Annotated in this window: 115 protein-coding genes, 2 tRNA genes, 1 other RNA gene and 2 pseudogenes (1 of these 120 cut by a window edge); 45 read left to right on the forward strand and 75 right to left on the reverse strand. The window is 60.9% G+C overall.

Features of this window, described 5'->3' with window-relative positions:
• Both DM08_RS04375 and DM08_RS04380 read right to left on the reverse strand, forming a co-directional pair.
• Window positions 1–225: pseudogene (locus tag DM08_RS04375) on the reverse strand (IS110 family transposase); the annotation flags it as partial.
• Window positions 226–1,069: 844 nt separating this feature from the next.
• Window positions 1,070–2,701 carry an alpha-D-glucose phosphate-specific phosphoglucomutase gene (locus DM08_RS04380; protein WP_035383438.1) on the reverse strand — a complete coding sequence of 544 codons (1,632 nt, stop codon included), beginning with the start codon at window positions 2,699–2,701 and terminating at the stop codon, window positions 1,070–1,072.
• A 168-nt stretch (window positions 2,702–2,869) separates the two neighbouring features.
• Here DM08_RS04380 and DM08_RS04385 point away from each other — a divergent pair, with 168 nt between their 5' ends.
• Window positions 2,870–3,340 (forward strand): hypothetical protein, encoded by a 471-nt coding sequence (locus DM08_RS04385; RefSeq protein WP_035383439.1) that lies wholly within the window; start codon window positions 2,870–2,872, stop codon window positions 3,338–3,340.
• Between the two features lie 66 nt (window positions 3,341–3,406).
• On the opposite strand, the gene DM08_RS04390 is transcribed toward DM08_RS04385, so the two are convergent.
• From DM08_RS04390 to DM08_RS04415, 6 genes are read right to left on the reverse strand one after another with little or no spacing between them, the layout of a single operon-like run.
• Entirely contained in the window at window positions 3,407–4,186 is a 780-nt protein-coding gene (locus DM08_RS04390; protein ID WP_035383440.1) for a peptidylprolyl isomerase, read from the reverse strand.
• A 12-nt stretch (window positions 4,187–4,198) separates the two neighbouring features.
• Complete coding sequence (locus DM08_RS04395; RefSeq protein ID WP_035383441.1) at window positions 4,199–4,471, reverse strand: BolA family protein; 273 nt, start codon at window positions 4,469–4,471, stop codon at window positions 4,199–4,201.
• Window positions 4,468–4,770: a YciI family protein gene (locus DM08_RS04400; protein ID WP_035383442.1), complete on the reverse strand. Its 303-nt coding sequence runs from the start codon at window positions 4,768–4,770 to the stop codon at window positions 4,468–4,470. The genes DM08_RS04395 and DM08_RS04400 overlap by 4 nt, the downstream gene beginning before the upstream one ends.
• Window positions 4,770–5,312 carry a septation protein A gene (locus DM08_RS04405; protein ID WP_035383443.1) on the reverse strand — a complete coding sequence of 181 codons (543 nt, stop codon included), beginning with the start codon at window positions 5,310–5,312 and terminating at the stop codon, window positions 4,770–4,772. Before DM08_RS04405 ends, DM08_RS04400 begins: the two co-directional genes overlap by 1 nt.
• A 23-nt stretch (window positions 5,313–5,335) precedes the next feature.
• A complete protein-coding gene (msrB, locus tag DM08_RS04410; protein ID WP_035383444.1) occupies window positions 5,336–5,707 on the reverse strand; it encodes a peptide-methionine (R)-S-oxide reductase MsrB in 372 nt (123 codons plus the stop codon).
• Window positions 5,704–6,324 (reverse strand): glutathione S-transferase N-terminal domain-containing protein, encoded by a 621-nt coding sequence (locus tag DM08_RS04415; RefSeq protein WP_237560223.1) that lies wholly within the window; start codon window positions 6,322–6,324, stop codon window positions 5,704–5,706. Before DM08_RS04415 ends, msrB begins: the two co-directional genes overlap by 4 nt.
• 125 nt (window positions 6,325–6,449) lie before the next feature.
• Here DM08_RS04415 and DM08_RS04420 point away from each other — a divergent pair, with 125 nt between their 5' ends.
• Genes DM08_RS04420 through DM08_RS04430 form a run of 3 tightly spaced genes read left to right on the forward strand, consistent with a single transcriptional unit; the run spans window position 6,450 to window position 9,176 of the window.
• Window positions 6,450–7,205, forward strand: a complete 756-nt coding sequence (locus DM08_RS04420) for a fused MFS/spermidine synthase (RefSeq protein ID WP_051937794.1) — start codon at window positions 6,450–6,452, stop codon at window positions 7,203–7,205.
• 1 nt (window position 7,206) lies between these two features.
• On the forward strand, window positions 7,207–8,703 hold the full coding sequence (gene pepD, locus DM08_RS04425) for a beta-Ala-His dipeptidase (RefSeq protein ID WP_035383446.1): 1,497 nt from the start codon (window positions 7,207–7,209) through the stop codon (window positions 8,701–8,703).
• Entirely contained in the window at window positions 8,700–9,176 is a 477-nt protein-coding gene (locus DM08_RS04430) for a hypothetical protein (protein WP_035383447.1), read from the forward strand. The genes pepD and DM08_RS04430 overlap by 4 nt, the downstream gene beginning before the upstream one ends.
• Before the next feature lie 88 nt (window positions 9,177–9,264).
• On the opposite strand, the gene acs is transcribed toward DM08_RS04430, so the two are convergent.
• The 23 genes from acs to DM08_RS04550 form a co-directional block, all read right to left on the reverse strand.
• Window positions 9,265–11,238 carry an acetate--CoA ligase gene (acs, locus tag DM08_RS04435; RefSeq protein ID WP_035383448.1) on the reverse strand — a complete coding sequence of 658 codons (1,974 nt, stop codon included), beginning with the start codon at window positions 11,236–11,238 and terminating at the stop codon, window positions 9,265–9,267.
• Between the two features lie 59 nt (window positions 11,239–11,297).
• Window positions 11,298–11,432, reverse strand: a complete 135-nt coding sequence (locus DM08_RS13160; RefSeq protein ID WP_237560224.1) for a hypothetical protein — start codon at window positions 11,430–11,432, stop codon at window positions 11,298–11,300.
• Between the two features lie 46 nt (window positions 11,433–11,478).
• Window positions 11,479–12,009: a DUF1697 domain-containing protein gene (locus tag DM08_RS04440; RefSeq protein WP_035383449.1), complete on the reverse strand. Its 531-nt coding sequence runs from the start codon at window positions 12,007–12,009 to the stop codon at window positions 11,479–11,481.
• Window positions 12,009–12,482, reverse strand: a complete 474-nt coding sequence (locus tag DM08_RS04445) for a VOC family protein (protein ID WP_035383450.1) — start codon at window positions 12,480–12,482, stop codon at window positions 12,009–12,011. The genes DM08_RS04440 and DM08_RS04445 overlap by 1 nt, the downstream gene beginning before the upstream one ends.
• Window positions 12,483–12,498: 16 nt before the next feature.
• Entirely contained in the window at window positions 12,499–12,996 is a 498-nt protein-coding gene (locus DM08_RS04450) for an SRPBCC family protein (protein WP_035383451.1), read from the reverse strand.
• Between the two features lie 14 nt (window positions 12,997–13,010).
• Complete coding sequence (locus DM08_RS04455; protein ID WP_035383452.1) at window positions 13,011–13,916, reverse strand: VOC family protein; 906 nt, start codon at window positions 13,914–13,916, stop codon at window positions 13,011–13,013.
• 136 nt (window positions 13,917–14,052) lie between these two features.
• Window positions 14,053–14,580, reverse strand: coding sequence for an SRPBCC family protein (locus DM08_RS04460; RefSeq protein WP_035383453.1), 528 nt, complete (start codon window positions 14,578–14,580; stop codon window positions 14,053–14,055).
• Between the two features lie 11 nt (window positions 14,581–14,591).
• A complete protein-coding gene (locus DM08_RS04465) occupies window positions 14,592–15,236 on the reverse strand; it encodes a dihydrofolate reductase family protein (RefSeq protein WP_035383454.1) in 645 nt (214 codons plus the stop codon).
• A 145-nt stretch (window positions 15,237–15,381) separates the two neighbouring features.
• Window positions 15,382–16,761: a phosphomannomutase/phosphoglucomutase gene (locus DM08_RS04470; protein ID WP_035383455.1), complete on the reverse strand. Its 1,380-nt coding sequence runs from the start codon at window positions 16,759–16,761 to the stop codon at window positions 15,382–15,384.
• The gene (gene waaF / locus DM08_RS04475) at window positions 16,761–17,774 is read right to left on the reverse strand and encodes a lipopolysaccharide heptosyltransferase II (protein WP_035383456.1); all 1,014 of its coding nucleotides are present in this window, start codon (window positions 17,772–17,774) and stop codon (window positions 16,761–16,763) included. Before waaF ends, DM08_RS04470 begins: the two co-directional genes overlap by 1 nt.
• A gap of 79 nt (window positions 17,775–17,853) precedes the next feature.
• A complete protein-coding gene (locus tag DM08_RS04480; protein ID WP_035383457.1) occupies window positions 17,854–18,042 on the reverse strand; it encodes a zinc-finger domain-containing protein in 189 nt (62 codons plus the stop codon).
• Window positions 18,043–18,053: 11 nt separating this feature from the next.
• Window positions 18,054–18,974 (reverse strand): branched-chain amino acid transaminase, encoded by a 921-nt coding sequence (locus DM08_RS04485; protein WP_035383458.1) that lies wholly within the window; start codon window positions 18,972–18,974, stop codon window positions 18,054–18,056.
• 290 nt (window positions 18,975–19,264) lie between these two features.
• Window positions 19,265–19,987 (reverse strand): hypothetical protein, encoded by a 723-nt coding sequence (locus DM08_RS04490; RefSeq protein WP_035383459.1) that lies wholly within the window; start codon window positions 19,985–19,987, stop codon window positions 19,265–19,267.
• A 112-nt stretch (window positions 19,988–20,099) separates the two neighbouring features.
• Window positions 20,100–20,558, reverse strand: coding sequence for a hypothetical protein (locus DM08_RS12780; RefSeq protein ID WP_152555774.1), 459 nt, complete (start codon window positions 20,556–20,558; stop codon window positions 20,100–20,102).
• 209 nt (window positions 20,559–20,767) lie between these two features.
• Entirely contained in the window at window positions 20,768–21,295 is a 528-nt protein-coding gene (locus DM08_RS04500; RefSeq protein WP_035383460.1) for a hemerythrin domain-containing protein, read from the reverse strand.
• A gap of 13 nt (window positions 21,296–21,308) precedes the next feature.
• Window positions 21,309–22,721: a hypothetical protein gene (locus DM08_RS04505; RefSeq protein ID WP_152555775.1), complete on the reverse strand. Its 1,413-nt coding sequence runs from the start codon at window positions 22,719–22,721 to the stop codon at window positions 21,309–21,311.
• 3 nt (window positions 22,722–22,724) lie between these two features.
• Window positions 22,725–23,939 (reverse strand): ATP-grasp domain-containing protein, encoded by a 1,215-nt coding sequence (locus tag DM08_RS04520; RefSeq protein WP_035383464.1) that lies wholly within the window; start codon window positions 23,937–23,939, stop codon window positions 22,725–22,727.
• A gap of 19 nt (window positions 23,940–23,958) precedes the next feature.
• Window positions 23,959–25,407, reverse strand: a complete 1,449-nt coding sequence (locus DM08_RS04525) for a pyridoxal phosphate-dependent decarboxylase family protein (protein ID WP_035383465.1) — start codon at window positions 25,405–25,407, stop codon at window positions 23,959–23,961.
• A gap of 30 nt (window positions 25,408–25,437) precedes the next feature.
• Entirely contained in the window at window positions 25,438–26,187 is a 750-nt protein-coding gene (locus DM08_RS04530; RefSeq protein WP_237560225.1) for a DNA alkylation repair protein, read from the reverse strand.
• Between the two features lie 34 nt (window positions 26,188–26,221).
• Entirely contained in the window at window positions 26,222–28,912 is a 2,691-nt protein-coding gene (acnA, locus tag DM08_RS04535; RefSeq protein ID WP_035383466.1) for an aconitate hydratase AcnA, read from the reverse strand.
• A gap of 34 nt (window positions 28,913–28,946) precedes the next feature.
• Window positions 28,947–29,813, reverse strand: coding sequence for an MlaA family lipoprotein (locus tag DM08_RS04540; protein WP_081908764.1), 867 nt, complete (start codon window positions 29,811–29,813; stop codon window positions 28,947–28,949).
• Between the two features lie 87 nt (window positions 29,814–29,900).
• Entirely contained in the window at window positions 29,901–30,440 is a 540-nt protein-coding gene (locus tag DM08_RS04545; protein ID WP_035383467.1) for an NUDIX hydrolase, read from the reverse strand.
• A complete protein-coding gene (locus DM08_RS04550; protein ID WP_202593366.1) occupies window positions 30,440–31,243 on the reverse strand; it encodes an outer membrane protein assembly factor BamD in 804 nt (267 codons plus the stop codon). Before DM08_RS04550 ends, DM08_RS04545 begins: the two co-directional genes overlap by 1 nt.
• Before the next feature lie 76 nt (window positions 31,244–31,319).
• Here DM08_RS04550 and rluD point away from each other — a divergent pair, with 76 nt between their 5' ends.
• Entirely contained in the window at window positions 31,320–32,231 is a 912-nt protein-coding gene (gene rluD, locus DM08_RS04555) for a 23S rRNA pseudouridine(1911/1915/1917) synthase RluD (protein WP_237560226.1), read from the forward strand.
• Window positions 32,221–32,973, forward strand: a complete 753-nt coding sequence (gene pgeF / locus DM08_RS04560) for a peptidoglycan editing factor PgeF (protein WP_035383469.1) — start codon at window positions 32,221–32,223, stop codon at window positions 32,971–32,973. The genes rluD and pgeF overlap by 11 nt, the downstream gene beginning before the upstream one ends.
• Before the next feature lie 3 nt (window positions 32,974–32,976).
• Here pgeF and DM08_RS04565 read toward each other — a convergent pair whose 3' ends face one another.
• Together DM08_RS04565 and tsaE are read right to left on the reverse strand one after the other, a co-directional pair.
• A complete protein-coding gene (locus tag DM08_RS04565; protein WP_035383470.1) occupies window positions 32,977–34,302 on the reverse strand; it encodes an N-acetylmuramoyl-L-alanine amidase in 1,326 nt (441 codons plus the stop codon).
• The gene (gene tsaE, locus DM08_RS04570) at window positions 34,284–34,745 is read right to left on the reverse strand and encodes a tRNA (adenosine(37)-N6)-threonylcarbamoyltransferase complex ATPase subunit type 1 TsaE (RefSeq protein ID WP_081908765.1); all 462 of its coding nucleotides are present in this window, start codon (window positions 34,743–34,745) and stop codon (window positions 34,284–34,286) included. The genes DM08_RS04565 and tsaE overlap by 19 nt, the downstream gene beginning before the upstream one ends.
• Between tsaE and queG the strand changes: the two genes are divergently transcribed.
• From queG to DM08_RS04605, 7 genes are all read left to right on the forward strand, one after another.
• Window positions 34,740–35,816, forward strand: coding sequence for a tRNA epoxyqueuosine(34) reductase QueG (gene queG, locus DM08_RS04575; protein WP_035383472.1), 1,077 nt, complete (start codon window positions 34,740–34,742; stop codon window positions 35,814–35,816). The genes tsaE and queG overlap by 6 nt on opposite strands.
• Before the next feature lie 139 nt (window positions 35,817–35,955).
• Window positions 35,956–36,852, forward strand: a complete 897-nt coding sequence (locus tag DM08_RS04580) for a M14 family zinc carboxypeptidase (protein ID WP_081908766.1) — start codon at window positions 35,956–35,958, stop codon at window positions 36,850–36,852.
• Between the two features lie 213 nt (window positions 36,853–37,065).
• A complete protein-coding gene (locus DM08_RS04585) occupies window positions 37,066–37,956 on the forward strand; it encodes a DMT family transporter (protein ID WP_035383473.1) in 891 nt (296 codons plus the stop codon).
• 71 nt (window positions 37,957–38,027) lie between these two features.
• A complete protein-coding gene (locus DM08_RS04590; protein ID WP_035383635.1) occupies window positions 38,028–38,648 on the forward strand; it encodes a 3'-5' exonuclease in 621 nt (206 codons plus the stop codon).
• A 73-nt stretch (window positions 38,649–38,721) separates the two neighbouring features.
• Complete coding sequence (locus DM08_RS12195; RefSeq protein ID WP_051937797.1) at window positions 38,722–39,372, forward strand: TetR/AcrR family transcriptional regulator; 651 nt, start codon at window positions 38,722–38,724, stop codon at window positions 39,370–39,372.
• Window positions 39,365–40,417: an efflux RND transporter periplasmic adaptor subunit gene (locus DM08_RS04600; RefSeq protein ID WP_035383474.1), complete on the forward strand. Its 1,053-nt coding sequence runs from the start codon at window positions 39,365–39,367 to the stop codon at window positions 40,415–40,417. The genes DM08_RS12195 and DM08_RS04600 overlap by 8 nt, the downstream gene beginning before the upstream one ends.
• Window positions 40,414–43,461 (forward strand): efflux RND transporter permease subunit, encoded by a 3,048-nt coding sequence (locus tag DM08_RS04605; protein WP_035383475.1) that lies wholly within the window; start codon window positions 40,414–40,416, stop codon window positions 43,459–43,461. Before DM08_RS04600 ends, DM08_RS04605 begins: the two co-directional genes overlap by 4 nt.
• A gap of 11 nt (window positions 43,462–43,472) precedes the next feature.
• On the opposite strand, the gene pap is transcribed toward DM08_RS04605, so the two are convergent.
• On the reverse strand, window positions 43,473–44,960 hold the full coding sequence (gene pap, locus DM08_RS04610) for a polyphosphate:AMP phosphotransferase (protein ID WP_035383476.1): 1,488 nt from the start codon (window positions 44,958–44,960) through the stop codon (window positions 43,473–43,475).
• A gap of 113 nt (window positions 44,961–45,073) precedes the next feature.
• Here pap and DM08_RS04615 point away from each other — a divergent pair, with 113 nt between their 5' ends.
• Both DM08_RS04615 and DM08_RS04620 read left to right on the forward strand, forming a co-directional pair.
• Window positions 45,074–45,637, forward strand: coding sequence for a YqhA family protein (locus tag DM08_RS04615; RefSeq protein ID WP_035383477.1), 564 nt, complete (start codon window positions 45,074–45,076; stop codon window positions 45,635–45,637).
• Window positions 45,637–46,101: a TlpA family protein disulfide reductase gene (locus DM08_RS04620; protein ID WP_035383478.1), complete on the forward strand. Its 465-nt coding sequence runs from the start codon at window positions 45,637–45,639 to the stop codon at window positions 46,099–46,101. The genes DM08_RS04615 and DM08_RS04620 overlap by 1 nt, the downstream gene beginning before the upstream one ends.
• A 21-nt stretch (window positions 46,102–46,122) precedes the next feature.
• Here the strand turns inward: DM08_RS04620 and DM08_RS04625 are convergent, their stop codons facing one another.
• Window positions 46,123–46,719, reverse strand: coding sequence for a malonic semialdehyde reductase (locus tag DM08_RS04625; protein WP_035383479.1), 597 nt, complete (start codon window positions 46,717–46,719; stop codon window positions 46,123–46,125).
• Between the two features lie 143 nt (window positions 46,720–46,862).
• Between DM08_RS04625 and DM08_RS04630 the strand changes: the two genes are divergently transcribed.
• Window positions 46,863–47,156, forward strand: a complete 294-nt coding sequence (locus tag DM08_RS04630) for a TusE/DsrC/DsvC family sulfur relay protein (RefSeq protein WP_035383480.1) — start codon at window positions 46,863–46,865, stop codon at window positions 47,154–47,156.
• A 13-nt stretch (window positions 47,157–47,169) separates the two neighbouring features.
• On the opposite strand, the gene DM08_RS04635 is transcribed toward DM08_RS04630, so the two are convergent.
• Entirely contained in the window at window positions 47,170–47,760 is a 591-nt protein-coding gene (locus DM08_RS04635; protein WP_051937809.1) for a lytic transglycosylase domain-containing protein, read from the reverse strand.
• Between the two features lie 2 nt (window positions 47,761–47,762).
• Entirely contained in the window at window positions 47,763–49,472 is a 1,710-nt protein-coding gene (locus tag DM08_RS04640; RefSeq protein ID WP_035383481.1) for a proline--tRNA ligase, read from the reverse strand.
• Window positions 49,473–49,595: 123 nt separating this feature from the next.
• On the opposite strand from DM08_RS04640, the gene DM08_RS04645 reads away from it, so the two are divergent.
• From DM08_RS04645 to DM08_RS04655, 3 genes are all read left to right on the forward strand, one after another.
• Window positions 49,596–50,126: an RNA pyrophosphohydrolase gene (locus tag DM08_RS04645; protein ID WP_035383482.1), complete on the forward strand. Its 531-nt coding sequence runs from the start codon at window positions 49,596–49,598 to the stop codon at window positions 50,124–50,126.
• Between the two features lie 16 nt (window positions 50,127–50,142).
• Window positions 50,143–50,742 (forward strand): CBS domain-containing protein, encoded by a 600-nt coding sequence (locus tag DM08_RS04650; RefSeq protein ID WP_035383638.1) that lies wholly within the window; start codon window positions 50,143–50,145, stop codon window positions 50,740–50,742.
• Between the two features lie 139 nt (window positions 50,743–50,881).
• A complete protein-coding gene (locus tag DM08_RS04655) occupies window positions 50,882–51,841 on the forward strand; it encodes a PEGA domain-containing protein (RefSeq protein ID WP_161780262.1) in 960 nt (319 codons plus the stop codon).
• Window positions 51,842–51,902: 61 nt separating this feature from the next.
• Here DM08_RS04655 and DM08_RS04660 read toward each other — a convergent pair whose 3' ends face one another.
• Window positions 51,903–53,000 carry an anhydro-N-acetylmuramic acid kinase gene (locus tag DM08_RS04660; protein WP_088177596.1) on the reverse strand — a complete coding sequence of 366 codons (1,098 nt, stop codon included), beginning with the start codon at window positions 52,998–53,000 and terminating at the stop codon, window positions 51,903–51,905.
• A gap of 9 nt (window positions 53,001–53,009) precedes the next feature.
• Window positions 53,010–54,308, reverse strand: a complete 1,299-nt coding sequence (locus DM08_RS04665; protein ID WP_035383485.1) for a M23 family metallopeptidase — start codon at window positions 54,306–54,308, stop codon at window positions 53,010–53,012.
• Between the two features lie 193 nt (window positions 54,309–54,501).
• Here DM08_RS04665 and tyrS point away from each other — a divergent pair, with 193 nt between their 5' ends.
• The 6 genes from tyrS (at window position 54,502) to DM08_RS04695 (ending at window position 58,795) form a co-directional block, all read left to right on the forward strand.
• Complete coding sequence (gene tyrS, locus DM08_RS04670) at window positions 54,502–55,692, forward strand: tyrosine--tRNA ligase (RefSeq protein ID WP_035383639.1); 1,191 nt, start codon at window positions 54,502–54,504, stop codon at window positions 55,690–55,692.
• A 16-nt stretch (window positions 55,693–55,708) separates the two neighbouring features.
• Window positions 55,709–56,383, forward strand: a complete 675-nt coding sequence (gene cmk / locus DM08_RS04675; protein WP_035383486.1) for a (d)CMP kinase — start codon at window positions 55,709–55,711, stop codon at window positions 56,381–56,383.
• A gap of 97 nt (window positions 56,384–56,480) precedes the next feature.
• Window positions 56,481–58,187: a 30S ribosomal protein S1 gene (rpsA, locus tag DM08_RS04680; protein WP_035383487.1), complete on the forward strand. Its 1,707-nt coding sequence runs from the start codon at window positions 56,481–56,483 to the stop codon at window positions 58,185–58,187.
• 12 nt (window positions 58,188–58,199) lie between these two features.
• Window positions 58,200–58,487: an integration host factor subunit beta gene (locus tag DM08_RS04685; protein WP_035383488.1), complete on the forward strand. Its 288-nt coding sequence runs from the start codon at window positions 58,200–58,202 to the stop codon at window positions 58,485–58,487.
• 145 nt (window positions 58,488–58,632) lie between these two features.
• Window positions 58,633–58,708: transfer RNA gene (locus DM08_RS04690), tRNA-Lys, on the forward strand.
• Window positions 58,709–58,719: 11 nt separating this feature from the next.
• Window positions 58,720–58,795, forward strand: a tRNA-Thr gene (locus DM08_RS04695).
• Between the two features lie 337 nt (window positions 58,796–59,132).
• Here the strand turns inward: DM08_RS04695 and smpB are convergent.
• Window positions 59,133–59,585 (reverse strand): annotated as a pseudogene (smpB, locus tag DM08_RS04700) (SsrA-binding protein SmpB); the annotation flags it as partial.
• A 72-nt stretch (window positions 59,586–59,657) separates the two neighbouring features.
• Here smpB and DM08_RS04705 point away from each other — a divergent pair.
• The 12 genes from DM08_RS04705 to DM08_RS04760 all read left to right on the forward strand — a co-directional run bounded on the left by DM08_RS04705 (window position 59,658) and on the right by DM08_RS04760 (window position 67,822).
• Window positions 59,658–60,095: a type II toxin-antitoxin system RatA family toxin gene (locus DM08_RS04705; protein WP_035383640.1), complete on the forward strand. Its 438-nt coding sequence runs from the start codon at window positions 59,658–59,660 to the stop codon at window positions 60,093–60,095.
• Complete coding sequence (locus DM08_RS04710) at window positions 60,082–60,399, forward strand: RnfH family protein (RefSeq protein ID WP_035383490.1); 318 nt, start codon at window positions 60,082–60,084, stop codon at window positions 60,397–60,399. The genes DM08_RS04705 and DM08_RS04710 overlap by 14 nt, the downstream gene beginning before the upstream one ends.
• A 3-nt stretch (window positions 60,400–60,402) precedes the next feature.
• The gene (locus tag DM08_RS04715) at window positions 60,403–61,275 is read left to right on the forward strand and encodes a 3',5'-nucleoside bisphosphate phosphatase (protein ID WP_035383491.1); all 873 of its coding nucleotides are present in this window, start codon (window positions 60,403–60,405) and stop codon (window positions 61,273–61,275) included.
• Complete coding sequence (locus tag DM08_RS04720) at window positions 61,275–61,904, forward strand: L-threonylcarbamoyladenylate synthase (RefSeq protein WP_035383492.1); 630 nt, start codon at window positions 61,275–61,277, stop codon at window positions 61,902–61,904. Before DM08_RS04715 ends, DM08_RS04720 begins: the two co-directional genes overlap by 1 nt.
• Before the next feature lie 2 nt (window positions 61,905–61,906).
• Entirely contained in the window at window positions 61,907–62,548 is a 642-nt protein-coding gene (locus DM08_RS04725) for a site-2 protease family protein (RefSeq protein ID WP_035383641.1), read from the forward strand.
• A gap of 9 nt (window positions 62,549–62,557) precedes the next feature.
• Window positions 62,558–63,760 carry a tryptophan--tRNA ligase gene (locus DM08_RS04730; RefSeq protein WP_035383493.1) on the forward strand — a complete coding sequence of 401 codons (1,203 nt, stop codon included), beginning with the start codon at window positions 62,558–62,560 and terminating at the stop codon, window positions 63,758–63,760.
• Between the two features lie 2 nt (window positions 63,761–63,762).
• The gene (locus DM08_RS04735; RefSeq protein ID WP_035383494.1) at window positions 63,763–64,563 is read left to right on the forward strand and encodes a segregation and condensation protein A; all 801 of its coding nucleotides are present in this window, start codon (window positions 63,763–63,765) and stop codon (window positions 64,561–64,563) included.
• Window positions 64,538–65,086, forward strand: coding sequence for an SMC-Scp complex subunit ScpB (scpB, locus tag DM08_RS04740; RefSeq protein ID WP_035383495.1), 549 nt, complete (start codon window positions 64,538–64,540; stop codon window positions 65,084–65,086). Before DM08_RS04735 ends, scpB begins: the two co-directional genes overlap by 26 nt.
• Window positions 65,087–65,244: 158 nt before the next feature.
• Window positions 65,245–65,475 carry an antitoxin MazE family protein gene (locus DM08_RS04745; protein WP_035383496.1) on the forward strand — a complete coding sequence of 77 codons (231 nt, stop codon included), beginning with the start codon at window positions 65,245–65,247 and terminating at the stop codon, window positions 65,473–65,475.
• Window positions 65,466–65,795 carry a type II toxin-antitoxin system PemK/MazF family toxin gene (locus DM08_RS04750; RefSeq protein WP_255358309.1) on the forward strand — a complete coding sequence of 110 codons (330 nt, stop codon included), beginning with the start codon at window positions 65,466–65,468 and terminating at the stop codon, window positions 65,793–65,795. Before DM08_RS04745 ends, DM08_RS04750 begins: the two co-directional genes overlap by 10 nt.
• 121 nt (window positions 65,796–65,916) lie before the next feature.
• On the forward strand, window positions 65,917–66,690 hold the full coding sequence (locus DM08_RS04755; RefSeq protein WP_237560228.1) for a TrmH family RNA methyltransferase: 774 nt from the start codon (window positions 65,917–65,919) through the stop codon (window positions 66,688–66,690).
• Between the two features lie 55 nt (window positions 66,691–66,745).
• Window positions 66,746–67,822: a calcium:cation antiporter gene (locus DM08_RS04760; protein ID WP_035383498.1), complete on the forward strand. Its 1,077-nt coding sequence runs from the start codon at window positions 66,746–66,748 to the stop codon at window positions 67,820–67,822.
• A gap of 72 nt (window positions 67,823–67,894) precedes the next feature.
• On the opposite strand, the gene DM08_RS04765 is transcribed toward DM08_RS04760, so the two are convergent.
• From DM08_RS04765 to DM08_RS04790, 6 genes are all read right to left on the reverse strand, one after another.
• Entirely contained in the window at window positions 67,895–68,281 is a 387-nt protein-coding gene (locus DM08_RS04765; protein ID WP_051937798.1) for a rhodanese-like domain-containing protein, read from the reverse strand.
• Between the two features lie 14 nt (window positions 68,282–68,295).
• Window positions 68,296–68,850 carry a hypothetical protein gene (locus DM08_RS04770; protein ID WP_152555778.1) on the reverse strand — a complete coding sequence of 185 codons (555 nt, stop codon included), beginning with the start codon at window positions 68,848–68,850 and terminating at the stop codon, window positions 68,296–68,298.
• 91 nt (window positions 68,851–68,941) lie between these two features.
• Window positions 68,942–71,380, reverse strand: a complete 2,439-nt coding sequence (gene parC / locus DM08_RS04775) for a DNA topoisomerase IV subunit A (protein WP_081908771.1) — start codon at window positions 71,378–71,380, stop codon at window positions 68,942–68,944.
• Window positions 71,373–73,343 carry a DNA topoisomerase IV subunit B gene (locus tag DM08_RS04780; RefSeq protein WP_035383500.1) on the reverse strand — a complete coding sequence of 657 codons (1,971 nt, stop codon included), beginning with the start codon at window positions 73,341–73,343 and terminating at the stop codon, window positions 71,373–71,375. Before DM08_RS04780 ends, parC begins: the two co-directional genes overlap by 8 nt.
• Before the next feature lie 159 nt (window positions 73,344–73,502).
• Window positions 73,503–74,171 carry an energy-coupling factor ABC transporter permease gene (locus tag DM08_RS04785; protein ID WP_035383501.1) on the reverse strand — a complete coding sequence of 223 codons (669 nt, stop codon included), beginning with the start codon at window positions 74,169–74,171 and terminating at the stop codon, window positions 73,503–73,505.
• Window positions 74,168–75,193, reverse strand: coding sequence for a CAF17-like 4Fe-4S cluster assembly/insertion protein YgfZ (locus tag DM08_RS04790; RefSeq protein ID WP_035383502.1), 1,026 nt, complete (start codon window positions 75,191–75,193; stop codon window positions 74,168–74,170). Before DM08_RS04790 ends, DM08_RS04785 begins: the two co-directional genes overlap by 4 nt.
• Before the next feature lie 113 nt (window positions 75,194–75,306).
• Here DM08_RS04790 and DM08_RS04795 point away from each other — a divergent pair, with 113 nt between their 5' ends.
• From DM08_RS04795 to DM08_RS04815, 6 genes are all read left to right on the forward strand, one after another.
• Window positions 75,307–77,502 carry an ABC transporter substrate-binding protein gene (locus DM08_RS04795; protein ID WP_035383503.1) on the forward strand — a complete coding sequence of 732 codons (2,196 nt, stop codon included), beginning with the start codon at window positions 75,307–75,309 and terminating at the stop codon, window positions 77,500–77,502.
• A 28-nt stretch (window positions 77,503–77,530) separates the two neighbouring features.
• Window positions 77,531–77,894: RNase P RNA component class A (rnpB, locus tag DM08_RS12205), an RNA gene on the forward strand.
• 199 nt (window positions 77,895–78,093) lie between these two features.
• Window positions 78,094–78,732, forward strand: coding sequence for a phosphoribosylglycinamide formyltransferase (purN, locus tag DM08_RS04800; protein WP_035383504.1), 639 nt, complete (start codon window positions 78,094–78,096; stop codon window positions 78,730–78,732).
• 3 nt (window positions 78,733–78,735) lie between these two features.
• Window positions 78,736–79,443 (forward strand): DUF3108 domain-containing protein, encoded by a 708-nt coding sequence (locus DM08_RS04805; RefSeq protein WP_035383505.1) that lies wholly within the window; start codon window positions 78,736–78,738, stop codon window positions 79,441–79,443.
• Window positions 79,440–80,459, forward strand: a complete 1,020-nt coding sequence (locus tag DM08_RS04810) for a DUF3108 domain-containing protein (RefSeq protein WP_035383506.1) — start codon at window positions 79,440–79,442, stop codon at window positions 80,457–80,459. Before DM08_RS04805 ends, DM08_RS04810 begins: the two co-directional genes overlap by 4 nt.
• Before the next feature lie 78 nt (window positions 80,460–80,537).
• Window positions 80,538–81,803 (forward strand): RsmB/NOP family class I SAM-dependent RNA methyltransferase, encoded by a 1,266-nt coding sequence (locus DM08_RS04815; protein ID WP_035383507.1) that lies wholly within the window; start codon window positions 80,538–80,540, stop codon window positions 81,801–81,803.
• 6 nt (window positions 81,804–81,809) lie between these two features.
• On the opposite strand, the gene chrA is transcribed toward DM08_RS04815, so the two are convergent.
• From chrA to DM08_RS04945, 27 genes are all read right to left on the reverse strand, one after another.
• The gene (gene chrA, locus DM08_RS04820) at window positions 81,810–83,165 is read right to left on the reverse strand and encodes a chromate efflux transporter (RefSeq protein ID WP_035383508.1); all 1,356 of its coding nucleotides are present in this window, start codon (window positions 83,163–83,165) and stop codon (window positions 81,810–81,812) included.
• A 138-nt stretch (window positions 83,166–83,303) separates the two neighbouring features.
• Window positions 83,304–84,236, reverse strand: coding sequence for a CysB family HTH-type transcriptional regulator (locus DM08_RS04825; protein WP_035383509.1), 933 nt, complete (start codon window positions 84,234–84,236; stop codon window positions 83,304–83,306).
• Window positions 84,233–85,267 carry a sulfate/molybdate ABC transporter ATP-binding protein gene (locus tag DM08_RS04830; protein WP_035383510.1) on the reverse strand — a complete coding sequence of 345 codons (1,035 nt, stop codon included), beginning with the start codon at window positions 85,265–85,267 and terminating at the stop codon, window positions 84,233–84,235. Before DM08_RS04830 ends, DM08_RS04825 begins: the two co-directional genes overlap by 4 nt.
• Before the next feature lie 82 nt (window positions 85,268–85,349).
• The gene (gene cysW, locus DM08_RS04835) at window positions 85,350–86,213 is read right to left on the reverse strand and encodes a sulfate ABC transporter permease subunit CysW (protein WP_035383511.1); all 864 of its coding nucleotides are present in this window, start codon (window positions 86,211–86,213) and stop codon (window positions 85,350–85,352) included.
• Window positions 86,213–87,043: a sulfate ABC transporter permease subunit CysT gene (gene cysT / locus DM08_RS04840; RefSeq protein WP_035383512.1), complete on the reverse strand. Its 831-nt coding sequence runs from the start codon at window positions 87,041–87,043 to the stop codon at window positions 86,213–86,215. Before cysT ends, cysW begins: the two co-directional genes overlap by 1 nt.
• Window positions 87,044–87,189: 146 nt before the next feature.
• Entirely contained in the window at window positions 87,190–88,089 is a 900-nt protein-coding gene (locus DM08_RS04845; protein ID WP_035383513.1) for an EAL domain-containing protein, read from the reverse strand.
• 157 nt (window positions 88,090–88,246) lie between these two features.
• On the reverse strand, window positions 88,247–88,519 hold the full coding sequence (locus DM08_RS04850; protein ID WP_035383514.1) for a DUF2325 domain-containing protein: 273 nt from the start codon (window positions 88,517–88,519) through the stop codon (window positions 88,247–88,249).
• Window positions 88,520–88,681: 162 nt separating this feature from the next.
• Window positions 88,682–90,439 carry a family 2A encapsulin nanocompartment cargo protein cysteine desulfurase gene (locus DM08_RS04855; protein WP_237560229.1) on the reverse strand — a complete coding sequence of 586 codons (1,758 nt, stop codon included), beginning with the start codon at window positions 90,437–90,439 and terminating at the stop codon, window positions 88,682–88,684.
• A complete protein-coding gene (locus tag DM08_RS04860) occupies window positions 90,426–91,343 on the reverse strand; it encodes a family 2A encapsulin nanocompartment shell protein (RefSeq protein ID WP_035383515.1) in 918 nt (305 codons plus the stop codon). Before DM08_RS04860 ends, DM08_RS04855 begins: the two co-directional genes overlap by 14 nt.
• Before the next feature lie 101 nt (window positions 91,344–91,444).
• The gene (locus DM08_RS04865; RefSeq protein ID WP_035383516.1) at window positions 91,445–91,660 is read right to left on the reverse strand and encodes a helix-turn-helix domain-containing protein; all 216 of its coding nucleotides are present in this window, start codon (window positions 91,658–91,660) and stop codon (window positions 91,445–91,447) included.
• Complete coding sequence (gene epsC, locus DM08_RS04870) at window positions 91,657–92,610, reverse strand: serine O-acetyltransferase EpsC (RefSeq protein WP_035383517.1); 954 nt, start codon at window positions 92,608–92,610, stop codon at window positions 91,657–91,659. Before epsC ends, DM08_RS04865 begins: the two co-directional genes overlap by 4 nt.
• A gap of 5 nt (window positions 92,611–92,615) precedes the next feature.
• A complete protein-coding gene (locus DM08_RS04875) occupies window positions 92,616–93,473 on the reverse strand; it encodes an amidohydrolase family protein (RefSeq protein ID WP_035383518.1) in 858 nt (285 codons plus the stop codon).
• 15 nt (window positions 93,474–93,488) lie between these two features.
• Window positions 93,489–94,256 carry an ATP-binding cassette domain-containing protein gene (locus DM08_RS04880; RefSeq protein WP_051937800.1) on the reverse strand — a complete coding sequence of 256 codons (768 nt, stop codon included), beginning with the start codon at window positions 94,254–94,256 and terminating at the stop codon, window positions 93,489–93,491.
• A 10-nt stretch (window positions 94,257–94,266) separates the two neighbouring features.
• Window positions 94,267–95,046, reverse strand: a complete 780-nt coding sequence (locus DM08_RS04885) for an ABC transporter permease subunit (protein ID WP_035383519.1) — start codon at window positions 95,044–95,046, stop codon at window positions 94,267–94,269.
• 3 nt (window positions 95,047–95,049) lie between these two features.
• Window positions 95,050–96,219, reverse strand: a complete 1,170-nt coding sequence (gene ssuD / locus DM08_RS04890; protein ID WP_035383647.1) for an FMNH2-dependent alkanesulfonate monooxygenase — start codon at window positions 96,217–96,219, stop codon at window positions 95,050–95,052.
• A gap of 113 nt (window positions 96,220–96,332) precedes the next feature.
• The gene (locus DM08_RS04895; RefSeq protein WP_035383520.1) at window positions 96,333–97,304 is read right to left on the reverse strand and encodes a sulfonate ABC transporter substrate-binding protein; all 972 of its coding nucleotides are present in this window, start codon (window positions 97,302–97,304) and stop codon (window positions 96,333–96,335) included.
• A gap of 133 nt (window positions 97,305–97,437) precedes the next feature.
• Window positions 97,438–98,394: a HEAT repeat domain-containing protein gene (locus tag DM08_RS04900; RefSeq protein WP_035383521.1), complete on the reverse strand. Its 957-nt coding sequence runs from the start codon at window positions 98,392–98,394 to the stop codon at window positions 97,438–97,440.
• A gap of 1 nt (window position 98,395) precedes the next feature.
• The gene (locus DM08_RS04905) at window positions 98,396–98,629 is read right to left on the reverse strand and encodes a 4Fe-4S dicluster domain-containing protein (protein ID WP_035383522.1); all 234 of its coding nucleotides are present in this window, start codon (window positions 98,627–98,629) and stop codon (window positions 98,396–98,398) included.
• Window positions 98,626–100,359 (reverse strand): fumarate reductase/succinate dehydrogenase flavoprotein subunit, encoded by a 1,734-nt coding sequence (locus DM08_RS04910; RefSeq protein ID WP_035383523.1) that lies wholly within the window; start codon window positions 100,357–100,359, stop codon window positions 98,626–98,628. The genes DM08_RS04905 and DM08_RS04910 overlap by 4 nt, the downstream gene beginning before the upstream one ends.
• A complete protein-coding gene (ssuE, locus tag DM08_RS04915; RefSeq protein WP_035383524.1) occupies window positions 100,356–100,916 on the reverse strand; it encodes an NADPH-dependent FMN reductase in 561 nt (186 codons plus the stop codon). The genes DM08_RS04910 and ssuE overlap by 4 nt, the downstream gene beginning before the upstream one ends.
• A gap of 182 nt (window positions 100,917–101,098) precedes the next feature.
• Window positions 101,099–102,268, reverse strand: coding sequence for an acyl-CoA dehydrogenase family protein (locus tag DM08_RS04920; RefSeq protein ID WP_035383525.1), 1,170 nt, complete (start codon window positions 102,266–102,268; stop codon window positions 101,099–101,101).
• A gap of 5 nt (window positions 102,269–102,273) precedes the next feature.
• The gene (locus DM08_RS04925) at window positions 102,274–103,005 is read right to left on the reverse strand and encodes an ABC transporter ATP-binding protein (protein WP_035383526.1); all 732 of its coding nucleotides are present in this window, start codon (window positions 103,003–103,005) and stop codon (window positions 102,274–102,276) included.
• Entirely contained in the window at window positions 103,002–103,856 is an 855-nt protein-coding gene (locus tag DM08_RS04930) for an ABC transporter permease (protein ID WP_081908773.1), read from the reverse strand. The genes DM08_RS04925 and DM08_RS04930 overlap by 4 nt, the downstream gene beginning before the upstream one ends.
• Before the next feature lie 10 nt (window positions 103,857–103,866).
• A complete protein-coding gene (locus DM08_RS04935) occupies window positions 103,867–104,898 on the reverse strand; it encodes an aliphatic sulfonate ABC transporter substrate-binding protein (protein WP_035383527.1) in 1,032 nt (343 codons plus the stop codon).
• Window positions 104,899–105,072: 174 nt separating this feature from the next.
• Window positions 105,073–105,258, reverse strand: coding sequence for a YezD family protein (locus DM08_RS12490; RefSeq protein ID WP_081908774.1), 186 nt, complete (start codon window positions 105,256–105,258; stop codon window positions 105,073–105,075).
• Window positions 105,259–105,388: 130 nt separating this feature from the next.
• Window positions 105,389–106,363 carry a cysteine synthase A gene (gene cysK / locus DM08_RS04940; protein WP_035383528.1) on the reverse strand — a complete coding sequence of 325 codons (975 nt, stop codon included), beginning with the start codon at window positions 106,361–106,363 and terminating at the stop codon, window positions 105,389–105,391.
• Window positions 106,364–106,374: 11 nt separating this feature from the next.
• Window positions 106,375–106,905: a rhodanese-like domain-containing protein gene (locus DM08_RS04945; RefSeq protein ID WP_081908786.1), complete on the reverse strand. Its 531-nt coding sequence runs from the start codon at window positions 106,903–106,905 to the stop codon at window positions 106,375–106,377.
• A 249-nt stretch (window positions 106,906–107,154) separates the two neighbouring features.
• Between DM08_RS04945 and DM08_RS04950 the strand changes: the two genes are divergently transcribed.
• Together DM08_RS04950 and metA are read left to right on the forward strand one after the other, a co-directional pair.
• Entirely contained in the window at window positions 107,155–108,540 is a 1,386-nt protein-coding gene (locus tag DM08_RS04950) for an O-acetylhomoserine aminocarboxypropyltransferase/cysteine synthase family protein (RefSeq protein WP_081908775.1), read from the forward strand.
• Window positions 108,541–108,641: 101 nt separating this feature from the next.
• Window positions 108,642–109,544 carry a homoserine O-acetyltransferase MetA gene (metA, locus tag DM08_RS04955; protein WP_035383529.1) on the forward strand — a complete coding sequence of 301 codons (903 nt, stop codon included), beginning with the start codon at window positions 108,642–108,644 and terminating at the stop codon, window positions 109,542–109,544.
• A 97-nt stretch (window positions 109,545–109,641) separates the two neighbouring features.
• Here metA and DM08_RS12495 read toward each other — a convergent pair whose 3' ends face one another.
• Together DM08_RS12495 and DM08_RS04965 are read right to left on the reverse strand one after the other, a co-directional pair.
• Entirely contained in the window at window positions 109,642–110,445 is an 804-nt protein-coding gene (locus DM08_RS12495; protein ID WP_081908776.1) for a 2OG-Fe dioxygenase family protein, read from the reverse strand.
• Window positions 110,446–110,596: 151 nt separating this feature from the next.
• On the reverse strand, window positions 110,597–111,256 hold the 3' portion of the coding sequence (locus DM08_RS04965) for an EAL domain-containing protein (protein WP_035383531.1). The gene runs 174 nt beyond the window's last position; 660 of the gene's 834 nt are visible here — the last part of the coding sequence; its start codon lies beyond the right edge, outside the window; the stop codon is at window positions 110,597–110,599.

The following is a 111,256-nucleotide window of genomic DNA, read 5'->3' on the forward strand; positions in this document are numbered from 1 at the left end:
CGACATCAGTCGCACGTCATGTCCCATTTTGCCCAGCTCCCGCGCCCAGTAGTGTGAGCTTCCACAGGCTTCCATGCCGATCAATGTCGCTGGCAGTTTGCCAAAGTATGCCTGCATCTGGTTGCGCCGCAATTGCTTCCTGACAATCACCTTGCCCGCACGATCCACTCCGTGTATCTGGAATACGTTCTTTGCCAGGTCTATGCCAATACGCGTAATATCCATTTCACACCTCCCTCTGTTGACTGGTTGTTTGCCATCTCCAGTCTGGCACATCTCGATGCCGTTTAGGGGGAGGTGTCCATTCCATTGCCCTACGCGGGCTACAGAGTGCAATAGGAAAAAGCAATTTGGGAACCACTATCTTTCTCACAAATCATTTTCTCAGGGTGTGATTGGCTATCGCATAGCATTTCAGACCATTTTTTGTGACGCTCGCAGCCATCAAGGTCTTTGAACCTAGCACTAACAAAGCAGTTAGTCTCACCTGCTCCGCAAATTACATACCTCACAGAGGTTTCACCTTTGGCACCCTTAATGCCTTCAGTATTCTCGCTATTGCAGCCAACTAGAAAGCAAATCAGTAGCAGTGTCACAATGCTCTTATTCATCTGAGCGCCCAATCTGTAGTTAATTAGCCGTGTCGGTAGGCATCGGCACAAACGTAAGGTTAGACATAAACCTTACGCAAGGTTATGAGATCCCAGCCTCCGAAGAGGCTGGGATGATGCTAACTGAAAGAGAGCATCAACAGGCCAATAATTGCTTGGAGCTGCTGAACACTCAACGTCAGTTCGATTGACAGCTTGAACATGGTTTTCACCCTGTTTGCGCTGGCAGTACTGCCAACTGGTTAATAGTTGGCTTTGGTGGGGACGAAGAGCTTGGCGGGGTTGCCCGCTAAGTTTCTTAGCCACCTAACGGCGCGGTTGCGATCCGCACCGGGGATTTACCGCCGTTACCTAGAGTTGTCTGGGTTTCTGCAGGTTCCCAATTTGGTGCTACGTATGGATGCATAGCTTAGTTCTGTAGGCTGGGGTAAGTTTACGAACCCCCAGCCTTCCCCAAATCACGTAATAACCGTCGGCTGTTCACGCCCCGTCCTGCCTTTCAACTCAGACAGTTGCAGCGCAATTGCAATTAGCTCCTTTAACGCTTCCTGAGCATCCAACCCGTGGCGGGCGACATCCGCTTCATAGGCTTCGAGGTAGACGCGCAAGGTGGCGCCTTCGGTGCCGGTGCCGGAGAGGCGGTAGATGATGCGGGAGCCGTCGGCGAACAGGATGCGGATGCCTTGTTTAGTGCTGACGCTGCCGTCCACCGGGTCGGTGTAGCTGAAGTCATCGCAGGTGGCGACGGTGTAGTTGCCGAACACCTGGCCGGGCAGGGTGGCGAAGCTGTCGCGCAGGTGCGTCATCACGCCGTTGGCGGCTTCGGTCGGCAGGGCTTCGTAGTCGTAGCGGGAGTAGAAGTTGCGGCCATATTTGGCCCAGTGTTCGCGCACGATGCTTTCCACCGATTGCTTGCGCGCGGCGACGATGTTGAGCCAGAACAGCACCGCCCACAGGCCGTCTTTTTCACGCACGTGGTTGGAGCCGGTGCCGAAGCTTTCTTCACCGCACAGGGTGACTTTGCCCGCGTCCATCAGGTTGCCGAAGAATTTCCAGCCGGTGGGGGTCTCGAAGCAGGGCAGGCCCAGAGCGGCGGCGACGCGGTCGGCGGCGGCGCTGGTGGGCATGGAGCGGGCGATGCCGGCGATGCCGCCCTTGTAGCCGGGGGCGAGCGTGGCGTTGGCGGCCAGCAGCGCGAGGCTGTCGGACGGCGTCACAAAGAAGCGCTGGCCGAGAATCATGTTGCGGTCGCCGTCGCCGTCGGAAGCTGCGCCGAAGTCGGGCGCATCTGCACCGTAGACGATCTCGACCAGATCATGGGCGTAAGTCAGGTTGGGGTCGGGGTGGCCGTTGCCGAAGTCTTCCAGCGGCACGGCGTTCATCACGCTGTCGGCGGGCGCGCCGAGGCGGTCGACCAGGATGTCGCGGGCGTAAGGGCCGGTGACGGCGTGCATGGCATCGAACTTGAGGCGGAAGCCGCCTGCCAGCAAGGCGCGAATGGCGGGGAAGTCGAACAGCGATTCCATCAGCTCGGCGTAATCGGCCACCGGGTCGATGACTTCCACGCGCATCGAGCCCAGCGAGAATTCGGCCAGCTCGTCCAATGAGACATCAGCGGCGGCGAGTATCTTGTATGCGCTGATCTCCTTGCTGCGCGCGTAGATGGCTTCGGTCACGGTTTCGGTGGCCGGGCCGCCGTTCTCGCCGTTGTATTTGATGCCGAAGTCGCCGTCCGGGCCGCCAGGGTTGTGGCTGGCCGACAGGATGATGCCGCCGTAGGTCTCATATTTGCGTATCACGCAGGAGGCCGCCGGAGTGGAGAGAATGCCGCCGCGTCCAACCAGCACGCGGCCAAAACCGTTGGCGGCGGCCATCTTCAGGATGGTCTGGATCGCGCTGCGGTTGTAATAGCGGCCGTCGCCGCCCACCACCAGTGTCGCGCCTTGCGGGGCAGCGATGGTATCGAAGATGCTTTGGACAAAGTTTTCCAGATAGTGCGGTTTCTGGAAGACGGTGACTTTTTTGCGCAGGCCGGAGGTGCCGGGCTTTTGATCGGAGAATGCTTGGGTAGGGATGGTGCGTATGCTCACGAAACGGCTCCTCAACGATTATCGAGTCGGCATCATATCACCGCCCAGCGCGGGCGTGAGTTGAGCGAGGTCAAGACGAAAAACATCGCCATGTGACTTTGCTCACAGACGGGGTGGCAGAGACCCCGTATCTTGCACATTCCTGACTAACTTGATTGGAGATTCACCATGGCCAGTAGCAAACGTATCGCATCCATCGCCATCATTCTGTGGGTGGCGACCATCGTGGTGTTCGGCTGGTTCTTTGTGCATGGGTACACCGAGACAGGTAGCGATGGGCGCAAAGCCGTGGTGCTTGAAGCCGGGGAACGAGGCCTGATCCTGGGCGAGATGCGCGGCCTGCTGGCGGCGACACAAGGCATCGTGCAGGGCATCCAGCAGAATGACATGAAGCAGGTGGCGCAATCGGCACGCGCCGTCGGCATGGCTTCGGCGGTGGACGTGAACCCGGCACTGATGGCCAAGCTGCCTATGGAATTCAAGTCGCTGGGCATGAGTGTGCATCACGACATGGACGATCTGGCGGCGGCTGCGGAAGCCGGCAAACCAGCGGGCGAGCTGCTGGGGATGTTGTCGGCCAGCATGGGCAAATGTGTGGCCTGCCATTCGGCCTGGCAGCTCAAGGTCGAGCAGAGATGACCGCTTCGGCACCCAAAATAAAAACGCCCCGATGGGGCGTTTTTACTTGGTGGCGTGCCAGCGATCTTATTCGATCTTGGCAGCGTTGCGCAGCTCGGTGACCGCCTGCTGGACTTGTTGCTGTTGCAGGAACTGGGTGATCTGCGGCTTGACCTGTTCGTACTCGGGAGTCTTGTGTTCGCGCGTGTCGTCCAGACGGATGACGTGCCAGCCGAACTGGGTCTGCACCGGCTCGCTGACCTGGCCCTTGCTCAGGCGGCTCAAGGCGTTGCCGAACTCAGGCACGAAGCCCTTGGGGTCGGCCCAGCCCAGATCGCCACCCTGCTTGGCGGAACCCGGGTCCATCGACTTGGCGGCCAGCGCCTCGAACTTCGCACCTTTCTTCAGCTTGGCGACGATGTCCTTGGCTTCGGCTTCGGTCTTCACCAGGATGTGGCGCGCCTTGTATTCGCTCTTGCTGGACTGAGCCTTGAGGCGGTTGTATTCGGCCTTGACGGCATCCTCGCTGACGGGATGGGTCTTGATGTAATCCTGCACATATGCGTCGGCCAGCACGTTCTGACGGATCATCTCCATCTGTGTCTGGACATCGGCACTCTTGTCCAGACCACGCTTGGTGGCGGCCTGCGACAGCAGTTCCAGATTGATGAGGCTGTCCTTGATGCCTTTGCGCAATTCGGGGCTGTCCGGCTGACCTTGTGCGGCCATCGCCTTGACGCGGGCATCCACACGGGATTGAGGAATGGATACGCCATTCACCAGCGCGGCGGACTTGTCTTCGGCAGAAGCCGGGAAGGCGGCCAGCAGAGCCAGAGCGATCAGGGCAGGTTTTGCTACTTTCAACATGAACTTTCCTCTCTAAAGTGAGTTCGATTCCTCGGGGGTGAGGGCGGTGATGGTAAGGGCGTGGATGTCGCCCGTCATCAAATTTTGCAGCGCGGAATATACCATGCGGTGCCGCGCCACGGTGTGCTTGCCAGCGAACGCGGCAGACACGATGCGCAGGCGGAAATGCCCGCCGCCGCTGCGTGCGCCCGCATGTCCGGCATGGGCGGCGCTGTCGTCCAGCAGTTGCAGTTCGATCGGCTCCAGGTCTGCGAGTCGTTCGCGGATGGCGGTCATGCGGCTCATGCCGGGAACACCTTTCTGAAGGGGCGGACGCTGACGCTGGCGTACACGCCTGCGCTGACATAAGGATCGGCCTCGGCCCAGGCTTGGGCCGCTTCCAGCGAGGTGAATTCCGCCACGATCAGGCTGCCGGTGTAGCCTGCTGCGCCGGGATCGACCGCATCCACGGCGGGAAAGGGGCCGGCCAGCAGCAAGCGGCCTTCGTTCTGCAATGCCTGCAAGCGTGCCAGATGTGCGGGGCGCGCTGCCATGCGGTGCGGCAAACTGTCGGCGATGTCGGTTCCGGTGATGGCGTAAAGCATCAGTTCTGCTCCTTGTCCTGCTCGGCGTATTTGGCGAGGAAGAACGACTGCGCCAGGATGAAGCCGAACATCAGCCCGGTCGCGCCGAACAGCTTGAAATTGACCCACTGCTCGGTGGTGTAGTTGAACGCGACGTAGAGGTTGATGAAGCCCAGCACCAGGAAAAACAGGCTCCAGCCGAGATTGAGGTTGCGCCAGACCTGGTTGGGCAGGGCGATCTTCTCCTGCAACAGCGCCTTGATCAGGTTCTTGCGGAACAGCAGGTTGGAGAACAACAGCGCAGCGGAAAACACCCAGTACAGGATGGTCGGCTTCCACTTGATGAAGCTTTCGTCGTGCAGCAGCAGCGTCGCGCCGCCCATCACGGTGATGATGCCGAAGCTCACCCACAACATCGTTTCGACCTTGCCGTGCCGCCATTTGGTCCAGACGATCTGGGCGACCGTGGCCGCGATGGCTGCACCCGTCGCGGCGTAGATGCCGGCGAACTTGAAGGTGACGAAGAACAGGATGACGGGGAAGAGATCGAAGAGCAGTTTCATGGCGGCGGATTATCCGGAGAATGTCAGGCCCTGTCGAGCTTCAGCGCGGCTGAGTTGATGCAGTAACGCAGCCCGGTCGGCGCGGGGCCATCCTCGAACACATGCCCCAGATGCGCGTCGCACCGGGCGCAGCGCACCTCGACCCGGCGCATCCCGTGCGAGTGGTCGGCCAGTTCCCTGATCGCCCCGGCAGCGGCGGGTTGCCAGTAGCTCGGCCAACCCGTGCCGGAGTCGAACTTGGTCGCGGCATCGAACAGCGCTGTCCCGCAGCACACGCAGCGATAAGTTCCCGCGTCGTGGCAATCCCAGTATTCGCCGCTGAACGGTGGCTCCGTGCCGCACTGGCGGCAGACACGGTATTGTTCCGGCGTGAGGTCGGCGTCCGGCGTGCTCATGATTGTCCCGCCAGACTGACCTTCATGCTGTCCCGTTCCGCCATGCGTGCGAACCAGCTCGCCAGCGTCGGGTGGGCGGCGCGCCAGTCGCGCTCCGGCTGGCGCAGGTCCAGATAGACCAGCGCGCTCGCCAGCGCAAGGTCGGCCAGTGTCAGCGCCGCACCTTCGCAGAAGTCGCCCGCGCCCAGCAACTCGGCGACATACGCCAGAGCGCGGCTGATGGCTTCGTTGTGGCGTTCGATGTTGCCCGGCTCCTGTTTTTCTGCCGCACGGATGCGCTCGGTGCGCACCACGACAGCGGAATCCATGATGCCGTCCGCCAGCGCCTCCCAACGCTTCACCCGCATCCGCGCCAGCGCATCGTCGCGCGGGATGAGGATGGGCGTGTCGTTCAGCGTATCGGCGTATTCCGCGATCACCGGCGAATCGAACACGCAGGTCGCGTCGTCCAGGATCAGCGCCGGGATGCGCCCCAGCGGATTCACCCGCGCCACCTGGCTACCCGGATCGCGCGGTGCATCGACCAGATAGTCGTGCGGAAGGTTCTTCTCCAGCAGCACCAGGCGCACCTTGCGCACATACGGGCTGGTGTCGGTACCAAGCAACTTCATCGTCATGGAGCTCTCCATCGTCACGTTCCTGAAAGTAGGGAGGGCCCGATGCCTGCGCCCCCGCCGATTTCGGATGATACCTGTGTTCGCGGTCGCGGGGCAGGGCGGGAATGCGGCATAATCGCGCCCCTATGGGATACCCTATCGACATTCGTGAACAGGACGGGCTGCGCACCCTGCGCTTCGAGTCGTCGTGCGTGCAGGGCGCGATGCGCGTCGAGCGGCCCTGGGACCTGGAGCTGGAATACACCCAACTGATGATGGCCGCGCTGCTCTTGCGCACGGAGAGCGACTTTCCGCGCAAGGTGCTGCTGATCGGGCTGGGAGCCGGGTCGTTGCCCAAGTTCCTGTATCGCCACTGTCCGCAGGCACAGCTCACTGTGGTGGAGATCGTGCCGGAGGTGGTGGCTGCGGCCCGACAGCATTTCTGTCTGCCTGACGATGCCGCGCGCTTGGGCGTGGTCACCGGTGACGGGGTCGAGTTCATGCGCAGCAGTGGCGACAGTTACGACTTGATCGTGGTGGACGGCTTCAACGAACACGCGCATCCCGGCGAACTGAATCGGCTGCCGTTCTACCGCGATTGTCGTTCGCGCCTGACCGCGCAGGGCTTGCTGGTGACCAACCTGATCGGCCTGAGTCAGCGCTACAAGGGTGGGCTCGCCTATATCGAACAGGCGTTCGAGGGGCGTGCCGCCAGCTTCCCTCGTTGTCACAGCGGCAATAGCATCGCGGTCGCGACCGCCGGGGCTACTGTCGAGATCACGCTGGATGACCTGGAGCTGCGCGCCCGCACGCTGGCGGAGCGCACCGGGCTCGACCTGCGGCCCGTGGTGGACAAGATGAGAGCCGATCGACACTGGTCGGACGGAAAACTGAGGATCTAGTATGACTGGTACTGACACGGCTGCCGCTTGGGCCGACCTGCAACCGCGTAGCGTATGGGCGCACTTCGCCACGCTGTGTTCGATTCCGCGCCCGTCCTATCGGGAAGCGGTGCTGCGCGATTATCTGCAGGCATGGGCGGCGGAACGCGGGATAGCGTCCGAGGTGGACGCGGTGGGCAACCTGATCCTGCGCCGAGCGGCCAGTCCGGGTTGTGCTGCCGCACCCGGCGTCATCCTGCAAGCCCACCTCGATATGGTGTGCCAGGCCAACGCCGGTACGGAGCATGACTTTGAACGCGATGCCATCCGCGCCGTGGTGCGTGATGGCTGGCTCGTGGCCGAGCAGACCACCCTGGGTGCGGACAACGGCATCGGTGTCGCACTGGCGCTGGCCGCGCTGGAGGAGCCGGGTTTGTCCCATCCGCCGCTGGAAGTGTTGCTAACGGTGAACGAAGAGTCCGGCATGGATGGCGCGCGCGGTCTGGCACCCGGCACCTTGCGCGGCCAGCGACTCATCAATCTGGACACCGAGGAGTGGGGGCATTTCTATCTTGGTTGCGCAGGCGGGATCGACGTGGAAGTGCGCCACAGCGTCGCGCTGTCCGCCGTCCCGCCCGGCCATGTGGCGGTGCGTCTGGAGGTGGCGGGCCTGCGCGGCGGCCATTCGGGCATCGACATCCACCTCGGGCGTGGCAATGCCATCCAGCTGCTGGCCGAGGCGGTGCAGGAGCTGTCCGGGCTGGGGGAGGTGCGTCTGATCGCCATGCAGGGCGGAACGGCGCGCAATGCCATCCCGCGCGAAGCGGTTGCGGTATGTGCGTTGCCGGTGGCCGCAGCGGGCCGGGTGCAGGAGTGCGTCAGCCGGATAGCGGCGGACTGGCAGCAGCGCTACGCCGCACACGAGGCCGGCGTGTCGCTGCGCAGTCAGCCGGTCGAGCTGGCGGCGGACGCACTTGCGCTGGAGCCCCATCAAGCCGACCGTCTGCTTGCGTTCCTGCGGTCGGTCGTGAACGGGCGGGTGCGTAGCAGTGAGGATTTCCCCGGCGTGACCGACACTTCCAGCAACCTAGGTGTGCTCGCGCTGGACCGGGGCCAACTCGCGGTGACCTGCAAGGTGCGCTCCCTGCATGGCGCGCGGGCGCATGCGCTGGCCGATGCGATGGTGGCCCACGCTCAGGCGCACGGTTTGTCGGCATGGACGGATGGCGAGTATCCGGGCTGGACACCGAACCCGGCTTCGCCACTGCTGGCGCTGTGCCAACAGGTGTACGCCGCCGAATGCGGCCAGATGGCCAGCCTGCAAGTGATCCATGCCGGACTGGAATGCGGCCTGCTCGCCGCCAGCCACCCGCATCTGGACATGATCTCCTTCGGCCCGGACATCCGTGGCGCACACGCACCGGGCGAACGGGTGGAGATCGGCTCGGTGGCCAAGTGCTGGAGCCTGCTCAAGGCCATACTGAGTGCACTGGCAGTGCGCCATGGAGAATTCAAGTGAAACTTCCAATATTGTCTATCTTGTTGTTGATTCTATTGACATCAGTCTCGGTCGCTTCGGAGCTGGATACCCGCGAGGCAGCGCCTGCCGCAACCAGCGCCGCAGCCGGGGAGAGCGCTTCTGCGGAGTCTCCGTCTGCACTGTACAAAACCGGTGTGGAACTCCGGGATAAGGGCGAATACGAAGATGCGGCGGCCTATTTCTATGCGGCAGCACGCAGGGGCTACCACGTGGCCGAGGTCGAGCTCGCCTTCCTGCACACGGCAGAGGACTCGCCCGTGCGAGACGATCCGGTGGGATATGCCTGGTTCGCACTCGCGCTGAAGCATGAAACCAACGAGAAATTGCAGGCCACCCTCAAGAGCAACTTGCTCAAGGTACGTGCGCGGATGAGCGATGCCGAAAAGACCCGGGCCAAGCGTTTGAGGATAGCCCTGGACAAGAATTTGGGCGACGTACAGCAGATAGAATGAATGAAAAGGCCACCCTAGAGGGTGGCCTCGATCATCAGTCAACAGGCCAGGATTTCAACGGCACCGATGACTTCGTTCAACACTACGCTTAGCGGATCACCTCTTTCAACTGGTCCAGGATCGCCGGATTCTCCAGTGTCGAGGTGTCTTGGGTGATCTCTTCGCCTTTGGCGATGGCTCGCAGCAGGCGGCGCATGATCTTGCCGGAGCGGGTCTTGGGCAGGTTCTCGCCGTAGCGGATCTCGTCCGGTTTGGCGATGGGGCCGATCTCCTTGCCGACCCAGTTGCGCAATTCCTCGGCCAGTTTCTTGGCGGCAGCGGCTTCGGTCGGGCGGGCACCTTTCAGTACCACGAAGGCGACCACGGCTTCGCCCTTGATCTCATGCGGCTTGCCGACTACGGCGGCTTCGGCCACAGCCGGATGCGCCACCAGCGCGGATTCGATCTCCATGGTGCCGAGGCGGTGACCGGAGACGTTCAGCACATCATCGATACGACCCATGATCCAGAAATAGCCGTCCTCGTCGCGGTGGGCCGAGTCGCCTGCCAGGTACGCGCCCTTCATTTCGGCTGGGAAGTAGGATTTGATGTAGCGCTCCGGATCGCCCCAGATGGTGCGGATCTGCGAGGGGAAGGGCTTCTTGATGACCAGGAAACCGCCGTGCTGGTCGTGCACCTCGTCGCCGCTCTCGTTGACGATGGCAGCCTGGATGCCGGGCAGCGGCAGGGTGCAGGAGCCGGGCTTGGTCGCCACTGCGCCGGGCAGCGGGGCCAACATGTGGCTGCCGGTCTCGGTCTGCCACCAGGTGTCCACGATGGGGCAACGCCCGCCGCCGACCACGCTGTGATACCACATCCATGCTTCGGGGTTGATCGGCTCGCCCACCGTGCCGAGCAGGCGCAGGCTGGAGAGGTCGTATTGTTTGGGCAGGTCGCCGCCCAGCTTGATCAGCGAGCGGATGGCGGTCGGCGCGGTGTAGAAAGTGGTGACCTTGTGATCCTGGATCATCTTCCAGAAACGGCCTGCGTCCGGGTAGGTCGGCACGCCTTCGAAGATGACTTGGGTCGCGCCCAGCGCCAGTGGGCCGTAGGCGACGTAGCTGTGGCCGGTGATCCAGCCCACGTCGGCGGTACACCAGAAGATGTCGGACGGCTTGTAGTCGAACACCCACTGGATGGACAGCATCGCGCCCAGCAGGTAACCGCCGCTGGAATGCTGCACGCCCTTGGGTTTGCCGGTGGAGCCGGAGGTGTAGAGGATGAACAGCGGATGCTCGGCGCCAACCCATGCCGGCTCGCAGACTTCGGCCTGCCCGGCGACCAGATCGTGCCACCACAGATTGTTCGCGCCCCAGGCCACGTCCGCGCCGGTGCGCCGGTAGACGATCACGCTGTGCACGGCTTCGCAGCCGCCGAAGCTCAGCGCCTCGTCCACGGCAGGCTTGAGCGGCATGGCCTTGCCGCCACGGAACTGGCCGTCGGAAGTGATGACGGCGACGGCTTGCGCATCGGTGATGCGCTCGTGCAGGCTCTTGGACGAGAAACCGCCGAACACCACCGAGTGGATCGCGCCGATGCGGGCGCAGGCTTGCATCGCCACCACGGCTTCCACGCTCATCGGCAGATAGATCACCACGCGGTCGCCCTGCTTGATGCCGCGCGACTTCAGGCCGTTGGCGAACTGGCAGACGCGGGCGTGCAGTTCGCGGTAGGAAACGCGGCTCACCTCGCCGTTGTCGGCCTCGAAGATCAGCGCGGTCTTTTCCGGCTGGGTGGCCAGATGCTTGTCCAGACAGTTGTAGGAGACGTTCAGTTCGCCATCCTCGAACCACTTGTAGAACGGAGCGTTGCTCTCGTCCAGCACCGTGGTGAACGGTTTCTTCCATGCGATGTTGCGGCGGGCGAGGTCGGCCCAGTAGCCTGAGTAGTCCGCTTCAGAGGCCGCCACCATCGCCTTGTACGCGTCCATGCCGGAGACGTTGGCCTGCTGCTGGAAACCGGCAGAAGGGGGGAAGACGCGGGTTTCATGCAGGACGGATTCGATGCTGTTTGACTCGGACATGTGGGGCTCCTCTGAAGATCGAAGGTGGTTATAGTTGTAAGGGGGTGCAGTGTAATGGCTTAGAACGGCAGATTCAACGCCGGATTCACACTTAATAGCGCACGCCGGAAGTCTTCCTTAACGCGCTGTAAGGAAACAGCATTGTCGGACTCAAAACAGAGCGTAATGACCGGCGTAGTGTTGGACAGACGCATCAGACCGAAGCTGTCCGCGCAATGTCATCTGCTGGACTGCCTCAGCCTAGTTTTTGACCATTTCCTGCAGTTTTCGCACCGTGTTCCAATTGCGCGTAGTGATTGGTACGCCCAGCAAGCGTTCCAGTTTAGCGGTGAGTTTTGATCTGCCGATGCCCTGCGGCGCGTGCAGATAGAGCACCTTGCCTTTCAGTGCATAACGTTCATCCGCCGCCTTGAGTCTTTCCATGCCAGCCAGATCGGGGGCTGGGGGCAGCTCATCGCAGAAATTGAAGTGCAAAGCGTTGCCTTCTGCTTCGGGGAAAGGGTTGGAAGCGATGATTGCGCTCAACCCATCGGCATCAAGCAGGAATACCTGGGGGTCGAAGCCGTGGCTGGCGTGGATCGCGGCGCTGATCTGCGCGGCAAGTTGGGTAGGAGCGGCGGCTGTGCTGTGGAAGACGGCATTACCGCTCTGGATGTAGGTGCGGACGCTCTGCAGACCCAATCCTTCCAATACGACGACCAGCTCTTTCATTGGCAGGAGGTGGTTGCCGCCGACGTTGATGCCTCGGAACAGGGCGAGGTAGGTGTTCATCACTGACGTTCCATCGGATCCTCGCGGGACGTTTGTTGCCCGAGCTGTTGGGCTAATCCGATGAGGATGCCTTCGGGGCCACGGATGTAGCAGAGCCGATACATGTCTGCATACTGGACAACTTCGCCGACGAGTTGCGCGCCACGTTTGCTGAGCCGGGCGAGCGTATCGTCAATGTCATCCACGGTGAACATGACGCGCAGATAGCCGAGTGCATTCACCGGAGTGCGGCGGTGATCGGCGACCACCGGCGGCGCGAGGAAGCGGGAGAGTTCGAGCCGACTGTGGCCATCCGGCGTGCGCATCATGGCGATCTCGACGCGCATGCCGCGCAGCCCAGTGACCCCATCCGCCCAATCTCCTTCAACCGGGGCGCGCCCCTCGATGCTCAGTCCGAGTTCGGTGAAGAATTCGATGGCGGCATCCATGCTCTCCACCACGATGCCAACGTTGTCCATACGCATAACGGCCATGATTCCTCCAGAAGGCTCACCACGTTTTCACGTAAGCCACCAACTGTTCCAGCGCCATGCCCCAGCCCTGTTCGTAGCCCATAGCTCTGTGTTTCTCGCAGCCTGCCTCGTCTTCGTGGTGCACAGTGGCCACGTAGCGCGTGCCGCCATCGCCGTGGGGGAACAGCTCGACGGTCGCGGTGAAAAAGAAGGCGCCGGTCTCTTCATCCTGATGCAAGCGGCTAGGACGGAAGCCCGGCAGCAGCGCATTGGTCCAGGTCAGTCTTTCGTTCTCGATCACTTCGAGGTAGCAGCCGATGTTGGGAAAGGTCTGGCCTTCGGGGGACTGCATCACGGTGTGGAAGATGCCGCCGGGGCGCAGGTCGATCTCGGCGTGGATGGTCTTCCACGGCAGCGGGCAAAACCACGGCATCAGGTGCTCGGGTTGCGTCCACGCTTTCCAGATCAATGCGGGCGGCACATCGACGAAGCGCTCGAAGGTTAGGTCAAGTTTGGGGTCGAAAGTTGGCGTCATGGTTGTCTCCCGATTCACGTGTTGTCTGCCGCACGTTGCAGTGCGGCGATGTCGAACTTCTTCATTTTGAGAAAGGCCTGCGTCACGCGCTTGCGCCGTTCGGCGGTGCCACGCATCAGCTCGCCCAGTTGCATGGGCACGATCTGCCACGACACGCCGAACTTGTCCTTGATCCAGCCGCATTGCCCGGCTTCCGGGTCAGCGGCGAGCGTGTTCCAGAAGTGGTCGATCTCCGCTTGATCCTGGCACTGCACGACGAGTGAAACGGCCTCATTGAAACTGAAGTCGTGCGCCTGCGCAGAATCCATCGCGGCGAACCACTGCCCATTCAGCATGAAATCCCCGAACATCACCGTGCCTTCCTTGTCCGGCGCCTGCCCCGCACCGTAGCGCACGAGGTTGCCCATGCGCGCATTCGCGAACGCCGAGGTGTACAGCTTCATCGCTTCTTCGGCTTGGCCGCAGGAACTTTGTGTGAACAGCAGCGAGGGAACGATCATGGGGCGAGGTTCACCTGCCGGATTGGTGAGGATCAGTTGCCAGGACACGCCGAACTTGTCCTGCACCCAGCCGTAATGCTCGCTGAACGGATATTTGCCCAGCGGCATCAGCGCCGTACCGCCTTCGATGAGCTTGTCCCACAAGGCATCCAGCGCCTCGCGCGCGTCCGTGCGTTGCGAGGGATCGAAATTGACGAAGAAGGAGATGGACGGATTGAACTTGAACAGCGGCCCCGCGCTGATGGACAGGAAGTCATAGCCGAGCAGGCGGAACGACACCACTTCGACATCGCCGGAAGGCGTGTCGGAAAGGGGCGTGCTACTCGTCACCGCAGAATCTCCGCCAAATGCGGCGACGTAGAGTTCAGCGGCGGCGCGGGCTTCTTTATCGAACCACAGATGGGGGGAAATTTTTTGCATCGCAATCTCCTTGATTGATTCGGTACGAGTGAAACGAGCGCGCTGTTCGTGCCGAGCCTGACGAAGCACATGAACCCATGCACACTTCGACAAGCTCAGTGCGAACGGATTTATGGGTAAACAGCGCCATAGCGCCTCACTTTTCCACGATCTGTTTCAGGTTGGCGAGGCTGTCTTCAAAATCCTTGCCTATCATCTTGTCCATGCTGAAAAACAGCCCCATCACCTTGGGGATGAGAGCCATCGGGCCGGACATGCTCCACACCACGCGCGTGCCGGTGCCCTCGGGCTGGAGCTCCAAATTGGCTACGTTGTGGCCTTCAAACGGCGAGATGAAATCCAGCTTGATCTGCACCTTGCTGGCGGGAATGGACTCGGTGATCTCCATGCTGCCTTTGCCCACATTGCCATTGCCTTCCCAGCCATACACCGCGCCTTTGCCCGCCGCCGCGCCGCTGAAGGTTTTCTTCATGTTGGGATCCTTCTTTTCCCACGCCGACCATGCCTCCCAGTTGTGCAGGTCGTTGATCTGCGCAAACACTTTGTCCGGCGCGGCGTTCATCACGGCGGAGCGCTCGATGCTGAAGGTGTCGGGACGAGTGGATGCATAGATCAGCACGATGGCGATGGCAACAACGAGGGCGAGAATGATTTTGATGAACATGATGTCTCCTTTCAGGGACGGGCAAATTTGAGGTGGACGACCTCGGGCGTGGCGATGGTCTGCACCAGCTCCAAGCCGTGCAGATCGTCGCCCTGGTTCTCGAACAAACGCTCGCCGCTGCCCAGCAGGACGGGTACCAGGCTGAGGGTCATTTCATCTACCAGCCCGGCGCGCAGGAATTGCTGCGCGGTTTGCGCGCCGCCGCCGATACTGACGTCCTTGCCCGCTGCGGCCTGCCGTGCCTGGCGCAATGCGGACTCGATACCGTCGGTGATGAAGTAGAACGTGGTGCCACCCTTGAGCACGAGCGGCGCACGCGCATGATGCGTCAGCACGAACACCGGATGATGGAACGGCGGCGTGTCGCCCCACCAGCCTTTCCATTCCTCATCCAGCCAGGGGCCGCGTAGCGGGCTGAACATGTTGCGCCCCATGATGGAAGCGCCGACGTTGTGGAATTGTTGTTCGATGATGGGCGTGCTGTCATTGACGATGCCGCCGTCGCCCATGCCCAGCATAGTGCGGAACGCGGCCAGCTCAAACGCCCATTGATGCAGACGCATACCGCCCAGTCCTAGCGGATGGTTCTTGCTTTGCTGCGGGCCTGCAGTGAACCCGTCCAGCGACATTGATGCTCTCAAGCGCAATTTTGACATGGTGGCTCCTTAACCTTGTTGTACCAAGCTTGCAGTATGAAGGGTGCTTGTTGCCTGTAGGTCCATGTGCTTCCTCCTTGGTTTGTCATTCCTGCAAATATGCGTCCAGTCGATCCAGGCCTTGTACGCAGTTCAGGTCGACCGCCTAGAACGGTAAGGCCAGGTTGGATTGGGCGGCCAGCAACACGCGGCGGAAGTCGTTCTGGATGCGTTGCAGGGAAGCAGCATCGTCGGCTTCAAAGCGAAGGGTGATGACTGGGGTGGTGTTGGAAGGGCGCATCAGGCCGAAGCCGTCGGCGTACTCCACCCGCAAGCCGTCGATGGTGATGATCTCTTTTACATCAGTGAATTGCGCTTGCTGTTTCAGGTTCTCGATGAGGGCGAAATGTTCGCCTTCGCGGAGCTTGAGGTGCAGCTCCGGGGTCGAGATCGCGTCGGGCAGGGCGTTCAGCTCGGCGCTGGGGTCGGTCACTTGGCTCAGAATCTCCAGCAGGCGCGCCCCCGCATACAGGCCGTCGTCGAAGCCGTACCAGCGTTCCTTGAAGAACAGGTGGCCGCTCAATTCGCCGCCCAGCAGCGCGCCGGTTTCGCGCATTTTGGCTTTCATCAGCGAATGGCCGGTCTTCCACAGCGTGGGTTTGCCGCCGTGCTGTCGTATCCAGCCTGCCAGATGGCGGGTGGACTTCACGTCGTAGATGATCTCTGCGCCGGGGTGGCGGGCGAGCACGTCGGCAGCGAACAGCATCAGTTGACGGTCAGGATAGATGATGCGGCCATCCTGGGTGACCACGCCCAGGCGGTCGCCGTCGCCGTCGAAGGCCAGGCCGAGTTCGCTGTCGTTGGTCTGGAGCGCCGCGATCAGGTCTTGCAGGTTGTGCGGTTCGGACGGGTCGGGGTGATGGTTGGGGAAGCGGCCATCGACCTCGCAGAACAGCTCGGTCACGGTGCAGCCCAGTTTCCGGTATAGCTCGGCGACGAACGCCCCGGCCACGCCGTTGCCGCAATCCACGGTGACCTTCATCGGCCGTGCCAGCCGGATGTCGCCGACGATGCGGGCGTAGTATTCCGCCGCGATGTCGTGGCGCGAGTAGCCGCCGTGGCCGTGGCTGAGGTCGCCGGACTCGATGCGCATGCGCAGCGCCTGTATCGCCTCGCCCGACAGCGTCTCGTCCGCCAGCACCATCTTGATGCCGTTATACTCGGGCGGATTGTGGCTGCCGGTGATCATCGCCGCGCAGTGCGTGCCGAGCTGGTAGGCGGCGAAATAGGCCATGGGCGTGGCGACTTGGCCCAGGTCGATCACATCCATGCCGCTGTTCCGCAGGCCGCGCGCCAGTGCCTCGGCGAACTCCGGCCCGGACAGGCGACCATCGCGCCCGAGCACGATGCTGTGTTGGCCGCGTGCGACAGCCTCCGAACCCAGCGCATGGCCGATGAGTTCGACGATCTCCGGGGTGAGCGTCTTGCCGACGATGCCGCGTATGTCGTAGGCCTTGAAGATCTCGCGCGGCAGGCTGGCGGCCATTACTCGTCGACCCGGAGGGGCAGCAAGGGGAAGATGCGGTCGGGCGGCAGTTGCTTCATGCAGTTAAAGTGGCCCAGCGGGCACTCGCGCTTGAAGCAGGGAATGCAGGGCAGGTCGAGCTGGACGACCTGAGCGGCAGCCGACAACGGCGGCGTGAACTGCGGGCTGCTGGAGCCGAAGATGGCCACCATCGGGCGGTCGAGCGCAGCGGCGAGGTGCATCAGACCGGAATCGTTGCTGACTACCAGATCGGCGCAGGCGAGCAGGGCAATGGCATCGGACAGGTCGGTCGCGCCACACAGGTTGCGGCAGGTATCGCCGCTCAGGCGCACGATCTCGTCGCCCACTGGCTTGTCCTTGCCGGAACCCAGCAGCCAGACGGCGTAGCCGCGCTGCGCCAGCTTGGCCGCCAGCTCGCCGTAATAGGCCTCCGGCCAGCGCTTGGCCGGGCCGTATTCCGCGCCGGGGCAGAAGATGGCGATGGGCTGGTCTTGCGTCAGGCCGAGCTTGGCCAGCACCTGCTGGCGTTGTTCGGCGCTGACTTCCAGATGAGGATCAGGCACGGGGCGCTGCAATGCCTCGCCGCGCGCCTCGGCCAGATAGGCGAAGCGCTCCACCATAAAGGGCAGCACGGTCTTGTCCAGCTTGCGCGCATCGTTGAGCAGAAAGTAGCGCGATTCGCCGACGAAGCCGGTGCGCAGCGGGATACGTGCGAAGAACGGCACCAGTGCCGACTTCAGCGAGTTGGGGGTGACGATGGCCTGATCGTAGTGCGCGGCGCGCAAGGATTTACCCAGCGCGCGGCGTTGGGCGAGTTGCAGCGCGCCGTGCGGGAAGGGATTGATGATGACCTCGTTCACCTCGGGCATTAGCCGCAGCAGCTTTTCGGTCCAGGGTGGCGCGAGGATGTCGATCTGCGCTTGCGGATGGCGCTGCTTGAGCCGACGCAGCATGGGCTGCATCAACATGCAATCGCCCACCCAACTGGGCGCGATGACGAGGATCTTTTTCATAGGCGCGGGTGGCTTGCAACTTGTCGCTTGTAACTTGGGGCGGAGCCCGTCGGTTCGCTACCCGTTACAAGCCACCGGCTTAGTGATGTCCCTTGGGCAGTTCGCCGACGAACTTGTACAGCGTGCCGCAATACGGGCAGCGCACTTCGCCGGTCTTTTCCACGGCCAGCGCCACGCGCGGGTGGTTGTTCCACAGCGACACCGCCGGGGTGGGACAGGCCAGTGGCAGATCGGCGGCGGTGACTTCAACAACGGATTGAGCGGTCATGCGGTTTCTCCTTAAACGTGTGCGAGCCAGTCGGCGTATTTGTCGTTCTTGCCGCCGACGATGTCAAAGAACAGCGATTGCAGCTTCTCGGTGATCGGGCCACGGCAACCGGCGCCGATGACGCGATTATCCAGTTCGCGGATCGGCGTCACTTCGGCAGCCGTGCCGGTGAAGAACGCCTCGTCGGCGCAATACACCTCGTCGCGGGTGATGCGCTTCTGGATCACTTCCAGCCCCAGATCGGCAGCCAGCGTCAGGATGGTGTCGCGCGTGATGCCTTCCAGACAGGAAGTCAGGTCCGGCGTGTACAGCTTGCCCTTCTTCACGATGAAGATGTTCTCGCCCGCGCCTTCGGCCACGTAGCCGTCCACGTCCAGCAGCAGCGCCTCGTCGTAGCCGTCGTGCGCCACTTCCTGGTGCGCCAGGATGGAGTTGGTATAAGTGCCGACCGACTTGGAACGGCACATGTTCACGTTCACATGGTGGCGGGTGAAGCTCGAAGTCTTCACGCGGATGCCCTTGGCCATGCCTTCCGCGCCCAGATACGCGCCCCACGGCCAGGCGGCCACGGCGACGTGCGTGCTGATCTTGGTGGCGGCGATGCCCATCGCCTCGGAGCCGTAGAAAGCGATCGGGCGCAGGTAGCAGGATTCCAGATTATTGGCGCGCACCACTTCCTTCTGCGCCTCCATCAGGGTTTCCTTGTCGTAAGGCATGTTCATCTTGAAGATGTAGGCCGAATTCATCAGGCGCTGGGTGTGTTCTTCCAGACGGAAAATCGCGGTGCCCTGAGTCGTCTTGTACGCCCGCACGCCCTCGAACACGCCCATGCCGTAGTGCAGGGTGTGGGTCAGCACGTGGGTGGTGGCATCGCGCCAGGGAACGAGTTTGCCGTCATACCAGATAAAACCGTCGCGGTCGGCCATGGACATGGTTCTGCTTCCTTCGTGTACTTTTGATGAAGCGCGAATTCTAGCCGTTTCCGCCGTATTTGGGGAGGCGCTTCGCAGTGGCAAAAGCAGGCAAGACGCGAATTTCTGGGGGGAGCGACTCGATGGCGTTCAAAGAGCCGCGTGCGGTACGGCTAGGAAGCGATAGCCGTAGGGTGGGCAAAAGCGCAGCGTTGCCCACCGGGGCTAGAAGGGGAGGTGTCCGCGTGGGAAAATCAAGGATTTTCCCACCCTACGTGACTGTGGTCTACGCTCGATCGTTACTCGCCGTTTTACGGTCTGTCAGAAAGCCGGATTAGCTCAGTCTGTCTCCGATAGTTCCCTTGGCCCCGATTGTCCTTTGCCGCACGGTGCACCGCTCCTAGAGATAGATAGAGGTACAACCAGAGTACACCAGGAATGGCATACCAATATTGGCCTGCTGCAGCACTTGTGAGTACGAGGATGGCCGTAAGTGCTGAGATAAACAGGAGCCACCAATTAGACTTAAGCGACACCGCGTACACCAGTGGGGTTGACGGTTGGGAAGTGCCTCGCAGAAAGCTCAGATGCGCAAGTGACCAGACCAGCAAAATTATGAACTGGATTGGAACACCCATTAGCGGGATTCCCATTGAATCTGCCCAGTGTGGAAATTCCCCTCGGTTATACGCCTGAAACAAATCAAAGACGTAGCCTCCAACACTGAGAAACGGAAGAGTGATAGCAAGCATAATCAAAGTGTTGCGAGAGTTTGGGGATTGAAGTCGTACTTGGCCTTTTCGGGTGACAAAAAACATGACAACAGCTATTGCAGCCAACGTGACGCCATAGTCTTCGAGCTGAAATTTTGGGGTGAGCATTTCATCCCGAAGTTTCCAATACTCCTCGCTCTGTCCAGCGGACATGCTTATGTACCGCTCCATGAAAAGCTGTTCGTTTTTGTACGGTGACAACGTAAGCGCGTAACTCCAAAGCGCTGCACCGATGATTAGCAAGATGGCTGAAATTTTCATGGTGCTTAACGTAATTTCGACGGCTTAATAATTTGGCAGTAATGGGAAAACCGGGTTAGCTAGGTCTGTCCCCGATTCTCCGTGCCGATTCTCCGTTGTTCAATTCCGGAGATTACTTTGTATCCTTTGAATCAAAGAAGGCTTTTGCTCGATCACTCTCGGCAGTTGTTGGTTTGCTTAGGCGCCACTCTTCGCCCTCCTTCATTTTGTAGCGGATTACTCCAGCTTCAGGATCCATCTGGTAGTACGGGAATGTATCTCTGAAGCCGCCAATGAAAAGTGCAGGGGCGAAAAACAGAATACTCCCGGCTATCGTGGAGCCGTTCACATGCAGCGGGAGCAAACCATAAAGCTTTTGATCACCGGCGCTTACAGCTTTGAATAGATGTTGACCTGTAGCTTTAGAGCCAAGTCTAATGCTCGTTGGCAAAGCTACGTTCTGGTGACCATCTAGTGAAAGCGTAGTGCCCGGAGTTATGCCTTCAAAATGAGTCGCTGTTGAGCATCCTTGAACTAATGCGGCAGCAACGACTAAAGTAACAGTTCGAATAAGAGATTTATTGAAGTTCATGATCGGTAAGGTCCATTGGAATAATTGGCGGTGGCCTTGGATTTTTTCTGATTCTCGACTTTTGTTATCCAAGCCGGATGGATGGTGCCGCAATCCACTTAGTCGGGCAATAGACCTGAAGGCCTAGTACGCTCTGTCTCGCCAACTCGCTTGGAGCCCCCTTTGCGCTGATGTTTTCGTAAGTCTCGTCGAACGGTCTGCGATTACTGTCAACTTGGCGATAGCGTCACACCGCGCCGCTTAGCCATGTTGACACCGATGGCGGCGAGGTCGGCGGGGGAGAGGAGTTGCGCTGCCAGGGGCAGCAGGGTGCTGTTTTCGGTTGCGATGTGGCTGGCGTAGGCGGCGATGAAGTCTTCCGTGATCTCGGCATCCAGTGTGGCGGCGCGGGCTTCGGTGAGGGCCAGCAGTTGCGGGCGCAGGCCTTGCCAGGCGGCGGTCATGGTTTCGTGTTCGGTCAGCAGGCGGTCGAGAAGGGCCGCTGCTTCGGCGTTGCCCGTGGCGCGCAGGCGGGGGAAGAGGTCGTGTTCTTCGTCTTCATGGTGGTGTTGCCCGGCGGTGTCGAAGTAGCGCAGCACGGCTTGCGCCGCTTGTTGCGCCTGGGTGTCGCAGCCGTGCGCGGGCAGGTGGGCTTGGAGTTTGCGCAGGGTGGCGCATTGCGCCTGGATGCGACCATGGCAGGCGCGCAGCATCGCCAGTGGGTCGTCGAAACTAGGGGCGGGCGTGGGGAGCTGCATGTGCGGTTTCCGTTCAGGCGGCCAGGGATGCGGTGATGTGTTCTATCTTGTCGATGGCGAGGAGCGCGTTGTCCTGTAGCCGGGCGCTGCGCTCGGGGGCGGAGGCGGCTTCGGTTACCATGCGCGCGCTGACGCACAGGCGCACGGCGCTCACCGCCACGCCGTCACGCTGGCCGCAGCTCACCGGCTGGCCGAGCAGGAAGCGCGTCTGGGCGATGGGCAGGTCGCCGCCCAGATCGTGCTGGAGCAGCAGGTACACATTGCGTGTCTCGATCTCGGTCAGCATCCTGCCTGACCTGGGCTGGCGCAGCAGGAAGGGGAAGATGCTGGTCACGGCATCCACGCCTCCGCCCTCCGCCGGGAACGGCCGCTGCAGTGCGGGCACCGGCAGGGGCAGACAGGCCGGGCTTAGTCGCAGGCGGGCCGAGACCCTTGCGGCGAAGTCGCGCAGGAATTTGTCGGCGATGCTCGGGTTGACGTGCAGATAGGCTTGCAATTCCTCCAGCGCCGCTTGCCAGCGCAGCAACAGGCCGAAGTTCGGCGTTTCGGTGGCGGACGGGCTCGGCCCCAGGCGGGCGGCAACCGCTGCGGGCACCAGCAAGGCACCGGAAAAGCTCGGTCCGCCGATGAATTTCGAGCCGGTCAGGGCGACCATGCAGTCGGATTCCAGATAACGTCGCAAGGTGGCGATGGAGAAGCGGAACTGGCAGGCATCCAGCAGCACTTCGCAGCGCTCCGGCCAGCGGGCGCGCAAGGCCAGCGCCAGATCCAGGCGGGGGGCGGCGAGCCCGGTCTTGGAGACATCCACCGGCACCAACAACAGGTGCTCGCCAGCAGCGATGGCGGCTTCGGCCTGGCGGGCGAAATCCGCGTCTATGTCGTCCAGCTCGCGCGGCGTGCCGTCAGCGTGCCGCAGCGCGATGGGCGTGACGCTGGACGAGGCCGAGCTCATCGCCGCGCACACAAAACTGCCGGTCTCGGATTCTTCCACGGTCAGGATACGCAGCGGTGCGCGGCCACAGGCCAGCAGGCGGCGCGCGGCGGACTGGTGGGCATCGGTGCCGGAGGCGGCCAGGTGCAACTCCAGGCCGGGCAGGCCATCGAGCTGGCAAAGCGCCAGCAAGCTCCGGCGCACGCCCGCGCTCTCCCGCGAGTACACCTGTTCGGGGGACTCTGCGCAGAAGCTGGCTTGCAGGCGGATATGCATCAGCTTGGCAGCATAGTAGGCCGGTTCGGAGATGGGCGTGGCGGTGGACGAGCCCAAGGCCAGCAGGCCGTTGTCCGGCAACACCGGGCAGCCGTAGCGGTTCAGGTCGGTGTCCGGGTCGCGGCGCAAACGCTCGTCCCCACCCGCGACCAGCATGTCGGGCAGGGGAGGGAGACTGAGTCCGGAGTTGCGTAACGGGCGGCTAAGGACGATCTTCATGCGTCATCGGTGCGGGCGGGCTGTTGCCAACAGCAGCTCGCGAAAGGCGGCGAACACCTTGCGCATCTGCGGCTGCTTGTAAGGATAGAGGTCCGCCGGGTCCATGTCATGTATCACCATCGAGGTGTCGGCCTCGAAGATCAGCAGTTCGCCGTCCCGCGTCTCGGCGCAGTCGATACCGAGGTAGTCCAGCCCCATGCGCTGATACACGGCATCGAGCGCCTGCCGGTGGCGGCGGGCGAAGTCCAGTTCGAAACGCTGCATCGCATATGCCTCTTCGGCGCGCTTGTCCGCGCTGTCCGCCATGCCCGCGTTGAGGTAATGGATCATCCAGTGTTCGGAGATGGCCAGGTGGGCCAGATAGGGCTTGCCGCCGATCAGGGCGATGCGATATTTGCGGAACAGGCCATCGCCGCTGCGGTAATCCACGAAACGCGAGATGAAGAACTCGTGCGCGCTGGCACCGGCCAGATAAGCGGCCACGGCGGCAGGGCTCTCCAGCCGTTCCAGTCCGATACCGGCATGGGAATCGACCGGGCGCACGATCAGCGGAAAATCGTCACCCAGGATGGCCGTGGGCGCGAGCGCACCTGTGGCCAGCCGTTCCAGCGTGTCGCGGTCGGTCCGCAGCGTGCGCGGCAGTGCGATGCCAGGTGCGTCGTGCAGCCGGGCGTGGACCGCGTCGCGGGCCAGGCAGGCGATCAGCTCCGGTGAGTTGAGCACGGGGCGCGGCCAGTTGCGCAGGCTGTCTTGCAATTGATGCAGCAAGGGCAGGTTGGCCTCCGACTCGCCCACGGCGACGAACAGCAGGTCGTGTTCGGGCAGTTGCGTGGGGACCGGAAAGTCGCCGCCTATGAACAGCAGGCTGAGTTCGACATCGGAATTCTCCAGCAGGAAATCAATCGGCGTGTTCGCCATCATGTCGCCCGGAGCCATCAGAGCCAGCACCCGCAAGACCGGCTCGTCCCGGAGCGGGAGTCGGTAGATCTGTTCCATGTCCAAGGCTTGCTTCTGCATCTGCAAGGAAAGCGAGCGATTCCCGTTGAGCAGGAGCAGGGACGACAGGTCCATCAGCGTGTTGGCATCCTCCGGGGTGGCAGCGGCTCGTCTGAGCAACTCCTGTCCCAGCGGGGTGAGGTCGGTGCCGGCCATCGCCATGCGGGCGAAGGCGGCCCGACCGATGAGGGGCGCGCGTTGGGTGTCGTGTCTGGCGTTCATGGGGATCATCAGGAGTGGGTCATGCGCGCATCATAGCGGCGGCACATGTCAGGCTGGAGTCGATCAGGGCATCAATATCGGTTCTGTTCGTGCGATGGTTGACGATGGCGGCGCGTATCGCCAGTGTGCCGTGCAAGGTGGTGGTGGAAGGCGCGACGCGCCCGCCTTCCTGCAAGCGCACGGCCAGCTCGGCGTTGAGCCGGTTCGAGTCGGCGCTATCGGGGAAACGGTAGCGGAAGCACACCACATTGAGCGCGACCGGGGCCAGCAGTTCCAGTTCCGGCGTGGCGGCGACGCGCTCGGCCAGGTAGCGCGCCAGCGCACAAGTGCCGGAGATCATCTCGCCGAGCTGGGCTGCGCCATAGGTCTTGAGCGTGAACCAGACCTTGAGGGCGCGGAAACCGCGCGACAGGTCTGGGCCGAAATCGCAGGGCCAGGGCGAGTGGGCGGCGATGCCGCGCGTCTCGCGGCGCAGGTAGGCGGCAGGTGAGGCGAAGGTGCGGCGATGCAGCTCGCCATCGCGTACCAGGATGAACCCGGCATCGTAGGGGGCTTGTCCCCACTTGTGGAAATCGAAGGCGATGGAATCGGCGCGCTCGATGCCGGCCAGACGCGGCGCGATGTCGGGCGACAACATGCCCAAGGCACCGAGCGCGCCGTCGATGTGCAGCCACAGCCGCTCGCGGCGAGCGAGGTCGGCGATGGCATCCAGATCGTCGATCGCGCCCACATCCACCGTGCCGGAGGTGGCGGCGATGAAGAACGGGGTCGATCCGGCGGCGCGGTCGTTGGCGATGGCCTGCTCCAGCGCAGCGATGTCCATCTGGAACTGGTCGTTCAGCGGGATCAGGCGCAATGCGGCGCTGCCGATACCGGCCAGTTCCATCGCCTGAGTGATGCAACCGTGCGCGCCCGCCGAGGTGTAGGCCACCAGCCTGTGCTCAGCAAGACCATCCACCCGCACGGTCTCGCCCAGTGCGGCAGTGCGCGCCACCAGCAAGGCGATGAAATTGGCCAGCGAGGCGCCGGTGACGAACAGCCCGCTGGCGCTCTCAGGGAAGCCGAACAGTTCGCGCACCCAGTGCAGCACCTGCTTCTCCACTTCGATGGGCATCTGGTCGCGTCCGCCCAGATTGGCGTTCAGGCCCGCCGCCAGCATCTCGGCCAGCATGCCGACCGGCGTGCCGCCGCCGTGTACCCAGCCCATGAAGCCGGGATGGGCGTTGCCGACCGCGTAGGGCAGGACCTCCTGCATGAAGCGCTGGTGCAGTTCGTTGAGTTCGGTAGGCTGTTGCGGCAGTGGCTCGCGGAAACCGGTGCGCCGTTCAGCGGGGATGGGTTGCCATACCGGACGTGTGCGCAGTTGCTCCAGATAGTCCAGCATGTCGTCCAGCATGCGGTGTGACTGGCTGCGGAAAGCGCCCCAGTCCTCGGGATCCAGCGTGTGGCCGTCGCGTTCGTCGTTCATGGGGCGGGATGCTACGCGAATGTGCGTCGCTCAGGTAGCGTCGCCCCGCAGATATCGCTGGCGGCGCGCTTCCGGGAAACGTTCGATGGCGTAGCGCAGCAGCGTGCGCGGCAGGGTGCGCTGGCGTGGCAGTAGAAAGGACTCCTCGGCGGCGAGATTGCGCTTGCCCACCTCGCGCAGCATCCAGCCCACGGCCTTCTGCATCAGGTCATGGCGATCGTCGCAGAGCAGGGCGGCCAGGCGCAGGGTGTCGTCGAACTGGTCGAGCCGGATGAAGTGGAACGTGGCGATGATGGCGATGCGCCGCTCCCACAGCGAGGGCGAGGCGGCTAGCGCATACAGACGGTCGCGCGGCTGGTCAGCCAGATGCCGTCCGACGATGTGCGGCGCGGAAACGTCCACCAGGTCCCAGTTGTTGATGCGATGAGTATGGTTCAGGTAAAGCTCGTAACACGATGTTTTGTCGACATCTGAGGCGCGCTGATAGCACTGCATCAGCAACAGCAGGGCGAACAGGCGCTCCTCATGGAACCCGGAAGCCAGCAGTTCGCCGATGACATCGATACCCGTGTCGCGGTACTCCCTGGCCAGGGCCCGCAGCACCGGGACCTTGATCCCGAGGAAGATGTCCCCCTCACCATATTCGCCGACACCAGTCTTGAAGAAGCCTTGCTGGATAGCGGCGACCTCGGGTGAGGCCAGGGCGTGGAGCCGGGCGGAGATGTGCCCGGCCTCAGTGGACGACCCGGTCAGCATGGAGTGCGGCGCAGCATTCGGCATGCTGCGCGCCCAGCCGCGATGACCGGATCCGGCCTCATTGCCCTATCAGATCTTTCAGCACGAAGGGCAGGATGCCGCCGTTCTTGTAGTAGTCCACTTCGATCGGGGTGTCGATGCGCAGCAGCAGGGTGACGCTCTGCTGGCTGCCGTCCTGACGGGTGATGGTCAGGGTGATGTCTTGCTGCGGCTTGATCTCGCCGTTGAGGCCGGTCAGGTCGAAACGCTCGGAGCCGTTCAGATTCAGCGCGGCGAGGGTGTCGCTGCCCTTGAACTGCAGCGGCAGCACGCCCATGCCGACCAGGTTGCTGCGGTGGATGCGCTCGTAGCTCTTGGCGATGACGGCCTTCACGCCCAGCAACTGGGTGCCCTTGGCGGCCCAGTCGCGGCTGGAGCCGGTGCCGTATTCTTCACCGGCGAAGATCACGGTCGGCGTGCCGTCGGCGATGTGCTTCATCGCGGCGTCGTAGATGGACATCTGTTCGCCGTTGTACAGCGTGTAGCCGCCTTCCACACGGCTGCCGTCGTCCTTGGCAGGCAGCATCAGGTTCTTGATGCGCACGTTGGCGAAGGTGCCGCGCATCATCACCTCGTGGTTGCCGCGCCGTGCGCCGTAGCTGTTGAAATCCTTCACTGCCACGCCTCGGCCTTGCAGGTACTGGCCTGCGGGCGTGGTGGGCTTGAAGCTGCCCGCCGGGCTGATGTGGTCGGTGGTGACCGAGTCGCCCAGCAGCGCCAGCGCCTTCGCGCCACAAATGTCGCCGATCTTGGGCGCAGCCGCCTCGAAGAACGGCGGGCAGGCGATGTAGGTGGAGTCGTCCCACTGATACTGATTGCCGGTGGGCGCTTCGATGGCGTTCCACAGCGGCAGGTCGCGGGTCAGGTCGGTGTACAGCTTCTGGAAGATGGCCGGGTCGGTGGCGTACTTCATCATGGTGGCGACTTCGTGGCTGTTGGGCCAGATGTCCTTGAGGTACACCGGCTGGCCGTCGCTGCCGGTGCCCAGCGGCTCGGTCGAGAGGTCGATGTTGGACTTACCGGCGATGGCGTAGGCCACCACCAGCGGCGGGCTGGCGAGGAAGTTGGCCTTGATGTTCGGGTGGATGCGCGCCTCGAAGTTGCGGTTGCCGGACAGCACGGCGGCGCAGATCAGGTTGTTGTCGGTGATGGCCTTGTCGATGTCCTCGCGCAGCGGGCCCGCGTTACCGATGCAAGTGGTGCAGCCGTAGGCGGCGACGGAGAAGCCCAGCTTGGCCAGCGGCTCCAGCAGACCGGCGTTGGTCAGGTATTCAGTCACCACGCGCGAGCCGGGGGCCAGCGAGGTTTTGATATGCGGTGCGACGGTCAGGCCCTTGGCCACGGCCTTTTTGGCCAGCAGACCGGCGGCCAGCAGCACGCCGGGGTTGGAGGTGTTGGTGCAGCTGGTGATCGCGGCGATCAGCACGTCGCCGTTGCCGATCTCCAAGCCGTCGCGGCCGGTGGCGTAGCGCTTGCCCAGATTTTCGGCGGGCTGATTGAAACCGTTCTCGGCCACCGGCTTGCTGAACAGGCTGTTGAAGGTGTCGCGCATGTCGGGCAGGGCGATGCGGTCTTGCGGGCGCTTCGGGCCGGAGAGGGAAGGCACGATGCTGTCGAGGTCCAGTTCCACCACGCTGCTGTAGTCGATGCTGCCTGCCGCCGGGATGCCGAACAGGTTCTGCGCCTTGAAGTAGGACTCGAACGCATCCACCTCGGCGGCGGTGCGGCCAGTGTTCTTCATGAACTGCACAGTCACCTCGTCCACCGGGAAGAAGCCCATGGTGGCGCCGTATTCCGGGGCCATGTTGGCGATGGTCGCGCGGTCAGGCAGGGAGAGCGCGGCTGCACCCTCGCCGAAGAATTCGACGAACTTGCCGACGACCTTGTGGCGGCGCAGCAGTTCGGTCACGGTCAGTACCAGGTCGGTGGCGGTCACGCCTTCGCGCAGTTTGCCTTTCAGGTTCACGCCAACCACGTCCGGGGTCAGGAAATACACCGGCTGGCCCAGCATCCCGGCTTCCGCCTCGATGCCGCCCACGCCCCAGCCGACCACGCCGATGCCGTTGATCATGGTGGTGTGGCTGTCGGTGCCGACCAGCGTATCGGGATAAGTCACGCCGTCCTTCTGGATCACGCCGCGCGCCAGATATTCCAGGTTGACCTGGTGCACGATGCCGATGCCGGGCGGTACGACCTTAAAGGTATCAAAGGCTTGCATGCCCCACTTCATGAAGCGGTAGCGCTCGGTGTTACGCTCGAACTCCAGCGCCATGTTGGTTTTCAGCGCGTCGGGGCTGTTGTAGCTGTCGATCTGCACCGAGTGGTCCACCACCAGATTCACCGGCACCAGCGGCTCGATCACCTTGGGGTCTTTGCCCAGTTTGGCGGCGGCATCGCGCATGGCGGCGAGGTCGGCCAGCAGTGGGACTCCAGTAAAGTCTTGCAGCACGATGCGGGCGACGACGAAGGGAATCTCTTCGCTGCGCGGCGCATTCGGCTTCCAGTTGGCCAGCTCGCGCACGTGCTGTTCGGTCACCTTCTTGCCGTCGCAGTTGCGCAGCACGGACTCCAGCACGATGCGGATGGACACCGGCAGGCGCGTGATGTCGGCCACACCGGCAGCTTGCAGCGCGGGCAGGGAATACATCACGCCGCTGGATCCGTTGGCGAGGTTGAAAGACTTGCGTGTATCGAAAGGATTGTGGGACATGACTAAGGCTCCGTGGGGCAGTGGCAGGGAATGATCAGGAATGGCAAGCGGCGGCGCGCGAGTGACGACATGGTTTGGACGGTACGACCAGACTTGCAGCGACGAACGGTTCTACCCCGGCTCCGGGGTTATCAAGGCTCGAATGCGCGTCGGGCGCTGGCGCTGGCGGTGTCGGTTCCGTGTCACCGAAATCATCGTCTTCGTCCTTCACCTCCGGCGGATTGCCGTCATACACCAGACTTTGGCGTCGGGTCAGGTAGGCATCACGTATGAACGAATAACGATCCAGCGCGACATCGTCCAGCATCTTCTCCTGGTCGAGCAATTGGGCGCGACGATTGACGGCCTTGGTAAGGTACAACTGGTTGCGCGAATGGATAGGCCGTGTCCGGCTGAGCGGTGCGGGCAGAGTATCGACGTACATGCCTATGCCATCACGGATGTCGGTCGGGCCCAGCAGGGGCAGCATCAGGTATGGGCCGCTGCTCACGCCCCAGTAGCCCAGTGTCTGGCCAAAATCCTCGTTGTGCTTCTCGAATCCGGCGACGGTCGCCAGATCTATCAGTCCACCCGCTCCGAGGGTGCTGTTGATCAGCACGCGCCCGACATCCGAGAAGGCCTGCGGCAGTTTGAGCTGTAGCACATCGTTGACCGTGACCACGATGTCGTCGAGGTTGGAGAAGAAGTTGCTGATCATGGTCCTGCCGACGGTCGGCATGACCTTCGTGTAGCCTTGGGCGATGGGTTTGGTGATCGCCTTGTCTGCCACTTCGTTGAATTGGAAGATGGCACGATTGGCCGACTCGAACGGATCTTGTGGATCGCGCTGTGCGGGCGCGGCACAGCCGGTCAGCAGTAGCAGGGAACACATACCGGTTAGGGCGAACTGGGACAGTTTCATGAGTGGGCGATCATCTGACTGGGCAGCGGATTATAAAAGGAACCGTAGTGATTGGGTACGGGAGTGACGATAGTTTGCTGTGCGGTACTAGCCTGGGGGCGGCACATCGGTGATGGTGAAGTTGTAGCTGCCGGCCTTGCGTTCCTGGAAATAGCGCTGCAAGGTATGCCGCACGGTACGGAACGCCAGGTCATCCCACGGTATCTCGTGCTCGGCGAACAGCCTGACTTCGAGACTTTCCTCGCCCGGACTGAAATCCAGGTCGAGCAAGCGGGCGCGGAACAGCAAGTGGACGTGGCTCATGAACGGCAGACTGTAGAACGAATACAGCTCGCCGATCTCGACCCGGGCATTGGCTTCTTCCAGCGTCTCGCGTGCAGCGGCCTGGGCGACGGTCTCCTCGTTCTCCATGAAACCTGCGGGCAAGGTCCAGAACCCGTAACGCGGCTCGATGGCGCGCAGGCAAAGCAGGATGCGGCCATCTTCCCATTCGGGGATGGCACCCACGATCAATTTCGGATTCTGGTAGTGGACGGTCGAGCAGGCCGTGCAGACGTGACGAATGCGATGGTCACCCTGAGGCTGACGCAGTTCGGTGGGCGCACCGCATTCAGGGCAGAATCTCATCAGCGTTTCCAGAACTGCCACCAGGGGCGGTCGGTGGCTTCCAGTATGGTCGGCGCACTATCCCCGCCGTTGGCGGCAAGCACCCGCTGGGCATCGTCACGCAGGTCAGTCATGCCCAAGGCATCGTAGGCGCGGACCATGATGCGCAGGGCATCCACGGTCTGGGCCGACTGCGGGTAGATGGAAAGCACGTTCTTGGCCCGGTTCAACGCGGCGACATAGGCACCGCGCCGCAGGTAATAATTGGCCACATAGGTCTCGGACCGGGCCTGAGCATTGATCAGATATTGCATCCGCACCTTGGCATCGGGCACGTACTTGCTGTTGGGGAAGCGGGTGACGAGTTCGCTGAACGCGTCGAACGAATCCTGCGCCGCCTTGGCATCGCGCTCGGACAGGTCCTGCTGGAAGAAGTCGCCGAACACGCCCAGATCGGAGTTGAAGTTGATCAGGCCCTTCAGGTAGTAGACGTAGTCGATCTGCGGGCTGTTAGGGAACTGCTTGATGAAACGGTCCGCCGCAGCCAGGGCAGAGTCGGTTTCACGCTGTTTGTAGTAGGCGTAGGCGATCTCCATCTGTGCCTGTTGCGCATAGCGGCCATACGGATAGCGGGCGACCAGGCCTTCCAGCGTCTTGGCGGCCTTCTCGTAGTTCTCATCGGCCATTTGATCCTGAGCCTCGGCATACAGCGTCTCCACCGGGACGTTCTTGGCTACCTGGTCGGGACGACCATCGGGCAGGGGAGTAAAAAGCTGGCAGGCAGTGAGCGTAAGCAGGAGGAAAACGGCTAAACTACGGCGCATGACGGAATCCAAAAAAATTTTCGCGATTATACCCGAATCCACCCCGGCGACAGTTTGCTTGCAGGTACCGATAGAGATGGGCGGTACCCGCCTCGATCAGGCACTCGCCAAGTTGTTGCCGGACTATTCCCGCAGTCGCCTGCAAAGCTGGATCGAACAGGGGCTGGTGACGCTGAACGGCGCGCCCGCTACGGTCAAACAGAAGCTGTGGGGGGGCGAGCAGATCGAGGTGCTGCCGCAGACACTGCCGTCCGAGCAGGTGCACCAGCCCGAGGACATCGCGCTCGACATCGTGTACGAGGACGACGACATCCTGGTCATCAACAAGCCGGTCGGGTTGGTGGTGCATCCGGGCAGTGGCAACTGGGAAGGCACACTGCTGAACGCACTATTGCATCATGCGCCGCAGCTGGCCGAGCTGCCCCGCGCCGGTATCGTTCACCGGCTGGACAAGGACACCAGCGGCCTGATGGTGGTCGCCAAGACGTTGATCGCCCAGACCGCGCTGGTGCGCCAGATGCAGGAGCGCAGCGTCAAGCGCGAATATCTGGCGCTGGCCTGGGGAGAGTTCGCACGCGGCGGCAAAGTGGATGCACCTGTGGGCCGGCATCCGACGCAGCGGGTCAAGATGGCGGTGGTGGCGGACGGCAAACCCGCCGTCACCCATTACGCCATCGAGGAATCCTTCCCCGCCTGCACTTTGCTGCGTTGTCGCCTGGAGACGGGACGCACCCACCAGATCCGCGTACACATGGCGCACCTCGGCCACCCTCTGGTGGGCGACAGCATCTACATCAAGGGCGTGCAGAAATGCCCTCCGCAGTTGCGCACCATCCTGCACGGTTTCCCGCGTCAGGCGCTGCACGCCACCCGTCTGGCGCTCGAACACCCGACCCACAACGTGCACATGGAGTGGGAAGTGGCGATGCCGGAGGACATGGAACAGCTGCTGGAAGCTATCGATGAGGCCAGTGCCAATGTCGAATGAGCATCTGATCTTCCCCGACTGGCCCGCACCCGCCCGGGTCAGGGCGCTGCAGACCACCCGGCAGGGCGGGTTCAGCGCTGCACCCTATGCCAGCCTAAACCTCGGCAGCCATGTCGGCGATGCGCCCCTGGCGGTGGCGCGCAACCGCATGGCCTTGAACACGCTGCTGCCCTCGGAGCCGGTCTGGCTGAATCAGGTGCATGGCGTGACCGTGGTCGATGTCGGGCAGGCGGCCTGCCTGCCGCAGGCCGATGCCAGTGTCTCGAACCGGCCCGGCGGCGTATGTGTGGTGATGACGGCGGATTGCCTGCCGGTGTTGCTGTGCGATGCAGCAGGGGGCGTGGTCGGTGCGGCGCACGCGGGCTGGCGCGGCCTGTGCGACGGAGTGATCGAGGCGACCGTGGCGTGCATGGGCGTGGCACCCGGATCGCTGATGGCCTGGCTGGGCCCGGCCATCGGCCCAAGCGCGTTCGAAGTGGGCGAGGAGGTGAGGGCGGCGTTCCTCGCACAGCAGCCGGAGGCCGAGACCGCCTTTACGCCCGCATCAGGGAATGCAGGTGTCGGAGGCGGCAAATGGTATGCCGACATCTTCGCGCTGGCACGCCTGCGACTGGCGGCCTTGGGCATAGAGCGCGTGTATGGCGGCGGGGTGTGTACCTATTCCGATGCGGAACGCTTCTTTTCCTATCGCCGCGACGGCGTGACCGGGCGCATGGGCAGCTTCATCTGGCTGGAACGCTGAAGCTCAGCGCTCCGCGACCTTGGTCCGCATCAATGGCGGGTTCTGCGCCAGATACCGTTTTACGCCCGACAATACCGCATTCGCCAGCTTGTCCTGATAGGCATCGTCGGTGAGGCGACGCTCCTCGTCGGGATTACTGATGAAGGCAGTCTCCACCAGGATGGACGGGATGTCAGGCGATTTCAGAACGGCGAAACCGGCTTGCTCGACGTGGCCACGGTGCAGGGCGTTGATGTCGCCCAGCTCGCCCAGCACATGCTTGGCCAATTTGAGACTGTCGTTGATGGTCGCGGTCTGCGACAGGTCGAGCAGGGTGCGTGCCAGGTAAGGGTCTTTCACCGCGATGTTCACACCACCGATCAGGTCGGCCTCGTTCTCCTTTTTCGCCAGCCAGCGCGCTGCAGCACTGGTGGCCCCATGTTCGGACAGGGCAAATACCGAGGAGCCATGCGCCTCCGGATTGATGAAGGCATCGGCGTGGATGGAGACGAACAGGTCGGCGTGGGCCGCACGCGCCTTGGCGGTGCGACCGCCCAGCGGAATGAAATAGTCGCCGTCGCGGATCAGCACGCCGCGCATCCCGTCCTGCTCATCCACCAACTTCTTCAGGCGGCGGGCGATGGCCAGCGTGACGTTCTTTTCCAAAGCCCCGCCGCTGCCATGCGCACCGGGATCTTCGCCGCCATGACCGGCATCGATGGCGATGATGAGCGTGCGCTCGGTCAGCTCGGCGCGGTTCCGGGGAGCTGGGGCAGGCTTGGCGGTGTCGCTACTGCCCAGGGTGGTGGCGAGTTTTCCGGCCACCTCCGCAGCGGGGCGTTTCTCGCCGCCCGGCGTGGGCACGGGCGCAGGTGTCGCACTCGGGGCGGGCGCAGCCTGCTCGGGACGTGTCTGCATCAGGGCCAGCAGAGGATCGACCGGCTGTGCCGGATATACGTCCAGCACCAGCCGGTAGCCGTACTCTGCCACCGGCTTCAGCTCGAACAGCTGCGGTTTGGCCTCGGCCTTGAGGTCGAGCACCAGACGCACCACGCCGGGCTTGAAACGCCCCACCCGTACGCTCTTGATGTACGGGTCGTCGCTGCCCAGCTTGCCGGTCAGGTTCTTGAGCACGTCGTTCAGTTCGACATCCTCCAGGTCGATCACCAGGCGTTCCGGGTCCTTGATGGCGAACATGTTGTAGCTCACCGGCTGCTTAGATTCCAGCGTCAACCGGGTGTAATCCTGCGCCGGCCACACACGCGCCGAACTGATGAGCGTCGCTGCCTGTACGGGAGCGAGCCACAGCAGGCAGAGCAGGGCGGCCAGTTTCAAAGTGCGTTCAAGCATCGTTTTCCTGCTTCACTGTAGGCGCGTAACCGCGCTGCCCGTCCATGCGGCACGATCTGCAAGCCGATCTCCACATCCGCCTCGGGCACCAGGCCCTGCGCCATTTCCGGCCATTCCACCAGACAGATGTTGTGTCCGTCGAACTCGTCGCGGAAGCCCGCCGCTTCCCATTCGCTTTCGTCCTGAAAACGGTAAAGGTCGAAATGCCGCAGTTCGAGCCCCCCCGCCTGATAAGGCTCGATCAGGGTATAGGTCGGGCTCTTGACGCGCCCCTGATGGCCGAGCCCGTGCAGCAAGGCGCGCACCAGAGTGGTCTTGCCCGCGCCCAGATCGCCGCGCAGCCAGACCACCAGACCGGGCCGCAAGGCGCGGGCCAGCCGAGCGCCCAGCGCGATGGTCGCGGCCTCGTCGGGCAGGTTCAAGGTATCATCGGTGTCATGCAACAGAATTCATCTCCACAGGAACTGGCCGCACTGGCCGCACGTATCAAGGCATGGGGCAGCGAGCTGGGCTTTCAGGCCGTAGGCATCGGCGGTATCGATCTTTCCAGCGCCGAAGCCGGGCTGACGGACTGGCTGGCACAGGGTTTTCACGGCGGCATGGATTATATGGCAAAACATGGCCTCAAACGTGCCCGCCCGGCAGAGCTGGTGCCGGGTACGCTGAGTGTCATCTCGGTGCGCATGGATTACCTGAGCGTGGCCGCCCAGGCGGGCTGGACCGTGCTGGAGGACGGCTCGCGCGCCTACATCTCGCGCTATGCGCTGGGGCGCGACTACCACAAGGTGCTGCGCAACCGGCTGGATAAGCTGGCACAGCGCATCCGCGAGGAAGTGGGGGAGTTCGGCTACCGTGTGTTCACCGACAGCGCTCCGGTGCTCGAAGTCGAACTGGCCAGGCGTACCCGGCTGGGCTGGCGCGGCAAGCACACTTTGCTGCTCAGCCGCGAACAGGGCTCCTGGTTCTTTCTGGGCGAGCTGTTCACTGACCTGCCGTTGCCTGCCGACATCGCCGGGGACGAGCACTGCGGCAGTTGCCGCCGCTGCCTGGACATCTGCCCGACGCAAGCCATCGTCGCCCCTTACCGGCTGGATGCCCGTCGCTGCATCTCGTACCTGACCATCGAGCATCGGGGCAGCATCCCGCTCGAACTGCGCCCGCTCATCGGCAACCGCATCTACGGCTGCGACGACTGCCAGCTGGTCTGCCCGTGGAACCGTTTTGCCCAGATCAGTACAGAGGCGGACTTCGCGGTGCGTCACGGGCTGGACGATGTCGGTTTGGTCGAACTCTTCGCCTGGGACGAGGCGACGTTCAACACGCGCATGGCCGGCAGTCCCATCTACCGCATCGGCCATGAACAATGGCAGCGCAACCTGGCGGTCGCGCTGGGCAACGCGCCGCCCGATGCCGCGATACGGCGGGCGCTGCAACAAGGTCTGGCGCTGGCTACGCCACTGGTGGCGGAGCACATCGCATGGGCGCTCGACCGGCAAGACGGTGTGGTCAGCTGAGGGGCGGTTCGGTCACAGGCCTTGCGCAACAGCCAGCCTGAACGGTAGGATGCCCCGCGCTGGCACGGAGTCGCCGGCAGATAAAAAACGGGGCGAGCGGTTCTTTGCTCCACCATGGAAGAATAGGAGTGAAGAGTTGATGCAACCCTGTTGGGCTCGTTGCCTGTTGATCGCCGCGTCGATCGCACTAGCTCCGGTCGCTGTTGCCGATACCGGCCTGATCGGTTCCTGGTGCGACCAGCTCGGTAGTCGCCTGCACAGCGTCTCTGCCGATGCTTGTCGCGTGCAGGATTTCACCGTCGCGAACGAACGCACCACCAGGGGAAATCTCCTGGTGATGCGCGACATCGCGGTCGACGACGACAAACTGCCGCCCGACGCAAAGCGCATCCTGGTCATCGGCGGTATCCATGGCGATGAGCTCACTTCGGTGTCGACGGTCTTCCGCTGGTTGAGCTGGATCGACCAGTCCGGTGCGGTGGATTACCGCTGGCGGGTGATCCCGGTCGCCAATCCTGACGGCCTGTTCGCGCGCCCTCCGACCCGCGTCAACGCCAACGGCGTGGACATCAACCGCAACTTCCAGACCCCGGATTGGGAGCGCGATGCCCGCAGCTATTGGACGCAGCGTACGGGCAGCGATCCGCGCCGCAATCCCGGCAAGCAGGCCTGCTCGGAGGTGGAAACGCGCTGGCTGCAGCAGCAGGTTGAGATGTTTCACCCCGATCTGGTGATTAGCGTCCATGCGCCGTACAACTTGCTCGACTACGATGGCTCGATGCCCGAACCGACCCGCTTCGGGCGCTTGTTGCTCAACCGGCTGGGCGTGTATCCGGGCTCCATGGGTAACTACAGCGGTTTGTACAAGCAGATACCAGTCATCACCATCGAGCTGCCGAATGCCACCAACATGCCCAGCCTGAGCGACCAGCGGGCCATGTGGGAGGACATGCTTCAGTGGATGCGGCGCAATCTTCCGGTGGCGCTGCCACCCTCCGGACTCAAAGGCATCGACGTATCGCCGGTCCCGGATTGACAGTCCGCCCCCGGCCTCAGGATAATCCGCGCCCATGAGAACCCCGACCATCCTCCGTATCCGCCGTGTAATGCCGTCCAGCCTGGTACGCAAGGCCTGGCTGCGCGCGCGCTGTGGTCCGGAAAGTTAGCCATCTGAAGTCTCACCGATCTTTCCAGGCCACAGCTAACAGTCTGTGGCCTGTTTGTTTTCTACCCGAGGAGGGGATGCGTCATGTCGCTTTCGGCAGCCTTTGTTTCCGTGATCCTGATCTGGTCCACCACGCCGCTCGCCATCAAATGGAGCGCGCTGGAGGCCGGGTTCAGCTTCGCTGTGTTCTCGCGCATGGTGATCGGCACGCTGCTGTGCGCCGCGTTGCTGGTGACCCTGCGCGTGCGCTTCCCGCTGCATCGCAGGGCGCGTCTGGCCTATCTGGTCAGTGGCACGAGCATGTTCGGCGCGATGGGCTTGAGCTATTGGTCAGCGCAGTTCATCAGCTCAGGCATGATCTCGGTGCTGTTCGGCTTGTCGCCGCTCATCACCAGCCTGGGGGCCATGCTGTGGTTGAAGGAAGAGGCGCTGACAGCGAACAAGCTGGCCGGTATCGCGTTCGGAGTGTTGGGCCTGTTCACGGTGTTCTACGGCAACCTGCAGCTGGGCAGCGAGGCGGTGCTGGGACTGGCCGCCTTGCTGTTGGCAGTGGTGGTGCAGTCGCTCGGCCTGGTGTGGCTCAAGCGTATCGGGGACGATAGTCCGCCACTGGCCACGACCTTGGGCAGCTTGCTGGTCGGACTGCCGTTGTTCTTTGCCGAATGGATGCTCACGGCAGGCGGGGTGGTTCCTGCCGCGCTCTCTGGCAGAGCCTCGGCTGCCATCGTCTATCTGGGCATCGTCGGCTCGGTGCTGGGCTTTGTGCTCTATTACTACCTCATCAAGTACATGGAGGCGGGGCGCATCGCGCTCATCACGCTGGTCACGCCGGTGTTGGCCCTGTTGCTCGGCAGCTATCTGAACGGCGAGGTGGTACTGCCGCAGGTGTGGGCGGGTACGGCCAGCATCCTGTTCGGTCTGGCGCTGCATCGCTGGGGTACGCGCTGGATGGGCGGTTCCGGTAGCCGCCTTTGAACGGTGAATAGGCGGCCCCTGGTCCCGATTATTGATTACACTGCGCCGATTATTCGTCCGGAATGATTGCCATGACTGCTCCCAAAATCAGGAAGGTTGCACCGACCAAGGATGAGATCGCAGCGATGCCGCCGTTCGTGGGACTGCCGCTGCAGCACATCCATATTCCGAGCTGTCGCGAGGAGTTCGCTGCGGCTGCTGCCGAGATCATGGCAGCGGGTGTGGTCGGCTTCGATACCGAGTCAAAACCGACCTTCGTCAGTGGCGAGGTCAGCGACGGGCCGCATCTGGTGCAGTTCGCCTTGCACGACAAGGCCTACCTGTTCCAGCCGCATCGCGCGGAGGGGCTGCCGTATCTGATTGAGCTGTTGCGCTCGCAACAGCTCATCAAGGCCGGATTCGGCCTGAGGTCTGATGGCTCGCATGTCCGTGCCCGATTCGGTGTGGACATGGGGGGCGTGGTCGATCTGAACCATGTGTTCAGCCATGACGGTTACCACCGCGAGATGGGCGTGCGTGCAGCCGTGGCGCTCATGTTCCGGCAGCGTTTTGCCAAGTCGCGCAAGGTCACCACTTCGAACTGGGCGCAACGTGAACTCACCGCGCAGCAACAGCTCTATGCCGCCAACGATGCCTACGCGGCCCTGAGGGTGCTGCAAGCGCTGGGCATGGAAAAATTGGCTTATTCCTGACCAACAGCAGTGAGCTTGATTCCTGACTTGCGGTCAGGATATGATGCGGTCGTTTTGTGACCGAAAGTCAATTATGGCTCGCCCCTCGATCAGTCCGGAAGAAAGGCAGTTGCGTACCACCCAGCTACTGGACGCGGCTGTGGCTTTGTTGCTGGAGAATCCCGACCGTATCCCCAGCGTGGCCGAGGTCGCGGCGCGTGCCGGCATCGCCAAGGGGGCGGTCTACCTGTATTTCAGACGTAAGGAAGATCTGTTGCTGGCAGCCCACGAGCGCCACATCGCCATGTTCTTCGATGCCTTGGTGGAATACGCCCAGGCCGATGCCCCGGTGACTTTCGCCGGCGTGTTCGAGCTGGCGACCCTCCATTTGATCCAGCCTCAGGTCGTGTTGCCGTTGGCCGCCCTGATTGGAGGGGTGCTGCACAAAAAGGCCCATCCAGAGGCGGTAGACGCCTTCGAGCAGCGCCTGGCCGAGCGCCTGCGGCTGGCTGGCAGTCTGCTATACCGCCATTTCCCATTGCCCGACGAGTTGAGCGGCGTTCGCCTGCTGATGCGCTCGTTCGCCCTGATCCTGGGGCTGTGGCAGCTGATCGGCAGGGAGAAGCCGATGTGCGGCAGCCCTGAGATATCCGCCATGCTGCTGCCCGATTACCCCTCCGAACTGCATGCGGCGCTGTACGCGCTGTGGCAGGGTGCCTACGACAAGGACGACAACCATGCATAAATCCATCTTCCTGTGGCTAGTGCCCCTATTGGCGGCGTGCAACAAGGCCGCTCCGCCACCCGAGCCGGTGCGGCCGGTGAAGACGCTGGTGATGGGCTTGCAGCCAGCTGCTGCAAAGTTGACATTGCCGGGCGAGGTGCGCGCGGTACACGAAAGCCCGCTGGCGTTCCGCGTGGGCGGGAAGGTGGTGGAATGCCGCGCCCATCTGGGCGATAGCGTGCAGCGTGGACAGCTGCTGGCCAGACTGGAGGCGGCTGACTATCAGTTGGGGGCGCAATCCGGTGCCGCCGCTGAGAGCGAGGCCCGCAGCAATCTCGAATTCGCCGAATCCGACTTGTCGCGTTACCGCAAGTTACACGAGCAAGGCTTTATTTCAGCAGCACAATTGGAACAAAAACAACTGGTCGCCGATGCTGCAAAAGAGCGCCTGAAGGCGTTCCGCTCCGGCCATGAGATCCAGTCGAGGCAGTTGGCCTACACCACGCTCAACGCCGAGCAGGACGGCGTATTGACCGCCGCTGATTGCAATCCCGGACAGGTGGTCGCGGTCGGACAGGCGGTGTTCAGGCAGGCGCAGGGCAAGGCGCGTGAGATCCAGATCTATCTGCCGGAAGATGCCATGCCCAGAATAGACCGGGCTACGAAGTTCCAGGTGCAGCTGGGGGCCTTGCCGGGGAAATCCTATCAGGGCAACTTGCGCGAGCTGGCTGCAGCGGCTGATCCCGCTACCCGCACTTACAGCGCACGCATCAGCCTGCCTGAGGCCGATGACGCATTGCATCTGGGCATGAGCGCGAGCGTGAGCATGCCGGACACTGCCGGGAGTGTGTTCCGCTTGCCCTTGGCCGCCGTGTTGAGCCGCGACAGCCATCCTCAGGTCTGGAAGGTCGACAAGTCGCAAACCGTGCATGCGGCGGCGGTCACCGTTTCCGCCTTTGACGGCAACGAGGTTCGTGTCGCCAGTGGTCTGGCGGCGGGCGATGTGGTCGTGATCGCGGGGGCCAGCTTGCTACGTGAAGGTCAAACCGTGCGGCTGCTGCCATGAGTCAGCGCGGCAATCTTACTGCGCTGGCGCTCGGTCAGCGCGAACTGTCCTGGTTCTTCATCGCCCTGATCGGTATCGCCGGGTTGATGGCCTATTTTCAGCTCGGTCAGCGCGAAGACCCTGACTTTACCTTCCGGGGCATGGTCGTCCGCACGATGTGGCCGGGCGCGACCACTCAGCAGGTGGATGAACAGGTCACGCAGCGCATCGTCAAGAAGTTGCAGGAAGTCCCGTATTATCTGGAGGCCTACAGCTACTCGCGCAGCGGCGAGTCCATCATCATCCTGGAGTTGCAGGACAACACGCCCAAGGATCAGGTGCCCGAGCTGTGGTATCAGGTGCGCAAGAAGGTCGATGACATCCGTCATACCCTGCCGCCGGAAGTGCAGGGGCCGGGTTTCAACGACGAGTTCGGCGATGTGTTCGGTTCCATCTACGCCTTTACCGGCGATGGATTCTCACTGGCCGAGTTGCGCCGTCATGTCGAGAAGATCCAGCAGCGCCTGGTCGACCTGCCGGACGTGGCCAAGGTGTCGCTGGTCGGCGTGCAGCCCGAACAGATCAACATCACCCTTTCCAACCAGAAACTGGCGACATTGGGCATCGCCCCGCTGGCCATTGCTCAGGTCTTGCAACAGCAGAACATCGTGCAGGATGCCGGGCGGCTGCAAGCGGGCGACTATTCGGTCCCGCTGCGGGTACGCGGCGAGTTCCAGAGCCTGGACGAGTTGCGCGCCATGCCCTTGCGCGTCAAGGGGCATACCCTGCGTTTGGCCGATATCGCCGAGGTTACCCGAGGCTATCAGGACCCACCCGAGATCACCATGCATTACGCGGGCAAACCGGCCATCGGTCTGGCGATCTCGATGAAACCGAGCGGCGATGTGTTGCGGCTGGGGAAGGACCTGCACCGGGAAATGGCCGCGTTCCGTGCCGAGTTGCCGGTGGGGGTCGAGTTCGCCCGCGTTTCCGACCAGCCCGCTGTGGTGGAAGGGGCCGTAGGCGAATTCATGAATTCGTTCCTGGAAGCGGTCGCCATCGTGCTGGTGGTCAGCTTCATCAGTCTGGGTTTGCGTGCCGGTCTGGTGGTGGCGGTGACCATCCCGCTGGTGGTGGCGGCGACCTTTCTGCTGATGCGCATCTTCCATATCGACCTGCACCGCATCTCGACCGGCGCGCTCATCATCGCACTCGGGCTGCTGGTGGACGATGCCATGATCGTGGTCGAAATGATGGTGCGCAAACTGCAGGAGGGCTACGACAAGACTCGCGCGGCCACCTTCGCCTACTCTGCGACCGTGTTCCCCATGCTGTCCGGTACGCTGGTGACGGCGGCGGGCTTTCTGCCCATAGGCACGGCGCAATCATCTACCGGCGAATACACCTTCGCCATGTTCGCGGTGGTGACCATCGCCCTGATTGTATCCTGGGTGGCGGCGATCTTCGTGACGCCGCTGGCAGGGCATTGGTTGCTCAAGGCGCATGTCGGGCACGGCGACGAGGTCTTTGATACGCGGTTCTACCGCCGCCTGCGCGGGGCGATTGAGTGGTGTCTGGACCACCGCAAACGGGTGATGCTGGCGACACTGGGGCTGTTTGCGCTGGGCGTGATCGGCATGAAGTTCACCGAGAAACAGTTCTTCCCCTCATCCAACCGTGTCGAACTGTTGGCGGAAGTCTGGTTGCCGGAAGGCTCCAACATCCGGGCCACCGAGCGCGAGGCTGCCCGGGTCGAGGCACTGCTGGCGGCAGACCAGGAGGATGTCGTCAGTTATGTGACCTATGCCGGTTATGGTTCGCCGCGCTTCTTCCTTTCGCTGGATCAGCAGATGTACCGCCAGAACTTCGCCCAACTTGTGGTGCTGACGCGCGACATGGAAGCGCGCGAGCGGGTGTTGGCCAAGTTGCAGCGGGCCTTCAATGACGACTTCCCCGGTGTCCGCGCCCGCGTGCAACGGGTTCCACTCGGGCCGCCGGTGACCTATCCCGTCGAGTTTCGCGTGCTGGGTGATGATCTGCCCACCCTGAAACGGCTGGGCGACCAGGTGGCCGAGCTGATGCGTACCGATGACAGGCTGCGCGATGTTCATCCCGGCATGGGGTTGCAGATCCCGATGTTGCGGGTGGATGTCGATCAGGACAGGGCGCGCGTGGCTGGGGTGACTTCGCAGGACATCGCTCGCACCTTGCGCAATGCCACCGAGGGTCTGCCTGTGGGCCAGTTCCGCGAGGCCGATCAGTTGATCGACATCGTGCTGCGCACTCCCGCCAGTGAGCGTGAGCAGTTGGAACAGGTGAGTGCCTTGCAGGTACCGAGTGCGCATGGCGGTAGCGTGCCGCTGGCCCAGGTCGCCCGGCTCTCTTACGTCCTGGAGGAATCCATCATCTGGCGCAAGAACCGCGACATCTCGCTCAGTGTGCGCGCCGACATCGTTCAGGGGGTGCAAGCCACCGACGTGGCCATGGATCTGGATCACAAGATCGACGCGCTGCGTGCCACGCTGCCACCGGGCTATCGCATCGAGGCAGGCGGCGAGTTGGGTGAGAACTCCGGTGCACAGGATTCGATCAACGCCGGGATGCCGTTGATGCTGGCCGTGATCCTCGGTGTGTTGATGATCCAGTTGAAATCACTGTCGCGCACGGTGATGGTGCTGATTACTGCGCCGCTGGGCATCATCGGTGTGGCGCTGGCGCTGCTGGTGTTCCACAAGCCGTTCGGCTTCGTTGCCATGCTGGGTACCATCGCGCTGGGCGGCATGATTATGCGCAACACGGTGATCCTGATCGACCAGATCCGGCAGAACAAGGTGGAGGGCATGACTCCCTGGGATGCGGTGTGCGATGCCACCGTGCGCCGTTTCCGCCCGATCATGTTGACCTCGGCGGCAGCGATCCTGGCGATGATCCCGCTCACCCGCAGCGTGCTGTGGGGGCCGATGGCCTACGCCATCATGGGTGGGCTGTTGGTCGCCACGCTGCTGACCGTGCTGTTCGTCCCGGCACTCTACGCCAGTTGGCACAAGGTCAGGCGCGAGGCCTAGCCATCAGCGCATCATGGGCGTTTGATGGCATCCTCGATGCGTTGACACAGTGTCTTCAGGATCTTGATGCGGGCGTAGCTCTTGTCGTTGGCTTCCACCAGCGTCCACGGAGCGTGGCCCGTGCTGGTCCGGTCGACCATGTCGCACACGGCGCGTTCGTAATCGTCCCAGCGGTTGCGGTTACGCCAGTCTTCCTCGGTGATCTTGAAGCGCTTGAAGCCTATCTGCTCGCGTTCCTTGAAGCGGCGTAGCTGCTCTTCCTTGCTGATAGCCAGCCAGAATTTGACGATCACGGTGCGATGGCGGGCCAGTTGCGACTCGAAATCGTTGATCTCGTGGTAGGCGCGCATCCAGTCATGGCTTGAGCAATAGCCCTCTATCCGCTCCACGAGCACACGCCCATACCAGGAGCGATCAAAGATGGCGAGCCGCCCGCGACGCGGTATGTGGCGCCAGAATCGCCATTGATAGGGCTGGGCGCGCTCATCCTCGGTGGGGGCTGCGATGGGGATGACCGAGTATAGGCGCGCATCCAGAGCCGCCGTGATGCGACGGATGCTGCCCCCCTTGCCGGCGGCATCGTTACCCTCGAACACCACGATGACCGTGATGTCGTTGAATCCCGGATCGCGGGTGAGCAGGGCGAGCTTGCCTTGGTACTTTTCCAGTTCAGACTTGAACCTCTTTTTATCCAGCGCCAGATCGAGATCGAGCGAACGCAGCAGGTGCAGATTGTCGATGGCGGGCAGGAACGGGGAGGGTAGTGGTGACGGACGCTCTTCGGCCGGGCGATTCAGCCGTTTGTTCAAGGCTTCCAGAATGACCTTGCCGATGGTGAGATCGCGGTAGTTCGCATCGGCTCCCTCGACGATGATCCAGGGAACCTCAGCCGTACTGGTATGGCGTATGACCGCCTCATGCGCCGCGTGGAACCGGTCGTACAGTTTGTGATGCGCCCAGTCGCGCTCGGTGACCCGCCAGCGGGTCTTGGGGTCGCTTTCCAGCAGTTTGAAGCGCTGTTTCTGTTTCGCGCGCGAAAGATGCAGCCAGAATTTGATGATCAGTGCACCTTCGGCGCTGAGCATCTGTTCCAGCCGATGGGCACGTTCCAGGCTGCGGACCAGGTCGGCCTCCTTGGTCCGGCCATGGACGCAATCGAGTATCGGCCATGTGTACCAGGAGCCGAGGAAGAGGCCGATCTTGCCTTTCGGCGGCAGGGCAAGCCAGAAACGCCACATCATGGGCCGCTCCAGCTCTTCGATGGAGGGCTCGCCCATGCCATGGGTCTGGATATGGCGAGGGTCCATCCACTCGTTCAATACGTTGACGATCTCGCTGCGGCCAGCCCCATCCACGCCGCCGATGAGGATGATGACCGGGAATGCGGCATGTTGGGCAAGCTCGAACTGGGCATCCAGCAAGGCCTCGCGGAGTTTGGGGACTTCAGCCTCGTACGTCGCTTTGTCTATCCTGTGGCCCAGCTCGGCAGATTCGAACATATCCCCTCCGTCCCTTTGGAAATGGCATCCATTGTAGCCTCCCCGATAAATCTTGCCACAGCACCGGCTTTACGCTTTAATGCCGCCCGCTTTATCCCGAATGGAGTGACCTTATGAAACTGATTGAGACCCTGTTTGAAGGCGCGCTGTGGAACAGCCGTTTTGTGATCCTGATAGCCGTGATAGGCAGTCTGCTGGCCAGCCTGGCCATTTTCTACATGGTTTCGGTGGATGTTTCCATCTTGCTGCAACACATTCTGCACTACGGTTCGAACGAGCTGACCGCCGAGGCGCGCAAGGCGCTGCATGACTCGTCCGTGTCGCACATCGTCGAGGTGGTGGACGGCTTCCTGCTGGGTACCGTCATGCTGATCTTCTCTTTGGGTCTGTACGAACTGTTCATCAGCGACATCGACCATGCCGAAGGCAGTAAATCTTCGAGCAAGATCCTGGTGATCCACAGTCTGGACGACCTCAAGTCGCGCCTGGCCAAGGTGATCCTGATGATCATGATCGTCACCCTGTTCGAGGAGGCGCTCAATATGAAGCTGGAGACACCGCTGGACTTGTTGTATCTCGGCGGAGCGATCGCGCTGGTAGCGGTGGCGCTGTACCTGTCCCATGCTGGCGACCATCCCAAGGCCGGCCACGGTGACGACGCAGGCGACGGACACTGATGGCTCGTCCGGCTTGGCTGTTGGCGATCCTGCTGCTGGTCGGCAGTGTATCCGCCCAGGGGTTTGAGTTCACTGACCTGCAAGGCAAGCAGGTCAAACTGTCCGACTTTCGCGGGCGCTGGGTGCTGGTGAACTTCTGGGCTACCTGGTGTCCGCCCTGCCTGCGTGAAGTGCCTGATCTGATGGCGCTGCATCGGGCGCACAAGGACAAGGACCTGGTGGTGATCGGCGTGTCGCTCGACTCTACTCGCGACTCCGTCAAAGAGTTCGTGGGCAAGCATGCCGTGAACTACCCCATCGTGGTCGGCGACTACAAGCTGGCCAAACAGGTCGGCGCGGTCGAAGTGCTGCCTACCAGCTATCTCTACGACCCTCAGGGCAAGCAGATCAGCTATCAGCCCGGCATCCTCAGCCGGGAGGATGTCGAGGGGTATATCCGTTCAAAATCAGGCAAGGCCAACTAGACGTTGGCCATGCGGGGCCGTTCAGGCGATGCTGCAGGCCTGGTCGAATTCCAGCCTGGGATTGCGCGGATAGACTCCCGTGCTGTCGCCATAACCCAGGTTGCACAGGAAGTTTGATCTGATGCTGGTCCCGGCAAAGAACAATTCATCCACCTTGGCATTGTCGAACCCGCCCATCGGGCCGCAGTCCAGTCCCAGCGCCCGTGCGGCGATCATCAGGTACGCTCCCTGCAAGGTACCGCCGCGAAAGGCGTTGGTAAAGGCGACCTGTTCGTCATAGTCGAACCAGCTGCGCGCACCCGGCGCATTGGGGAACAGCTGGTCCAGTTTTTCGTAGAAGTGCAGGTCGTACGCCACGATGGCGGTGACCGGAGCAGCCATCGTCTTGGCCAGGTTGCCCGCTGCCAGTGCCGGAGCGAGCTTTTCCTTGGCCTCGAGGGAGCGCACGAAAACGATGCGGGCCGGACAGGAGTTGGCCGCCGTCGGCCCCATACGGAAGAGCTCGTACAGCCTGTGCAACAGTGCATCCGGCACGGGGATGTCCTGCCAGGTGTTGTGGGTACGTGCCTGGAGGAAGAGTTGATCGAGGGCGGACTGGGTCAAGGGTTGCTGCGGCATGTCGATCTCCGTTCTGGTTCGTTGTGCAGGGCCGGACGGATTGGGTCACGGCACGCGCGATTGTCTCACCCTTATGGGTAGTTGACTATAATGCTAGGGTAAGATTGAATCGAGGCTCTAACAACATATCAGGAAAAGCAGTCATGAACATTCCCAATCGTGATGGTGACGGTTATCTGGTCGACATGAGCGACTGGACACCGGAGATAGGTCGCGCCATGGCCGAAGCGGACGGCTACGAGCTGAACGACAAGAAGTGGGAGCAGATCATCAAGGCTCGTGAATACTACGAAGAGTTCGCCTTGGTCCCGCCCATCCGCAAGTTCGCGAAATATCTCGATGAGGATCAGAAGGATGTGTTCGAGCTATGGATGACCGGGCCGATGAAGCCGATCACCAAGTACGGCGGCATGCCCAAGCCCACAGGCTGCGTCTGAGCGAGCTGGCGAGCTAGCGCAGCATCCAGTGCTGCCAGGCTCCCTTGACCATATTCGGGTACTCCGCCTGCCCCAGACTGCCGTTGTAGCGACCCAGTGCGCGGAACAGGTCACCGTTCTCCCGATCCAGATAGTGGCGCAGGATGGTGCAGCCGTAGCGCAGGTTGGTGCGCAGGTGGAACAGATTGTGTTCCGGCGCGCCGATCTGCTTCGTCCAGAACGGCATCACCTGCATGTAGCCACGCGCGCCCGCGCTGGACACGGCGTACTTGCGAAAACCGCTTTCCACTTCGATCAGGCCTAATACCAGTTGCGGATCCAGCCCGGCGCGGCTGGCTTCGTAGTGCACGGTGGTGAGGAAATCGCGCCGCTGATGTTCGTCGGGCAGTTGGCGGGTGAGGCGGGGTGACAGTGCAGCCAGCCAGCGTTCGGCTTCCTGATCTGAGCCAAAGGCCGGTTTGGCCGGCGCGCGATCGCTGATGCTGTGCTGCATCATGGCTTGCACGCTGGCGGAAAGCTGCTCTTCGACTTGCGCACCTGCCCAGGCGGCTGGGGCGAGCGTCAGGCCGATAAGCAGCAGGCCGAGGCGGCAGCGCGCAGGCAGGGTCAAGCCGCCAGCACCTGCCGGACCAGTGCAGCGACATCGGCCAGCGCCACTTCTTGCTTTTCGCTGTCGCGGCGGCCCTGGTATTCCACCTTGCCGTCCTTCAAGCCACGGTCGCCCAGAGTGATGCGATGCGGCACGCCGATCAACTCCATGTCGGCGAACATCACGCCGGGGCGCTCGTCGCGGTCGTCCAGCAACACGTCATAACCGGCGGCGCTCAGCTCGGCGTAAAGCGCTTCGGCGGCGGCGCGCACGGCTTCGCTCTTCTTCCAGCCGATGGGGCAGATCGCCAGTTGGAACGGAGCCATCTGCGCCGGCAGGGTGATGCCGCGCTCGTCGAAATTCTGCTCGATGGCCGCGCCCACGATGCGCGACACGCCGATGCCGTAGCAGCCCATCTCCATCACTTGCGACTTGCCGTTCTCGTCGAGGAAAGTGGCGCTGAGCGCCTCGGAATACTTGGTGCGCAACTGGAAGATGTGGCCGACTTCGATGCCGCGACACAGCTCCAGATGGCCCATGCCGTCCGGCGAGGCGTCACCGGAAACGACGTTGCGCAGGTCGTGGACGTTGGCTTCGTCCAGCGCGATGTCGCGGCCAAAGTTGGCCCCCGCGTAGTGGAAGCCGTCTTCGTTCGCACCGCAGATGAAATCGCTCATGGCAGCGGCGGAGCGGTCGGCCAGCACGCGCACAGCGGCCTTGACCGGGCCGATGTAACCGGCGCGGCAGCCAATGTGGCGCTGGATCTCGTCGTCGCTGGCGAAACGGAACTCGCCGCCCAACACCTTGGCGGCCTTGATCTCGTTCAACTGGTGGTCGCCGCGCAGCAGCAGCAGGGCGAACTGGTTTTCGGCATCCATCACGGCGATGGCCTTCAACACCTTGTCCGCCGTGGTGTTGAAGAACGCGGCCACTTCCTCGATGCTCTTCTGGCCGGGGGTGATGACCTTTTGTAGTTCCTGCGTGGCGGCGGCGCGCGGCGTTTTCGGTGCGACGGCTTCGGCCAGTTCCACGTTGGCGGCGTATTCGGAAGTGGGGCAGAAGGCCAGCGCGTCTTCACCGGAATCGGCTAGCACGTGGAATTCGTGCGAACCGGAACCGCCGATCGCGCCGGTGTCGGCAGCGACGGCGCGGAATTGCAGGCCGAGGCGGGTGAAGACGCGGGAGTAGGTTTCGTACATCACGCGGTAAGTCTGTTCCAGGCTCGTGAAATCGGCGTGGAAGGAATAGCTGTCCTTCATCACGAACTCGCGGGCGCGCATCACGCCGAAACGCGGGCGGACTTCGTCGCGGAACTTGGTCTGGATCTGGTAGAAATTCACCGGCAACTGGCGGTAGCTGCGAATCTCGCGGCGGGCGACGTCGGTGATGACTTCTTCGTGGGTGGGGCCGAAGCAGAACGGGTTGTCGTGCCGGTCCTTGATCTTCAGCATCTGCGGGCCGAACACCGCCCAGCGGCCGGTCTCTTCCCACAGTTCGGCGGGCTGCACGGCGGGCATCAGCAGCTCGATGCCGCCGCTCTTGTTCATCTCTTCGCGCACCACGGCTTCCACCTTGCGCAACACACGCAGGCCCAGCGGCATCCAGGTGTACAGGCCGCTGGCCAGTCGCTTGATGTAACCGGCGCGCAGCATCAGCTTGTGGCTGGGCAGCTCGGCTTCGTTGGGAGCTTCCTTGAGGGTGGAGATGAAAAACTGGGAAAGGCGCATGGCGGTTCTGTTCGGGTTGGATATTCGGAGGCGCATTTTACCGTGAAAGAGCGGGCTTTTGCCTTTTCAGCGTGGCCGAAATGTGGAACAATCCGCCCAACTTAAATTAACAGCGGGGCGAGCATGATAGACCGTGATGGTTATCGCCCGAATGTCGGCATCATACTGACGAACGCCAAGAATCAAGTGTTTTGGGGTAAGCGGGTACGGCAGGATTCGTGGCAATTCCCGCAAGGCGGCATCCAGCACGGAGAGACACCGGAGCAGGCGATGTACCGCGAATTGCACGAGGAAGTGGGGCTGCATCCCGACCATGTCAAGATTCTGGGTCGCACACGCGACTGGATGCGTTACGAAGTGCCGCAGCATTGGGTAAAACGTGAGTGGCGCGGCAGCTACAAGGGGCAGAAACAAATCTGGTTTCTGTTGCGGTTGGTAGGACGGGATTGCGATGTCAGTCTGCGCGCCTCTGACCATCCCGAGTTCGATGCCTGGCGCTGGAACGATTACTGGATAGAGATGGATAGTGTGATCGAGTTCAAACGTGACGTGTATCGTATGGCGCTGAACGAACTGGTGCGCTATCTTCCGGCAGTGAGATTCACCGCCCGTCAGACCACCGAAATGAAATCCAAGCAGTCCCAACAACCCTGAACAACCAAGGATGACCATGAACAGAGAATATGCTGCTTTACCCGCATCCCGCTTGAAGAGCGGCTCCAGCTTTGCACGTCCGACGCAAGTCTTGCCCGAGCGTGTCACGCTGGAGAGCAATGCGACCGATGTGATGACCAGTTTGCGCAACGTCGCTGTGGTGACTGTACGCGCCAAGACCGCGATGGATCGGGCCAATGCGAAAATGATCCGTTACGGTGTGCGTACTCTGCTGGTTTTGGACGACAACGAGAAGGTCGCAGGCCTGATCACCGCCAACGACATCCTCGGTGAAAAACCGATGCGCCATTTGCAAGAAGTCGGCGGCACCCACTCCGACATCCAGGTGTGCGATGTGATGACACCGGAAAGTGATCTTGAAGTCATCAAATTGGCAGATGTCATGGCTGCCAAGGTCGGACATATCGTCGCTACGCTCAAGGCAGCCGGTCGTCAGCACGCTCTGGTGGTGGATGTCGATGCCAGCGGCCACCAAACAGTCTGCGGCTTGTTCTCTGCCACCCAGATCGCGCGTCAGCTCGGATTGACCCTGCAAGGCTATTTCGAAGTGGCTCGCACCTTTGCCGAGATCGAGAAAGCCATCGCCTCTGCTTGATTCCACAGTAGCTCTGCATCTCTGGTGCGTTCCGGATGGGACGACACCGGGGAAGTCAACAGGTAACGTTATGATAAGTATCAACAGGATTGCTGCACTGTGTTGTGTAGCCTCATTGGCCGCTTGCTCCAGCATCGAGATGCCCTCGATGGGGGGCATGGTCGGGGTGTTCAACCGTGGAGACGTGATCGAGGTGTCGACCAAGCATCGTCCGAACCCGAATGCTCCTTTGACGAAGTATGCCGCGACCATACGTTTGGGTAAATTCACGGATGACCGCAAGGTCGGGGCCGGAACGAGGACGATAGGCACGGGTGGCGGCAACGTTGCAGGTCTGACTACGAACGATATCACCATCTCTCAGGATGTTACCGCTCTGGTCGCGGCGACTATGCGCAATCGCCTTGACGATGCTGGTTTTACGGTTTTCGAAGACCGCGCAGCCAATGCTACCTTCGAGCTGTCGGCATCGGTCAAGGATATGACGCTCAACGTCAAGATTCGGGATGAGATCCTGATCGGGATCGAGCTTACCATGCGCGAAGTGGCCTCCGGCAAGGTTGTTTGGTCCGGTCTGGTGATAGAAAAGAACGACCGCTTTGCCGGTGTCGCCGGTAACAACCGGGCGGATGTGGCCGAGTATCTGCGAAACAGTTTGTGGACAGTGGCCGGCAAGGGTACCGATGCGATCAGTTCCAGCCTGATGGCAGCCCGTCCCGAGCTGTTCAATCTGACTCCGGGGACTCGCCCCGTGCCTGGCGTGACCGTGTACGTGGCACCGACGCTCTCCGTACCGGCTCCCGCTGCTGCGGCACCTGCGCCGGTCTATCAGGGTGCCCCAGCGGCAGTCACTGCACCGCCATCCAGTTACACGCCGCGTGCAACTGCGACGACCGGTCTGTTGGTGGTCAATACTTCGCCTGGGCGAGCCAAGGTCTACGTCGACGGCGTGTATTTTGGCTTGTCGCCGTTGCGTGTGGAAGTCGATCCCGGCGTGCATGCGGTGAGTGTGAAGCTGGAAGGTTACAAGATGGCGACCGAGAAAGTGTCGGTCCGACGCGGTGATAACACCGAGATGGAATTGCCGCTCGAACGTTGAACTATGCCGATCATGCATCACCTGCAAGAAGAAACCCGCTCAGGCGGGTTTTCTTTTGGGTTCAGGCCAGGTGGATCGCACCCAGTATGCAAGGATGCTGCGCACCTGTGACCTCGGGCAGATTGCCGGGTTGATGATGGCAGGTTCTCTGCGCCAGCCAGGCGAAGGCGATGGCCTCCATCCAGTCGGCATCGATGCCCAGAGTATCGGTGGCGGCCACATGACAGTGGGACAGGGCAGTATGCAGGTAATTCAGCAGGCGGCCATTGTGCGCCCCGCCGCCGCATACCCAGATCTCGCTCGTGCTGGCGCAGTGATGAGTGATGGCATCGGCGATGCTTTGTCCGGTTAACGCAAGCAGCGTCGCCTGTACATCTGCCGGAGCTTCGTCACCTTCCAGATGAGAATCTAGCCAGCATAGATTGAACAGGTCGCGCCCACTGCTCTTGGGCGGGGGGGCGGAAAAGAACGGTTCCGCCAACAGTTTGGCCAGGAGTGCAGGAATGAGGTTGCCGCTGGCCGCCCAGCTGCCGTCACGGTCATACGCCTGACCGTGGTGGCGGGCGATCCAGCCATCCATCAGCAGGTTGCCGGGACCGCAATCGAATCCGGTCGTTGGCTGGCCTGGTGCCAGATCGGTCAGATTGCTGATGCCGCCGATATTGAGGATGACCCGATGTATGCGGGGATGACGCAGGATGCTGTCATGGAATGCCGGTACCAGTGGCGCGCCTTGGCCGCCTGCCGCGATGTCGCGGGAACGGAAATCCGCGATCACGTCGATACCGGTCAGTTCTGCCAGCAGTGAGGGGTTATTGAGCTGGAGGGTGTAGCCATGCTCGGGGCGATGGCGGATGGTCTGGCCGTGGCAGCCGATGGCGCGTACCTTACACGCTGCGACCCCGGCCTTTTCGAGCAAGGCCAAAGTCGCGGCGGCGTAGTCTCGCGCCAAACGCTGGCTGATGATCTGTGCCTGATGCAATTCATTCCCGGAAGGGTGATGCAACTCCAGCAACTCATCCTTCAATGATTGCGGGTAGGGTTGGTAGTGGCTGGCGATCAGCCGGGGAGTTGCCTGTGACAGATCGACCAGTGCGCAGTCGATTCCGTCCAGACTGGTGCCGGACATGATGCCAACATAAAGCTCAGCAGCTGGCACCTTGCCGAATTAGTCCAGCTTGGCGAGGTTGATGTCGCGCATCAGGCCGAGGCGGGCGTAAAGAGCCTGATTCGATTGTTCAAAAGCTGCTTTCTGGCCAGCGCTGATCGGTTTGGCATCAGGCATGGCGACGCGCAAAGGATCGCGCTGCACTCCATCGATCTTGAATTCGTAGTGCAGGTGAGGGGCGGAGGCCAGCCCCGTCATGCCGACATAACCGATGATGTCGCCCTGATGGACGGCTTGCCCCTTGTGCATGCCGGAGGCGAAGCGCGACAAGTGCCCATACACCGTGCGATAACGCCCTTGGTGGGCGATCTCGACGACGTTACCGAACCCGTTCATCTTGCCGGAAAAAGCGACCACGCCATCGGCAGTGCTCTTCACTTTGGTGCCGGTAGGGGCGGCATAATCCACGCCCTTGTGGGCGCGTACCCGGTTCAGTACCGGATGCATGCGGGCCGAGCTGAAGCCGGAGCTAACACGGGAGAATTCCAGCGGTGAGCGCAAGAAAGCCTTATGTACACTCTTGCCTTCGGGGGTGTAATAGTCGCCATGGGTTGCGTCGGTCTTGAAATAGACCGCACGGTAGGGCGTGCCTTGATTGATGAATTCGGCAGCCAGGATACGACCGGTACGCACCGGCTGGCCGTTACTGTAGGTCATGTCATAGATGACGGAGAACTTGTCACCCTTGGCGAGATCGCGATGGAAGTCGATGTCGCCGCCGAAGATGTCGGACAGCTGACTGGCGATCACGTCGGGCAGGTCAGCCTCGTCCGTGGCAGCGAACAGGCTGGACTTGACCACCCCGGTGCGCAGGAAGACACGTTGCTCGACCTGTGCAGGCTGGGTTTGCACCATGAAGCTCTCGTCGTGACGCGTGATCGACACTTGGGCGCCCGCATTGCCGGTGAATCTCAAGGCGATCAACTCGCCGTCCAGCGTGCTTTCCGCCATGACTTGCTTGCCTGGGGCATATTTGCGGAAATCGGCGGCCTGTGCGCTCTTGCGCAGGAATGTGCTTGCCGCCTGATCGGAGATGTTGAGTTTGGCCAGCAGGTCATCCACGGTGTCGCTACGGGACATTTTCTCAGTACGCCAGAACGTGGCAGCAGGTGCCGAGGTGGGCTCTGCGGACGGGATGGCGATCTCGGCTGAGGTGACTTGGGCAGGAGCGAACTGGGTCAGGCTTTGTGGCATCACGCCAAAGGCGGTGACCACGCCCAACAGGGGCAGGGTGGAGACGGCAACAAACCAGCGAATCTTAGATTTGCGTTCTTGAGTCAGGATGTTTTGAGTTACCATTCGCGCTCCCCGTTTCACCATGATCGACCGAACAGTCGAGATGTCTTGGTGAACCAAGGCGCGACTTTACCAGAAAATCCCCTTTGGTCAAACAGTAATCTGCGGCTTCTGGCTTGATTCTGCTATGGAATCGGGGAGCTTGCAGGCCCCGGCTCCGGGATGGCCGAATGGACATGATGACGAACTGAACGCTATGCGACAAGAAACCATAGAACTGATCAAGCGCGGCTGTGACGAACTGCTGCTGGAAGATGAACTCAAGCAGAAATTGGCGCAAGGACGGCCATTGCGCATCAAGGCAGGTTTCGATCCGACCGCCCCCGATCTGCATCTGGGCCACACCGTTTTGCTGAACAAGATGCGCCAGTTGCAAGATCTGGGGCATCACGCCCTGTTCCTGATCGGCGATTTCACCGGCATGATCGGCGACCCCACCGGCAAGAACGCCACGCGCCCGCCGCTGTCGCGCGAACAAGTGCTGGCCAATGCGCAAAGCTATCGCGAGCAGGTGTTCAAGGTGCTTGATCCGGCCAAGACCGAGATCGTGTTCAACTCGACCTGGATGGATCAGTTCAGCGCAGTCGATCTGATACGCCTCGCGTCCACGCATACCGTGGCACGCATGCTGGAGCGTGACGACTTCTCCAAGCGCTACAAGGGCGGCCAGCCCATCGCCATCCATGAGTTCATGTACCCGTTGGTGCAAGGTTACGACTCTGTGGCGCTCAAGGCGGACATCGAGTTGGGCGGCACCGATCAGAAGTTCAACTTGCTGATGGGGCGCGAGTTGCAAAAGCACTACGGCCAGCCTGCCCAATGTGTGCTGACCATGCCGCTGCTGGAGGGTTTGGACGGTGTCAACAAGATGTCCAAGTCGCTGGGTAACTATGTTGGCGTGACTGAGGCCCCGAACGAGATGTTCGGCAAGTTGATGTCGATCTCCGACGAACTGATGTGGCGCTATCTGGAGCTGTTGTCCTTCCGCTCCATGAGCGAGATACGCGGCTGGAAGAGCGAAGTCGAAGGTGGGCGTAACCCGCGCGACATCAAGGTGTTGCTGGCGCAGGAGATCGTTGAGCGCTTCCATCACCGTCAGGCGGCGGCGGACGCTCTGACCGCCTTCGAGTCGCGTAGCCGTGGCGAGATTCCCGACGAGATGCCGGAAGTTGCGCTCCCGTCCGTAAATGGCAGCCTGGGCATCGCACATCTGCTGAAGCAAGCCGGACTGGTGTCCAGCAACTCCGAAGCGAATCGCCTGGTGGAGCAGGGCGGGGTCAAGCTGGATGGCGAGAAAGTCAGCGACAAGAGTCTGCAGATCACGGCGGGTGCCACGGTCGTTGTTCAGGCGGGCAAGCGCAAGTTCGCTCGCGTTACCATTCAATAGCTTGAGATAGTCTTTTATGGCACATTCTGACATTCCCGTGATCGCGATCGACGGTCCATCCGCTTCCGGCAAGGGCACGGTAGCCCAGCGCGTCGCGGCAACTTTGGGTTTTCACTTTCTGGATAGTGGAGCTTTGTATCGCCTGCTCGGACTCGCTGCGCAGCAACGCGGGATCGATCTGGCCGACGAGGGCGGGCTGGCTCAACTTGCGTTGCAGATGGACATCCGTTTCGAGGGTGAGTCGATCTGGTTATACGATGCCTTGGTGGGCGATGAGCTGCGCTCGGAGCAGACTGCCGCCGCCGCCTCCCAAGTAGCCGCGTTGCCAGCAGTGCGTGCGGCCTTATTGGATAAGCAGCGCGCCTTCCGTCAAGCTCCTGGGCTGGTCGCGGATGGGCGCGATATGGCCTCTGTCGTGTTCACAGATGCCGTTTGCAAGGTGTTTTTGACGGCCAGTGCCGAGGCTCGTGCCGAAAGACGATATAAGCAGTTGATAGGCAAAGGGATGGATGCTAATATCGCGGCCCTTTTGCAAGAGATACGTCTGCGCGATGAGCGGGACAGCCAACGTAGTGTGGCACCTTTGCAAATGGCGCCGGGCGCGACCCTGCTGGACACCACCCCCCTGAGCATCGAGCAGGCTGTGGCGGAAGTGCTGGCACGTTACCGTGCGGCGAGTAAGGAAAGCTGATCTCACTTGCATCGGCCTAAGGACCTGTAACGAGCCCTTCGTTGCAGGATGTGTAACTAACCCCCGCTCACACCGGGTTTTGCTTGGAAATCTGTAAATGACTACTGCCGTATCCGAAATGGAAAGTTTTGCCTCCCTGTTTGAAGAAAGCCTGACGCGCAAGGAAATGCGTGCTGGCGAACTGATCACCGCCCAAGTGGTGCGTGTCGATCATAACGTCGTCGTGGTGAATGCCGGCCTCAAGTCTGAGAGCCTGATCCCCGTCGAAGAATTCCTGGACGACCAGGGCACCCTGGAAGTCAAGGCCGGTGATTTCGTCACCGTCGCCATCGAGTCGCTGGAGAATGGCTTCGGCGAAACTCGTTTGTCCCGCGAAAAGGCCAAGCGCCTGGCCGCCTGGCACGAACTCGAAGTGGCCATGGAAGAAGGTCAGATCGTTTCCGGCTACGTCAGTGGCAAGGTCAAGGGTGGTCTTACCGCCCTGGTCAACGGCATCCGCGCCTTCCTGCCCGGTTCGCTGGTCGACATCCGCCCGGTCAAGGACACGACCCCGTACGAAAACAAGACCATGGAATTCAAGGTCATCAAGCTGGATCGCAAGCGCAACAACGTGGTGGTTTCCCGCCGCGCCGTGCTGGAAGCGACCCAAGGTGCTGACCGCGAAGCTCTGATGGAGAACCTGAAAGAAGGCGCCATCGTCAAGGGCGTGGTCAAGAACATTACCGACTACGGTGCGTTCGTTGATCTGGGCGGCATCGACGGCCTGCTGCACATCACCGATCTGGCATGGCGTCGCGTGAAGCATCCTTCCGAAGTTCTGACCGTTGGCGACGAAGTCGAAGCCAAGATCCTGAAGTTCGACCAAGAGAAGAACCGCGTCTCCCTGGGTATCAAGCAGATGGGCGACGATCCGTGGAACGGTCTGGCTCGCCGCTATCCGGCCAGCACCCGCCTGTTCGGCAAGGTGACCAACCTGACCGACTACGGTGCATTCGTTGAGATCGAGCAAGGCATCGAAGGTCTGGTACACGTTTCCGAGATGGATTGGACCAACAAGAACGTTCATCCGTCCAAGGTCGTGGCTCTGGGCGACGAAGTGGAAGTGATGATCCTGGAGATCGACGAACAGCGTCGCCGCATCTCTCTGGGCATGAAGCAGTGCCAGTCCAATCCTTGGGATGATTTCGCGATCAACCACAAGAAGGGCGACAAAGTGCGCGGTCAAGTCAAGTCCATCACTGACTTCGGCGTGTTCATCGGCCTGGAAGGCGGCATCGACGGCCTGGTTCACCTGTCCGACCTGTCCTGGTCGCAGCCTGGCGAAGAAGCCGTGCGTGGCTACAAGAAGGGCGACGAACTGGAAGCTGTGGTTCTGGCGATCGATGTCGAGCGTGAGCGTATCTCCCTCGGCATCAAGCAGATCGATGGTGATCCGTTCAGCGGCTTTGTGGCTGGCCATGACAAGGGCGCGATCGTCAACGGTACCGTCAAGTCGCTGGATGCCAAGGGCGCAGTGATCGGTCTGGACGGCGATGTGGAAGCCTACCTGAAGGCCTCCGAAGTGTCGGCTGACCGCGTTGAAGACATCCGCAACCACCTGAAGGAAGGCGACACTATCAAGGCCGTCATCATCAACGTGGATCGCAAGGGTCGTGGTATCAACCTGTCCATCAAGGCGCTGGATCGTGCCGAAGAAGCAGCCGCCATGCAGAAGTTCTCTGCCGAGAACCCAAGCAGCGCCGGTACGACCAACCTGGGCGCACTGCTCAAGGCTAAGCTGGACACCAGCAAGGCCGACGCATAATCGAGGTGTGACATGACTCGTTCAGAACTGATTGCCAACCTAGCAGAGCGTCATCCGCAACTGCTGGCCAAGGATGCCGAACTGGCGGTCAAGGTCATCCTTGATACGCTGGGCGACACCTTGGCTAGCGGAGGTCGCATCGAAATTCGCGGCTTTGGCAGCTTTGCGCTGAACTATCGTCCACCCCGCCAAGGGCGTAACCCGAAGTCGGGCGACAAGGTGCAAGTACCGGCCAAGTACGTCCCGCACTTCAAGGCAGGCAAAGAATTACGTGAACGGGTAGATTACCCGGCCAAGTGATTCATCCAGTAGCAGAACAAGAACGGCCCGGTCGCAAGATTGGGCCGTTTTCACATGCCCCATGCCCACCGCAGAATTTGCTCGATACGCCCAATTTCGGATTGACGTGCGTATGGGTAATCCGTAGAATCCGCGCTTCGCTTTTGGGTCGGTAGCTCAGTCGGTAGAGCAGCGGACTTTTAATCCGTTGGTCGCGAGTTCGAATCTCGCCCGACCCACCAAGCGCAAAACCGCCGCTTTAGCTCAGTTGGTAGAGCAACCGCCTTGTAAGCGGTAGGTCGTCAGTTCGAATCCGACAAGCGGCACCAATACGAAAGGGCTTGCATCTTTGCAAGCCCTTTTCATTTGCGCCCATCGTGCCGCCGCAGAGGGCCTGGCGGCTTACTTTCGCTCCTTTTTCATGGCCTGCGCTACTTCGCGCTTCGCATCCCGTTCGCGTTCGGTGTCTCCATTGTGGCTACGGCCACCGCTGCGCGGTTTAACTTGCTGCGCAAGTTAGCCTACGCCGCAAGTGCGACCAGCCTCAACTATTTGCGCTCCTTCTTCATAGCCTGGGCAACTTCGCGCTTGTGGCTTTGGCCGCTCGCTTTGCGAGCTTAACATCGGCTGCGCCGATATTAGCCTCCGCCGTAAAAGAGACACCGCTTACTTTCGCTCCTTTTTCATGGCCTGCGCTACTTCGCGCTTCGCATCACGTTCACGTTCGGTGTCTCTTTTATCATGTTCCTTTTTGCCTTTGGCTAGGCCGATGTCCAGTTTCACCCGTCCGCCTTTGTAGTGCATGTCCAGCGGCATCAGGGTGTAGCCTGCGCGCTGTACTTTCCCGCTGAGTTTTTCGATCTCGTTCTTGTGCAGCAGCAGCTTGCGGGTGCGGGTGGCATCGGGGTGGATGTGGGTGGAGGCGGTGGCTAGGGGGCTGATGTGGCAGCCGAACAGCCATAGCGCGCCGTCCTTGGCCAGGACGTAGGCTTCCTTGATCTGCACGCGCCCGGCGCGGATGGATTTGACTTCCCAGCCTTCCAGCATCAGGCCCGCTTCGTGGCGGTCTTCGATGAAATAGTCGTGGAAGGCTTTCTTGTTCTGGATGATGCTCATGGCGGATTGGTGTTCGGTTAGCGGCTGGAAACCCGTATAATTCTACGCAGTTTTGTGAAGGCGGTCGAAGTTACGATGGCGTTGGTCGAAAAATCGGTGTTGGTGCCGTACAGTTGTGCGCAAATGTTCGTGCTGGTGGATGGCGTGGAGCGCTATCCCGAGTTCCTGCCCTGGTGTGGCGGTTCGTCGGTGACCTCGCTGGAAGGCGATGTGGTGCACGCTTCGGTGCAGATCGATTACCACGGCCTTAAGCAGAGCTTCACTACCGAGAATGCCCGCGTAGCGCCGTATTCCATCGACATGACGCTGCAAGATGGGCCGTTCCAGCATCTGGACGGGGTGTGGCGCTTCGTGCCTTTGTCCGATGCCGCCTGTAAGGTCGAATTCCGTTTGCACTATGAGTTCTCCAGCCAGTTGCTGGAGAAGCTGGTCGGGCCGGTGTTCAGCCATGTTGCCAACAGTTTTGTCGATGCGTTCGTTAAACGCGCGGAGAAAGTCTATGCCGGACTCTAACAAGTTCACGATCGAGGTGGTCTACGCCCTGCCGCACGAACAGACCCTGCTCAAGGTGCAAGTGCCGCCCGGCACCACGCTGGACGAGGGTGTCCGGCAGTCCGGCATTCTGGAGAAATATCCCGAGATCGATCTGGACAAGGGCAAATTCGGCATCTTCGGCAAGCTCTCCAAGACCGATACGGAGTTGCGCGAGCTGGACCGCATCGAGATCTATCGCCCCTTGCTGGCCGACCCCAAGGAAGTGCGCAAACGCCGCGCCGAAGAAGGCAAAGTGATGAAGAAAGGCGGCGGCGACGCCTGATCCATGCTCGATTACGACCTGCACTGCCATTCCAATGTGTCTGACGGACTGCTGCCTCCCGCCGAAGTGGTGGCACGGGCGGCGGGACGCGGTGTGCGCGTGCTGGCGTTGACTGACCACGACGATACCGACGGGCTGGCGGAGGCGCGCCGTTCCGCTCTGGAACACGGCATCACCCTCATCAACGGTTGCGAGATCTCGGTGACCTGGCGAACCCACACCGTCCATGTCGTCGGCTTGAACGTGAATCCCGAACATGCGCCGCTGGCGGCAGGATTGGCGGCAGTGCGCGGCGGTCGCCGGGCGCGTGCCGAGCTGATGGCCGAGTCGCTGGCGCGCGCCGGTGTCGGCGGCGTGTTGCAAGGCGCGCTGCGCTATGCTGCCAACCCCAACATGATAGGCCGCACCCATTTCGCCCGGTATCTGGTCGAGGCGGGTCATGCCAAGGAAGTGAAGAACGTGTTCCGGCGCTTTCTGGTCAAGGGCAAGCCGGGCTATGTGCCGCACCAGTGGGCTACGCTGACCGATGCCGTCGGCTGGATACGCGGCAGCGGCGGGGTGGCGGTGCTGGCGCACCCCGGTCGCTACATGACGGGGCGGCACGGCATGGGCAAGCCCACCATGCGCTCCTTGCTGGGCGAGTTCGCTGCGCTGGGCGGCGATGCGCTGGAGGTGGTGACCAGCAGCCACACGCCCGAGCAATATGCCGAATTCACCCGCTATGCCAGCGAGTTCGGTCTGTACGCTTCCTGCGGCTCGGATTTCCACGGCCCCGGCGAGAGCTATTTCGACATCGGGCGCTTGCCCGATCTGCCGCTGGATTGCCGTCCGGTGTGGCAGTTGTGGGAGAACCAACCTTTGCAGAAAGTCGCCTGATGTCCCATCTCTTTACCATCCATCCCGACAATCCCAATCTGCGCCTGGTCCGCCAGGCCGCCGAGATGCTGCGCGACGGCGCGGTCATCGTCTATCCCACCGATTCCGGCTATGCGCTGGGCTGCCATCTGGACGACAAGGACGCGGTCAACCGCATCCGCCGCATCCGGGGCATGGACGACAAACACCTGCTGACGCTGGTATGTCGCGATCTGTCCGAGCTTTCGACGTACGCCAAGGTCAGCAACACGCACTTTCGCCTGATGAAGAACAACACGCCGGGCAGTTTCACCTTCATTCTGGAGGCGACCAAGGAAGTGCCGCGCCGCTTGCAGCATCCCAAGCGCAGCACGGTCGGCGTGCGCATCCCCGACCATCCGGTGGCACTGGCGCTGCTGGAAGAGTTGAATGAGCCGCTGCTGAGCTCCACGCTGATCCTGCCGGAAGAACATCATCCGCTGACCGACATACACGAGATCCGCGAGATTCTGGAATATCAGATTGATCTGTTCATCGAAGGCGGCATCGTTGGCATCAATCCGACCACGGTGGTGGATCTGACTGGCGCTGCGCCCAAGGTGCTGCGCGCCGGGGCAGGGGACGCCTCGGCCTTTGCGAGCGAGGGGTGATCTTGGATCAGCTCATCCAGACTATCGTCATCGCCGCCATCCCGGTCCTGTTCGCCATCACGTTGCACGAGGCGGCGCATGGCTACGTGGCGCGCCATTTCGGCGACATGACCGCCTACGCCGCCGGGCGCATCAGTCTCAATCCCATCCGCCACATCGACCCGGTCGGCACCATCCTGTTGCCGTTGTTGACGCTGGCTGTCGGCGGCATCCTGTTCGGTTGGGCCAAGCCGGTGCCGGTCAATTTCTCCGCCCTGCGTCACCCCAAGAAAGACATGCTGTGGGTCGCGCTGGCCGGGCCGGCTTCCAATCTGGTCATGGCGCTAGGCTGGGCGCTGGTGGCCAAGGTGGCCTGGGCTTTCCCGGGAAGTTATTACGCCGAACCCATGCTGGAAATGGCACAAATGGGCATCAAGATCAACGCGGTACTGATGGTTCTGAACCTGCTGCCGCTGCCACCGCTGGATGGCGGGCGCATCGCGGTCAGTCTGCTACCGTATCGTCAGGCGTACCAGCTATCCAAGATCGAGCCTTACGGCATGATGATTCTGATCGTGCTGGCGGTAACGCCGGTGTTGAGCTGGATACTCTCGCCGCTGTATCGTGCATTCGTTCAAGTTTTGAGTCTAATTTTCGGAATCTAAAGGAATATCATGTTTGCTGATCGCGTCTTGTCAGGCATGCGCCCCACCGGCAGCCTGCATCTCGGCCACTACCACGGCGTGTTGAAGAACTGGGTGCAGATGCAGCACGAGATGGAATGCCTGTTCTTCGTAGCCGACTGGCACGCCCTGACCACGCACTACGACACGCCGCAGGTGATCGAGCAGAGCGTGTGGGATATGGTGATCGACTGGCTGGCAGCGGGCGTTGATCCCGCCCATTCGACGCTGTTCATCCAGAGCCGTGTGCCGGAACATGCCGAGCTGCATCTGCTGCTCTCCATGATCACGCCGCTGGGCTGGCTGGAGCGCATGCCGACCTACAAGGATCAGCAGGAAAAACTCTCCGGCAAGGATCTTTCCACTTACGGCTTCCTCGGCTATCCGCTGCTGCAAAGCGCGGACATCCTGATCTACCGCGCCACGCAAGTGCCGGTGGGCGAAGATCAGGTGCCGCACATCGAATTTACCCGCGAGATCGCGCGCCGCTTCAACCACATCTACGGACGCGAGATCGGTTTCGAGGAAAAAGCCGAGGCCGCCATCAAGAAGATGGGAAGCAAGAAAGGCCGTCTGTACAGTGAGTTGCGCACGAAATATCAGGAGCAGGGTGACGATGAGGCGCTGCTGGCCGCCAAGGCCTTGCTGGACGAGCAGCAGAACCTGTCGCACGGCGACCGCGAGCGCCTGTTCGGCTACTTGGAGGGCAGCGGCAAGATGATTCTGTCCGAGCCGCAAGCCATGCTCACCGCCGCCTCCAGGATGCCGGGGCTGGACGGACAGAAGATGTCCAAGTCTTACGGCAACACCATCTCGATGCGCGAAGACGAAGAGAGCGTGACCAAGAAGATCCGCACCATGCCCACCGACCCGGCGCGCATCCGCCGCACCGACCCCGGCACGCCGGAGAAATGTCCGGTGTGGCAGTTGCACCAGGTGTATTCCTCGGACGACACCAAGCAGTGGGTGCAACAGGGCTGCACCAGCGCGGGCATCGGCTGCATCGAATGCAAGCAGCCGGTCATTCAGGGCGTGCTCGACGAGCAGCGCCCGATGCGCGAACGCGCCCAGTACTACCTCGACGACCCGACGCTGGTGAAGAACATCATCGCCGATGGCTGCGAAAAAGCCCGCGAACTTGCCCGCGACACCATGCGCGACGTGCGCGAAGCGATGGGGCTGAGCTACAGCTAGCCATGAGCGGAACGGCGCAACTCCAGCTCACACCGTGCGCCCGCATCCACGGTGAGCCGCTGCTGGAGTTGCCGCAGGACTTGTACATCCCGCCGGATGCGCTGGAGGTGGTGCTGGACACGTTCCAGGGACCGCTCGACCTGTTGCTGTATCTCATCCGCAAACACAATCTCGATGTGCTCGACATCCCGATGGCCGAGCTGACGCGGCAGTACATGGGCTATGTCGAGTTGATGCAGCAGCACCGGCTGGAGCTGGCTTCCGAATACCTGCTGATGGCGGCGCTGCTGATCGAGATCAAGTCGCGCATGTTGTTGCCCCGCCCCAAGCTGGTGGCCGACGAGTCTGCCGAAGACCCCCGCGCCGAGCTGATGCGCCGTCTGCTGGAATATGAACAGATGAAGCTGGCGGCGCAGGCGCTGAATGAGCTGCCGCAAGCCGGACGCGATTTCGAGCTGGTGCAGGTGCTGATCGAGCGCACGGTGGAGGCACGCCTGCCCGAGATAGGCGTGGAGGACTTGCGCCAAGCCTGGCTGGGATTGCTGGCGCGCGCCAAGGTGCTGGCGCACCACACGGTGCGGCGCGAGGAGCTGTCGGTGCGCGAGCGCATGAGCGAGTTGCTGCGCCGCTTGCGTCACGGCGAGTTCGAGCTGTTCGATGACCTGTTCGAGCTGGAAGGCGGCATCCCGCAACTGGTGGTCACCTTCATCGCCATGCTGGAACTGGCCAAGGAGAACCTTTTGGAGGTCACCCAAACCGGGACGCTGGGGAAAATCTATGTCCGAGCCTATGTCGCTGGATAAGCCTATGCAGGTGCTGGAAGCGGCGCTGTTGACCGCACAGGAAGCGCTTTCCAGCCATGAGTTGAAGCGTCTTTTTGATACGCCCATCAGCAGCCGCGAGTTGGAACGCATGCTGGCAACGCTGGCAGAGAGCTACAACGATCGCGGCGTGGAGTTGGTGCAAATCGCCAGCGGCTGGCGCTTCCGCTCTCGCCCGGAATTGCAGACATACCTCGACCGACTCACCTCGGAAAAGGCTCCGCGCTACTCGCGCGCGGTGCTGGAGACGCTGGCCATCATTGCCTATCGCCAGCCGGTGACGCGCGGCGACATCGAAGAAATACGCGGCGTGCAGGTCGCCAGCCAGATCATCAAGACCCTGGAGGCGCGCGGCTGGATCGAAGTCGTCGGCGTGCGCGAAGTACCGGGTCGTCCCGAACTGCTGGGCACCACGGCACGCCTGCTGGACGATCTCAACCTGCGCTCTTTGAGCGAACTGCCACCATTGGCGGAAATGAGCGGCTTGCTGGAAACTGAGGGGTAGGGAAGTGGACCTTGCCAGCCAGCAACTGTTGCCTAGATCGAGGCCGTGCAATCGCTGATGGTCGATATTCTCGGCGGCAGAAGACTCCCTGATTTGTTGCATGTAACAAAAAAGCCGGTTAGTATCCGTTGCATGTAACATGCATGAAGGAGCTGGGCATGAGATCAACTACGGTGGAAAAGAACAGTACCTCGGTACGGGTGCAAAAGCATCGGGCGGGCTTGCGTGAGGCGGGTTTGCGCCCAGTGCAGATTTGGGTGCCTGATACGCGGCGTGCGGGCTTCGCCGAAGAGTGCCGCCGTCAGTCACTGTTGTTGCAGGACGATGCACATGAGCTTGCATCCATAACCTGGCTGGAAACAGCCTCCGACCGCGAGGGATGGCAGTGAGGCGCGGTGATTTGGTGACTGTTTCGCTGCAGGGGGATCTCGGTAAACCGCGCCCTGCGCTAGTGATTCAATCCGATCTGTTCGACGCGCATCCTTCCATCACCATTTTGCCGGTCACGAGCGAATTACGTCTTGCGCCGTTGTTCCGCATCCCATTAACTCCCAGCGAGTCGAATGGGCTGAGCAAACCATCGCAAGTGATGGTGGATAAACCGCAATCTGTCTCACGCGATAAGATCGGCGCAGTGTTTGGGCGATTGGACGATGAGGCGCTGTTGGCGGTCAATCGGGCATTGGCAGTTTTCCTGGGGTTTGCTTGATGGGCAACTCGTTGAATGAACTGCATCTCGTGGTTAGGCTCTTTGCCGCAAACCACAAACTTATCTTCCGCATCGAAATGAACAGCCAAACCACCCTGGCTCGAATATGGGGAGGCCTGAGTTGAAGCACATCACTTCACGCGACAACCCGTTCTACAAGGGGCTGCTCAAGCTGAGCGGCAACGCGCGGCAGCGGCGCAAGGCGGGGCAGACCTTGCTCGACGGCGCGCATCTGGTCGCGGCTTACCGCGCCTGTGGCGGCAAGCCGCAGCACCTGCTGCATACTGGCGCAGCGTTTCAAAACGAAGAGGTCGCCGAGCTGCTGGGATCATTCCCTGACGTACCGCAGACCTTGCTGGATGATGCGCTGTTCGCCGAGCTGTCGGAGCTGAAGACAGTCAGCGGCTTGCTGGCCCTGATCGCCTTGCCGGATTCGGATTTCTCGCCCGAGCGCAGCGGCTTCTGCCTGTTGCTGGAAGACATCCAGGACCCCGGCAACCTGGGCTCCATGCTGCGTTCGGCGGCGGCGGCGGGGTGCGATGCGGTGTTCCTGTCGCCGGGGTGCGCCGATGCCTGGTCGCCCAAGGTGCTGCGCGCCGCGATGGGCGGGCATTTCGTGCTGAACATCGTCGAGGATGCCGATCTGCTGGCGGTCGCCGCACAGTTCGGCGGCCAGCTGTTCGCCGCATCGCTGGCGGGCATGACGAGCTTGTTCGAATGCGAGCTGCGCGGCCGGGTCGGTTTCGCCATCGGCAACGAAGGGGCAGGGCTGTCCGCCGAGCTGCAAGCCGCCTGCCAGCCGTTCATCATTCCCATGCCGGGCCAGGTCGAATCGCTGAACGCGGCTTCGGCGGCGGCGATCTGCCTGTTCGAGGCCGTGCGCCAGCGGCGCTAATGGCGCGCTTATTTTCGACTATCGTTCAGTCTCTACTCTGGATCTTGGCGACACCATGAAATATCTCAAAGCAGAATCCCCCCTGGCCATCGCCCTGTTCGTTCTGGCGCTGGGTCTTATGGCCGAGCACAGTGCCGTCGAACAGGGCGGACTGGCGTTGTGGGGGCTGCTGCTGGTCTGCCTCGCCGCGATCATTGGTGTGGCGTTCCGCATCGCGCACCACGCGGAGGTGCTGGCGCTGCGCCTGGGCGAGCCTTTCGGCACGCTGATACTCACGCTGGCTGCCGTGTCGGTGGAAGTGGTGATCCTCGTCGTGCTGTTGCAAGGCGAGCCCAATCCGACCCTGACGCGCGATACGGTGTTCGCCGCCGTCATGTTCGACATCAACGGCATTCTCGGACTGGCCGCCATCGTCGGCGGGCTCAAGCACGGCAGCGCCAAATACAACGTGGATTCCGGTAACTCCTTCATCGCCATGCTGATGGTGGCGATCGGTATCGGCATGTTCATTCCCGATTTCGTGCCGGAAGCGCAATGGCGACCCTATTCGATATTCTCGATCGCCGTGATGGCCTTGATGTACGCCGGGTTCCTGCGGCTGCAAACGGTCGAACACCGCACCTTCTTCGAATATTCCAGCGAGACTGAAGAAGAATCGCATGACGAGGCGAACAGCCCGAACCGGCTGCATGTGGCGGTAATGGTCGGCGCCATCATCCTGGTGGGCTTGCTGTCCGAGGTGCTGTCGGTGTTGCTGGATGCCGGTCTTGCCGGCAGCGGCTTGCCCAAGTCCATACCGGCGGTGCTGGTCGCGCTGATCTCCGCCAGCCCCGAGATACTCACCGCGCTCAAGGCCGCGCAGCAGAACCGGATGCAGACCACCGTCAATATCGCGCTGGGCGCCTCACTGGCCACGGTACTGCTGACGCTGCCGGTGATCGAGGCGGTCGCCTTGTTCAGCGGTGAACGCATCATCATGGCGCTCACCCCGGTTCAGGGCGGCTTGCTGCTGATCACCTTCCTCGCCGTGATGAACAACCTGCATGATGGCGAAACGAACGCCATCGAAGGCATCAGCCACTTTGCCCTGTTCGCCGCGTTCATCGCGCTGGTGAGCATGGGGCTGGTCTGAGTTTCTCAGCGGGGAAAAATGAAAACGCCCCGAGAGTCTCGGGGCGTTCGTGTTCAAGCAGCTAGAGGCGGGTTAGCGTACTACGGGCAGGCCTGCTTGTTCCCAGGCCATGATGCCGCCATTCACGTTCTTCACTTGGGAGAAGCCGGCTTCGGCCAGTTGCTTGGTGGCGGAAGCCGAGCGGCGACCGGAGCGGCACATGACGGCGACCGGCTTGTCCTTGTAGGCGGCGATCTCTTGCATGCGCGATCCGAGTTGGCCGAGCGGGATGAGCACGGCGTTCGGTGCGTGCCCTGAGGCGTATTCGCCGGGTTCGCGGACATCGAGCAGCAAAGCGCCGCTCTGGCTCATCTGACTGGCCTCCTTGACATCGATACCGTCAGACGATTGCGCTTGCCGCATCAAGAAGAAGGCCACCGCAAAGGCGATCACGCCCATCAATAATCCATTGCTGCTCATCGCTGTCGTCCCGTTTAGAAGTTGATGCCGAGTTTGGCCTGGATCAGCGTGTTATCCGCGCTGCGCAGGGCAGGGGTGATCAGCTTGTTCTGGGTGCCTTGCCAGCGCGCGCCCAAACCGAGGTTCAATGCGCCGACGCGGTAGTCCAGGTCCACGCCCACTTGCAACGCGGTCATGCCGGTGGTGCGTCCGCCTATATCAGCCGTGACATAGCCGATGCCGGGGCCGATGCCGAAGGTCAGATCGTCGCTGAGGTGGGTGGTCCAGCGCGGATTGACTTCGAACGTGCTGATCTTCATGCCGTTCTTGTTGAAGCTGCCGTACGACAGCTTGCTGCGGATGATGCCGACGGGAGGTTGCAGCGCAAGGCAGTTGAGTGCCAGCTCGACACCTGCGTACCCGCCACTGGGGGAATGGGCGGGCTTCATGTCGCCGCCGACCAGCGACAGGGTGACTTCGGGCTTGTAGTCTGCATCGGTGACAGGCAAGACCTTCCATTCGCCTGCCGTTGCCGTTGCAGAGGCGAGCAGGCCGAGGCCCAAGAGGATGGAATTCATAGAGTGTTGCATGGAGTGACTCCCGAGGTGGATGGACAGGCGCGCACTCTACCGGTCACAGGGGCAGGGCACAGTGACTAAAGTCACGCACCCGCAACCGCGATCACTTGTCGGCATCCGGTGCCAGCAACCCCACCACCTTCTGCGAGCTTTTCAGCGGCAAGGCTTTGCCCATGCGGGCGCGCCGCCCCAGGTAGTTCTGCAACTCCTTCTCGCCGATGCGCATGGATCGCTCCACCGAGCGCGACAGGTAAGTGACCGTCACTTCCTGGCTCCTGCACACCAGAGCGGCGACCAGTTCACTCTCGTCCTCCTGTCCCATCAGGATCACGCCCTTGCCGCCGCCGGACAGGGACTTCACTTCCGCCAGCGCAAAGGCCAGCATACGGCCCGTACTGGCGACAGCCACGACCACGGACTGCACCTCCGGCGTGAACGGTATGGGCGGCAGTATCCTTGCGCCCTCGGTCGAGACGAACTGTTTGCCGGCCTTGTTGCGGCCCAGCATATCACCCAGCGTGCAGGTGAAACCGTAGCCAGCCGAGGTGGCGAGCAGCAGGTGCTGGGTCGCGGAGCCGCAGATCACTTGCGCGATGCGGCTGCCGGCGGCGAGTTCGATGAAGGTGGCGAGCGGGGCACCGTCACCGCGTCCGGCAGGCAGTTGATGCACCGCGACGCTGCACACCCGGCCAGTATCGGCGATGACGATGCAGTGGTCGGTGGTGCGGCACTCGAAGCTGGCCAGCAAACCATCGCCGTCCTTGAAGCTGACCGCAGACAGGTCTAGCCCGTGGCCCTGACGGGTGCGTGCCCAGTGCTTTTTGGAGAGGATGACCGTCACCGGCTCGTCCACCACCTGGGCGGTGAGCACCACGCGTTCGGCCTGTTCGATCAGCGTACGGCGGGCATCGCCATGCTTCTTGATGTCCTCGTCGATCTCCTTGGCGACGCGTTTGCGCAGGATAGAATCTGAGCCCAGCAGGCGCAGCAGTTCCGCGCCCTCATCGCGCAACTGCGCCAGTTCGCGCTCGATCTTGATGCCTTCCATGCGCGCCAACTGGCGCAGGCGTATCTCCAGGATGTCTTCGGCCTGACGCTCGGATAGCTCGAAGCGGGCGATCAAGGCCTGCTTGGGATCGTCCGATTCGCGGATCAGCGCGATCACTTCGTCCAGGTTCAGATAGACCGTCATGCGGCCTTCGAGGATGTGGATGCGGTCGTTGACCTGCGCCAGACGGTGTTCGCAACGGCGGCGCACCGTGACCAGACGGAACTGCACCCATTCGCGGATGATCTCGGCCAGCGGCTTCTGCTTGGGCCGCCCGTCGATGCCTATCATCACCATGTTGATCTGCAGCGAGCACTCCAGACTGGTGTGCGCCAGCAGCACGGTCATCAGCGCATCCACGGTCTGGCGGCTGGATTTCGGCTCGAACACCAGCCGCACCGCGTTGTCCTTGTCGGATTCGTCCACCACGCGGTCCAGCACCGAGAGCAGCAGTTGTTTGTTCTGCACCTGCTCCTGCGACAGGGCTTTCTTGTTGGCCCTGACCTTGGGATTGGTCAGTTCCTCGATCTCTTCCATGATCTTCTTGGCCGACGTGCCGTGCGGCAACTCGTACACCGCGACGCGCCAATGGCCGCGCGCCAGCTCTTCCACCTTCCAGCGGGCGCGCATTTTCAGCGAGCCGCGACCACTGCGGTAGCACTCGCGGATGTCGTTCGGGGAGGAGATGATCTGGCCGCCGCCGGGCAGGTCGGGGCCGAGCACGGAACTCAGCAACTCCTCGTCGGAGGAGTCCGGCTTGCGCACGCACAAGGCTGCCGCCGCGCCGACTTCGCGCAGATTGTGCGACGGGATCTCGGTCGCCATGCCGACCGCGATGCCGGATGCGCCATTGAGCAGCACCATGGGCAGGCGGGCGGGCAGCATGGATGGCTCCATGAAGTGGCCGTCGTAGTTAGGCACCCTGTCCACCGTGCCCATGTCCAGCTCGGCCAGCAGCAGCTCGGCGATGGGCGTGAGGCGGGTCTCGGTGTAGCGCATCGCCGCTGCGTTGTCGCCGTCGCGCGAGCCGAAGTTGCCTTGCCCATCGACCAGCGGATAGCGCATGGAGAAATCCTGCGCCAGTCTGACCATGGCATCGTAGGCCGAGGAATCGCCGTGCGGGTGGAACTTGCCCAGCACCTCGCCGACCACGCGCGCGGATTTGACGTGCTTGCTGTTGTGCGCCAGCCCCATCTCGCGCATCGCATACAGGATGCGGCGCTGCACCGGCTTCTGGCCATCGCACACATCCGGCAGCGCCCGCCCCTTGACCACGGACACGGCGTATTCCAGGTAGGCGCGCTCGGCATACATCGCCAGCGGCACGGAGTCGCCGTCGGGCAGCGGGGGCAGGGCAGCGAACTGGCGGACGTTGCCGTTGCCCGAAGCGGCTTCCGGCTTGACCTCGGCGACGACAGCCTCGGCGACGACGGGAACGCTATTCGGCTCGTCCTCGTCCGACTCGAACAACTGACCTTGTGGAATATCAGACATCGCCCGTCACCTCGTTACCGTGGAACTCCAGCCACAAACGGCGTGAGCCGGATTCCTGTTTTGCCATCAGCATGCTCATGATCTTCTGCGTCTCGTCGAACGAGGCGCGGGTAAGCTCCACGCACAGCGCGCGCCGCGTATCCGGGTTCATGGTGGTTTCCCAGAGTTGCTCGGGATTCATCTCGCCCAAGCCTTTGAAGCGCGAGATCGACCATGCGCCTTCACGCACCTTTTCCTGCCGCAAGCGGTCCTCGATGGCGGTCAGCTCGTCCTCGTTCAGTGCGTACAGCTTGCGTACCGGTTTCTTGCCCTGTGCGGGAACGTCCACGCGGAACAGCGGTGGCTGGGCGAGGAAGATGTGGCCAGCCTCGATCAGCTTGGGGAAATGGCGGAAGAACAGCGTGAGCAGCAGGGTGGAGATGTGCGAGCCATCCACGTCGGCATCGGCCATGATGTAGATGCCCTTGTAGCGCAATCCGGACAGGTCCACGCTGTCGCCCAGATCATGCGGATCGACCCCGATGGCGACCGCGATGTCGTGCACTTCTGCATTGGCAAACAATCGGTTGCGATCGACTTCTAAGGTATTGAGTACCTTGCCACGCAAGGGCAGAATGGCCTGAAACTCCTTGCTGCGTCCTTGTTTGGCCGAGCCGCCAGCGGAATCGCCCTCGACCAGGAACAGCTCGTTGCGCTCGGGATTGAACTCCGCCGCATCGGTGAGTTTGCCCGGCAGCACGGCCACCGACGAGCCTTTTTTCTTCTCGACCTTCTGCGCCGATTTCATGCGGCTCTGCGCCTGCTTGATGGACAGTTCGGCGATGCGCTTGCCGTAGTCGATGTGCTCGTTCAGCCACAGCAGCAGCGGGTCGCTGACCATGCTGGAGACCAGTTTCAGTGCACCGCGCGACACCAGTTTGTCCTTGGTCTGCCCCTGGAAGGACGGGTCGAGCACCTTGGCGGACAGCACCAGACTGACGCGGGCGAACACGTCGTCCGAAGTCAGCTTCACGCCCTTGGGTAACATGCCGTGCAGCTCGATGAAGCTGCGCACAGCATTGAACACGCCGTCGCGCAGGCCGGACTCGTGCGTGCCGCCGGACCAGGTGGGGATCAGGTTGACGTAGGATTCGCGGGTGAGCGCGCCTTCCTCGGTCCAGGCGAAGGCCCAGGCTGCACCTTCGCCTTCGGCATAGGTGTCGTCGTTGTTGCCGATGTAGCGTTCGCCCGCAAAGATGGGCGCGGCCAGCGTCGTCTCCGTATCCTGTGCGTTCAGCGCCTCGGTGAGGTAGCCGCGCAGCCCCTCCGGATAGTTCCACGACTTGCTCTCGCCCGACTTTTCCAGATTCAGTGTGACGGTCACGCCAGGCAGCAGTACGGCCTTGGAACGCAGCGCCCGCTCTAGTTGCGCCAGATTGACGGCGGGCGCATCGAAATACTTGCTGTCCGGCCAGGCGCGCACCACGGTGCCGGTCTTGCGCTTGGCGCAGTCGGCGACGCGGGCGAGGGGAGCCGTGGCCAGGCCGTGCTCGAAACGCAGCTGATGCTCGCCGCCTTCCCGATAGACCTTGACCTCAATGGCGGTGGACAAGGCGTTGGTCACCGCCACGCCGACCCCGTGCAGGCCGCCCGCAAACTTGTACGCGCCGCCCGCTTCCTTGTCGAACTTGCCCCCGGAATGCAGCACGGTGAAGGCGACTTCGACCACCGACACGCCTTCTTCGGGGTGGAGGCCGACCGGGATGCCGCGCCCGTCGTCACTCACCGACACCGAACCGTCGGCGTGCGCCGTGACCACGATGTTCTTGGCATAACCCGCCAGCGCTTCGTCGCAGGCGTTGTCTACCACCTCGGCGATGATGTGATTGGGATTGTCCAGCGTGGTGTACATGCCGGGCCGTTGCCGTACCGGCTCCAGCCCGCGCAAGACCTTGAATGACGACTCGTCGTATGTTGTGCTCATGCCCTGCCTTACCCGATTGTCCTTGCGAGAGAGACCACCACGGCGGATGGATGCTGCGGGTGGGTGAGAAACGATGTGTAATATTTGTATCGCGTTTCGTCCCGGCGCGATTCTAATGCAACTTCACGTGGTCTAGCATGAAGTAATGCGACTCCGGCTTCATTTGCCCTGCAGATACTCCTTATCGTTGAAATGCAGCACGCACTGGGGGGCAAAAACGGTGAAGGCGGTGGTCAGCACGCCGTTGGTGAACGCCTCGACCAGAACGATGACGGGCGAGAACACCAGATAGTTGTGGAGCACGTTGTCCCAGGTGTAAGGCGTGAGTGCGGCCAGAGAGAAGGAAGCGGTCAGTACGACCAGCAACATGGCCACTCCGGCGCAGGCGAAGCCGTTGCCGAGCACGAACATGAACAGATTTTTGGGCAGGTTACGCTGGGTGAAGAACAAGACCCGTTCGCTGAAATACACCGGCAGGGCGATCATGATCAGCCCGTTGAGGCCCAGCGCAAGGAGGTCGAAGCCAGTGCGGACGAAGCTGGCGAGCATGACCAGACTGAGCAGGACCAGCGCGACGTTCCTGCCGAACAGCAACAGGAGCAGCGTCGCGCCTATCAGGTGGAAATTGAATCCGGGACGCACCCCGGCACTGAGTTGCCAGAACAGGAACACCCAGATGGTCAGGCCGACCAGAGCATGCACGCGCCACTGGTTGGCCAGCAGCGCACTGAACCGGATACGCCACAGCGCCTTTCCGAACAGGACGGCGAACAGGGCGTTCGCCAGCCACAGCAGGTCACCCGGAAAGAGCTGGGCGGGCAGGTTCATGGAAGTTCGTAGGGCAGGGCCAGGAAGCCCAGGCGCGCTCCGTCACCCGCGCCCAGGCGGACGTCGCCATGCGCGCGGCTGGCGATGGGCAGCACGCCGAGCAGGTCAAAGCCGCCTGCGGGAGCCGGTGCCGCGTTCACCACCATGCCGTGCGCGTTCTCTTCCGGACTGGCGCTGAACAGTGTGTCGCCGGGGCGGGGCGCAGAGTCGCCGCCGACGTGGGCCAGATACATGCGGCGCTTGGCCTTGCCCAGATACTGCATGCGCGCCACGATCTCCTGTCCGGGATAGCAACCCTTCTTGAAATTGACCCCGCCGATGACTTCCAGATTCACCATCTGCGGCACGAACTGCTCCTGCGTGGCGGGGGTGATGACGGGGATGCCGGCCTGGATGTCCAGCCAGTCCCAGCAGGGCGAGCCGACCGGACGCGACTTGTCGTTCCCGGAGCACAGGCGCTGCCACCACGCACTTGCCTGATCCGTCGGGCAGACCAGCTGGAAGCGGCGCGCGTCCGAACGGATGAGCCGTGCGGCATCGCAGGCGAGGGTGGCTGATGCGCCGTCCGGCAAGCCAAACTCGTTCGCCTGCTGCGCGCCGGTGATGCCCAGCGCGACCCACTCGTCGCTGACATCGCTGACCTTCACCTTGCTGCGCAGCACGTACATGGACAGCTTCTTCTGGATGGGCGCTGCGAGCGGGCGGGCGAGTTGCAGGAAATAGTCGCCGTCATGCTGCCAGATCAGGAAGCTGGCCAGCATCCGGCCTTTGGCGGTGTTGAAGCTGCTGAGCTGTGCCTGCTGTGCGCCGACGGCGCGGATGTCGTTGCTTAGCAGGCTCTGCAAGAAGGTCTGCGCATCCTCGCCGCTTACCTTGAGCGTGCCGAACTGCGTCAATGGGGCGATGGTCGAACCGTCGCGCGTCGCCACGCTCTCGGCAGCGGGATCGCCGAAATGCTGCACGCTGTCGCCATCAAAACGAGCACCCTGTTGTTCGAGGAAAAGTCGCCATGCTGAGTTCATGAAGTGTTCCGGGTAGTTGACTAAAAACAGGGGCAAATCTTAACCCGAAGCAGGCCGCGAGTCGCGGCATTTTGCACGGCGCAGCACAGGCGTTTCGGATACACTCTGCCGCCATGAAACGCTTGCTCTGCCTCATTCTCCCGTTGTTGCTCGCAGCCTGCGACGATGCCGTGTGGAACGATCCCTACCCGGCGACGGATGCCGGAAAGTCCATCCTGTACACCGCGTTCTCTGGCCGTCCCAAGCACTTCGACCCGGTTCAGGCCTATAGCCAGAACGAGTTCGCCGTGATCGAGCAGATATACTATCCGCCGCTGCAATATCACTTCTTCAAGCGCCCTTACGAACTTATTCCGCAGGCGGCCCAGGAGATGCCGCTGGTCACCTATCTGGATGCGCAGTTGCATCGATTGCCGGACGAGGTCGCGGCCAGCCAGGTCGCCTACACCACCTACGAGATACACCTGCGGGACGGTTTGAAATATCAGCCGCACCCGGCTCTGGCGCTGAATGAGGCCGGGCAGCCACGCTATCTGGGACTGGACGCGAGCGATCTGACCGGGATCCGCAAACTGACCGATTTCGCTGCGACCGGCACGCGAGCTGTGACGGCAGAGGATTACGCCTATCAGATCAAGCGGCTGGCGCACCCCGACCTGCATTCGCCCATCTTCGGCGTGATGGCGGACTATATCGTCGGCATGAAGGAGTACGCCGAGACGCTGAAGGCCGCGCGCAAACGCCAGCCGGAAGGGTGGCTAGACCTGAATGCCTATCCGCTGTCCGGTGTCGAAGTGATCGATGCCCGCACTTATCGCATCAAGGTACGCGGCAAATATCCCCAGTTCGCCTACTGGCTGGCCATGCCGTTCTTTGCTCCCATGCCGTGGGAAGCCGAGCGTTTCTACGCCCAGCCGGGGATGCGCGAGCGCAATCTGAGTCTGGACTGGTGGCCCATTGGCAGCGGCCCGTACTACCTGTCGGAAAATGACCCGAACCAGCGCATGGTGTTGACCAAAAACCCAAATTTCAGCGGCGAGTTGTACCCTACAGAAGGCGAGGACGAAGATCTGGCGGCAGGGCTGCTGGCCGATGCGGGCAAGCCCTTGCCGCTGGTGGACAAGGTGGTGTTCACGCTGGAAAAAGAGACCATCCCGTATTGGAACAAGTTCTTGCAAGGTTGGTACGACTCGTCCGGCATTGGCTCGGACAGCTTCGATCAAGCGGTGCAAGTGAGCGTGGGTGGTGAGACCAATGTCAGCGAGACCATGCGCAAGCAAGGCATCACGCTTTCGACCTCGGTCGCCACGTCCACCAGCTACATGGGGTTCAACTGGCTGGATCCCGTGGTGGGTGGCAGTTGTGCCGATGCCACGAAACTATCCTCTACAGGCGCGAGAGGAGGGCAACCTTGTAATCCTGAGCGGGCGCGCAAACTGCGTCTGGCCATCGCCATCGCGGTCGATTTTGAGGAATTCATCTCCATCTTCGCCAACGGACGCGGCATCGCGGCGCAGTCGCCCATCCCGCCCGGCATCTTCGGCTATCTGGAAGACGAGGCGGGCATCAACCATTATGTCTATGACTGGGTGAACGGCGCACCCCGTCGCAAGTCCATCGCAGAGGCCAAGCGCCTGTTGGCCGAAGCCGGCTATCCCGGCGGTCTGGACAAGAAGACCCACAAGCCACTGGTGATCCATCTGGATTCGACTTCCAATGGCGTGGGTGACAAAGCCCGACTGGATTGGCTGCGCAAACAGTTCGCCGAGATCCAGGTGCAACTGGTGGTGCGTAGCACTGACTACAACCGCTTCCAGGACAAGGTACGGCGCGGCGATACGCAGATGTTCTACTACGGCTGGAACGCCGACTATCCCGATCCGGAGAACTTCCTGTTCCTGCTGCATGGCCCGCAGGGCAAGGTGAAGTTTGCGGGCGAAAACGCCTCCAACTACAAGAACCCGCACTACGATGCTTTGTTCGATCAGATGAAGAACATGGATAACGACGACGAGCGGCAGCGCATCATCAACCAGATGTTGGAGATCTTGCGGCACGACTCGCCCTGGCTGTTTGGCTTCCATCCCAAGGAATATTCGCTGCACCACGCCTGGCTGTACAACAGCAAGCCGAACAACATGGCTAGCAACGGCCTCAAATATCTGCGCATCGATGCCGCACAGCGCGAGCGTCAACGCCGTAGCTGGAACCAGCCGGTGCGCTGGCCGCTGTGGCTGGGAGGTTTGCTGACTCTGCTCGGCGGATTCTGGCTATGGCGCAAGCTGCATGATCGTGCGCGCAGAGCCTAGCTTCGACGGCTGTGTTAGACTCCGCGCCGAAGCAGGCCAGACAGTCGCCGCACCCGCAAGGATGGGGAGGAAAGTCCGGGCTCCGCAGAGCAGGATGCCGGTTAACGACCGGACGCCGTGAGGCGATGGAAAGTGCAACAGAGAGCAGACCGCCGATGGACGACTATTCGCAAGAGTGGCCGGAACAGGCAAGGGTGAAACGGTGCGGTAAGAGCGCACCGCGCGACTGGCAACAGGAGCGGCACGGTAAACCCCATCCGGAGCAAGATCAAATAGGCTGGCCATGACGTTGCTCGCGTCGCCAGCGGGTAGATTGCTTGAGCGTCAGGTAACGAAACGCCTAGAGGAATGACTGTCCACGACAGAACCCGGCTTACCGGCCTGCTTCCCTTATTTTCCAAACCGATTCAGCCCGAAAGGGGAACCGCGCTGTGTGCATGACTCGGTCGTCGGTTCATTTTTGATATTCGCATAATGTATATTATGTCAAACTGTCATTCAACCAAGGCTAATCCCGCCCATCATTTGCCGGAACCTTCGCTCTCTACCCTCATCCGCTATAATCCGCCCACTCGTATCCTTAAGCACACCATGAAGAACATCGTCATCCTTATCTCAGGTCGCGGCTCGAACATGCAGGCCATCGTCGAAGCCAATCTGCCGCATCGCATCGCGGCGGTCATCAGCAACCGGGCGGATGCGGGCGGGCTGGAGTATGCGGTGGCGCGCGGCATCCCCACGGCGGTGGTGTCGCACCGCGAACATCCCACGCGCGAGGCATTCGATACAGTGTTGGCAGCGGAGATCGACCGCCATCGGCCTGATCTGGTGGTGCTGGCCGGTTTCATGCGCATCCTCACGCCGGGTTTCGTTGAACATTTCGCCGGGCGGCTCATCAACATCCATCCTTCCCTGCTGCCGTCTTACACCGGTCTGCATACGCATCAGCGGGCGATCGAAGACGGCGTGAAGCTGCACGGCTGCACGGTGCATTTCGTTACGGCGGATCTCGACCACGGGCCGATCATCGCGCAAGGTGCGGTTCCGGTGTTGTGCGACGACACGCCGGACACGCTGGCAGCGCGCATCCTGAAGATCGAGCATCGTATCTACCCGCAGGCGGTGGGCTGGCTGTGCAGCGGACAGGTCAGTCTGAACGCATCGGGCAAAGTGGTATCCAAAGGCGCGGAGACGAGCGATGGTTTCGTCATTTCGCCCGTGCTGGAATAAGCCATGCGTCCAAGCAACGGCTGGTTGATGTTGCTGGCATGCCTCATCGCCCTCCCGGCATCGGCGGCCACGCCCAGCCAGGTCCAGGCCGAATACCGGCTTGAGCTGGAGGGGCTGGAAGTCGCCGAGATCAAGGAGGCGTACACCCGCACGGATGATCGCTATCACATCGAGAGCGTATCCCGTGCTGTGGGCATCGCCGCCATGCTGAAACCGGAAACCATCCTGGGACACAGCGAAGGCACAGTCACCGCACGCGGTTTACATCCGCTGAAGGTGACGCAGCAACGCAGCAAGGATGTGGAGCGCAATGCCAGTGCCGTGTTCGACTGGCAGACGCATCAGCTCGTGCTGACCGACCGCCTGGGGACGCGCCAGCTGGCCTTGCCGGACGACACGCAGGACCGTTTCTCGGCCATGTACCAGTTCATGTTCCTCGATCTGCCGGGGGCAGGCACACTCACATTCCACATGACCAACGGCAGCAAACTGGACATCTACGACTATCAGGTCACTCCCGAGCAAAGCGTGGATGTGCCTGGCGGCCAATTCAAGGCGCTCTACGTCGCCACGCCGCCGCAAGCGAACGGTGCCAGGACCGAGCTCTGGTTGGCTGTCGAACACCATCTGATCCCGGTGAAAGTGGTCGTGACCGAGGGTGACGGCAACCGCTACACCCAATCGCTGACCCGGCTCACCATCACGCCGTGACCCGCATCGAGCAGCGCCACCTCGTCATCGCCCTCGCCGCCTCGGTGCTGCTGCACCTGCTGCTACTGTGGCAGATGCCGCTGAGCCTGCCCGAGGACGAACCCGACCTGCCGCCGCTGCAAGCCAAGCTGGAACCGTTACCCGCCCCACCTGCCGCCCAGGCCAAAAAGACGGCAAGACCGAAACGGGTCAAGCGCCCTCCTCCGCCCGTAGCCGCCCCCGAACCGCAACCGGAACTTGTCACCACGGACCAGGCTGCCGCTGCCGTGCCCGTTGAGGCGACAGCCGAGCCGCAACCCGCATCGTCGGTGGTCGCCGCCGAACCGCCGCCGCCCGAAAAACCTGCGCCTATAGCCGTTGAGCCGCCGCCGCTGCCGAGGCGCGCCATGCTCAAGTACCGGGTACGTCTGTCGGAAGGCGGTTACGACGTGGGCGATGTGCGCCACCTGCTGGAGATCGCGGACGGTCGCTACACGCTGACGGCAACCATCCGCACCATTGGTCTGGCGCGAATGGTCAAGAGCGTGCTGTACAACCAGGTCAGCCGGGGAACCATCACCGACGCGGGCTTCCAGCCGGATTATGCGCAGGAGGACAAGAACCTCGACGGAGTGAACCAGAACGTGGAGATGTTCTTCGACCACGAGCACCATCTGCTGCGCTTTTCGCTGGGCGGGCAGACCGCACTGACGGATGATGCGCAGGACAGACTCAGCCTGCTCTACCAGCTTTCCCGCTTCCGCCTGCGCGAAGAGTCTCTGCCGCTGGCCGTGACCAATGGCCGCAAGCTGGAACGCTATCGCGTCAGCATCGATCAGGAAGAGACCATCATGACGCCGATGGGCAAGCTGCGTACCCTGCCGGTGCGCAAGATCCACGGCCCGAACGAAGAAGGGCTGGAGATCTGGCTGGCGCTGGAATACCGCTTGCTGCCGGTAAAGGTCGTCCGCATCGAGCGCGATGGCTCGATCAATGGCGTGATGATCATTCAGGAGATCCGCCTGTCGGACGAATGAACGCGACAGCCTGAAGATTTATCCCTGCCGCCCCCGCTGAAATGAGAAAATCGCCCCCCCGAATCAAGACACACCATCATGCTGATCACTGAATACCGCCTCGAACTCGTCATCCAGGCCCTGCGCGCCGTGCTGCCGCTGGCGCATCCCGCCGATGCGGCTCTGAGCCACCATTTCCGTAGCGAGCGCACCGGCTCTGGCGAGCGTGCCCTCATCGCCGAGACCGTGTTCGGCATCTTGCGCCACCGCTTGTTGCTGGAAGTGGCGTGCAGCATCGACGGCAGCCCCACGCCGCGCCGCATGGCCCTGGCCTACTGGATGCGCTTCGGCGGCTATAACCTGCGCGAGCTGGAACCCGTGCTGAAGGTCACCGAGATTGAGTGGCTGAAACAGGCCAAGGGACTCAAACTAGCGGAACAGCCGCTGTCCATCCAGGCCGAACTGCCGGACTGGGTGGTGGAGAAACTGCGCGCAAGTATGTCGGACGAAGACATCCTGGCCACCGGGCGCGCCATGCAGCAATCCGCCCCGCTCGACCTGCGCGTCAACACCCTGCGCGCCAGCCGCGACGAGGTATTGCAAGGCTTGCAGGGCGAAAAGGTCGAAGCCACGATCACGCCACTCTCCCCGCTCGGCATCCGCGTCAGAGGCAAGCCGCCGCTCAACAAGAGCCCGATGTTCGAGGGCGGCAAGTTCGAGGTACAGGACGAAGGCAGTCAGCTGCTCGGCTTCCTGCTCGCGCCCAAGCGCAACGAGATGGTGGTGGATTTCTGCGCCGGTGCGGGCGGCAAGACGCTGCTACTGGGCGCAATGATGAATTCGCAAGGCCGCTTGTATGCCTTCGACGTGTCGGAAAAGCGGCTGGCCAATCTCAAGCCGCGTCTGGCACGTTCCGGCCTGTCCAATGTGCAGCCGCAACTCATCGCCCACGAGCACGACCAGAAGATCAAACGCCTCGCAGGCAAGATCGACCGCGTGCTGGTGGATGCGCCGTGCAGCGGCTTGGGCACGCTGCGCCGCAATCCCGACCTCAAGTTCCGCCAGTCGCCCACCAGCGTGGACGAGCTCAACGTCAAGCAAGCCGCCATCCTCGCCGCCGCCGCCAAGCTGCTGAAAGTCGGCGGACGCCTGGTCTATGCGACGTGCAGCCTGTTGTCGCAAGAGAACCAGCAGATCGTCACCGACTTCCTCGCCGCCCATCCCAACTTTGCCCTCATCCCCGCTGGCGAGGTGCTGAAGCAACAAAAGATCGCGCTGGAGATGGGCGACTACCTGCAACTACTGCCGCAGGTACACAGCACCGACGGCTTCTTCGCCGCCGTGCTGGAACGGCAAGCCGCTTAAGCGTCCTTAAAGCAGGATTTTGAGGGTAAGTCCAAGCACTGCGCTGGCTGCGATCACCTGGATCACGCTCCGTTTGTAGCGGAAGAGTGCGACTGCGGCAGACAGCGCTATCAGTGCGGATGGCCAGTCGAATGCCGCCGAAAAGCCCTGTGGCCAGAGTACGTGGTAGCCGAAGAACAAAGCGAGATTGAAGATGACACCCACGACCGCCGCCGTGATCGCGGTCAGCGGCGCAGTGAATTTGAGATCACCGTGCGTCGATTCCACCAGTGGGCCACCGGCCAGAATGAAGATAAACGAGGGTAGAAAGGTGAACCAGGTCACCAGAGTCGCCGCCATCGCACCCGCCAGAAACAGCAGGTCCGGCCCGAATACGGACTTGACGTAACCACCCACGAAGCCGACGAAAGCCACCACCATAATGAGCGGCCCCGGCGTGGTCTCACCCAGCGCCAAGCCATCTATCATCTGCGTCGGCGTGAGCCAGCCGTATTGTGCGACCGCTCCCTGATAAACGTAAGGCAGCACCGCATACGCGCCACCGAAGGTCAGTAGCGCAGCCTTGGTAAAGAACCAACCCATCTGTGTCAGCGTGTGCCCCCAGCCATAAATCACCGTCAGCAAGGTCATCGGCAGCAACCACAGCAAACCACCAATCACGATCACTTTAGCTAGCCCAGACCAGCGAAAGCGCGCATGTTCCGGCGTCGGCGTATCGTCGTCGATGAGCGCTATCCCGAAAGAGCGATTCTCTTTACCATGCCCTCCTCCCACTTTGAACTTGTCCGGGGCGACGCGCCCGCCGATGTAGCCTATCAACGCTGCACTGGCAACGATGGCCGGGAATGGCACATTCAATGCGAAGATCGCCACAAATGAAGCTGCAGCAATCGCCCACAAACCGCTGTTCTTGAGCGCCCTAGACCCAATACGATGAGCCGCCTGCACCACGATGGCGGTAACCGCCGGCTTGATGCCGTAGAACAATCCCGCCACCACCGGCACATCGCCGAAGGCGATATAGACCCACGACAGTGCGATCAGAATGAATAGTGAAGGAAGTACGAACAGTGTTCCGGCAAAAATGCCGCCCCAGGTGCGATGCATCAGCCAGCCGATGTACGTGGCAAGCTGCTGCGCTTCCGGGCCGGGCAGCACCATGCAATAGTTGAGCGCATGCAAAAAACGCCGCTCCGAGATCCAGCGCTTACGCTCGACCAAGTCCTGATGCATGATGGAAATCTGCCCGGCAGGCCCGCCGAAGCTGATGAAGCCCAGCTTCAACCAATACCAGAAAGCCTGAGCCAGCGTGACTGGCACAGGGCGAGCGTTATCGGAAAATTGTTGCTGCGACGTATCCATGACTCCTCCTTGGGAACACCCCATCAGAGCAGACCTTGGACGGGAATCGTCTTGGGGCGGGGAGGCTGCCTGATCCCCGAGTCGGCATTATCTACATATGATGAGCAACAGACAAGGCACCGTCAGCGGGAACAGCCGCTATTCACCGCCCTGTGCCGTGTTCGCTGCGCCGATTACAGCTTCGGTCAACGCTGGCGAGCAATACTCCATGAAGCGGTAGGCAAATCCACGCAGGTAGTGGCCGCGCCGGAAGGCGATTCGTGTGGTGTTAGGTTCGAACAGGTGGGCACAGTCGAGTAAGCGTAGCTGGCTGTCACGGGCGGGCTCGAAGGCCATCGAGGCGATGATGCCCACGCCCATGCCCAGTTCGACGTAGGTCTTGATTACATCGGAATCCAGCGCAGACATGACGATCTCCGGCGACAGACCGACCCGCTCAAAGGTCTGGTCCACCCGTGTCCGCCCGGTCACGCCTTCGTGATACGTGATGATGGGATGGTCGGCGATGGCTTCCAGCGTGAGCGGCTGAGCTGATTCCAGCGGATGACCGGCAGGCACGATCACGGCGTGGTGCCACTGGTAGTAAGGGAAGGACACCAGATTCTCCACTCCATCCAGCGCCTCGGTCGCCAGCCCGATGTCGGCATGGCCTTCCAGCAGCATCTTGACGATCTCCGTGGGGCTGCCCTGATGCAACACCAGATGGACTTTGGGGAACGCCTGTTTGAACTTCGCCACCACGGACGGCAGCGCATAACGCGCTTGGGTGTGCGTCGTCACCACGGTCAGCCGCCCTTCGTCGCGCGTGTTGAAATTCTCGGCCAATTGCTTGATGTTGCCCGCGTCCAGCAGGATGCGGTTGGCGATCTCGGCCAGCTCGCGCCCCGGCTCGGTCAGGCCGAGGAAGCGCTTGCCCTTGCGCACAAATAGCTCGATGCCTAACTCGTCTTCCAGATCCTTGATGTGTTTGGACACGCCGGACTGCGAGGTGTAGAGCGCGTTGGCGACTTCGGTGAGATTGAAGTTCTGCCGTACCGTTTCGCGGATGATGCGCAGTTGCTGGAAATTCATAGCGAGCCTTTCACCGATTCATCAAACACCCTGACCTGACGCGGACGAATGAACACCTGATCGCCGTTTACCAGCGGTTGCGCCTCGAAACGCTCTCGCGACAGTTCGATCTCGACCAGCTCGTCACTACCCGCCACCGCAACTTCGGCACGGACCACCGCACCGATGGCGCGCACCAGCCTGATCTCTCCTGCCAGCGAGGCAGGGTCTTGTTGCGTGTGGCTGATGTCGATGTCGTGCGGGCGCACGTAAGCTACGGCATCGCCGTGTTGCTGTGTCCAGGCCGAGTGGATGCGGCTGTGGAACAGATTCACGTTGCCGATGAACTGATAGACGAAAGGCGTAGCTGGTGTGGCATACACCTCGTCTGGCGTACCGACCTGCTCGATCTTGCCCTGATTCATCACCACCACGCGGTCGGCCACTTCCAGCGCCTCTTCCTGATCGTGGGTGACGAAGATACTGGTGATGTGCAGTTCGTCATGCAGATGGCGCAGCCAGCGGCGCAGTTCCTTGCGCACCTTGGCGTCCAGCGCACCGAAAGGCTCATCCAGCAGCAGGATCCGGGGCTCGACCGCAAGGGCGCGCGCCAATGCGATGCGCTGACGCTGCCCGCCAGACAGCTGCGAGGGATAGCGGTCGGCAATCCAGTCCAGCTGCACCAGCTCCAGCAAGTGCGTCACCCGACGACGGATCTCGGCCTCGGTATGGCGCTCCCGCTTGGGCTTGACGCGCAGGCCGAAGGCCACGTTCTCGAACACCGTCATGTGGCGGAACAGCGCGTAGTGCTGGAACACGAAGCCGACATTGCGTTCGCGCGCGTCGCGTTCCACCACGTTCTCGCCGTGGAACAACAAACTGCCGGAGTCGGCCACATCCAGTCCGCCGATGATGCGCAACAACGAGGTCTTGCCGCAGCCGGAAGGGCCGAGCAAGGCCAGCAACTCGCCGCTCTTCACTTCGAGGTTGATGTTGTTCAGCGCGATGTGGTCGCCGAAACGCTTGTTCAGATTTTCGATGGTGATGCTCATTTATGTGCTCCTAATAATCCGTTCGCCCTGAGCCTGTCGAAGGGCGCTCTTTGAATTGATCCGCTCGCTCACCACGAACGGATCAATGCGTACCATGCAGCGGTTCTCCGCTACGGCGCGCTTGCCATTCGATCAGACTCTTCACACCCAGCGTAACCAGTGCCAGCAAGGCCAGCAGCGAGGCCACGGCAAACGCGGCGACGAAGTTGTATTCGTTGTACAAAATCTCGACGTGCAGCGGCATGGTGTTGGTCAAGCCACGAATATGGCCGGACACCACCGACACTGCGCCGAACTCGCCCATCGCCCGTGCGTTGCACAGGATCACGCCGTACAGCAGGCCCCATTTGATATTGGGCAGGGTCACGCGCCAAAACGTCTGCCAGCCGGACGCGCCCAGCGATACCGCCGCTTCCTCCTCTTCCTTACCCTGCGCCTGCATCAGCGGGATCAGCTCGCGGGCGATGAAGGGGAAGGTGACGAAGATGGTCGCCAGCACGATGCCGGGCACGGCGAAAATCAGCTTGATGTCGTGCGCCTGCAACCACGGGCCGAACCAGCCTTGCGCGCCGAACAGCAGCACGTAGATCAGCCCCGAAACCACCGGACTTACCGCGAACGGCAAGTCGATCAAGGTGATGAGCAAACTCTTGCCCTTGAACTCGAACTTGGCGATGGCCCAGGCCGCCGCCACGCCGAACACCACGTTGGCAGGCACCGAGATGGCCGCCGCGATCACGGTCAGTTTCACCGCCGAGAGCGCGTCCGGCTCCTTCAGTGCCTCCCAGTACAAGGCCCAGCCTTTGCTGAATGCCTGATAGAACACGGCGTACAAGGGCACGCCCAGAAACAGGATCAGGTAGGTCAGCGCCAGCAGAATGAGGGCGAGCGTCACGCCCCTGGATTCATGGGTGGCGATCTTGCGTTGCAATGCTTGAGCCGACATCAGCGCGCTCCTTTCCGGCTGCTCCACCATTGCAGGGCGTTGATGCCCAGCAATAGCGCGAACGAGATCAACAACATCAGTACGGCGATGGCGGTCGCTCCGGCGTAGTCGTACTGCTCCAGCTTGGCGACGATCAGCAACGGCGCGATCTCGGAGATGTAAGGCATGTTGCCCGCAATGAAGATCACCGAACCGTATTCGCCGATGGCGCGGGCGAAGGCCAGCGCGAAGCCGGTGAGCAGCGCCGGGTAGATGGCGGGGAAGATGATGCGGCGGAACACGTCCCAGCGCCCTGCTCCCAGGCTGGCCGCTGCCTCTTCGACCTCGGCTTCCACGTCGGCCAACACCGGCTGCACCGTACGCACCACGAACGGCAAGCCGATGAACGTCAGCGCCACCACGATACCCAGTGGCGTGTAGGCCACCTTGATGTCATGAGCGGCGAAATACTGCCCGAGCCAGCCATTAGGCGCATACAAGGTTGCCAGCGTGATGCCCGCCACCGCCGTAGGCAAGGCGAACGGCAGATCGACAAAAGCATCGACCAGTTTCTTGCCGGGGAAGCGGTAGCGCACCAGCACCCAGGCCACCACCAGCCCAAAAACGGCATTGGTGACCGCCGCTGCGAACGAAGTCACGAACGTCACCCGCAACGCAGCCAATACCCGATCACTGGATGCAATATCGTAAAACCCCGCCCAGCCCAGCGCCGCCGTCTTGAAGAACAGCGCCGACAGCGGCACCAGCACGATCAACGAGAGATACAGCAAGGTGTAACCCAGCGCCAGATTGAACCCCGGCAACACGCTATGCGCTTTGAATTGCGCCATCACAACACCCTTAAGGAAGGAAAGGCGCGCAGTGTAACGACTGCCGTTTAGCAGGAAAAATAAGAAATGATGCTTTGGTTAGCAGAAAAATGAATAAGCAAATCTGAAGTAATCACCGCCCTCAAAAAAACAGACTTGCCAAGTGCTTACGCAGCCAGTCGTTCAGCCCGCAGATAGCGTACGTCAGCTTGGGTAGCGAATTCGGGGCTAGCCAAGTAATCACCTTGGAACAAGTCCGCTCCAGCATTATGGGCAATGGCTAGTTGTGTAGCGGATTCGATGCCTTCGATAGCGACTTGTACGCCTGACTGATGCAAGGTGTTGACCAGTGCATAAATGACACCCGTCGCCAGTGGATTGCGCAACACACCACCATCGAACTTGACGATGTCTGGACGCAATTTCAGCACGCGCGCCAATTCATCGTTGCTTGTATCCGCAACCAGATCCTCATAAGCGTGAGACGCACCGGCCAGTCTTGCCACGCTGGCGTGCGCCAGGCCAAAGTCATCGACTGCGATCTTGTAGCCCAGTTTGCGGTAATTGCTTACGGCCTCGTCCAGACGCGCCATGTCTTTGACTGCCGATTCCTTGATCTCAATAACCACCTGCGAGGTCGGCACCGAGTAGTAGTGCAATATCTGCTCGAACGTTCTGCCATGATCGCTTACGCTAGTGAGCAGATGTGGATGCACATTCAGGAACAGCAATTCGTGCTCTGGGAAGCTGCGATCATGATTCAGCAGATGAATGGTGCGTACCAGACGGTCGAACTGCACCAAGCGACCAGCACGCTCGGCCTCGTCAAAGGCCGCTTGCGGAATCAATTCAAACTGCTCATGCACCACAGACCGTAGCAATGCCTCGCGTCCAAGAACGGTACCGTCGGCCTTGAAAATAGGCTGAAATGTGCTCGACAAGCGCATCCCGAGAAAGCGGCAGACCAGACCATGGGTCTGCACATGGCTCAGGTCATACTCATCAAGATTCAGCAACAGATTGTTGCTGAATAATAATTTCAAATAGGCATACGGTTCGCGCGCCATGATGGATGTCCTTATTAATTCGTTATAGGGCGCATGGTAGCGGCGACATTTTCTTGGTAGAACCAAGAAAAAATGCTTTGTATATTCGATTACCAACAGTGCGTACTTCGAAAGCAGGAGTCAGGCAGATTAACCAAGTGATAGGTAATCATATGACTCAATGCGACACTCTCGCTGCCAGACTGTGCCGCGAGTTTTTGCTGTAAATTACCGGCACTCGTAGTCTTTTGGCTTCTTTTTTCACTTTGACAGACAAGCTGTGATTGACATAATTGACCAACACCACAATCAGCTCGACATCAAGTGGAATGACGTGATTCTTGTCACCATGCTTCCGTCCAGACCAGTGTCTAACCTTGCGCATCCCGTGCGCCACAAGCTCATCCTTGATGCCATCGACATTGTCTCCACCGACTATCAATGCAGTCATATCAACCACCTTTTTCAATTGAATAGACTGCCATGTTATGCCTGTGAGGTATCACTAAGAACCAAGTTATTTCGCTTTATTTAGCAGAATTTATCCATTGGATTCAAATGGAAAAAGCCCCGCCAGTCTTCCGACTGGCGGGGCTAATCGTAGTGGTACACACTACCTCCGCGCCAACTGCCTCACCACACCCACCAGGCGATCAATCTCTTCGTGCGTGTTGTAAAACGCCAGTGACGGGCGCACGGTGGCTTCCAGCCCGAAGCGGCGCAGGATGGGTTGGGCGCAGTGATGACCGGTGCGTACGGCAATGCCTTCCTTGTTCAACGCTTCGCCGACTTCGGTGGTCTGATAGCCTGCCAGCACGAACGACAGCACGCTGGTCTTGTCCGGTGCGGTGCCGATCAGTCGCAGACCGGGGATGCTGCCCAGCTCTTTCATCGCGTACGCCAGCAACTCGTGTTCGTAGCGGGCAATGTTGTCGATGCCGATCTTCTGCACGTAGTCGATGGCCGTTCCCAGTCCCACGGCATCGGCGATGTTGCCGGTGCCCGCCTCGAACTTGTTGGGCGCGGAGTGGTAGCGCGTCTTCTCGAAAGTCACGTCCTCGATCATGTTGCCGCCGCCTTGCCAGGCGGGCATGTCCTCCAGCACTTCCGGCTTGCCGTAGAGCGCGCCGATGCCGGTGGGGCCGAACACTTTGTGGCCGGAGAACACGAAGAAATCGCAGTCGAGATACTGCACGTCGGCGCGCAGGTGCGAGACGGACTGTGCGCCGTCCAGCAGCACTTTCGCGCCGTAGCGGTGCGCCATTGCTATCATCTGCTTGGCGGGCGTCACCGTGCCGAGCGCGTTGGAGACTTGGGTGAACGACACTAGCTTGGTGCGCGCACTGAGCAGGCGCTCGTATTCGTTCAGCAACACCTGGCCGTCTTCGTCCACTGGCGCCACACGCAGCACCGCGCCGGTTTCAGCACACAGCATTTGCCAGGGCACGATGTTGGCGTGGTGTTCCAGATGCGAGATGAGAATCTCGTCGCCCTCGCCGATGTGCTTTTTGCCCCAGCTCTTGGCCACCAGATTGATCGCCTCTGTAGTGCCACGCACAAAAATGATCTCGCTACTGGAACTGGCGTTGATGAAATTCGCAACCTTGTCGCGAGCACCTTCATAAGCATCGGTGGCACGGGCGGCCAACTCATGCGCTGCGCGGTGGATATTGGAGTTCTCGTGCGCGTAAAAGTAGGACAGGCGGTCGATCACCGATTGCGGTTTTTGCGTGGTCGCGGCGTTGTCCAGCCAGGCCAGCGGGCGACCGTTCACCAACTCTCTCAAGATGGGAAAGTCGCGGCGCACGGCCAGCACGTCGAAGGCGGGATGACCGGAAGTCGCGATCTGGCCAACATTGGCTTGGCTCAATGACGATACCTGCGGCGCATGGCCCTGCGCGGGCTGCTGTTTGAAGCGTGCCGCCTCATCCAAAAAGTAAAACCCCGCCCCCGTCATCTTCGGGTGTTCCTTGGTGTTGTCTTGCAACAGCGCGCGCAACAGCTCTTCGCCCGGGTAACTCGTATCCAGATTCGGCGCCACGGCGAAATCCGCACCCGGTGCCCAGTCGTGGTTCACCGGCAATTGCGGCGTATGCGTGCGTGGCGTGTCCAGATGCAGGTCCAGCGGATCGCCTCCAGTGAGCGGGATCGCCAGATCGTTGCCGCGCGGCGGCATGGCCGAACCCAGGGGCGGTGTCGCGCCGGACAACGCGCCCGGCACGTCCGCGAACAGCTCGTTTGCCAAGCGTTCGATCAGCGCCACGTCCGGCACATAGCCTTGCCCGTCCGCCAGCACATTACCGTGGGCGGGGATGTTGGCGGCACCGAGGTTGGGAGCACTGTCGGGAATAGGCAGATTACTTGTACTCATGGTACTTACCCACTTCGACATCTTCGAGCACGGCAAGCGCGTCGTCGGTCAGCACGGCAAGCGAGCAGTACAGCGAGATCAGGTAAGACGCGATGGCGCGGCGGTCGATGCCCATGAAACGCACGGACAGGCCCATGCTTTGTTCGCCCGGCAGGTTGGGCTGATACAGGCCCACCACGCCTTGGCGGCCTTCGCCGGTGCGCAGCAGGATGATGCTGCTCTTACCGTCTTTCACCGGTACCTTGTCCGATGGGATCAGCGGAATACCGCGCCAAGTAAGGAACGGCGAGCCAGAAATAGTGACCGTGGGCGGTGGTACGCCGCGACGAGTACATTCACGACCGAAGGCGGCAATCGCCAATGGATGCGCCAAGAAGAAGCCGGGTTCTTTCCACACTTTGGTGATGAGCTCGTCCAGATCGTCCGGTGTCGGCGCACCAGTGCGGGTCTTGATGCGCTGGCTGTCGGCCACATTGTTCAACAGGCCGTATTCCTTGTTGTTGATGAGTTCGTTTTCCTGACGCTCTTTCACCGTCTCGATGGTCAGGCGCAGTTGCTCCTTAATCTGGTTGTGCGGGCTGCTGTACAGGTCGGACACGCGAGTATGCACATCCACCACAGTGTTCACGGCGGAGAGCATGTATTCTCGGCCCCACTCTTCGTAGTCCACAAAAGTCTGCGGCAGTTCGCGCTCGTCGCGTTGCGAGCAGGCTACAGTCACGCGCGAAGCGTCCTTCACTTTGTTCACGCGATAGATACCGGCTTCCAGCGGCACCCAGCTCAACAACTGCGGCAACCAGCGCGGCGTGATGGTTGAAAGTTGCGGGACGGTTTTGGTGGCATTCGCCAGCGTGCGCGCGGCGACATCGCTCAATGCCAATTGGTCTTTTTGTTCAACAGCCATGACTCACTCCTTAGGAAAATTACAGATAACGTTATTAGAAAAAAAGCTAAGCGATAGTCGAACAGATCGAGGAGCAGCTCAACCTGCTATAGCCACCAAAATCAGATGTGTTCGCATCGTGCGATGAACGACGACAGCTGTATCTCCAGCGCCTCCGCCAACTTGGCCACCGTCACGATGGAAGGCACCGCTCGTCCGCGCTCCACCTCGCCCAAGTAAGAACGATTCAAATCGGCGCGTTCGGCCAGTTGCTCCTGCGACCAGCCGCGCTCTTCGCGCAATTGGCGCAACACCAGTGAAAGCTGCTCGACAGTCATAGCGTGACCTCTACTTTCGGCAACTCGTGCTGCGAGTTCGCCTGCGTGATCACACTTCCCGGCGGCACGCTGCGCGTGAGCCACACGTTGCCGCCGATGCTCGAACCTCGGCCTATAGTGATACGCCCGAGGATGGTCGCTCCGGCATACACCACCACATCGTCTTCGAGGATGGGATGGCGCAGTGCACCTTTTTCCAGCACGCCGTCCTCGCCCACATTGAAACGCTTGGCACCCAGCGTCACCGCCTGATAGATGCGCACGCGCTCGCCGATGACAGCGGTCTCACCGATTACCACACCGGTGCCGTGGTCGATAAAAAACCCCGAACCGATACTCGCTCCTGGGTGTATGTCGATACCGGTCTCTGAGTGTGCCAACTCAGCGATGATGCGTGCGATCATTGATGCGCCAAGGCCGTGCAATACATGCGCCAGACGATGATGGATGACCGCCTGCGTGCCGGGGTAGCAAAGCAGAATCTCGTCCACACTGTGCGCCGCTGGATCACCGTTGTAGGCGGCACGCACATCGGTATCCAGCAAGGCGCGCACTCCGGGTAACGCGGCGGCGAAGCTGCGCACGACATGAACGGCTTTTGCCTCTATGCCGCTGTCTGGTTCTTCTTTGCCGAGTTGGCGCACGGTGTAATGCAACTCAAGCAACACCTGCTGGTGCAGGGCATGCAGGGCGGTGTCCAGCGTGTGCGCCACGAAAAAGTCTTCGCTCTCCTGCCGCAGGTCGGGCGGCCCCAAACGCATGGGAAACAACGCGCCGCGTACGCCGTCAACGATGTCGCGTATCTGTTCGGGCGCTGGCAGTTCGCGGCCGCCGCACTCGTGGTTGCGTGCACAGGATTCGCGCCAGAGGCGGCGTACCTCGCGCAACTCGGCAACGATCTGTTCGAGCGACCAATCAGTCGGCAAGGGAATGTTTTCGCGCGTGTTCATCGGAATCAAATCAACTTCAGGATGCGTTCCGCATTCTTGTAGAGCACGTCATCCAACACCTCGTCTTTGAATCCCAGATTCAAGAAGTCATCCACTGTCTGCCGCATGGCGCGGAAAGGATAGGATGTGGCGAACAGTAACTGCCCGCGCAGGAAACTGTTCGCCGCTTCGACATACAGCTTGCTGCCGGGCTGGAAGAGGTACATATCGGGCACAAGGTGCACGTTCTCGTAACGGAAGGCGACACCGATGACCTCGTTCACGTAGGGATAGCAGCCGTGATAGACGACGATGCTGAGGTTGGGGAATTGCCGCGCGATGCAGCCTATCGGTGCGGGATCGGTATGCTCAAAGTTCGGGGTGGTTGGCCCTGACATGATGAACACCGGCAGACCCAACTGAGCGCAGGCGTCATAGACAGGCAGGAATTGGGCATCGTCTGCCGCAACCGCCGGGTTGCCGAATCCGGGTTCGACGTTGATGCCGCGCAAACCTAGCTGTTGGGTAGCGCGCTCGATTTCGGCCAGCGCAGCCTTGATGCCATGCGTCTGCGGATCGACCGACGCAATGCCGATCAGCTCTTGGTGCGGCGCAGTGATCTCCCGGATGCGGTCGTTGGAGATGCTCAGCGACGGCGTATCGCGCCCAACCACGACCGCAGAAGTGATGCCGCTCTCGCGCACTTCGGCGACGAAACCTTCCAGCGTGTGCGAGCGCACAAAATGTTCATCGTGCTTGGAACCGACGCGGCGGTTTAGCCACTTGGCGACCTCGTACTCATTCGTGCCCGGTGTCGCGCCGTAGAAGTCGTGCAGGAAGGCGGGTCTGCTGCGCAGGTCGATGATCTTTCTGGTGCTACTCATGGATTTTCCTTGTCTTTAATTCGGGCAGAGTTGTGCGCCCAATACTTTGTGCAAGACCTGCCCTTCCAGTGCCGCGAACTCCGCAGTGCCGCGTTCGCGGCGGCGCGGCAGGTTGATGTCTAGGTCCAGCGTGATGCTGCCGTCTTCGATCAACACCACCCGGTCACCCAGCGTGACTGCTTCCGCCACATCGTGCGTCACCAGCAGCACAGTGAAATTGTGTTGTTGCCACAAGCGCTCGATCAGGCATTGCATCTCGATACGCGTCAGTGCATCCAGCGCACCCAGCGGCTCATCCAGCAACAGTAAGCGTGGTTGATGTACCAGCGCGCGCGCCAGTGCGACACGCTGTCGTTGACCGCCAGACAAGTTAGCGGGCCACTCATCGGCACGATCCGCCAGCCCGACTTCGCACAAGGCCGCCAGTGCCACCTGACGGCTATCGCCAGGCAGTCCCAGCGCCACGTTCTGGATCACCGTGCGCCAAGGCAACAGACGCGAATCCTGGAACATGATGCGCACGTCTGGATGGATGCCGGGGGCGGCATAGCCATCCAGCGAGATCGACCCCGAGCTGTGCTTTTCCAGCCCTGCCAGCAAACGCAGGAAGGTGCTCTTGCCGCAACCGCTACGGCCGACCACAGCGATGAATTCGCCCGCCTCCACCGTCAGATCCAGCCCGTGCAACACTTCGCGCTCGCCGTAACGTTTGACGAGCTGAGTAGTGCGAATGGCGATACCGTTCGATAGACTCACTTCCAACTCAGCGACTCTTGTGTCCATGGTTCTTCTCTCATGTTCGATAGCTCTTGTGCCATTTCAACCAGTGACGCTCCAGCTGCGTCGCTGCCACATCGGAGGCTTTACCCAGCAGGGCATAAAAGGCGATTCCCAACACCACGACATCGGTTTGCAGAAACTCGCGCGCGTTCATCGTCATATAGCCGATGCCTTCGCTGGATGAGATAGTCTCCGCGACGACAAGAAACAGCCACATGTAACCCAGAGACAGGCGCAACCCCACCAGAATGGAAGGCAAGGCGCCGGGCAGAATCACTTCGCGGAACAAGGCGACGCGGCCCAAGCCATAAATCTTGCCCATTTCGATCAAGTCCTTGTCCACTGACCGTAGTCCGTGGAAGGTATTCAGGTAGATCGGGAAGAACACAGCGAGCGAAACCAGGAACACCTTGCCTTCCTCGCCAATGCCGAACCACAGGATCACCAGCGGGATCAATGCCAGCAGCGGCACGTTGCGCACCATCTGCAAGGTTGAGTCGAGCAAATTTTCGGCGAAACGCGACAGTCCGGTGAAAAAGCCCAGGATAAAACCGAGACTGCCGCCGATGAGGAGGCCGGTGAACGCGCGTTTGAAACTGGCCACGAAGTGATGCCAAAGCTCGCCGGAAGAACCCAGCTCAATGCCAGCCTTGAGCACATCCAATGGTGCTGGCAACACCCGCGTGGACAGCCAGCCAAGCTGCGCCGCCGCCTGCCAGCCCAGTACCAGCACCAGCGGCAACAGCCAAGGCAATAGCCACGTTGATGAAACTCGTAGAATGCGGTTCAGCATGGCTCAGCTTTGCGAGATCTTGAGTTCCGGCCTGTCCCTCACGATGCCGCCGAACGGGCCGCTGACGACCAAGTTTGCACCGGGCAATTGCGCGCGGTTCTTGCCGGGCAGCAGCGGGAACACCAGTTCGGCGAAGCGGTACGCTTCCTCCAAGTGCGGGTATCCGGACAAAACGAAGGTATCGACACCGAGATCGGCATATTCCTGCAAGCGTGCAACGACTGTCTGCGGATCACCCACCAGCGCCGTACCCGCACCGCCGCGTACCAGCCCTACGCCCGCCCACAGATTGGGGCTCACTTCCAACTCAGCACGGGTGCGCGCCTTGCCGCCCTTGTGCAGTGCGGACATGCGGCGCTGGCCTTCCGAATCGAGCTTGGTCAGCGTGCTTTGCGCCTTGCTGATGGTCTCCTCATCGAGCTTGCTGATGAGTTCTTCTGCGGCAGTCCAGGCTTGCGCTTCGGTCTCGCGCACGATCACATGCACGCGCAGCCCGATGCGCACCTTCCGGCCAAATTTCTCTGCACGCTGGCGCACATCGGCGATCTTTTCAGCGACTGCCTTGGGTATCTCGGCCCAAGTGATGTAGAGATCGACCTTCTCTGCGGCCAGTTCGTGCGCCGCTTCGGAGGAGCCCCCGAAAAACAGCGGCGGATAGGGCTTCTGCACGCTAGGGAACAAAAGTTTCGCCCCCTTTACCTGGTAGTGCTTGCCATCAAAATCTACCGCCTCGCCCTCATGCGCTTTGGCCAGAATTTCGCGCCACAGCGTGACGAATTCTCGCGCGGCTTCGTAGCGCTCCACCGAATTCTCGAATAGGCCATCGCCCTCCAGCTCGGTGGAATCGCCGCCCGCCACCAGATTCAGCGCGAGCCGTCCACCGGACAAGCGATCGAGTGTGGCGACCTGACGCGCGGCCAGTGCCGGTTGCAGCAGGCCGGGGCGCAGAGCCACGAGGAACTTCAGTTTGCGTGTCACACCGATCAAGGCAGAGGCGACCACGAACGGGTCTTCGCAAGAGCGTCCGGTCGGAATCAACACGCCATCGTAGCCCAGCGTATCGACGGCAGAACCGAGCTGTTTCAGGTAATCAAAATCCAGTGGGCGCGAGCCTTGCTGCGAGCCCAGGTAACGGCTATCGCCAAAGGTCGGAATGAACCAAAAAATATTCAGTGACATGTTTATTGCCTTGGATTGCGGAGCGCAGCTCCGATGTTTAATGTCAGATCACTCGTAAGCGCCATCATTCCCGTACCGACGAGCATGATGGCGTGATCTAAGTCGATTTATTTCCTGACTACCTTTTTAGAGGGAACCCAGACTGAATCGGAAATCTGGATGGCCTTGGGAATCAGTTTCAAACCGTGGAAGGTGTCCGCAATCTGTTGCTGATGTGCTACTACCTTGTCGTTGAGGTAGGTCACACCATACGCACCACGATTCAGCGCTAGCAGCAGGGTCGCTTCATCCAGTTTGGTCAGCGGAGACAAAGCTGTTGCTGCTTCCTTGGGTTTGCTCTTGGCCCACTCATCTACCTTGGCGATCTCTTCGAACACGGCGGCGATCACATCTGGACGGCGCGCTGCATAGCTCTTCTCAGCCAAATAGAATTGGTAATTGTTGACCACGCCTTTGCCATCCTTCAGCACGCGGGCCTTGATCGAGGTTTCTGCTGCAGCCAGGAATGGATCCCAGATCACCCAAGCATCCACGCTGCCACGCTCGAAGGCGGCACGCGCATCAGCAGGTGCCAGGAATACGACTTCTATATCGGAATATTTCAAACCCGCCTGTTCCAGCGCACGCACCAGCAGGTAGTGCACGTTGGAGCCCTTGTTCAGCGCAACTTTCTTGCCCTTCAACTCGGCCACGGATTTGATCGGAGAACCTTCGGGTACCAGAATGGCTTCCGCTGCCGGTGCGGGTGGCTCATAGCCCACATAGGACAATTGCGCGCCTGCGGCTTGAGCAAAGATCGGCGGTGTTTCGCCTGTCGTGCCAAAGTCCACGCTGCCAACATTCAGCCCTTCCAGCAGTTGCGGTCCGGCCGGGAATTCGGTCCAGCTGACCTTCACGCCCAGTTTCTCCAGGCGCGGCTCCAGCGTTCCATGCGCCTTGAGCAAAATCAGTGTGCCGTATTTCTGGTAGCCAACGCGCAAAGTATTGGCATCAGACTCGGCGTGCGCCGCTATGGGCAAGGTGGCGACGGCAGCCACAGCAATGACGCGCAGCCAGTGAAAAATATAATGAGGTTTCATCTATAGCTCCTGAAGTTGAGTTTTGAAAATCATGCGTTCCTGCTTATCACGGGATGCACTCTAGCGAAGCATGTGCGCGACACGAACCAAGAAAACCTCATTTGCTTATGCATGAAACGGGTAATCAGACAATTCAGGGGCAGCGATGCTTGATCTGTTCCAATGCGGTACGTGCCGACTTGCGCACATCGGCATCCTCGTCATCCAGCAAGTGTTGCAGCACTTGCAATGCAGCCAGATCACCAATCAGTCCCAGGGCAGTGGCAGCTTCTTTACGCAAATTACTGAGGGGGGCTCTTGCCACGACAAGCAATGCTGCAACCGCATCTGACGCGCCGATCAAGCCCAGACTGCGCACCGCTTTGACGCGCACCTGCCAATACGCGTCTTCCAGCACTTGCAACAACGCGGGCACACTCTGTATGGCGCGCAGTTTTCCCAAAACAATTGCGGCCTCTTCGCGCACCTCCCAATCTTCGTCGGTCAGTGCTTGAATCAACGCCGGTATGGCTACGCTTTCGCGTCCCATCACCAGTGAGCCGACTGCCGCTTTACGCACGACCCGGTCGGGGTCGGAAATCGCCAGCGCGGATAACGCCGGCAGGGCCGTGGCAAACTTGAGATAGCCCAACACGCCGATGGCCTCCCTGCGCACATCGGCATCGTTCTCCTGAAGCGCTAGCGTGGCGGGATGCGCGGCGGCTTCGGCACGCAACTCGCGCAGAGCTCGCAGCAGGCCCGCCTTGGCAAATCCTGATGCGCTGCCGAGGTAGTCCAGCAATTGCGTTGCGAAAATTGGATCTTTCAATTCGGATAGGCTTTGCGCGGCGGCAAAGCGAACGGCGGCGATCGGATCGGACAGCGCGCGATGCAATGCCACAATGCTGGAAGCGTTCAGGTAATCCGCCAAAACTTGCGCGGCACGAGCCCTCACGGCGGCACTTTCGTCCTGCAAGGCGGTGACGAACAGCGGCACCTCATCGTCGGTTGCGATGTCCGCCAGTGCCGCAACCGCCAGACTGCGCACCGTGTCATCCGGGTCATGCAAGCGCGCCAGAATTCGCGCCAATACGGGATCGGACGTACTCATGTCAGCGCAACAAATAAGGAATATCGACATGGATGGCTCCGGTTGGGCAATCCTGCTCGCAAGGGAGGCAATACCAGCATTCGTCGTAGCGCATGACCGCCTTGCCGCTGGTCGCGTCGATCTCCAGCACATCCAGCGGGCAGACATCCACACAGATGGTGCAGCCCTTGTCGGCGATGCATTTGTCCGCATCTACGGACACCGGCAGACTGCCGCTCACCCAGGCCGTGCTCATGCCGCCACCTCGTGCTGATGGATGCGCAAGCGGGAATAGGCATCGCGCTCATGTTCCCCCACCTCGATGATGTAGGGCTCGACCGCGCGTTTGAAGCACCGCATCGCGCCGTCCTCGCCCTTGTGCAACTGCACATGCACGAACCAGTCCGTGTCGTTGCGCTCGGGATGATCGAGCCGGTAGTGGTACAGCCCCCAGCGGCTCTCGGTGCGGTACAGCGAAGCCCGCGCGGCCATCTCGGCGCAATCGAGAATGAAACTCACTTCATTGGCGCGCATCAGCTCGTGCGGATTGCGCGCCACGATGCGTTGCAGGTCTGCGGCAATCTCGGCGAAACGCGCCAGGCCGAGCTCCATTTTTTTGGTGACCTTGGGCGGTTGCAGGTAGTCGTTCACCATACGCCGCAATTTGTATTCAACTTGGTTCGGCGACAACCCTTCGGTACGCGACAAGGGGGCCAGCACGCGCTCGCGTTCAGCGACGATGTCAGCTGTAGCGATCTCGCCGGGCTGCTGTTCCGCGCAATAGCGTGCGGCATCTTCGCCCGCCAGCTTGCCGTAAACGAAAGCACCGAGCATGTAGTTGTGCGGCACACAAGCCAGATCGCCTGCGGCATACAGACCCGGCACCGTGGTGCGCGCATGCTCGTCCACCCATACGCCGGAAGCGCTATGTCCGCTGCACAACCCGATTTCGGAGATGTGCATTTCAACGGCCTGGGCGCGGTAGTCGGTGCCGCGCCCGGCATGGAAGCGTCCGCGCGAAGGGCGCTCGTTGGCGTGCAGAATGTCCTCGATCTTCGTGAGGGTCTCGTCCGCAAGGTGATCCAGCTTGAGGAACACCGGCCCTTTGCCGCCAGCGAGTTCGTTATAGAACTCCAGCATCATCTGGCCGCTCCAGTAATCGCATTCGATGAAGCGCTGGCCCAGCGCATTGGCGGTGTAGCCGCCGAACGGGCCGGTCACATAGGCGCAGGACGGGCCGTTGTAATCCTTGATGAGCGGGTTGATCTGGAAACATTCGATGCCGCTGAGTTCGGCTCCGGCATGGTAAGCCATGCTGTAACCGTCGCCCGCGTTGGTCGGATTCTCATAGGTACCAAACAGGTAGCCCGAAGCGGGCAAGCCCAAGCGCCCGGCAGCCCCAGTACACAAAATGACGCTCTTGGCGCGGACTACATGAAACTCTGCCGTGCGGCTGTCTATCGCGGCGGCTCCGGCAATACGGCCATCCTTGTCCTTGAACAAACGTGTTGCAACCAAGCGATTGCTGATCTCTACACCATGCTTGCGCAACTGGCGGTACAACACCTTCTTGATGTCGTGCCCCTCCGGCATGGGGAGCACATAGGTGCCCACATGGTGTACCTTCTTTACCGCATAATCGCCGGTCTCGTCTTTCTCGAACTTCACGCCCCAGCGATCCAGTTCCTCGATCATCGGGTAGCTGTTGCGCGCGTAGGCCATCAGCGTGTGCTGGTTGACGATACCGTCATTCGCCACCGTGATCTCGCGCACGTATTGCTCCGGTGTAGCGTGGCCCGGCACTACCGCGTTGTTGAGCCCGTCCATCCCCATCGAAATGGCACCGCTGCGTTTGACGTGTGCCTTTTCCAGCAACAGCACGCGCAACTGCGGGTTCGCCTGTTTGGCCTTGATGGCAGCCATGGGGCCGGCTGTACCGCCGCCGATAACCAGCACATCGACCGTGATACTCTTGTCCTCGCTCATGCGGCAACGGCCTCTCGCTCGATGTTTTTGGAACCACGCAATGCTCTCTGCAAGCCTGCGATACCATCGCCTACCCTTTGCTCGATGGCAGGATCAAGCGTCAATCCACTTGCTTCCGACCATACGATCTGTTCCTCGACGGCATAGATGCTGTCCAATATCTGTTGTGGGTAAAGCGAAGCCAGCACCGGACGCAATGCGTAATCCAGAATCAGGGTATGCGCCAGGCTGCCACCACTGGCGATGGGCAAGACGACCTTCCCTTTCAAACCGAATTGCGGCAACACGTCGATAAAGGCTTTGAGAATGCCGCTGTAGGCTGCTTTGTAAACCGGCGTGGCGAACACAATGGCATCGGCTCGTGCCACCCTTGCTGTCGCCCTGACGATTTCAGGATGCTTGTAGTCCGCATGCAACAGCGCATCAGCAGGAAGGTCGCGAACATGCAAGGTCTCGATATCAAACCCCTCATGCTCCAGTAATACGCCAATGTGCTGGAGCAAACGCCCAGTTCTGGATGTGGTAGAGGGACTCCCCCCGATCAAAAGTATGGTCATGATTGTTTCCTGTGATGACTGCTTGTGAATTTTTCAGGCGGCAGTCTATGGCCGTCTTGTCCACCAACGAACCAAATAAACTTCATAACTTTTGCTCGTTTTTTGCATATGCCCTGCCCGCTCGCTACCTGATGATGCGACCCGCCCGTTCTGGGCTCAGGACTTGAGTTGATGGCGAACGACTACGAATAGGATGTCGGTGTCGGATAGATGCCGTTCAATGCCCAGTTGCCGAGATCGCGCAATTTGTAATCAAGCGGGTCATGCAGCGTATGCGTACGGGCATTGCGCCAGAAGCGGTCGAGTCCTAGTGCGGCGTGAGTCGCCCCGGCTCCTGCCACATCGAACAGTTGTGTACCGATGTCCAGACTGGCACGGTGCGCCAGTACCTTGGCCTCGACCACTGCAACCGCCACGGCACCACGCTCCTCGGCGGTGAGTGCGCTGCCTTTTTTCCATGCGGCATCAAGTCGATCCGCTGCGGCATCGGCGAACACCGTCGCGGTGCGCAACTGCAGCCACAGCTCGGCGAAACGCTGCAACAGGTAAGGATCCTTTGCTGCGCTATCGACACCGGAATTGACCCACGGCCTGCGTTTGGTCAATGTGTAATCCCGTGCAGTCTCGAATGCGCCGTGCGCCAAGCCGAGATAAATATTGACCAGAATGGATTGTGCAAGGTTGGCACGCAAGCTGGAGTAAGGCGTGCCATTCGGCCCTGGCTCCAGCAACAATTCGTCCTGCGTGATGAACACATCCTTGAAGCGCACCGTGCCGCTGTCAGTCTGGCGCTGTCCAATGGCATCCCAGTCAGTGTCAATCTCCACCCCCGCGCGGTCTGCCGGAATGGCACCGACCAGAAACTTGCCGGACTCGGTATGCGCCGATACCAGCAACCGGTCAGCCCCACGCGCGCCGGAGCAGAAGCTCTTCAAGCCGTTCACCACGATGCCGCCGTCACGCTCGACGGCGCGGCTGCGGTTGTCGGCGGGATTCAACGCATTGCCCCAAAACCAGCGCTGCGCCACTGTTCCGGTCAGCAACACCTGATGCTGTCGCGGACTGCCGAAGAAGAGGATGCTGGCAACTTGCAAATGCTGGAAGGCGAACAGGTGCGCCAGCGAACTGTCCACGGCGGCAACCCGCCGCACCACGTTCAAAATGGTGCGCCAGTCCTGCCCCAGTCCGCCATATTGCTGTGGGATGGCCAGCGCGAGCAGGCCGCTGTCGCGGATTAGTTCACGCTCGGCGGCAGGATGCCCGCCCGCCTTGTCACGCTCGACCGCAGTGGCGGCGAGTTGCTCGCATAGACGTTCTGTCTGTGCTTCGATATTGAATACGCTGGAATTCATTTGTGTTACACCACATGTGCGGAATGAAGGGCATCGAACACGATGCTGCGTTGCGCGAGCAGCGCTGCCGTCTCGCGTTCACGCGGTTTGGGCAGTTCGATCCGGATGTCCGCGACCACCGTACCCGGCTGGTTGCCGATCACCACCACGCGGTCGCTGAGGAACACGGCCTCATCCACATCGTGCGTGACCAGCAGGATGGTGATGCCGTGGACGTTGGCGACGTTGGCCAGCAGGTCCTGCAAGCGGATGCGGGTGAAGGCATCCACCGCGCTGAACGGCTCATCCAGCAGCAACACCTTGGGATGAGTGTAGAGCCCTCGTGCTATCGCCACGCGCTGTGCTTGCCCGCCGGAAAGCTGTTTGGGCAACGCTTGGCCAAAACCGATCAGCCCGACTTCGGCTAGCAATTCGATGACGCGTGCGTCATCGTGCCCCACTTTGCCGATGTCGAATGAGATGTTGTCCGCAACATTCAGCCACGGAAACAGGCGCGGTTCCTGGAAGATGAAACCAATGTCGCGGCTCACGCCGGAAAGCACCGTTCCATCCAACCGCACCTCGCCTCGGTAATCGTGCTCCAAACCGGAAACGACGCGCAGCAGTGTACTTTTGCCGCAACCGCTCGCACCGATCAGGCTAACGACCTCGCCCTGCGCGATGGACAGGCGTACATCCTGCAACACCACCTTGTTGGCAAACTTTTTCTGCTTGATGCTGATTTCGAGGTGACTCATGCATGCCTCCGTTTGCGCGTCCTCAAGGTGTCGCGCCAATACAGACTGCGCACCTCGATAGCCGCCAGCGCCGAGTCGCTGACCTTGCCGAGTAGTGCGATCAGGAAGATTGCCGCGATGACGAGATCCGGGCGGCTGGTCTCACGCCCGTCGGAGAGTAGATAGCCCAGCCCCTTCGATGCAGCGATGAGTTCCGCCGCTACGAGGAACATCCAGGCCAGACCCAGCGCGGTACGCAGGCCGGTGAACACCGACGGCAACGAGGCTGGCAACAGGATGCGGCGCGCCAGCTCGAACTTACCCAAGCCGTGTATCTCGCCTACCTCGATCAGTTTGCGATCCACGTTCTGTAGGCCGCACACCACGTTGAGATAAACCGGGAAGAAGGCGCCCAACGCGATCATGGTGATCTTGGGTGCCTCGTCGATGCCGAACCACAGCAACAGCAAGGGTACCCACGCCAGACTAGGCACGTTGCGCAGCGCTTGAAAGGTAGGATCGAGCAGGTCTTCAAGCGTGCGATTCAACCCCACCAGCACGGCAACGGCCAAGCCCAATACGGAGCCGATCACGAAACCAATGCTGACGCGCGCCAGACTCGCACCGATGTGAGACCACAGATCGCCCTGCGCAAGTTGCCACAGCGTGGCACCGATCTCGCTCGGTGGCGGCAACAGGCGGGCCTCCACCCAGCCTTTTCGAGCGGCGATCTCTAGTAGCCCAAGCAACAGGATAGGCAACAACAGACCACGCAAGGTGCGGTCGGCCTTGCCGCCCACCCAGGCCGCCAGAAAGTCTCCCGGCGACACTGGCGCTGCGGCCGCTTTTTTCAAAGTCAGCGTATCACTCATGATGCTGCGCTCACTTCTTGATGACGGCTTGAACGAAGCTCGGATCGATCAAATCGGCGATCACCTTGTTCAGGTCAGTACCGGGCTTGACCAACTCTTCTTCGAGCAGAATGGGGGCGGCTACGGTCAGCGCGTCCACATGCTCCTTGCCGATCTTAGGATTGGAGAGGTCGGTGCGCTCGCCCAGTTGCAGCTTGGCAACCGCGAGGTCGATCTTGGCCTCCTCGGATTGGATCTTCGCCGCTTCTTCCGGATGGGCGATGATCCACAAACGGGCTTTTTCATATGCCGCGATCACGGTCTTTACCACGCTCGGATGCTGCTTGGCGAAGGTCTCGTTGACGTTGAGGAAACCGTAGGTATTGAAGTTCACATTGCGGTAGATCAGCTTGGAACCGGCCTGCAACTGGCTGGAAGCCAAGTGCGGATCGAGACCCGCCCACGCATCGACATCACCCTTTTCCAGCGCGGCTCGACCATCGGCGTGCTGCAAGTGCACGATCTCGACCTCGGATTTTTTCACGCCGAACTTATGCAAACTGCGCAGCAGGAACAGATAAGGGTCTGTACCCTTGGTGGCGGCGATTTTCTTGCCGCGCAACTCTTCGACCGATTTGATCTTCGAGTCCTTACTGACGGCAAGCGCAGTCCATTCTGGACGCGAATACACATACACCGCTTTGATCGGGTTGCCGTTGGCCTTGGACAGCAGCGCCGCCAGTCCGGCGGTGCTGCCAAAATCCACGCTGCCGCCGTTCAGGTATTCCAGCGCGCGATTGCTGCCCGCGCTCTGCACCCACTTCACCTCGGTGCCTGCTGGTTTGAGAGCCTCCTCCAGCCAGCCGAAACGCTTGAGCACCAGACTGCTGGGCGAGTAGTAGGCGAAATCCACCCGCACTTCCTTGAGCGCAGGTTCGGGCGCCGCCTGTACCGACTTGTATGCCCCACCCAGCAGCGCCAATGCGACGACGGCAATGATCGCCAGTCCGGCCCGTGATTTGAGGAAAGATTTCTTGCCCGTTTTTGTTGTTGCATCTGCCATGTGTATCTCCTGAACACTAGTAAAGAGTCGAAATAAAGCCGTAAAAAAACCGGCAATTCGCCTCCTGCTGTCAGGTCGGCAGTACTGCTGAAATGGTGGCGACCACCACAAAGGGCGCCGCTCTAGGTCAAAGAAAATGGAGGAGTGGAAACCGAAGCTGCTGTTGCCCGCGCATCATCGCGCCTTAACCTGCGCGATCGGGCGATCCGGGATGAGCCGCGTTCTCTCGCGCCGCTCAATCTGCGTCACCCGCCCCTCGTGCAGCGTAATCTCAAGCGAGCCGAACTGGATTTCACCCAAGGCGCGCTCTATCTCGCGCAACGCCAGCAATCTTGTTTCCTGTGAGGTATTGCTCGTCATTTTCACTCTTGCTGCATATGTCACGACTGTCACTGTATCAATCGGCCTATCGGGAGAGAACCAATTCGTTCTGCTTTATTTATGAGTTTTATCGCTATGCCGAGCAAGGCAGCGAAGGTTTTCACTCCCCTCATATGGCGATGCCACTGGCATCAAACAGACCTTCAAACAAAACTGAACTGAGGTAACGCTCCCCCGAATCAGGCAACACAACCACGATGGTCTTACCTTCATTTTCCGGACGCTGAGCAAAACGCGCCGCAACAGCAACAGCCGCGCCGCTGGAGATGCCCGACAGAATGCCCTCTTCACGCGACAAGCGGCGCGCATACAACACGGCATCCTCATTGCTTACCTGCTCAACATCATCCACCAGACTCAAATCCAGATTTCCCGGTACAAAACCAGCACCGATACCTTGAATCTTGTGCGGGCCAGGCTTTAGCTCCAAACCTGCACGTTTTTGAGTAAGCACTGGGCTCGCCGAAGGCTCAACTGCGACGGAATGGATCTGCTTGCCGCGCAACTTTTTGAAGTAACGCGATACGCCCGTAATGGTTCCTCCGGTGCCTACACCGGAAACAAAGATATCCACATTACCGTCAGTCGCATCCCAAATCTCCGGACCAGTCGTAGCCTCATGAATGGCCGGATTGGATGGATTTTCAAACTGCTGCAGCAATACGTACTTGGGGTCAGATTCGGCAATTTCTTTGGCTTTGGCGATTGCACCGCTCATCCCTCTAGAACCTTCAGTCAATACCAATTTTGCTCCAAGCACCACCAGCAATTTGCGTCGCTCCAAACTCATGGTCTCGGGCATAGTCAGGGTCAGCGGTATCCCCCGAGCCGCAGCAACAAAGGCCAGCGCGATTCCGGTATTACCACTAGTCGGTTCAATCAGCTCTTTGCCGGGGCCCAACAAGCCACGCTTCTCGGCATCGTTAATCATTGCAGCACCGATACGACATTTCACCGAATATGCGGGGTTACGCCCCTCGATTTTGGCTAACACGGTAGCCTTGGCACCGTCGATGACGCGATTCAGACGCACCAAGGGTGTCGCCCCAATAGACTGAGAGTTATCTTCAAACCAATGTGACATCTATCTTCTCCTTAATTGTGAATCGATCCATTCGACCAAGGTAAGTCGTAACTGCGCCAGCCACCGACGGTGCCAGACTGCCCGGCTACTGACTCACCTTCGAAGCCTTCTGCGATATTAAAAACATGCTCGAACCCAGCATGGCTGGCAGCCTCAGCAGCAGCCTGAGAGCGCTTGCCGCTGCGACACAGGAATAAGATCACCGAATCCTTGGCAACCTTGACACTAAGTTGATCGAGGAAATGCGGATTCCTTACCATGCGCGGCCCCGTAGCCCACGCAACATGCTGCGCCCTTGGCACATAGCCGACAGAATTAAGCTCCTCTTGCGTGCGAACATCGATCAGCTCGACCAACCCAGCCTCAAACAGCGCCCACGCTTGGCGCGGTGTTACGACTCCCGAAAAATGAAAGCCCTCCGGGGCTCCCACTGTTCGTGCTCGCGCCAATAACTCTTTCGCCGTGACTGCTTGGGATTCCGTCACATCAGAAGCTAACGAATGTGCTGATGCAACGATGAATTGCGCTTTAGATGCAGGCATCTGAACTCCTAGTATCAAGTTGATGAGGTGTAAGCAAGTTGCGGCAGTGTAGGCTTTAGCCATCAAGCCACAAACCAAGAAATCCTTATATCCATTCCCGAATTTCTGATTTTCTCAACCGCGCGATCCCCCAGAAATTGCCGTGCCTTGCTTAGTCAATTCCGTGTTTTAGAAGTGAAGAAAACTTGGTTCGCATTCAATGACGACACCCTTACAGTGCCTCACCATTTCAACCACTAGGGAACTGACATGACCATCATTGATTCTGCTGTCGAACTGATCAAAAAGACTTTTCAACCCGAAACACCCAAATCCAAACCGACCCAACCCGCAAAGGAGCACGCAGTGTCCACCGCCGAGCATAAATATGGTTTCGCTACCCGCCAACTGCACGCAGGCTACAAGCCGGATCAGACCGGCAGCCGTGCTGTACCTATCCATCAGACCACCAGCTACCAATTCCGAGACACCGAACATGCGGCCAATTTGTTCGCGCTGAAGGAGCTGGGCAATATCTACACCCGCCTGAACAATCCGACTAACGATGTGCTGGAGCAACGCATCGCCGACCTCGAAGGCGGCGCGGCGGGGCTGGCGGCCAGTTCCGGCCATGCGGCGCAGGCACAGGCCATTTTTGCGCTGGCGAATGCGGGCGACCATATCGTCTCGTCCAGCCGGCTGTATGGCGGCACGTACAATCAGTTCGCCTACACGCTGCCCAAGCTGGGCATCGAAGTCACCTTCGTTGATCCGACAGATCCGTCTGCATTCGAGAAAGCGATTCGTCCTAACACCAAGCTGATTTACGGCGAATCGTTGGGTAACCCGGACATCGCCGTGTTCCCCATTGAGGAAGTCGCGGCCATCGCCAAGAAGCATGGCATCCCGCTGGTGATCGACAATACGCTGGCGACGCCGTATCTGTTCCGTCCGCTGGAGTGGGGAGCGAATATCGTGGTGGAAAGCACGACCAAGTTCATCGGCGGTCATGGCACCAGCATTGGCGGGGTCATCGTGGATGGCAACAATTTCGACTGGACCAATCCGCGCTTCAAGAATTTCAACGAACCCGATCCCTCCTACCACGGCCTGGTGTATTCCAGCCTGAAGGATGCGGGCTTGCCGCCGTTCATCATCAAGGCGCGCATCCACGTCTTGCGCGACATCGGCGCATCGCAATCGCCGTTCAATAGCTGGCAGACCCTGCAGGGGCTGGAGACGCTATCGCTGCGCATCGACCGCCATGTGCAAAACGCCCAGGTCGTCGCCGAGTTCCTGGAGAACCATCCCAAAGTGAGCTGGGTGAAGTACCCCGGCTTGAAGAGCCATCCCGACCACCAACGCGCCAAAAAGTATTTCCCTAAGGGCGCAGGTGCGATTCTGGGCTTCGGCGTGAAGGGCGGAGCGGAAGCAGGCAAAAAGTTCATCGATAACCTGCAACTGTTCAGTCATGTCGCCAACGTCGGCGATGCCAAGAGCCTGGCCATCCATCCGGCCAGCACCACGCACAGCCAGCTCACGCCAGAACAGCAGGCCAGCGCCGGCGTGTCGCCCGACTTCGTGCGTCTGTCCGTCGGCATCGAAGACATCAGCGACATCCTGTGGGATCTGGATCAGGCGTTGAACGCCGCTTGATAGGAACCGCATCCGCTGCTCGGGCCGAACGGAAACACAGCCGTTCGGCCCGAGTTCGTCAGTAGTCATTCAGCCATGACTCAAGCAAACAGGTCCATGCCATGCCGATCAAGATCCCCAAGACCCTTCCGGCTTACGCCACTTTGTTGAACGAAAATGTGTTCGTCATCGACGACGAACGCGCGCAGCATCAGGACATCCGCACCCTGCGCGTCGCCATCCTCAACCTGATGCCGACCAAGATCGCCACCGAGACACAGTTGCTGCGCTTGCTCGGCAACACGCCGCTGCAAGTGGAGGTGGTGCTGTTGCGCACAGCCAGCTATGAGGCCAAGAACGTCGCCGTCGAACATCTGCTGAACCATTACCAGACCTTCGACGAGGTGCGCGAACAGCATTTCGACGGACTCATCATCACCGGTGCGCCAGTGGAGTTGCTGGACTTTGAGGCGGTCGATTATTGGCCGGAACTCAAGCAGATTCTGGACTGGGCCGACAGCCACGTACAATCGACCTTACATCTATGCTGGGGCGCGCAGGCTGGGCTATACCACCGGCACGGCATCCAGAAATACACCTTGCCACGCAAGATGTTTGGAATATTTGAGCATAGCAGCCTGTATCCCGAGCAGCCGCTATTGCATGGTTTTGATGAGACATTCTTTGCGCCTCACTCGCGCCATACCGAAATTCGACTAGATGATTTACTGAAAGTAGATGGACTGCGAGTTCTCGCCAACTCTGCTGCCGCAGGCGTTCATATTGTCTGCAGCAAGGATAACCGTCATATCTATGTTACCGGACATCCCGAATACGACCCGCTGACACTGCTCGGCGAATACTCGCGTGATCGGGCGCGCGGTTTGAAAATCCATTTGCCCGAGAATTATTTTTACGACAATGATCCCGAGCAACCGGTCCAAGTGCGTTGGCGCAGTCATGCCAACCTGCTGTTTGCGAACTGGTTGAATTACTACGTCTATCAAGCCACATCTCAACCTTAACTGACCAAAATTAACCCTGCATCGGCATATCTAGTTTTCTTGAAAGAATATAATAATCAATTGGTTCTATGGATCTAGCAAACGGCATAGAATGTAGTCATGGAAGTTGATGACTTTCATATTTCTCCTCCTGTTTGGGGCACCCGCTTTGGGTGCCCACTTTTTTTGGTTCTAGAAAACCTTCTGAGCGATACGTCAATACCAAGGTGTCGCGATATCCACCCAAGGCTGTTGGTTGTATCGGGGTAGATTCATGTATCACCTTCTGATCGTCTAGCAGCAGTAACGTCCATGGCTCACTTAGCGTAAAGCGTTGACCAAATCGCCCTTCCGCTTCAAACAAGCGGCTTTCTCCACCACTAACTGAATTGCGAGCAACCAGAAGGATTGCCACGAAATCAACTCCATCACGGTGAGCACCTTCTGGTGTCGGACGACCAATGCCATTACGAGTATCAATGCGAAATTGATGAGCTTCCACATACCACAGACGCTCCCCTTTTACCTCAGAGCAAGTTCGGGCAATTGCTTGCAATAATTTATTCCAAACCGGCTGCGCGATGGTATTGGCATCAACCGGCTCAAATAGTCGTAACATTCCACCATGTAGGGCGTTGTACTCTAGCGGCTGATAATGTGGCCGATGCGGCACTAACCGAACTTGCTCTGTAGTAACGATGAAACTGGAATGCCGTCGCTGGCGATAGCGTCCGCCATCCTTGAGGAAATTATCCGAAGGCAAGTCATTCCAAGAATGCTGGATCGAGGCTAATTCGTCTAGCGTACACCCCGATAGCTCACACAGACCTGCCGCATTCAAAATGCCGTGAGCATCCAGTTCTAGCCTGCTCGATAATTCAGTGGGAGTCGTCACAACTGGGGGATATGAAGCAATGGTCATGGAAATATTCTCGGAATTGCTTAATTGGACTGTCACTGGAACAGCCTGATTGACACCGTAGCACACCCGCCATCACAAGTGCTGGATTGAACTAATCGGAAAAGTAAGTCTCCTGCAAAGTCGGAAAGTCTTTCGTCATAAATTAATATCGTCAGCCGCTCCCCCAAGCCGAAGCAGGTGCTGGCTTGCCCAGCGCATTGCCTTGTGCCCAAACAATACCGGCGTAGCTGACTAGCTCCATCTGGGCTTGCGTCTCGACACCTTGAGCAATCACTTTTCCGCCCAGATCGTGAATGAGTTCGACCAGTTTTGGCAGAATGCTTTGAAGGCGAGAATTCTGCTCCGTCTGTTGGATCAGATGCCCATCAAGCTTGACGAAATCAGGTTCTAGCTTCCATAACCGTTCCAGATTGGTGTGGACCCTGCCGAAATTATCAATGGCGATTCGATAGCCGCGCTCACGGTAATTGGCGATAGCCAATCTTAACAACTCGTGCTCAGCAACAGCGCTCTCGTTGATCTCGATCACCACATCGCTGGTCTGTACCGCATGGTTGTGCAGCACCTGCTCAAAAACTTTTCCGTGTGAGTTAACCGCTACCAACAGATCGGGATGAACATTCAAAAACAGCAACTGGTCACGCATGCCCATGTTCAGGTAGTTGAGGGTATGCAAGGTTCGGCACAGGCGGTCAAATTTAACCAGACGCTCCGCAATTTCGGCCTGCCTAAATGCCTCCTGAGGAGTCACATTTTGTGCCTTGAGATTCTGTGCGCGTAGTAAAGCTTCAAATCCTATTGGCTTACTCTT

It is taken from the genome of Ferriphaselus sp. R-1, from assembly GCF_000746095.1.
In the GTDB taxonomy this organism is placed as follows: domain Bacteria; phylum Pseudomonadota; class Gammaproteobacteria; order Burkholderiales; family Gallionellaceae; genus Ferriphaselus.

What these genes read in the sequence shown, in the direction of transcription:
- DM08_RS12195 (WP_051937797.1), top strand. Translation starts at nt 38,722, where the DNA reads ATGGCTCGCCCCTCGATCAGTCCGGAAGAAAGGCAGTTGCGTACCACC.
- DM08_RS04460 (WP_035383453.1), bottom strand. Translation starts at nt 14,580, where the DNA reads ATGTTCATCAAAATCATTCTCGCCCTCGTTGTTGCCATCGCCATCGTG.
- DM08_RS04885 (WP_035383519.1), bottom strand. Translation starts at nt 95,046, where the DNA reads ATGCTGAACCGCATTCTACGAGTTTCATCAACGTGGCTATTGCCTTGG.
- DM08_RS04745 (WP_035383496.1), top strand. Translation starts at nt 65,245, where the DNA reads ATGAGATCAACTACGGTGGAAAAGAACAGTACCTCGGTACGGGTGCAA.
- cysW (WP_035383511.1), bottom strand. Translation starts at nt 86,213, where the DNA reads ATGTCGGCTCAAGCATTGCAACGCAAGATCGCCACCCATGAATCCAGG.
- DM08_RS04640 (WP_035383481.1), bottom strand. Translation starts at nt 49,472, where the DNA reads ATGCGCCTTTCCCAGTTTTTCATCTCCACCCTCAAGGAAGCTCCCAAC.
- DM08_RS04845 (WP_035383513.1), bottom strand. Translation starts at nt 88,089, where the DNA reads ATGGCGCGCGAACCGTATGCCTATTTGAAATTATTATTCAGCAACAAT.
- cmk (WP_035383486.1), top strand. Translation starts at nt 55,709, where the DNA reads ATGGCACATTCTGACATTCCCGTGATCGCGATCGACGGTCCATCCGCT.
- DM08_RS04415 (WP_237560223.1), bottom strand. Translation starts at nt 6,324, where the DNA reads ATGACGATGAAGTTGCTTGGTACCGACACCAGCCCGTATGTGCGCAAG.
- DM08_RS04685 (WP_035383488.1), top strand. Translation starts at nt 58,200, where the DNA reads ATGACTCGTTCAGAACTGATTGCCAACCTAGCAGAGCGTCATCCGCAA.
- DM08_RS12495 (WP_081908776.1), bottom strand. Translation starts at nt 110,445, where the DNA reads ATGACCATTGCTTCATATCCCCCAGTTGTGACGACTCCCACTGAATTA.
- DM08_RS04605 (WP_035383475.1), top strand. Translation starts at nt 40,414, where the DNA reads ATGAGTCAGCGCGGCAATCTTACTGCGCTGGCGCTCGGTCAGCGCGAA.
- DM08_RS04895 (WP_035383520.1), bottom strand. Translation starts at nt 97,304, where the DNA reads ATGAAACCTCATTATATTTTTCACTGGCTGCGCGTCATTGCTGTGGCT.
- DM08_RS04790 (WP_035383502.1), bottom strand. Translation starts at nt 75,193, where the DNA reads ATGAACTCAGCATGGCGACTTTTCCTCGAACAACAGGGTGCTCGTTTT.
- DM08_RS12490 (WP_081908774.1), bottom strand. Translation starts at nt 105,258, where the DNA reads ATGACGAGCAATACCTCACAGGAAACAAGATTGCTGGCGTTGCGCGAG.
- DM08_RS04390 (WP_035383440.1), bottom strand. Translation starts at nt 4,186, where the DNA reads ATGTTGAAAGTAGCAAAACCTGCCCTGATCGCTCTGGCTCTGCTGGCC.
- DM08_RS04440 (WP_035383449.1), bottom strand. Translation starts at nt 12,009, where the DNA reads ATGAACACCTACCTCGCCCTGTTCCGAGGCATCAACGTCGGCGGCAAC.
- DM08_RS04765 (WP_051937798.1), bottom strand. Translation starts at nt 68,281, where the DNA reads ATGAGCAGCAATGGATTATTGATGGGCGTGATCGCCTTTGCGGTGGCC.
- acnA (WP_035383466.1), bottom strand. Translation starts at nt 28,912, where the DNA reads ATGTCCCACAATCCTTTCGATACACGCAAGTCTTTCAACCTCGCCAAC.
- DM08_RS04705 (WP_035383640.1), top strand. Translation starts at nt 59,658, where the DNA reads ATGGCGTTGGTCGAAAAATCGGTGTTGGTGCCGTACAGTTGTGCGCAA.
- waaF (WP_035383456.1), bottom strand. Translation starts at nt 17,774, where the DNA reads ATGAAAAAGATCCTCGTCATCGCGCCCAGTTGGGTGGGCGATTGCATG.
- DM08_RS04900 (WP_035383521.1), bottom strand. Translation starts at nt 98,394, where the DNA reads ATGAGTACGTCCGATCCCGTATTGGCGCGAATTCTGGCGCGCTTGCAT.
- metA (WP_035383529.1), top strand. Translation starts at nt 108,642, where the DNA reads ATGCCGATCAAGATCCCCAAGACCCTTCCGGCTTACGCCACTTTGTTG.
- cysK (WP_035383528.1), bottom strand. Translation starts at nt 106,363, where the DNA reads ATGTCACATTGGTTTGAAGATAACTCTCAGTCTATTGGGGCGACACCC.
- DM08_RS04400 (WP_035383442.1), bottom strand. Translation starts at nt 4,770, where the DNA reads ATGCTTTACGCCATCACCGGAACCGACATCGCCGACAGTTTGCCGCAC.
- DM08_RS04905 (WP_035383522.1), bottom strand. Translation starts at nt 98,629, where the DNA reads ATGAGCACGGCCTGGGTGAGCGGCAGTCTGCCGGTGTCCGTAGATGCG.
- DM08_RS04805 (WP_035383505.1), top strand. Translation starts at nt 78,736, where the DNA reads ATGCGTCCAAGCAACGGCTGGTTGATGTTGCTGGCATGCCTCATCGCC.
- acs (WP_035383448.1), bottom strand. Translation starts at nt 11,238, where the DNA reads ATGTCCGAGTCAAACAGCATCGAATCCGTCCTGCATGAAACCCGCGTC.
- DM08_RS04450 (WP_035383451.1), bottom strand. Translation starts at nt 12,996, where the DNA reads ATGACGCCAACTTTCGACCCCAAACTTGACCTAACCTTCGAGCGCTTC.
- DM08_RS04615 (WP_035383477.1), top strand. Translation starts at nt 45,074, where the DNA reads ATGAAACTGATTGAGACCCTGTTTGAAGGCGCGCTGTGGAACAGCCGT.
- DM08_RS04815 (WP_035383507.1), top strand. Translation starts at nt 80,538, where the DNA reads ATGCTGATCACTGAATACCGCCTCGAACTCGTCATCCAGGCCCTGCGC.
- DM08_RS04500 (WP_035383460.1), bottom strand. Translation starts at nt 21,295, where the DNA reads ATGCAGCTCCCCACGCCCGCCCCTAGTTTCGACGACCCACTGGCGATG.
- pap (WP_035383476.1), bottom strand. Translation starts at nt 44,960, where the DNA reads ATGTTCGAATCTGCCGAGCTGGGCCACAGGATAGACAAAGCGACGTAC.
- DM08_RS04565 (WP_035383470.1), bottom strand. Translation starts at nt 34,302, where the DNA reads ATGCTTGAACGCACTTTGAAACTGGCCGCCCTGCTCTGCCTGCTGTGG.
- DM08_RS04645 (WP_035383482.1), top strand. Translation starts at nt 49,596, where the DNA reads ATGATAGACCGTGATGGTTATCGCCCGAATGTCGGCATCATACTGACG.
- DM08_RS04735 (WP_035383494.1), top strand. Translation starts at nt 63,763, where the DNA reads ATGAGCGGAACGGCGCAACTCCAGCTCACACCGTGCGCCCGCATCCAC.
- DM08_RS04720 (WP_035383492.1), top strand. Translation starts at nt 61,275, where the DNA reads ATGTCCCATCTCTTTACCATCCATCCCGACAATCCCAATCTGCGCCTG.
- DM08_RS04490 (WP_035383459.1), bottom strand. Translation starts at nt 19,987, where the DNA reads ATGAAAATTTCAGCCATCTTGCTAATCATCGGTGCAGCGCTTTGGAGT.
- DM08_RS04545 (WP_035383467.1), bottom strand. Translation starts at nt 30,440, where the DNA reads ATGAGATTCTGCCCTGAATGCGGTGCGCCCACCGAACTGCGTCAGCCT.
- DM08_RS04830 (WP_035383510.1), bottom strand. Translation starts at nt 85,267, where the DNA reads ATGAGCATCACCATCGAAAATCTGAACAAGCGTTTCGGCGACCACATC.
- chrA (WP_035383508.1), bottom strand. Translation starts at nt 83,165, where the DNA reads ATGGATACGTCGCAGCAACAATTTTCCGATAACGCTCGCCCTGTGCCA.
- DM08_RS04780 (WP_035383500.1), bottom strand. Translation starts at nt 73,343, where the DNA reads ATGAGCACAACATACGACGAGTCGTCATTCAAGGTCTTGCGCGGGCTG.
- DM08_RS04920 (WP_035383525.1), bottom strand. Translation starts at nt 102,268, where the DNA reads ATGAATTCCAGCGTATTCAATATCGAAGCACAGACAGAACGTCTATGC.
- DM08_RS04455 (WP_035383452.1), bottom strand. Translation starts at nt 13,916, where the DNA reads ATGCAAAAAATTTCCCCCCATCTGTGGTTCGATAAAGAAGCCCGCGCC.
- DM08_RS04520 (WP_035383464.1), bottom strand. Translation starts at nt 23,939, where the DNA reads ATGAACGCCAGACACGACACCCAACGCGCGCCCCTCATCGGTCGGGCC.
- DM08_RS12780 (WP_152555774.1), bottom strand. Translation starts at nt 20,558, where the DNA reads ATGAACTTCAATAAATCTCTTATTCGAACTGTTACTTTAGTCGTTGCT.
- ssuE (WP_035383524.1), bottom strand. Translation starts at nt 100,916, where the DNA reads ATGACCATACTTTTGATCGGGGGGAGTCCCTCTACCACATCCAGAACT.
- DM08_RS04860 (WP_035383515.1), bottom strand. Translation starts at nt 91,343, where the DNA reads ATGGCTGTTGAACAAAAAGACCAATTGGCATTGAGCGATGTCGCCGCG.
- purN (WP_035383504.1), top strand. Translation starts at nt 78,094, where the DNA reads ATGAAGAACATCGTCATCCTTATCTCAGGTCGCGGCTCGAACATGCAG.
- DM08_RS04710 (WP_035383490.1), top strand. Translation starts at nt 60,082, where the DNA reads ATGCCGGACTCTAACAAGTTCACGATCGAGGTGGTCTACGCCCTGCCG.
- DM08_RS04795 (WP_035383503.1), top strand. Translation starts at nt 75,307, where the DNA reads ATGAAACGCTTGCTCTGCCTCATTCTCCCGTTGTTGCTCGCAGCCTGC.
- DM08_RS04865 (WP_035383516.1), bottom strand. Translation starts at nt 91,660, where the DNA reads ATGACTGTCGAGCAGCTTTCACTGGTGTTGCGCCAATTGCGCGAAGAG.
- DM08_RS04880 (WP_051937800.1), bottom strand. Translation starts at nt 94,256, where the DNA reads ATGGACACAAGAGTCGCTGAGTTGGAAGTGAGTCTATCGAACGGTATC.
- cysT (WP_035383512.1), bottom strand. Translation starts at nt 87,043, where the DNA reads ATGGCGCAATTCAAAGCGCATAGCGTGTTGCCGGGGTTCAATCTGGCG.
- DM08_RS04420 (WP_051937794.1), top strand. Translation starts at nt 6,450, where the DNA reads ATGGGATACCCTATCGACATTCGTGAACAGGACGGGCTGCGCACCCTG.
- epsC (WP_035383517.1), bottom strand. Translation starts at nt 92,610, where the DNA reads ATGAACACGCGCGAAAACATTCCCTTGCCGACTGATTGGTCGCTCGAA.
- DM08_RS04910 (WP_035383523.1), bottom strand. Translation starts at nt 100,359, where the DNA reads ATGAGCGAGGACAAGAGTATCACGGTCGATGTGCTGGTTATCGGCGGC.
- DM08_RS04470 (WP_035383455.1), bottom strand. Translation starts at nt 16,761, where the DNA reads ATGGCCGCCAGCCTGCCGCGCGAGATCTTCAAGGCCTACGACATACGC.
- DM08_RS04875 (WP_035383518.1), bottom strand. Translation starts at nt 93,473, where the DNA reads ATGAGTAGCACCAGAAAGATCATCGACCTGCGCAGCAGACCCGCCTTC.
- DM08_RS04505 (WP_152555775.1), bottom strand. Translation starts at nt 22,721, where the DNA reads ATGAAGATCGTCCTTAGCCGCCCGTTACGCAACTCCGGACTCAGTCTC.
- pgeF (WP_035383469.1), top strand. Translation starts at nt 32,221, where the DNA reads ATGTCGAATGAGCATCTGATCTTCCCCGACTGGCCCGCACCCGCCCGG.
- DM08_RS04445 (WP_035383450.1), bottom strand. Translation starts at nt 12,482, where the DNA reads ATGGCCGTTATGCGTATGGACAACGTTGGCATCGTGGTGGAGAGCATG.
- DM08_RS04585 (WP_035383473.1), top strand. Translation starts at nt 37,066, where the DNA reads ATGTCGCTTTCGGCAGCCTTTGTTTCCGTGATCCTGATCTGGTCCACC.
- DM08_RS04950 (WP_081908775.1), top strand. Translation starts at nt 107,155, where the DNA reads ATGACCATCATTGATTCTGCTGTCGAACTGATCAAAAAGACTTTTCAA.
- DM08_RS04945 (WP_081908786.1), bottom strand. Translation starts at nt 106,905, where the DNA reads ATGCCTGCATCTAAAGCGCAATTCATCGTTGCATCAGCACATTCGTTA.
- msrB (WP_035383444.1), bottom strand. Translation starts at nt 5,707, where the DNA reads ATGAGCACGCCGGACGCCGACCTCACGCCGGAACAATACCGTGTCTGC.
- parC (WP_081908771.1), bottom strand. Translation starts at nt 71,380, where the DNA reads ATGTCTGATATTCCACAAGGTCAGTTGTTCGAGTCGGACGAGGACGAG.
- DM08_RS04385 (WP_035383439.1), top strand. Translation starts at nt 2,870, where the DNA reads ATGGCCAGTAGCAAACGTATCGCATCCATCGCCATCATTCTGTGGGTG.
- DM08_RS04590 (WP_035383635.1), top strand. Translation starts at nt 38,028, where the DNA reads ATGACTGCTCCCAAAATCAGGAAGGTTGCACCGACCAAGGATGAGATC.
- DM08_RS04655 (WP_161780262.1), top strand. Translation starts at nt 50,882, where the DNA reads ATGCCCTCGATGGGGGGCATGGTCGGGGTGTTCAACCGTGGAGACGTG.
- queG (WP_035383472.1), top strand. Translation starts at nt 34,740, where the DNA reads ATGCAACAGAATTCATCTCCACAGGAACTGGCCGCACTGGCCGCACGT.
- DM08_RS04485 (WP_035383458.1), bottom strand. Translation starts at nt 18,974, where the DNA reads ATGTCCATGGCCGACCGCGACGGTTTTATCTGGTATGACGGCAAACTC.
- DM08_RS04550 (WP_202593366.1), bottom strand. Translation starts at nt 31,243, where the DNA reads ATGCGCCGTAGTTTAGCCGTTTTCCTCCTGCTTACGCTCACTGCCTGC.
- DM08_RS04850 (WP_035383514.1), bottom strand. Translation starts at nt 88,519, where the DNA reads ATGACTGCATTGATAGTCGGTGGAGACAATGTCGATGGCATCAAGGAT.
- tyrS (WP_035383639.1), top strand. Translation starts at nt 54,502, where the DNA reads ATGCGACAAGAAACCATAGAACTGATCAAGCGCGGCTGTGACGAACTG.
- DM08_RS04935 (WP_035383527.1), bottom strand. Translation starts at nt 104,898, where the DNA reads ATGGCAGATGCAACAACAAAAACGGGCAAGAAATCTTTCCTCAAATCA.
- DM08_RS04825 (WP_035383509.1), bottom strand. Translation starts at nt 84,236, where the DNA reads ATGAATTTCCAGCAACTGCGCATCATCCGCGAAACGGTACGGCAGAAC.
- DM08_RS04770 (WP_152555778.1), bottom strand. Translation starts at nt 68,850, where the DNA reads ATGCAACACTCTATGAATTCCATCCTCTTGGGCCTCGGCCTGCTCGCC.
- rpsA (WP_035383487.1), top strand. Translation starts at nt 56,481, where the DNA reads ATGACTACTGCCGTATCCGAAATGGAAAGTTTTGCCTCCCTGTTTGAA.
- DM08_RS04465 (WP_035383454.1), bottom strand. Translation starts at nt 15,236, where the DNA reads ATGTCAAAATTGCGCTTGAGAGCATCAATGTCGCTGGACGGGTTCACT.
- DM08_RS04855 (WP_237560229.1), bottom strand. Translation starts at nt 90,439, where the DNA reads ATGAGTACAAGTAATCTGCCTATTCCCGACAGTGCTCCCAACCTCGGT.
- DM08_RS04580 (WP_081908766.1), top strand. Translation starts at nt 35,956, where the DNA reads ATGCAACCCTGTTGGGCTCGTTGCCTGTTGATCGCCGCGTCGATCGCA.
- DM08_RS04785 (WP_035383501.1), bottom strand. Translation starts at nt 74,171, where the DNA reads ATGAACCTGCCCGCCCAGCTCTTTCCGGGTGACCTGCTGTGGCTGGCG.
- DM08_RS04600 (WP_035383474.1), top strand. Translation starts at nt 39,365, where the DNA reads ATGCATAAATCCATCTTCCTGTGGCTAGTGCCCCTATTGGCGGCGTGC.
- DM08_RS04760 (WP_035383498.1), top strand. Translation starts at nt 66,746, where the DNA reads ATGAAATATCTCAAAGCAGAATCCCCCCTGGCCATCGCCCTGTTCGTT.
- DM08_RS04395 (WP_035383441.1), bottom strand. Translation starts at nt 4,471, where the DNA reads ATGAGCCGCATGACCGCCATCCGCGAACGACTCGCAGACCTGGAGCCG.
- DM08_RS04530 (WP_237560225.1), bottom strand. Translation starts at nt 26,187, where the DNA reads ATGCCGAATGCTGCGCCGCACTCCATGCTGACCGGGTCGTCCACTGAG.
- DM08_RS04620 (WP_035383478.1), top strand. Translation starts at nt 45,637, where the DNA reads ATGGCTCGTCCGGCTTGGCTGTTGGCGATCCTGCTGCTGGTCGGCAGT.
- DM08_RS04730 (WP_035383493.1), top strand. Translation starts at nt 62,558, where the DNA reads ATGTTTGCTGATCGCGTCTTGTCAGGCATGCGCCCCACCGGCAGCCTG.
- DM08_RS13160 (WP_237560224.1), bottom strand. Translation starts at nt 11,432, where the DNA reads ATGCGTCTGTCCAACACTACGCCGGTCATTACGCTCTGTTTTGAGTCC.
- DM08_RS04480 (WP_035383457.1), bottom strand. Translation starts at nt 18,042, where the DNA reads ATGACCGCTCAATCCGTTGTTGAAGTCACCGCCGCCGATCTGCCACTG.
- rluD (WP_237560226.1), top strand. Translation starts at nt 31,320, where the DNA reads ATGGGCGGTACCCGCCTCGATCAGGCACTCGCCAAGTTGTTGCCGGAC.
- DM08_RS04925 (WP_035383526.1), bottom strand. Translation starts at nt 103,005, where the DNA reads ATGAGTCACCTCGAAATCAGCATCAAGCAGAAAAAGTTTGCCAACAAG.
- DM08_RS04715 (WP_035383491.1), top strand. Translation starts at nt 60,403, where the DNA reads ATGCTCGATTACGACCTGCACTGCCATTCCAATGTGTCTGACGGACTG.
- DM08_RS04540 (WP_081908764.1), bottom strand. Translation starts at nt 29,813, where the DNA reads ATGAAACTGTCCCAGTTCGCCCTAACCGGTATGTGTTCCCTGCTACTG.
- DM08_RS04665 (WP_035383485.1), bottom strand. Translation starts at nt 54,308, where the DNA reads ATGGTAACTCAAAACATCCTGACTCAAGAACGCAAATCTAAGATTCGC.
- DM08_RS04750 (WP_255358309.1), top strand. Translation starts at nt 65,466, where the DNA reads ATGGCAGTGAGGCGCGGTGATTTGGTGACTGTTTCGCTGCAGGGGGAT.
- DM08_RS04625 (WP_035383479.1), bottom strand. Translation starts at nt 46,719, where the DNA reads ATGCCGCAGCAACCCTTGACCCAGTCCGCCCTCGATCAACTCTTCCTC.
- scpB (WP_035383495.1), top strand. Translation starts at nt 64,538, where the DNA reads ATGTCCGAGCCTATGTCGCTGGATAAGCCTATGCAGGTGCTGGAAGCG.
- DM08_RS04650 (WP_035383638.1), top strand. Translation starts at nt 50,143, where the DNA reads ATGAACAGAGAATATGCTGCTTTACCCGCATCCCGCTTGAAGAGCGGC.
- DM08_RS04525 (WP_035383465.1), bottom strand. Translation starts at nt 25,407, where the DNA reads ATGAACGACGAACGCGACGGCCACACGCTGGATCCCGAGGACTGGGGC.
- DM08_RS04405 (WP_035383443.1), bottom strand. Translation starts at nt 5,312, where the DNA reads ATGAAACTGCTCTTCGATCTCTTCCCCGTCATCCTGTTCTTCGTCACC.
- DM08_RS04630 (WP_035383480.1), top strand. Translation starts at nt 46,863, where the DNA reads ATGAACATTCCCAATCGTGATGGTGACGGTTATCTGGTCGACATGAGC.
- pepD (WP_035383446.1), top strand. Translation starts at nt 7,207, where the DNA reads ATGACTGGTACTGACACGGCTGCCGCTTGGGCCGACCTGCAACCGCGT.
- DM08_RS04930 (WP_081908773.1), bottom strand. Translation starts at nt 103,856, where the DNA reads ATGAGTGATACGCTGACTTTGAAAAAAGCGGCCGCAGCGCCAGTGTCG.